General features: G+C 59.3%; 95 protein-coding genes, 2 tRNA genes and 4 pseudogenes (2 of these 101 cut by a window edge). 63 read left to right on the forward strand and 38 right to left on the reverse strand.

Going from position 1 to position 115343, the window contains the following annotated elements; genetic code table 11:
* The 12 genes from B0O95_RS08345 to B0O95_RS08400 form a co-directional block, all read left to right on the forward strand.
* Window positions 1–5694, forward strand: the 3' end of a protein-coding gene (locus tag B0O95_RS08345; protein ID WP_104077489.1) for an SDR family NAD(P)-dependent oxidoreductase. It extends 6711 nt beyond the left edge of the window; only the last 5694 of its 12405 coding nucleotides appear in the window; its start codon lies beyond the left edge, outside the window; the stop codon is at window positions 5692–5694.
* Between the two features lie 49 nt (window positions 5695–5743).
* On the forward strand, window positions 5744–7174 hold the full coding sequence (locus tag B0O95_RS08350; protein ID WP_233203247.1) for a cytochrome P450: 1431 nt from the start codon (window positions 5744–5746) through the stop codon (window positions 7172–7174).
* A gap of 10 nt (window positions 7175–7184) precedes the next feature.
* Window positions 7185–19907, forward strand: coding sequence for an SDR family NAD(P)-dependent oxidoreductase (locus tag B0O95_RS08355; protein WP_233203248.1), 12723 nt, complete (start codon window positions 7185–7187; stop codon window positions 19905–19907).
* A gap of 78 nt (window positions 19908–19985) precedes the next feature.
* Complete coding sequence (locus B0O95_RS08360) at window positions 19986–27809, forward strand: type I polyketide synthase (RefSeq protein ID WP_104077492.1); 7824 nt, start codon at window positions 19986–19988, stop codon at window positions 27807–27809.
* Window positions 27810–28075: 266 nt separating this feature from the next.
* A complete protein-coding gene (locus B0O95_RS08365) occupies window positions 28076–29752 on the forward strand; it encodes an OFA family MFS transporter (RefSeq protein WP_104077493.1) in 1677 nt (558 codons plus the stop codon).
* A 147-nt stretch (window positions 29753–29899) separates the two neighbouring features.
* Window positions 29900–30265, forward strand: a complete 366-nt coding sequence (locus B0O95_RS08370; protein ID WP_104077494.1) for a hypothetical protein — start codon at window positions 29900–29902, stop codon at window positions 30263–30265.
* A 312-nt stretch (window positions 30266–30577) separates the two neighbouring features.
* Window positions 30578–31444: an STAS domain-containing protein gene (locus B0O95_RS08375; RefSeq protein WP_104077495.1), complete on the forward strand. Its 867-nt coding sequence runs from the start codon at window positions 30578–30580 to the stop codon at window positions 31442–31444.
* 9 nt (window positions 31445–31453) lie between these two features.
* Window positions 31454–31810 carry an STAS domain-containing protein gene (locus B0O95_RS08380; protein ID WP_104077496.1) on the forward strand — a complete coding sequence of 119 codons (357 nt, stop codon included), beginning with the start codon at window positions 31454–31456 and terminating at the stop codon, window positions 31808–31810.
* Between the two features lies 1 nt (window position 31811).
* Window positions 31812–32255 (forward strand): ATP-binding protein, encoded by a 444-nt coding sequence (locus B0O95_RS08385; RefSeq protein ID WP_370641763.1) that lies wholly within the window; start codon window positions 31812–31814, stop codon window positions 32253–32255.
* The gene (locus tag B0O95_RS08390; protein ID WP_104077497.1) at window positions 32240–33364 is read left to right on the forward strand and encodes an ATP-binding SpoIIE family protein phosphatase; all 1125 of its coding nucleotides are present in this window, start codon (window positions 32240–32242) and stop codon (window positions 33362–33364) included. The genes B0O95_RS08385 and B0O95_RS08390 overlap by 16 nt, the downstream gene beginning before the upstream one ends.
* The gene (locus tag B0O95_RS08395) at window positions 33327–34745 is read left to right on the forward strand and encodes an ATP-binding protein (protein WP_104077498.1); all 1419 of its coding nucleotides are present in this window, start codon (window positions 33327–33329) and stop codon (window positions 34743–34745) included. Before B0O95_RS08390 ends, B0O95_RS08395 begins: the two co-directional genes overlap by 38 nt.
* The gene (locus B0O95_RS08400) at window positions 34742–36265 is read left to right on the forward strand and encodes an ATP-binding response regulator (protein ID WP_104077499.1); all 1524 of its coding nucleotides are present in this window, start codon (window positions 34742–34744) and stop codon (window positions 36263–36265) included. The genes B0O95_RS08395 and B0O95_RS08400 overlap by 4 nt, the downstream gene beginning before the upstream one ends.
* Before the next feature lie 121 nt (window positions 36266–36386).
* Here the strand turns inward: B0O95_RS08400 and B0O95_RS08405 are convergent, their stop codons facing one another.
* From B0O95_RS08405 to mfd, 9 genes and pseudogenes are all read right to left on the reverse strand, one after another.
* Window positions 36387–36752, reverse strand: a complete 366-nt coding sequence (locus tag B0O95_RS08405; RefSeq protein ID WP_104077500.1) for a type II toxin-antitoxin system VapC family toxin — start codon at window positions 36750–36752, stop codon at window positions 36387–36389.
* Window positions 36746–36964: a ribbon-helix-helix protein, CopG family gene (locus B0O95_RS08410; protein ID WP_104077582.1), complete on the reverse strand. Its 219-nt coding sequence runs from the start codon at window positions 36962–36964 to the stop codon at window positions 36746–36748. The genes B0O95_RS08405 and B0O95_RS08410 overlap by 7 nt, the downstream gene beginning before the upstream one ends.
* Window positions 36965–37083: 119 nt before the next feature.
* A pseudogene (locus tag B0O95_RS08415) lies at window positions 37084–38665 on the reverse strand (UdgX family uracil-DNA binding protein).
* A complete protein-coding gene (locus tag B0O95_RS08420) occupies window positions 38662–39873 on the reverse strand; it encodes a putative DNA modification/repair radical SAM protein (protein WP_104077502.1) in 1212 nt (403 codons plus the stop codon). Before B0O95_RS08420 ends, B0O95_RS08415 begins: the two are co-directional and overlap by 4 nt.
* A gap of 109 nt (window positions 39874–39982) precedes the next feature.
* Complete coding sequence (locus tag B0O95_RS08425) at window positions 39983–40192, reverse strand: hypervirulence associated TUDOR domain-containing protein (protein ID WP_104077503.1); 210 nt, start codon at window positions 40190–40192, stop codon at window positions 39983–39985.
* A gap of 267 nt (window positions 40193–40459) precedes the next feature.
* Window positions 40460–40663, reverse strand: coding sequence for a DUF1289 domain-containing protein (locus B0O95_RS08430; RefSeq protein ID WP_104077504.1), 204 nt, complete (start codon window positions 40661–40663; stop codon window positions 40460–40462).
* A 52-nt stretch (window positions 40664–40715) separates the two neighbouring features.
* Window positions 40716–41789, reverse strand: coding sequence for a pyridoxal-phosphate dependent enzyme (locus B0O95_RS08435; protein WP_233203249.1), 1074 nt, complete (start codon window positions 41787–41789; stop codon window positions 40716–40718).
* The gene (gene argE / locus B0O95_RS08440) at window positions 41776–43029 is read right to left on the reverse strand and encodes an acetylornithine deacetylase (RefSeq protein ID WP_199180476.1); all 1254 of its coding nucleotides are present in this window, start codon (window positions 43027–43029) and stop codon (window positions 41776–41778) included. Before argE ends, B0O95_RS08435 begins: the two co-directional genes overlap by 14 nt.
* Before the next feature lie 147 nt (window positions 43030–43176).
* Window positions 43177–46674 carry a transcription-repair coupling factor gene (mfd, locus tag B0O95_RS08445; RefSeq protein WP_104077505.1) on the reverse strand — a complete coding sequence of 1166 codons (3498 nt, stop codon included), beginning with the start codon at window positions 46672–46674 and terminating at the stop codon, window positions 43177–43179.
* 91 nt (window positions 46675–46765) lie between these two features.
* On the opposite strand from mfd, the gene ispD reads away from it, so the two are divergent.
* Window positions 46766–47503 carry a 2-C-methyl-D-erythritol 4-phosphate cytidylyltransferase gene (ispD, locus tag B0O95_RS08450; RefSeq protein WP_104077506.1) on the forward strand — a complete coding sequence of 246 codons (738 nt, stop codon included), beginning with the start codon at window positions 46766–46768 and terminating at the stop codon, window positions 47501–47503.
* A gap of 75 nt (window positions 47504–47578) precedes the next feature.
* On the forward strand, window positions 47579–48058 hold the full coding sequence (gene ispF / locus B0O95_RS08455) for a 2-C-methyl-D-erythritol 2,4-cyclodiphosphate synthase (RefSeq protein WP_104077507.1): 480 nt from the start codon (window positions 47579–47581) through the stop codon (window positions 48056–48058).
* 124 nt (window positions 48059–48182) lie between these two features.
* Here ispF and B0O95_RS08460 read toward each other — a convergent pair whose 3' ends face one another.
* Both B0O95_RS08460 and ompR read right to left on the reverse strand, forming a co-directional pair.
* A complete protein-coding gene (locus tag B0O95_RS08460; RefSeq protein WP_104077508.1) occupies window positions 48183–49547 on the reverse strand; it encodes an ATP-binding protein in 1365 nt (454 codons plus the stop codon).
* 60 nt (window positions 49548–49607) lie between these two features.
* Complete coding sequence (gene ompR, locus B0O95_RS08465) at window positions 49608–50333, reverse strand: osmolarity response regulator transcription factor OmpR (protein ID WP_104077509.1); 726 nt, start codon at window positions 50331–50333, stop codon at window positions 49608–49610.
* A 184-nt stretch (window positions 50334–50517) separates the two neighbouring features.
* Here ompR and B0O95_RS08470 point away from each other — a divergent pair, with 184 nt between their 5' ends.
* Together B0O95_RS08470 and B0O95_RS08475 are read left to right on the forward strand one after the other, a co-directional pair.
* Entirely contained in the window at window positions 50518–50832 is a 315-nt protein-coding gene (locus B0O95_RS08470) for a hypothetical protein (protein WP_104077510.1), read from the forward strand.
* A gap of 83 nt (window positions 50833–50915) precedes the next feature.
* Window positions 50916–52049, forward strand: coding sequence for a DUF1501 domain-containing protein (locus B0O95_RS08475; RefSeq protein WP_233203250.1), 1134 nt, complete (start codon window positions 50916–50918; stop codon window positions 52047–52049).
* 58 nt (window positions 52050–52107) lie between these two features.
* Here B0O95_RS08475 and B0O95_RS08480 read toward each other — a convergent pair whose 3' ends face one another.
* Window positions 52108–52929: a squalene/phytoene synthase family protein gene (locus B0O95_RS08480; protein ID WP_104077586.1), complete on the reverse strand. Its 822-nt coding sequence runs from the start codon at window positions 52927–52929 to the stop codon at window positions 52108–52110.
* A gap of 198 nt (window positions 52930–53127) precedes the next feature.
* On the opposite strand from B0O95_RS08480, the gene B0O95_RS08485 reads away from it, so the two are divergent.
* Both B0O95_RS08485 and B0O95_RS08490 read left to right on the forward strand, forming a co-directional pair.
* A tRNA-Leu gene (locus tag B0O95_RS08485) sits at window positions 53128–53214 on the forward strand.
* Window positions 53215–53374: 160 nt separating this feature from the next.
* Complete coding sequence (locus tag B0O95_RS08490) at window positions 53375–53626, forward strand: hypothetical protein (protein ID WP_104077511.1); 252 nt, start codon at window positions 53375–53377, stop codon at window positions 53624–53626.
* Here the strand turns inward: B0O95_RS08490 and B0O95_RS08495 are convergent.
* The gene (locus B0O95_RS08495; RefSeq protein WP_104077512.1) at window positions 53623–54132 is read right to left on the reverse strand and encodes a MarR family winged helix-turn-helix transcriptional regulator; all 510 of its coding nucleotides are present in this window, start codon (window positions 54130–54132) and stop codon (window positions 53623–53625) included. The two genes, B0O95_RS08490 and B0O95_RS08495, sit on opposite strands and share 4 nt — an antisense overlap.
* Window positions 54133–54773: 641 nt before the next feature.
* On the opposite strand from B0O95_RS08495, the gene tig reads away from it, so the two are divergent.
* The 7 genes from tig (at window position 54774) to B0O95_RS08535 (ending at window position 63552) form a co-directional block, all read left to right on the forward strand.
* Window positions 54774–56129, forward strand: a complete 1356-nt coding sequence (gene tig, locus B0O95_RS08505) for a trigger factor (RefSeq protein ID WP_104077514.1) — start codon at window positions 54774–54776, stop codon at window positions 56127–56129.
* A gap of 138 nt (window positions 56130–56267) precedes the next feature.
* A complete protein-coding gene (gene clpP, locus B0O95_RS08510; RefSeq protein ID WP_104077515.1) occupies window positions 56268–56921 on the forward strand; it encodes an ATP-dependent Clp endopeptidase proteolytic subunit ClpP in 654 nt (217 codons plus the stop codon).
* Window positions 56922–57081: 160 nt separating this feature from the next.
* Window positions 57082–58353 carry an ATP-dependent Clp protease ATP-binding subunit ClpX gene (clpX, locus tag B0O95_RS08515; protein WP_104077516.1) on the forward strand — a complete coding sequence of 424 codons (1272 nt, stop codon included), beginning with the start codon at window positions 57082–57084 and terminating at the stop codon, window positions 58351–58353.
* Window positions 58354–58550: 197 nt separating this feature from the next.
* Window positions 58551–60968 (forward strand): endopeptidase La, encoded by a 2418-nt coding sequence (gene lon, locus B0O95_RS08520; RefSeq protein WP_104077517.1) that lies wholly within the window; start codon window positions 58551–58553, stop codon window positions 60966–60968.
* A 286-nt stretch (window positions 60969–61254) separates the two neighbouring features.
* Window positions 61255–61530: an HU family DNA-binding protein gene (locus B0O95_RS08525; RefSeq protein ID WP_104077518.1), complete on the forward strand. Its 276-nt coding sequence runs from the start codon at window positions 61255–61257 to the stop codon at window positions 61528–61530.
* 858 nt (window positions 61531–62388) lie between these two features.
* Window positions 62389–62826 carry a DUF29 domain-containing protein gene (locus B0O95_RS08530; protein ID WP_104077519.1) on the forward strand — a complete coding sequence of 146 codons (438 nt, stop codon included), beginning with the start codon at window positions 62389–62391 and terminating at the stop codon, window positions 62824–62826.
* A gap of 650 nt (window positions 62827–63476) precedes the next feature.
* Window positions 63477–63552 (forward strand) — tRNA-Val (locus tag B0O95_RS08535).
* A 159-nt stretch (window positions 63553–63711) separates the two neighbouring features.
* On the opposite strand, the gene B0O95_RS15860 is transcribed toward B0O95_RS08535, so the two are convergent.
* Window positions 63712–63855, reverse strand: coding sequence for a hypothetical protein (locus tag B0O95_RS15860; protein WP_158249472.1), 144 nt, complete (start codon window positions 63853–63855; stop codon window positions 63712–63714).
* A 22-nt stretch (window positions 63856–63877) separates the two neighbouring features.
* Window positions 63878–64063 carry a hypothetical protein gene (locus B0O95_RS08540; RefSeq protein WP_158249473.1) on the reverse strand — a complete coding sequence of 62 codons (186 nt, stop codon included), beginning with the start codon at window positions 64061–64063 and terminating at the stop codon, window positions 63878–63880.
* A gap of 317 nt (window positions 64064–64380) precedes the next feature.
* Here B0O95_RS08540 and B0O95_RS08545 point away from each other — a divergent pair, with 317 nt between their 5' ends.
* Complete coding sequence (locus tag B0O95_RS08545; RefSeq protein WP_104077521.1) at window positions 64381–66297, forward strand: SurA N-terminal domain-containing protein; 1917 nt, start codon at window positions 64381–64383, stop codon at window positions 66295–66297.
* Between the two features lie 54 nt (window positions 66298–66351).
* Here B0O95_RS08545 and B0O95_RS08550 read toward each other — a convergent pair whose 3' ends face one another.
* Window positions 66352–66684, reverse strand: coding sequence for a hypothetical protein (locus B0O95_RS08550; protein ID WP_104077522.1), 333 nt, complete (start codon window positions 66682–66684; stop codon window positions 66352–66354).
* A gap of 162 nt (window positions 66685–66846) precedes the next feature.
* Here B0O95_RS08550 and B0O95_RS08555 point away from each other — a divergent pair.
* Window positions 66847–67074 (forward strand): annotated as a pseudogene (locus B0O95_RS08555) (ABC transporter ATP-binding protein); the annotation flags it as partial.
* Between the two features lie 22 nt (window positions 67075–67096).
* On the opposite strand, the pseudogene B0O95_RS17195 reads toward B0O95_RS08555, so the two are convergent.
* Window positions 67097–67279 (reverse strand): annotated as a pseudogene (locus B0O95_RS17195) (hypothetical protein); the annotation flags it as partial.
* 195 nt (window positions 67280–67474) lie between these two features.
* Here B0O95_RS17195 and B0O95_RS08565 point away from each other — a divergent pair.
* On the forward strand, window positions 67475–67753 hold the full coding sequence (locus tag B0O95_RS08565; protein ID WP_104077524.1) for a type II toxin-antitoxin system RelE/ParE family toxin: 279 nt from the start codon (window positions 67475–67477) through the stop codon (window positions 67751–67753).
* 11 nt (window positions 67754–67764) lie between these two features.
* A complete protein-coding gene (locus B0O95_RS08570) occupies window positions 67765–68076 on the forward strand; it encodes a HigA family addiction module antitoxin (protein WP_104077525.1) in 312 nt (103 codons plus the stop codon).
* A gap of 385 nt (window positions 68077–68461) precedes the next feature.
* Here the strand turns inward: B0O95_RS08570 and pgi are convergent, their stop codons facing one another.
* Window positions 68462–70087, reverse strand: coding sequence for a glucose-6-phosphate isomerase (gene pgi, locus B0O95_RS08575; protein ID WP_104077526.1), 1626 nt, complete (start codon window positions 70085–70087; stop codon window positions 68462–68464).
* 137 nt (window positions 70088–70224) lie between these two features.
* Complete coding sequence (locus B0O95_RS08580) at window positions 70225–71820, reverse strand: NAD(P)H-hydrate dehydratase (RefSeq protein WP_104077527.1); 1596 nt, start codon at window positions 71818–71820, stop codon at window positions 70225–70227.
* Window positions 71821–72562: 742 nt separating this feature from the next.
* On the opposite strand from B0O95_RS08580, the gene purL reads away from it, so the two are divergent.
* Complete coding sequence (gene purL / locus B0O95_RS08590) at window positions 72563–76618, forward strand: phosphoribosylformylglycinamidine synthase (protein ID WP_104077529.1); 4056 nt, start codon at window positions 72563–72565, stop codon at window positions 76616–76618.
* Between the two features lie 127 nt (window positions 76619–76745).
* On the opposite strand, the gene B0O95_RS08595 is transcribed toward purL, so the two are convergent.
* From B0O95_RS08595 to B0O95_RS08615, 5 genes are all read right to left on the reverse strand, one after another.
* Window positions 76746–77525, reverse strand: a complete 780-nt coding sequence (locus B0O95_RS08595) for a peptidylprolyl isomerase (protein ID WP_104077530.1) — start codon at window positions 77523–77525, stop codon at window positions 76746–76748.
* Window positions 77526–77534: 9 nt separating this feature from the next.
* Complete coding sequence (locus B0O95_RS08600; protein WP_104077531.1) at window positions 77535–77843, reverse strand: BolA family protein; 309 nt, start codon at window positions 77841–77843, stop codon at window positions 77535–77537.
* A gap of 4 nt (window positions 77844–77847) precedes the next feature.
* On the reverse strand, window positions 77848–78378 hold the full coding sequence (locus B0O95_RS08605; RefSeq protein ID WP_104077532.1) for a septation protein A: 531 nt from the start codon (window positions 78376–78378) through the stop codon (window positions 77848–77850).
* 30 nt (window positions 78379–78408) lie between these two features.
* Complete coding sequence (gene msrB, locus B0O95_RS08610; protein ID WP_233203258.1) at window positions 78409–78750, reverse strand: peptide-methionine (R)-S-oxide reductase MsrB; 342 nt, start codon at window positions 78748–78750, stop codon at window positions 78409–78411.
* A 267-nt stretch (window positions 78751–79017) separates the two neighbouring features.
* The gene (locus tag B0O95_RS08615) at window positions 79018–80568 is read right to left on the reverse strand and encodes a protein adenylyltransferase SelO (RefSeq protein ID WP_104077534.1); all 1551 of its coding nucleotides are present in this window, start codon (window positions 80566–80568) and stop codon (window positions 79018–79020) included.
* 438 nt (window positions 80569–81006) lie between these two features.
* Here B0O95_RS08615 and B0O95_RS08620 point away from each other — a divergent pair, with 438 nt between their 5' ends.
* From B0O95_RS08620 to B0O95_RS08630, 3 genes and pseudogenes are all read left to right on the forward strand, one after another.
* Window positions 81007–81309 (forward strand): Dabb family protein, encoded by a 303-nt coding sequence (locus B0O95_RS08620; RefSeq protein WP_104077587.1) that lies wholly within the window; start codon window positions 81007–81009, stop codon window positions 81307–81309.
* On the forward strand, window positions 81299–81805 hold the full coding sequence (locus tag B0O95_RS08625; RefSeq protein WP_104077535.1) for a PaaI family thioesterase: 507 nt from the start codon (window positions 81299–81301) through the stop codon (window positions 81803–81805). The genes B0O95_RS08620 and B0O95_RS08625 overlap by 11 nt, the downstream gene beginning before the upstream one ends.
* Before the next feature lie 65 nt (window positions 81806–81870).
* Window positions 81871–82842, forward strand: a pseudogene (locus B0O95_RS08630) (NADP-dependent oxidoreductase).
* 99 nt (window positions 82843–82941) lie between these two features.
* Here B0O95_RS08630 and ygfZ read toward each other — a convergent pair.
* The 8 genes from ygfZ to B0O95_RS08670 form a co-directional block, all read right to left on the reverse strand.
* Complete coding sequence (gene ygfZ, locus B0O95_RS08635) at window positions 82942–83967, reverse strand: CAF17-like 4Fe-4S cluster assembly/insertion protein YgfZ (protein ID WP_104077536.1); 1026 nt, start codon at window positions 83965–83967, stop codon at window positions 82942–82944.
* 162 nt (window positions 83968–84129) lie between these two features.
* The gene (locus B0O95_RS08640; RefSeq protein ID WP_146064035.1) at window positions 84130–85182 is read right to left on the reverse strand and encodes a site-specific integrase; all 1053 of its coding nucleotides are present in this window, start codon (window positions 85180–85182) and stop codon (window positions 84130–84132) included.
* Window positions 85182–85442, reverse strand: a complete 261-nt coding sequence (locus B0O95_RS08645; protein WP_233203251.1) for a DUF4224 domain-containing protein — start codon at window positions 85440–85442, stop codon at window positions 85182–85184. Before B0O95_RS08645 ends, B0O95_RS08640 begins: the two co-directional genes overlap by 1 nt.
* Window position 85443: 1 nt before the next feature.
* Complete coding sequence (locus tag B0O95_RS08650) at window positions 85444–85668, reverse strand: hypothetical protein (protein WP_146064036.1); 225 nt, start codon at window positions 85666–85668, stop codon at window positions 85444–85446.
* A 22-nt stretch (window positions 85669–85690) separates the two neighbouring features.
* Window positions 85691–86287, reverse strand: coding sequence for a hypothetical protein (locus tag B0O95_RS08655; protein WP_199180477.1), 597 nt, complete (start codon window positions 86285–86287; stop codon window positions 85691–85693).
* Window positions 86288–86346: 59 nt separating this feature from the next.
* Window positions 86347–86853 (reverse strand): siphovirus Gp157 family protein, encoded by a 507-nt coding sequence (locus tag B0O95_RS08660; protein WP_104077538.1) that lies wholly within the window; start codon window positions 86851–86853, stop codon window positions 86347–86349.
* A 9-nt stretch (window positions 86854–86862) separates the two neighbouring features.
* Window positions 86863–87492: a hypothetical protein gene (locus B0O95_RS08665; protein ID WP_104077539.1), complete on the reverse strand. Its 630-nt coding sequence runs from the start codon at window positions 87490–87492 to the stop codon at window positions 86863–86865.
* A gap of 13 nt (window positions 87493–87505) precedes the next feature.
* Window positions 87506–88153 (reverse strand): AAA family ATPase, encoded by a 648-nt coding sequence (locus B0O95_RS08670; protein WP_104077540.1) that lies wholly within the window; start codon window positions 88151–88153, stop codon window positions 87506–87508.
* Between the two features lie 205 nt (window positions 88154–88358).
* Between B0O95_RS08670 and B0O95_RS08675 the strand changes: the two genes are divergently transcribed.
* Window positions 88359–88775, forward strand: a complete 417-nt coding sequence (locus B0O95_RS08675) for a CCDC90 family protein (protein WP_076795281.1) — start codon at window positions 88359–88361, stop codon at window positions 88773–88775.
* 41 nt (window positions 88776–88816) lie between these two features.
* Here the strand turns inward: B0O95_RS08675 and B0O95_RS08680 are convergent, their stop codons facing one another.
* The 3 genes from B0O95_RS08680 to B0O95_RS15520 all read right to left on the reverse strand — a co-directional run bounded on the left by B0O95_RS08680 (window position 88817) and on the right by B0O95_RS15520 (window position 90883).
* Entirely contained in the window at window positions 88817–88999 is a 183-nt protein-coding gene (locus tag B0O95_RS08680; RefSeq protein ID WP_104077541.1) for a hypothetical protein, read from the reverse strand.
* A gap of 1 nt (window position 89000) precedes the next feature.
* Window positions 89001–89345 carry a hypothetical protein gene (locus B0O95_RS08685; RefSeq protein WP_104077542.1) on the reverse strand — a complete coding sequence of 115 codons (345 nt, stop codon included), beginning with the start codon at window positions 89343–89345 and terminating at the stop codon, window positions 89001–89003.
* Between the two features lie 1013 nt (window positions 89346–90358).
* Window positions 90359–90883: a hypothetical protein gene (locus B0O95_RS15520; protein WP_146064037.1), complete on the reverse strand. Its 525-nt coding sequence runs from the start codon at window positions 90881–90883 to the stop codon at window positions 90359–90361.
* Between the two features lie 451 nt (window positions 90884–91334).
* On the opposite strand from B0O95_RS15520, the gene B0O95_RS08695 reads away from it, so the two are divergent.
* The 6 genes from B0O95_RS08695 (at window position 91335) to B0O95_RS08715 (ending at window position 95276) form a co-directional block, all read left to right on the forward strand.
* The gene (locus B0O95_RS08695) at window positions 91335–91736 is read left to right on the forward strand and encodes a hypothetical protein (RefSeq protein WP_104077544.1); all 402 of its coding nucleotides are present in this window, start codon (window positions 91335–91337) and stop codon (window positions 91734–91736) included.
* Window positions 91737–91911: 175 nt separating this feature from the next.
* On the forward strand, window positions 91912–92790 hold the full coding sequence (locus tag B0O95_RS16105; protein ID WP_199180478.1) for a hypothetical protein: 879 nt from the start codon (window positions 91912–91914) through the stop codon (window positions 92788–92790).
* Window positions 92777–93439: a hypothetical protein gene (locus B0O95_RS08705; protein WP_104077545.1), complete on the forward strand. Its 663-nt coding sequence runs from the start codon at window positions 92777–92779 to the stop codon at window positions 93437–93439. Before B0O95_RS16105 ends, B0O95_RS08705 begins: the two co-directional genes overlap by 14 nt.
* A gap of 72 nt (window positions 93440–93511) precedes the next feature.
* Entirely contained in the window at window positions 93512–93907 is a 396-nt protein-coding gene (locus B0O95_RS16110; protein WP_199180479.1) for a hypothetical protein, read from the forward strand.
* A 97-nt stretch (window positions 93908–94004) separates the two neighbouring features.
* Complete coding sequence (locus B0O95_RS15865) at window positions 94005–94166, forward strand: hypothetical protein (RefSeq protein ID WP_158249474.1); 162 nt, start codon at window positions 94005–94007, stop codon at window positions 94164–94166.
* Between the two features lie 15 nt (window positions 94167–94181).
* Entirely contained in the window at window positions 94182–95276 is a 1095-nt protein-coding gene (locus B0O95_RS08715) for an XRE family transcriptional regulator (RefSeq protein ID WP_199180480.1), read from the forward strand.
* A gap of 108 nt (window positions 95277–95384) precedes the next feature.
* On the opposite strand, the gene B0O95_RS08720 is transcribed toward B0O95_RS08715, so the two are convergent.
* Both B0O95_RS08720 and relB read right to left on the reverse strand, forming a co-directional pair.
* Complete coding sequence (locus B0O95_RS08720; protein WP_104077548.1) at window positions 95385–95654, reverse strand: type II toxin-antitoxin system RelE family toxin; 270 nt, start codon at window positions 95652–95654, stop codon at window positions 95385–95387.
* Window positions 95638–95865, reverse strand: a complete 228-nt coding sequence (gene relB / locus B0O95_RS08725; protein WP_104077549.1) for a type II toxin-antitoxin system RelB family antitoxin — start codon at window positions 95863–95865, stop codon at window positions 95638–95640. The genes B0O95_RS08720 and relB overlap by 17 nt, the downstream gene beginning before the upstream one ends.
* Window positions 95866–96639: 774 nt before the next feature.
* Between relB and B0O95_RS08730 the strand changes: the two genes are divergently transcribed.
* The 11 genes from B0O95_RS08730 to B0O95_RS08780 all read left to right on the forward strand — a co-directional run bounded on the left by B0O95_RS08730 (window position 96640) and on the right by B0O95_RS08780 (window position 105349).
* Window positions 96640–96990 (forward strand): DUF5681 domain-containing protein, encoded by a 351-nt coding sequence (locus B0O95_RS08730; protein WP_076795254.1) that lies wholly within the window; start codon window positions 96640–96642, stop codon window positions 96988–96990.
* Between the two features lie 2 nt (window positions 96991–96992).
* Window positions 96993–98375 carry a phage terminase large subunit gene (gene terL / locus B0O95_RS08735; protein ID WP_104077550.1) on the forward strand — a complete coding sequence of 461 codons (1383 nt, stop codon included), beginning with the start codon at window positions 96993–96995 and terminating at the stop codon, window positions 98373–98375.
* Between the two features lie 7 nt (window positions 98376–98382).
* Window positions 98383–99894: a phage portal protein gene (locus tag B0O95_RS08740; RefSeq protein ID WP_233203252.1), complete on the forward strand. Its 1512-nt coding sequence runs from the start codon at window positions 98383–98385 to the stop codon at window positions 99892–99894.
* Between the two features lie 49 nt (window positions 99895–99943).
* Window positions 99944–100744 (forward strand): phage head morphogenesis protein, encoded by an 801-nt coding sequence (locus B0O95_RS08745; RefSeq protein WP_158249475.1) that lies wholly within the window; start codon window positions 99944–99946, stop codon window positions 100742–100744.
* Window positions 100741–102045: a DUF2213 domain-containing protein gene (locus B0O95_RS08750; RefSeq protein WP_104077552.1), complete on the forward strand. Its 1305-nt coding sequence runs from the start codon at window positions 100741–100743 to the stop codon at window positions 102043–102045. Before B0O95_RS08745 ends, B0O95_RS08750 begins: the two co-directional genes overlap by 4 nt.
* Window positions 102046–102049: 4 nt before the next feature.
* The gene (locus B0O95_RS08755; RefSeq protein ID WP_146064038.1) at window positions 102050–102535 is read left to right on the forward strand and encodes a structural cement protein Gp24; all 486 of its coding nucleotides are present in this window, start codon (window positions 102050–102052) and stop codon (window positions 102533–102535) included.
* Window positions 102536–102647: 112 nt separating this feature from the next.
* A complete protein-coding gene (locus B0O95_RS08760) occupies window positions 102648–103637 on the forward strand; it encodes a major capsid family protein (RefSeq protein WP_233203254.1) in 990 nt (329 codons plus the stop codon).
* A 12-nt stretch (window positions 103638–103649) separates the two neighbouring features.
* Entirely contained in the window at window positions 103650–104006 is a 357-nt protein-coding gene (locus B0O95_RS08765; RefSeq protein WP_076795237.1) for a hypothetical protein, read from the forward strand.
* A 2-nt stretch (window positions 104007–104008) separates the two neighbouring features.
* Window positions 104009–104449 (forward strand): DUF4054 domain-containing protein, encoded by a 441-nt coding sequence (locus B0O95_RS08770; RefSeq protein ID WP_158249476.1) that lies wholly within the window; start codon window positions 104009–104011, stop codon window positions 104447–104449.
* Between the two features lie 46 nt (window positions 104450–104495).
* Window positions 104496–104993, forward strand: coding sequence for a hypothetical protein (locus B0O95_RS08775; RefSeq protein WP_104077555.1), 498 nt, complete (start codon window positions 104496–104498; stop codon window positions 104991–104993).
* A complete protein-coding gene (locus B0O95_RS08780; protein WP_104077556.1) occupies window positions 104993–105349 on the forward strand; it encodes a phage collar protein in 357 nt (118 codons plus the stop codon). Before B0O95_RS08775 ends, B0O95_RS08780 begins: the two co-directional genes overlap by 1 nt.
* Before the next feature lie 212 nt (window positions 105350–105561).
* Here the strand turns inward: B0O95_RS08780 and B0O95_RS08785 are convergent, their stop codons facing one another.
* Complete coding sequence (locus B0O95_RS08785) at window positions 105562–106086, reverse strand: hypothetical protein (RefSeq protein WP_104077557.1); 525 nt, start codon at window positions 106084–106086, stop codon at window positions 105562–105564.
* Window positions 106087–106173: 87 nt separating this feature from the next.
* On the opposite strand from B0O95_RS08785, the gene B0O95_RS08790 reads away from it, so the two are divergent.
* The 12 genes from B0O95_RS08790 to B0O95_RS08850 form a co-directional block, all read left to right on the forward strand.
* A complete protein-coding gene (locus B0O95_RS08790) occupies window positions 106174–106713 on the forward strand; it encodes a phage gateway protein (protein ID WP_104077558.1) in 540 nt (179 codons plus the stop codon).
* A gap of 9 nt (window positions 106714–106722) precedes the next feature.
* Entirely contained in the window at window positions 106723–108216 is a 1494-nt protein-coding gene (locus B0O95_RS08795; RefSeq protein WP_104077559.1) for a DUF3383 domain-containing protein, read from the forward strand.
* A gap of 18 nt (window positions 108217–108234) precedes the next feature.
* A complete protein-coding gene (locus B0O95_RS08800; RefSeq protein WP_076795224.1) occupies window positions 108235–108681 on the forward strand; it encodes a phage tail fiber protein in 447 nt (148 codons plus the stop codon).
* A complete protein-coding gene (locus B0O95_RS08805; RefSeq protein WP_104077560.1) occupies window positions 108678–109121 on the forward strand; it encodes a hypothetical protein in 444 nt (147 codons plus the stop codon). Before B0O95_RS08800 ends, B0O95_RS08805 begins: the two co-directional genes overlap by 4 nt.
* A gap of 334 nt (window positions 109122–109455) precedes the next feature.
* Window positions 109456–110928 carry a phage tail tape measure protein gene (locus B0O95_RS08815; RefSeq protein ID WP_146064039.1) on the forward strand — a complete coding sequence of 491 codons (1473 nt, stop codon included), beginning with the start codon at window positions 109456–109458 and terminating at the stop codon, window positions 110926–110928.
* The gene (locus tag B0O95_RS08820; RefSeq protein WP_104077563.1) at window positions 110925–111452 is read left to right on the forward strand and encodes a phage baseplate protein; all 528 of its coding nucleotides are present in this window, start codon (window positions 110925–110927) and stop codon (window positions 111450–111452) included. Before B0O95_RS08815 ends, B0O95_RS08820 begins: the two co-directional genes overlap by 4 nt.
* The gene (locus tag B0O95_RS08825) at window positions 111449–111793 is read left to right on the forward strand and encodes a phage baseplate plug family protein (RefSeq protein WP_104077564.1); all 345 of its coding nucleotides are present in this window, start codon (window positions 111449–111451) and stop codon (window positions 111791–111793) included. Before B0O95_RS08820 ends, B0O95_RS08825 begins: the two co-directional genes overlap by 4 nt.
* Window positions 111794–111798: 5 nt before the next feature.
* Entirely contained in the window at window positions 111799–112632 is an 834-nt protein-coding gene (locus tag B0O95_RS08830; protein WP_233203256.1) for a baseplate hub protein, read from the forward strand.
* Complete coding sequence (locus B0O95_RS08835) at window positions 112629–113303, forward strand: Gp138 family membrane-puncturing spike protein (RefSeq protein WP_104077566.1); 675 nt, start codon at window positions 112629–112631, stop codon at window positions 113301–113303. Before B0O95_RS08830 ends, B0O95_RS08835 begins: the two co-directional genes overlap by 4 nt.
* Window positions 113300–113647 carry a hypothetical protein gene (locus B0O95_RS08840; RefSeq protein WP_104077567.1) on the forward strand — a complete coding sequence of 116 codons (348 nt, stop codon included), beginning with the start codon at window positions 113300–113302 and terminating at the stop codon, window positions 113645–113647. Before B0O95_RS08835 ends, B0O95_RS08840 begins: the two co-directional genes overlap by 4 nt.
* The gene (locus B0O95_RS08845; protein WP_104077568.1) at window positions 113640–114839 is read left to right on the forward strand and encodes a baseplate J/gp47 family protein; all 1200 of its coding nucleotides are present in this window, start codon (window positions 113640–113642) and stop codon (window positions 114837–114839) included. Before B0O95_RS08840 ends, B0O95_RS08845 begins: the two co-directional genes overlap by 8 nt.
* A 218-nt stretch (window positions 114840–115057) precedes the next feature.
* Window positions 115058–115343, forward strand: the start of a protein-coding gene (locus B0O95_RS08850; protein ID WP_233203257.1) for a DUF2612 domain-containing protein. 395 nt of this gene lie beyond the right edge of the window; the window shows 286 of its 681 coding nt (coding positions 1–286); the start codon lies at window positions 115058–115060; its stop codon lies beyond the right edge, outside the window.

Here is a 115343-nt window from a genome sequence, read left to right on the forward strand (position 1 = left end):
GCCCAATCATGGGATCCGAAGCCATTGGCCGACGGTGGGCTGCAATTCAAAAACATTGTCTGGTTGGCTCCGTATACGCTGGCGTCGCAGCACAACGAGTTGCATATTGAGCTGGCGCTGGAGCAGCAAAAAATCAATTTCAGGATCTACTCACAGGCTCAGGACGGCGAAGTCGAGCATTGCAAAGGCAGCGCGCAAGTCATCCCTGCCGCTGCCGTGGAGCCACTGGATCTTGAAGCCCTCGCAGCGGGGCCGTGGCAACGTAGCGTTGATGCTGCGCAGTTGTACTCGCTGTTTGACCCAATCAATATTGACTACGGCCCCAGCCACCGCGGTGTCAAGCAGCTGTGGCTCGGCGACGGCAGACTGCTGGCTAGACTTGAGCTGGATCCTCAATGGTTGGGCAGCGATTGGGTGATGCATCCCGGTATGCTGGACTCAGCGGTACAGGCATCGATCGGCCTATTGCTGCAACAAACGGAGGGCCTGAACGAGACGCTGCTGCCTTTCGCGTTGGAGCAACTGAATGTCTATGATCGTTGCCGACCAGTCATGTGGGCGTTGATCAGCGTTGATCGCCGTGGTCAAAGCAGTGCAGTACAGCGGATCGATATCGAGCTGTGTGATGAGCGAGGGCACATCGCCGTCAGTTTCCGCGGTTTCAGTTCCCGGCCATTGAACGGCACGCGCGCACGAATGGAGCATCTCACCGCTGGCAGTCGATTGCCCGCAGGGCTGAGCCTGCTGGCGCCACAATGGCTTGTTTCCGACAAGGCATCCACAACTCGGCAAGTGCTGCCCACTTTGGCGATTGGCGCGGTTGGGGAACGGCGTAACTGGCTGGCCGGGCAACATCCGCAGATCGAATTCTTACCGTCGCTGGCGACAACGATTGATGGGATTGCCGCTCAGCTGGCTGCTGGCGCGCCGTTTCAGCGGTTGATTTGGCTGGCGCCGCAACCGTCGCCCGATTTTGCTAATCAACGCTTGAACGATAGCCACGAACAAAGCGTGCTGGCGTTGTTCAGGTTGATCAAGGCCCTGCTGCAACTGGGTTATCAGCATCGAGCGTTGGAACTGCAACTGATCTTGACAGCCAGCGTCGCGGTGCGTACCGGTGAGCCGTCGGCGTCGGAGCAAGCGGCCTGCCATGGCTTGGCGGGGTCACTGGCAAAGGAATATGAACATTGGCGGGTTGAACTGATCGATCTGCCGGCTGACGCTCAGGGGCTGCCGGTCGCAACGCCTGCGCAGACGCTACCCGGCGAATGCTTGGCCTGGCGTGATGGCGAATGGTTTTGCCAACGACTATTGCCGCTGGCGCAGCAGGCTCAAACAGATGACGGCGTGAGCTACCGTGAAGGCGGCGTCTACGTCGTGATAGGCGGTGCCGGCGGCATTGGTGAAGTGTGGACGCGCCACGTGATCCGTCATTACCGTGCCAGAGTGATTTGGCTTGGCCGTCGCGCTGCTGGCGATGAAATCAATCGCAAGCTAGCGGCGCTGGCGCAAATGAGTCAAGCATGCAACGCTCCGGCGCCGTTGTATATCCAGGCTGACGCGGCTGACGTTGAGCAGTTGGCGCAGGCCAGGCGGCAGGTGGTCGAATCGTTCGGCGCGATCCATGGCGTGGTGCACTCGGCGTTGGTGCTGGATGACGCTCGCTTGGAGCACATGGACGAAGCGCAATTTACGGCTTGTCTCAACGCCAAGATGGCAACCAGTGTGCGGATGGCCCAAGTATTTACGCCGGTTGACAATCCAGCGCTGGATTTTGTGTTGTTTTTCTCGTCGATGATTGCCTTTAGCAGGGCCGCTGGCCAAAGCAACTACGCTGCCGGCTGCGCGTTCGCTGACGCTTTTGCCGCTCAGCTTAATCAACACTGGCGTTGCGCTGTCAAGGTAATCAACTGGGGCTATTGGGGCAGCGTTGGTGTGGTGGCCAATGCCAGCTATCGAGCACGGATGGACGAGCAGGGGCTAGGCTCAATCGAGCCGGACGAAGGCATGGCGGCACTTGATCAGTTGTTAGCCGGTGCGTTGCCACAATTGGGCTTGATCAAACTGCTTGAGCCGATGACCATTGCCGGTATCGACAGCGGCACACAGCTTCATTGTTACCCGGCGGAGGTGCCTCCAGCTTCCTATGCCTGGACAAACGTGGCTCAAAGGTTAGGCCCGCCGCCGCAACATCACAGCGCGGCGGCTGAGATGGACCGACTGTTGCTGGCCCTGACCTTCGCCTGCATTGGCGAGCTAGCCGGCGACGGCCCGCTGACTGAACAACAGATTGCCGCCCATCCGGCGGTGGCGGCGAACCTTGACGCCTATCCTTTTTATCGTCGGTGGCTGCGGGAAAGCCTGCGCTTGTTGACGCAAAATGGCTCGATTGACGATCAAGGGCGGTTGTTGACGGCCATCCCTGCTGCCGCGTCACTGTGGTCGCAGTGGCGCCAGGCTAGCGATGAATGGCGCCGGGATGGTGATTTGCGTGCCCAGTTGCAGCTAGTGGAAACGTGTTCTCGGGCGTTGCCGGCTATCTTGCGCGGTGAGAAGCAGGCCACCGAGGTGATCTTCCCTGGCGGCTCCATGTCGTTGGTAGAGGATATCTATAAAAACAACAAGATTTCCGATTATTTCAACGAGGCGCTCGGTGAGGTCGTGGTGGATATCGCTCGCCGACATGCTGAAGGCAACCGGCCGCTGCGGATCTTGGAGATCGGCGCGGGCACTGGCGGTACAACCGCTGGGCTAATCAGCAAACTGCGGCCGTGGCGGCAGCAGATCGCTGAATATTGCTACACAGATTTGTCTCAGGCCTTCTTGCGCCATGCCGAACAGCATTTTGCGCCCGAGGCGCCCTACTTGCGCACCGCCATTTTTGACGTCAGCAAAGCTTGCTTTGAGCAGGGCATTAACACGAACCACTACGATTTGGTGATTGCCACCAATGTGTTGCACGCTACGCCAGACTTGCGTTGTACGCTGCAAAATGCCAAAGCTACGCTGTGCCATGGCGGTTTGTTGCTGCTGAACGAAATCAGTGAGCGTTCGATGTTTACTCACTTGACCTTCGGTCTACTTGAAGGCTGGTGGCTCTATGATGACGAGGCGCTAAGAATCGACGGCTGTCCCGGTCTGTCTCCCGAGAGCTGGCAACGGCTGCTGCAGTCGCAGGGCTTTGGCGACATTGCTTTCCCGGTCGCTAGCAGTCATTGCCTGGGCCAGCAAATTATCGTCGCCGTGAGTGACGGCGTGGTTCGTCTGCCGGCGCAGCAACGGGTCATGCCTGCCGCCGACGTCACCGACGTGACGATGGATGCGCCCGTCGAAGCCATCGCACCCGTGGTGACGCCGATGATAGCTGCGGGCGAGCTCGACGAAGCCGTCTTAGCCAAGCAGTGCCGCCAGCTGATTACTGAAGTGTTGTCGAAGCTGGTCAATATTGCGCCTGAGCGGCTGCAGCGGGATGTTGCCTTCGATCGCTACGGCGTCGATTCAATTTTGCAGATCAGCCTGATCCAGGCGTTGGAGAAGGCGACCGGTGAACTGTCGCGCACCATACTGTTTGAATACAACACGATCAATCAGCTAACGGACTACCTTCTGAGTGAGCATCGCGCTGCGCTGACCAAGCATTTTGCGGCTCTCCACGAGGGTCAGCGCCCGGTTGCGGCGCAGCCAGTGACCGCGGTGGCGGCCAGTCACGAGCGTGCGCCGCGTCACGCCCCTCGTCATGTCCAGCCAATCGACAACCGTGCCAATAGTGCTCGGCTTATGTCGACGAACACGCAAGCAAGCGCCGCCGAACAGCCCGCGACGGTCGTCAAACAGCCCGCGACGTGTCGAGATATTGCGATTATTGGCGTCAGTGGCCGCTATCCTATGGCCACCGACTTGGCGTGTTTTTGGGATAACCTGCGCAATGGACGGAACTGTGTTAGTGAGGCACCGAGTTCGCGTTGGTCCCAGTCTCTGACCGGGACGCAGTCCTGGGCGACTGGACGGTACTATGGCGGTTTCCTTGAACAAGTCGAGGATTTTGATCACAAGCTGTTCGGCGTTCCTCACGATGAGGTAAGCAACCTGTCGCCAGAGTTGCGACAGATGCTTGAAGTGACTTGGCGTACCTTTGAGGACGCGGGTTACAACAGTGATGCTATTGCCCGGATCCAGCAGCGCGACGCGGCGGGAGTCGGGGTCTTCATAGGTTCGATGTATCATCAATCGCCGTGGACCGAGAGCAGCCTAGAGCGGGCAGCGATCAAGTCAAATGTCACTGACTGGCAGATACCCAATCGCATTTCCCATTATTTTGATTTGAAGGGCCCAAGCCTAGCGGTTAATTCGGCGTGCTCCAGCTCGATGACCGCCATCCACTTGGCCTGCCAGAGCCTATTGCAGAACGACTGTGCAATGGCGATCGCCGGCGGTGTTAATCTGATCCTTGATCCGTCCAAGTACCAGACGCTCAAACTGGCTCATTATCTGGGTAGTAGCGATCTTAGCTGCGGCTTCGGTCAAGGTGATGGGATGATCCCGGGCGAGGGTGCCGGCGCCGTGCTGCTCAAACCTTTGGCCGCAGCCGTGGCCGACGGCGACCGAATCTACGGGGTGGTCAAAAGCTCCAGCGTCAATCATGGCGGTGGCAGGCTGATGTATTCGGCTCCGGATACTCAACAGCAATCTCGGCTTATTGCGCAGACCATCCAGCGGGCCGGCCTGGAACCGGCGCAGATCAACTACGTCGAAGCGGCGGCTAATGGCTCTGAATTGGGCGATCCAATCGAGGTGGCGGCGCTAAAAAAAGTGTTTGGTGATACGCAACCTGCCAGTTGCGCGCTTGGCACAGTCAAGTCGAATATTGGCCACCTCGAGGCGGCGTCGGGCATTTCCCAGCTCACTAAGGTGTTACTGCAGTTGCAGCACGGGCAATTGGCGCCGTCGATCAATGCCGACCCGCCTAACCCTCATATACGACTCGATGGCAGCGCTTTTTATCTGCAACAGCAGGTGTCGCCCTGGCCGGCACCGGTGAGCGCAGACGGAGTGCGTGAGCCGCGCCGTTGCTTGATCAATTCCTTTGGCGCTGGCGGCAGTTACGCTAGCCTGGTAGTGGAGGAGCACCTGGAGCGTCGAGTGCCGCACAAATACCGCCTGGGGCAGACGCAGTTGTTGGTTTTCGCGGCGGCTAGCCGCCATAGCTTGTTAGCCTACTTGGAAACGTTCAAGGCATTTACCATCGCTCATCCCAGTCTCGAACTGCAGGATCTGGCCTACAGCTTAGCGCAGCGTGAGCACCAATTGACGCACCGCGCGGCGGTAGTGGCCGACACCATGGAACAGATGGTGGCGCGGCTGCAGTCGTTATTGACTGACGAGCTGTCGGTGCAAGGCTGCTGCTGGATCTCGCCGTTCGATGGTATTGAGGAGGGCGAGGCCGGGACCGCGTCAGGCACACCCACGCAAATGGCGGCAGCCTATTGCCGCGGCGCGCAGTTAGACACATTCGCGCTTTACCCGGAAGGCGGCAATCGGGTCGCGTTGCCGGGATATGAGTTTGAACACGCAATGGCGCAGCCGTCGCAGGCCGTCGCAACGCCGCAACCGTTGTTCAATAGTATGCTCTATCGCCGCATCAGCAGTGGCGAGCTGGACGCCGAGCAATTTGAACAACTGATCACAGCAGTCTAACGAATGCATAACGGGGAATAAAATGAACCATAAACAAGATACGCTCGCCTTGGCGCAGGCAGATGCGGGCACAGAAGCGCAACATAGCGAGGTGGTGGCAAACGAACTCAAAATGGAGCACAATGATCAGCCGGCCAACGTGGCGCGTCCGGTCGCCAAGAACTTGAAGATGAAAGACGGGTTTCCGGTCATGCCAGGCAAGATTCCATTGCTGGGCCATGTCCATAAGATCGGTCAGAATGCGCTCAGTGAGTTGCGCCAAGCCGAGGCGGTTTGCGGGCCGATGTTCTGGACTTATTTCGGCACTAAGCTACCCGTGCTGCAGATTATGAGTGAGGACGGCCTGGCGATCCTTCAAAACAAGTACACCGACAATTCCTATCTGCGCGAGCAGATGCCGGTCATCACGGGTGAGGCGATGAACGCCTTTGACGGCCAACGTCATCGCAATGCGCGCCGCGCTAGCATGGATGCTTTTACTCCGAAAGGGCTGACCCGCGCGCGCGTTGGCCAGTTCGTGGTGGAAACCATCGAGCAACGGCTTAAACATTGGACCAGCGAACGCAAATTGGCGATTTTTCCGCAGACCAAGGATATTGCGCTGGAGGTGGTGTTCCGGATTATGGGCATTGAAACCCATGAGCTTGAGCAGTGGCGTCACCAGTACGAAGAGTTTTTTCTCGGTATGATACCGCTGAAAATCAACTTGCCGGGCTTCCCTGCTTGGCGCTGCCGCAAGGCGCGCGGCTGGCTGGAGCAGCGGGTGTCACAGATTGTTGCCACGGTACGCGCGAACAACGACCGCGATAGCTTGGTCGGGGCGATGATCTTCGGCCGCGACGATAATGGCAACGGCATGTCTGAGGTCGAGCTGGTGCACAACATCCTGGGTCTGGGTTTTGCCGGCTCGGAAACAACCGCCGCGGTGATGGCGTGGTCGGCGTTAATGCTGTCGCAGCATCCGCACGTCTGGCAACAGTTGTGTCAACAGGTCGCCGGCCTAGACAGCGTGCCTTATACCCATGAGGAGCTGGTCAAGCAAGTGCCGCTGGCTGAAGCAATATTCCGAGAAACCTTGCGACTCTATCCACCGGCGCCGTTTGAAATGCGCAAGGTGCATACCGAGTTTGAAATGATGGGTCATACGGTCCCTGCCGGCGCGATGGTGGGCGTCAGCCTGCTGCATGTTTCTCGTAACCCTGAACGTTACTCGGATCCGGATAGCTGGAGGCCGGAGCGCTGGTTGGGCATCGACCGTGCACCGAACCAGGTGGAAACCTGCCAGTTTGGTGGCGGTCCTCACACCTGTCTCGGCCGCCATGTTGCCGCGTTGGAGATCACGCTATTTATCGCGATGTTGGCTCGAGAGATGGGGCCAAAGGGGATCTCGCCCCGTCTGGTGGGCAAGTTGCCGCCGCCAACCTACCTGCCGTTTTTGCGGCCTTCAAACAAGGCATTTCTCGACCTGACCGGTCGCTAACCGGACACGGGTGGCAAAGTCGCTTAGACACCGCCTGCCATATCCGCATTTGAGAGCGAAGAGAACAGTGGACAGTCAAATTAGGGTTCTACACCGGAAGATACAGCGGGAAGAAATCAGTGTCGAAGAAGCTGCCAGAGAGTTTGAAAAGATTCGGGCCAGCTATCGCCGTGACCAGGCGGAGCGGGTGATTCAGGCGCCACCGGCGATCGAGAACCCAATTGCAGCCGCTGTTTACCACTACGATGAGCGCTATCTTAAAGATCACCAGTTCAATCAGCAGCGGATCCTGTTGGGACTGACCTATGCCAGTCTGGCGCTGGAGTACGGCTTGGGCCAGCTGGCCGAGGGTGAGGCGCTGCGGTTGAAAAAGCTGACGTTTGCTGCGCCAGTCGCGCTGGCTGAGGGTGAGCGGCTTGAGGTGGCGATCCGCGCAACCCAGCGTGACGGACGAGTCTTCGAGGCGGTATGCCGACATTCGCCGGCGGCGCCTTGGCAGCCTAGGGCTAGCGGTGAATTGTCGGCCGTGGCTGCCCAGCGGCGGCAGGTGGATCTGTCCAAGCTTATGGCTGACATGACAGCGGTGGAGCCGCTGGCATCGATCTACCAAATTAGTGAGCAGATCCACATCGGTGATAGCTATCGGACCCTCAAGGCGCTTTACCAGCGGCAGGATGACGGCGAAGCGCTGTCACAAATTACGCTGGCCGTTTCTGAGGACGCGGATTCTCGCCACTACAGCTTGCATCCGTTGTTGATCAACAGCGCCTTTTTGACTGTTATCCCGCTGCTGGCCAGCGAACAACTGGACAGCAATTTTATTCCGTTTGGCGTTAAATCGCTGGTCCTCCATCGTGGCCAAGCACCGACAACGGGCTGGATTCACACGAAGTTAGTCAAAAATTCCGGCGAGCTGGTGTTGTTCGACGCACAGCTGTACGACGATGAGGGTGTGCTGGTGGCTGAATTCAGCGGTTGCTCGCTGAAGCGGCTGCGAGGCAGCCACTTGGTTGACGATAAAGCGCGGCGCGACAGTGAGACTGTCTGCAGCCGCGAAGGGATTGAAGACTACCTGTTGACGCAGTTGCAAGCCCTTGGTGTAAAGCAAATTGGTAAAAAGCAATGTCACCGCAACTTGATGGAATTGGGACTGGAGTCGCTGCAGCTGGTCAACTTGGCGAGTCGGCTTGAAAGTGCCGCGGCGATCGAACTGGAGCCGACAATATTTTTTGAATATCCCAGTGTGGCGGAGCTGGCGACGTTTTTATGGCAGGAGCACAAAGCGGCTTTTATGCCATTGTTGGCCAAGCGTAGCGAGACGACTGACGTTGCGCCGGTGAAAGCAAGTGGTGCTGTGCCGGTGAGGGAAAGTGATGCTGTGCCGATTGTTGAAACTGGTGCCGTGCACGAGTGTGTCGCCCATGAATCGCCCAGGGCTGGCAGCGGCGGTGATCGTCAGCAGGATATCGCAATCATCGGTATGCAAGGACAGTTCGGCGAAGCCGGCGACCTTGACCAATTTTGGCAGAATATCTGGCAGGACCGTGAGCTGATCAAGGAGGTGCCGACAGATCACTGGGACGTTGCGCCTTGGTTTGATGCTGATCCTGAAGCGCATGACAAGACGTATTCCAAGTGGGGCAGCTTTATCGACGACGTCGATAAGTTCGACGCCGACTTTTTTCACATGTCCCGCCGCGAAGCCCAATGGATGGACCCTCAGGTGCGGCTGCTACTGCAGAGCACTTACGCTGCCGCCGAGAACGCTGGCGTAATTAGGCAGTTACGTGGCAGTCGTACCGGTGTATTCATCGGTTCATGTTTCAACGAATACGTTGACAAGATCACCGAGTTGGGACTGCCGATGGACCCCTATATCGCCACGGGCAGTGGGGTGATCGCCGCTAACCGAATTTCATTTTGGTTCGACTTCAAAGGGCCGAGCCTGATGTTCAATACGGCGTGTTCGTCGTCGCTGGTGGCGTTGCATGCCGCCTGTGTTTCCTTGCGCAACGGCGAATGCGAAATGGCCTTTGTGGGCGGCAGCAACTTACTGCTGTCATCCTGGCACTACCGGTATTTTTCGGCGATCCGCGCGCTGTCGCCGACGGGGCGCTGTCACACCTTTGATGCACAAGCGGACGGTTACGTGCCAGGCGAATGCGTGGCGATGCTGCTGCTTAAGCCGCTGTCGAAAGCGTTGGCTGATGGCGATCCGATTCATGGGATCATCAAGGGTTCGGCGGCATTGCACGGCGGCTACACGCCTTCACTGACTGCACCGAGCGTGGCCGGAGAGGAAAATGTGATAGTGCATGCGTGGCAAGATGCTGGCATTGATCCTCGTAGTCTCAGTTATATCGAGGCCCATGGCACCGGCACCAAGCTGGGCGATCCGATCGAGATCAACGCGCTCAAGCGGGCCTTTGCACGTTATACCGACGACCGGGGTTTTTGCCATATTGGCTCGGTTAAGGCCAATATTGGTCATACTGAGGGTGCGGCAGGCATCGCGGGCGTCATTAAGGTGCTACAGCAGATGAAGCACCATAAGTTGCCGGCGTTGGGCCACTTCAAACAACAGAATCCCCACATCAAGCTCGATGACTCGCCGCTGGTCATTGATAGAGAAGGATGCGACTGGCCGGAGCAATGTGCACCGCGGCGCGCTGGCATCAGCTCCTTTGGTTTCTCCGGCACAAACGCCCATGTTGTGCTGCAGGAGTATTGCGAGCAGCGTGAGTTCGCCGCGCACCGGGGCGAAATGGTGCTGGTTCCGTTGTCGGCGCGCAATGCGCCACGCTTGAAAGAACAGGCTGCGCGGCTATTGGCGCACGTTGCGCAACACACGCCCGATCTTGCCGCTTTGGCTTACACGCTACAAACCGGCCGGGAGGCGATGGCAGCACGGGCCATTTTCATGGTCGATAGCTTGGAGCAGTTACGACGACAACTGCAAGCGTGGATTGCCGGCGAGCCGGGCGTTGACTTTGGCGTAGCCAACATGACGGCCGAAGAGGCCGTGGTCGCTGGCGACCTGCGACAATTGGCGGCGCGATGGCTCGCTGGCGCTGAAGAGGCAGAAGCATTTGACTGGACGTGTCTTTATGGCGACGGGCCGCGTCCCGCCCGAATCAGTCTACCGGGCTATGCATTCGCCAAGGAGCGGTACTGGCTGGATGCGCCGGCGGCCACCGACGGACAAAGAGAAATAGCGGCCACCGAAACGACAGTGGCAACCTATACGGAGCAATGGCAGCAGGCCGATGAACCGGGGCCGGGTGCGCCGATAAAACGATTGATTTGCTTGCTGGGCGAGCCTGGACTACGGCAGCAGTTAGTCCGACAAATCAGCGCGCTCAGTGCGCAAACCGAGTTGATATTTATTGCGGCCGATAACAAAAATGGACGCGATGAGGATGGTCATTATCGTGTAGCAGTCAACGATCCGCAGCAGTTACAAGAAGGTCTGCAACACGTGTTGTCGGCTCACGGCGCTAGCCGAGTGCTCTATTTATGGAGTATGGACGATCGTCGCTGGATGATCGACAACAGCGCGATTGTCGCGCTGCTTAAGGCGATGGCTGCCACGGCGGCGCCAATCGACCGATTATTGCTGGCCGGCCAGGCTGGCGACGCGCTCGAGCGCTGTTATCTTGAATCTTGGATCGGCATCGAGCGTTCGCTCGGTGCGGTGATGGCTCATTGCCCGGTCGAGGTGGCGATTGATTTGCCGGACAATACCGGCGACGACGGTCGCTGGTTGCATCGCCTGTGGCTGCAGCTTAGCGGCGACGCGGCGGGCAGCAGGCTATACCAAAGCGGGCGCACTTTCCAGCTGAGGCTGGCGCCGACCCGCGCAACCGCCGCCGTCGAGCCGCTGGCACTGGAGCAGATCCACACTCTGTTGATCACCGGAGGGCTGGGTGGATTGGGGTCGCTATTAGCTGGCGAACTTTCAAGCCGAGCGAGGCGCCGCAGCGACGGTAAACTCAATCTCATCCTGAACGGCCGTTCATCGCTGTCGGCGGACCAGCAAGCGAAGCTGGATAGCCTACGTCATGACAAGTGCAACGTTTTCTATTTGCAGGCGGATTGTGCTGATCGTCAGGCGATGGTCGCTGCGCTGGCCGAGGTGCTGCCGCACAGCGGACCGATCGACGGGTTGATCCACGCTGCTGGCCTTAAGGCGCCGGGCAGCCTGTTTGATAGTGCACAAGCCGATTTCGACGCGGTCTTGCATGCCAAGGTTAAGGCCACACTTGTGTTGGATGAAGTGCTGGCGGCGCAACCGCTGGCGTTGATCTGTTATTTCTCGTCCAGCTCGGCGGTGCTCGGCGATATGGGGGCGTGCAGCTACGCGATGGCTAATCGATTCCAGCAGGCCTATGCGCGTTATGTGCAAGCCGGACGCGCTCGGCGTGTCGTGGCAATCAATTGGCCGCTGTGGCGCAATGGCGGTATGGCAGTGGGCGAGCAGGCATCGACCGAGTTTTATTTGAAGTCCAGTGGCCAGCGAATGCTGGAAAGCGCTGAAGGCCTGACGTTGTTGCAGCAGATTATCGCCAGCGATGTCGATCACATGCTGGTGTTGGCGGGTGAGCCGGCGAGGTTGCAGCAATTAGTAGATAGAATCAATTCCCCGGCGCGCCAGGCAACGGCTCGCCCAATTGCTCAAGTAACGGCGGCCAAACCCATGATCGAGCGGACGCGAAGCCGTCCCGAGCTCAAAGGGTTGAGCGTGGAGCAGTCTCTGTTATGGGATTTGCGGGATTTGGCGAGCCGGCCTCTCAATGCCGAACGACATACGCTTGGCGAAGACACCAACTTGGCAGACTTCGGCTTTGATTCCATTAGCTTGGCGGAATACGCCGGCCTGTTGAGTCGCCACCTTAGCCTCAAGTTGACTCCAGAGCTGTTTTTTAGCCATTCAACCCTTGCAAAAATCGCCGCCTATTTACTCACACACCACCGGCAGGCGGTCGAAGCTTGTTATCGCGGTGAAGTGATCAGTGCAACGGAACCGTCGCCGATACCGGCTCCTGTCGTCGCGTCAACGTCGAACGCCGACACGATCGCCATTATCGGAATCAGTGGGCGCTTCCCTGGCGCTCGCAATGCCGATGAGCTGTGGCGCGTGCTGGCCGAAGGACGTGACATGGTGGGCGAGATCCCGACTGATCGCTACGACTGGCACGATTATTACGGCGATCATCGTGAGGATCCCAGCAAGACGCGCTGTATTTGGATGGGCAGCGTGCCAGGAGTCAGTGAGTTTGACCCGCTGTTTTTCGAGATCTCGCCACGCGAGGCAAAAACATTGGACCCCAGGCAGCGGCTGTTGTTGCAGGAGTCGTGGAACGCGCTGGAAGACGCCGGCGTCGGCCCGCGTCACCTTGAAGCGCAACGGGTTGGCATGTTCGTTGGCGTTGAGGAGGGCGACTTCCAGCGGTTAGCGAGCGAAGAAAGCCTCACTTCGGGCCATAATGGTATCTTGGCATCGCGGCTAGCCTATTTTCTCAACTTGACCGGGCCGACGATGGCGATTAACACCGCCTGCTCGTCAGCGTTGGTGGCGCTGCACCAAGCAGCGTTGAGCCTGCGTAACAACGAATGCGAGATGGCGGTTGTCGCCGGAGTCAATTTGATTTTCTCGCCGGACGCTTTTATTGGCATGACGCAGGCAGGGATGCTGTCACCGGACGGTAAATGTTTTGCCTTCGACCGCCGGGCCAATGGCATGGTGCCGGGCGAGGCGGTGTGCTGTGTCGTGCTCAAGCCGTTGAACCGGGCCGAAGCCGACGGCGACCCGATCTACGGCGTATTGCGAGGCAGTGGCATCAACTACGACGGCAAGACTAACGGTATTACTGCGCCAAGCGGCGTTTCTCAGCAGCGCTTATTGGAAGAGGTTTATCGGCGCGCGGGGGTGAGTACCGAAGCGGTGGAATATATTGTTACCCACGGTACCGGCACGCAACTGGGGGACCCAGTAGAGATTAACGCGCTCAACGATGCGTTCCGAGGCAACAAGCCAGGCCACTGCGCACTGACCTCCACCAAAACCAATCTCGGTCATACTTTTGCCGCGTCGGGCTTGGTGAGCGTGATTAGCCTGTTGCAGGCGTTCCGCCACGAAACCATTCCGGCCAGCCTCCACTGCGAGCAGGAAAACGACTATATCCACTGGCAGCAAAGCCCGTTTTACGTAAACAAAACGAACAAAGCCTGGCCGGCGGCAGGCCGCGACAGTGAGCGGTTGGGCGCGGTCAGCGCATTTGGCATGAGCGGCACGAATGCTCACGTAGTACTGGAAAGCTACAGCCGCGAGCGTGACGCCTCACCGTTGCGCCGACCCTGTTACTTGCTTGTCCTATCAGCCAAAACCACTGAGGCGCTGAAAGAAAAAATCGAACAGCTGAGCGCGGCCTTGCAACATGGTGGATACCGCGATAATCAGTTGCCGTCGATCAGCTATACCTTGCTGGAAGGGCGACACCATTTTCGCCATCGTCTGGCGCTAGTGGCGGCGGATCTGGAAGAAGTGCTTTACACCCTTGAGCAATATCGGGCGGGTGAAAAGCGTCCCAACCTATTTGTCGGCGAGGTGGAGCGCGAATTTTCCGCGCAGAAGACGATTGCGCGCTATATCAATCAGCTGCTGGACGACAGTCGCAATGCCAGCGAAGACGAAACCAGGGAGTTGTTGTTTGGCCTCGCGGACTTTTATCGCCAGGGTTACGACATCGATGGCCGACGACTATTTGGCACGGCACAAAACGGTGCTCATAGCATGCCGCCGCGTTTGCCGCTGCCGGGCTATCCATTCGCGCGCGAGCACTATTGGCCCGAAGTCCGTCAGCGCCGACAACAGCCCGCGCTCGTGGCGAGCCAGCCTATAGAGCGGTTGCACCCGCTGGTGCATCACAATATTTCGACGTTGGCGACGCAGCGGTTTGTCAGCCGCTTTAGCGGTCGCGAGACGTTCCTGGCCGATCACCGTATCGGCGACCAGCTGATCTTCCCTGGTGCCGCATACCTCGAACTGGCGCGTGAGGCGATCGTCAGGGCTAGCGAGCTGCCGCCGCAGCAAGTCACGCTACAGAATGTGGTGTGGCTGCGCCCGCTGGCTTTTGCGGTCGGTGGCAGCGACCGTGAGGTCGAACTGTACTGCGAGCTGGCCGTAAACGGCAACGACAGCGTGTCATTCAGAATTTACAGCGTGGACGGCGGGACGCAGCAACTGCACGCTCAGGGTGACGCGCAGTTAGCAGCCGTCGTCGCGCCGTTGCCGCAACCGGTTGACCTGGCGCAATGGGCTGCTCGGTGCAATGTCAGTGAGCGCAGTCATGACTTGCTGTACCACGATTTCGACACGATGGGAGTTCATTACGGCGTGACATTCCGCGCTGCCGGCCAAATCCGCATCGGCCGCGACCGGGTGATCGGTCAGTTGGCCAATGACGCGCTTGATCCCCAATTAGACGGTGTTCTGTTGCCGCCGGGCGTGCTCGACAGTGCACTTCATATCGCAGCCTCATTGGAGCGCCGTCAGCAAGGCGCTGCCGAGCCGGTGCTGCCTTTTGCGCTGGAAAGCCTGCGACTGTACGGTTCAGTGGAACAGGCGCTCAGAGCCGGGCCACTGACGGTCACCGCTGCTTACAGTGAAGCTCAGGGTGGCGGCGCGGTCGAGAAAATTGACCTGCAAATCTGCAATAACGCAGGCCAATGTCTGGTTCAGCTCGATGGTTTTAGCTCACGCAAGACGGGTGTTGAACCACAACCGGTCCAGGCGCAAGTCATGGCAGACAGCGACGAGACTCTTGGTCGCTTGATCCGGACGCCATTTTGGAAACCCGTCGAAAGCCCCGGTGAATGGCTGCCGGCTGATGCCAAGTCGCAGTTGCTTTTGCTTGGACTGCCGGAGGCGACGGTTGGCGAGATACGCCGGCAGTTTGGCAAACAGGTGAGCGTACTGCCGGGTATGCCAGGCGAAAATGACGCCGCGGCCTACCAAGCGGCAGCGCTGGCGCTGCTCGAGTGGTTACAGCGGTTGCTCGACGGTCATGCCGGCGGCTATTTGCAGCTCTTTGTGGGGCAGGGCCAGGACGATCTGCGCTTGAGCGCACTGGATGCGATGTTGAAAACGGCGATGATCGAAAACAGCGCGTTGAAGGCTCGCTTGGTCGCGGTCGATCTTGAAATGGGCAACGACGCGATGGTCAAAGTGATCGTCGAGCAGAGCCGTTGTCACAGCAACGAACTGGTGCGAGTCTTCGCTAACGGCAGCCTGTATAGCAGGCAGTGGCGTGAGCTAGCACCAGCGCAACAGAATGAGCAGACGCCGCTGCGCGACGGCGGTATTTATGCGATCACCGGTGGCGCGGGTGGGCTGGGCTTGATTTTCGCTGAACATATCGTTAGCGGCTGTCGCAACCCGGTGCTTTACTTGGCAGGACGCTCAACTGTTAGCCAGCCGTTGCAACAAAAAGCCGACCGGCTGCGAGCACTGGGCGCCCAAGTTCACTACCAGGCACTAGACGTCGGCAACGCAGCGGCGGTTAAGCAGTGGATTGACGGCATCTATGCCAAAGAAGGTTCGCTACATGGGGTGATACACAGCGCGGGAGTCATCCGCGATAGCATGATTATCAATAAGTCTGCCAGCGAGTTTGAGCAGGTGCTCACGGCAAAGGTGGCCGGTATTGAGGCGCTCGATCAGGCGATCAATGAACGCGCGCTGGACTTCTTTGTAGGTTGTTCGTCTCAGGCGGCGATGGGCAATCTTGGGCAGGTGGACTATGCCGCCGCCAACGCCTACATGGACGCCTTTATGCAGTACCGCCAAAATTTGGCTGGCGACGGCAAGCGCAAGGGGCGTTCACTGAGCATTAACTGGCCGTTGTGGCGCGACGGCGGCATGAAGCTGGCTCCGGTGATCGAGCAGCAGATGCGGCAGCGGTTTGGCATCGTGCCGATGCCGGTGGAGGAGGGCGTCAAAAGCCTGTGGCAACTGCTGAACAACCCGGTCAGTGCTCAGGGCTGGGTAATTTATGGTGAGTTATCGCGGCTGGCGGCCATTGGCCAGCCGGTGGACGCCAAACCGCAGGCCCAGGCCAAGCCGGCACCGGGACGAGCCGCTGGAACGACGAGCCTCAGCGATAGCGAACTGAAAAAAAGAATCGAAGCCTTTGTCACCCGAATTATCGCCGACGTAGTTCAGATCGATACGGCGAAAATCCATCCGTCGGAAAAATTCGAGGTCTATGGCTTCGATTCCATCATGGCAGTGGGCGTAACCAATGAGTTGGAAAAACATCTCGGCTCGCTACCCAAAACTCTGTTGTTTGAGCATGTCAATATTGCCGGCATGGTTGACCATTTCGCGGTGAAGTACCGTGACCATTTTGTCGCGATGTTCAGTGGTAGCCAAGATCAACTGGAGAATTCGCGTGGCCTTCGAAAGCCAACCATTAAACAAAGCGCCGCCGAGCCTGCGCCAGCGCAGTCGTTGCCACTGAATCGTTTTGCTGCTGCTCATTCCAACGCCAACAGCCCAACAGCGCCAAGCGTCACGCCCGTTGCACCGGCGGTTGCATCCGTTGCGTCCGGCGAGCGCGTCGAGGACAACGAGTTAGAAAACTATATCGCAGTGATCGGCCTTGGTGGTTATTACCCAGGGGCGGACAGCATAGACGAGCTTTGGCAAAACTTAGCCAATGGCGTTGACTGCATGAGCGACTTTCCTGCAGATCGGTGGGACCACAGCAAGATCTATTACAAGAACCGCAAGGTGCTAGGCAAGACCACCTGCATAAACGGCTCCTTCATTAAGGACGTTGACAAGTTCGACTACAGTTATTTCAAGATGCCTAAGGTCTATGCCGACCATATGTCGCCAGAGGTCAGACTGTTCCTCCAGGTGGCGGTGCATACCTTTGAAGATGCCGGTTACTCTAAAGAAACCATACTGAGCCGTTATAACGGCGATGTCGGCGTGCTGTTGGGTACCATGACCAATGATTACCACTACTACGGCTTCGAGAGCAACTTGTTCCGCGGCTCGATGGCTTCCGGGTCTGGTATGGCGACCATTCCGATGACGGTGTCTTATTTCTACGGCCTCACGGGTCCGAGCCTGTTTATCGATACCATGTGCTCGTCGTCGTCGACCTGTATCCACACTGCCTGCCAGATGCTCAAGCATGACGAGACCAAGATGGTGCTGGCTGGCGGCCTCAATCTGATGTATCACCCGTACACCACAGTGAATACGTCCCAAGGCAATTTTACGTCGATCACCTCAGAGTCGGTCAACAGCTACGGGATGGGTGCTGATGGTACGGTGATTGGCGAAGGAGTCGGTGCGGTACTACTCAAGCGTTTGGACCGAGCCATTGCCGATCGGGATCAAATCTATGGCGTAATCAAGGGCTCAGCGATGACTAACGCTGGCGAGCGTAACGGCTTCAACGTGCCTAACCCGGATTTGCAAACCTTGGCAATTCGTCAGGCGATGGATCAGGCCAAAGTGCACCCGTCCTCGATCTCCTATATCGAGGGCCATGGCTCTGGCACTAAGCTAGGGGACCCGATCGAGGTGTTGGGGCTGAATAACGCGTTTCGCTGGGCGACTGACGACAAGCAGTTTTGTTATCTTGGTTCGATCAAGTCAAATATCGGCCACTTGCTGGCAGCGTCGGGCATTGCCGGTTTGACTAAAACCTTGCTGCAGCTTAAACATAAACAGATTGCGCCGTCGATCCATTCGAGCCAGCTCAACCAGGATATCGACTTTGCCGATACGCCGTTCGTGGTACCGCAGCAGTTGATGCAATGGCGCCGGCCGGAGCGCATCCTCAATGGCCGCAAGCAGGTATTCCCGCGTCGGGCAGGGCTCACCTCAATTGCCGCCGGTGGCATGAATGCCCATATGATCGTCGAGGAATATCCAGAGCCAGCGGATAGCGCCGGACAAATCCCAGAAGATCAGTTGGTGTTTGTCTTCTCGGTGCACAAGCTGGCGTTGTTGGCGGAGAACCTGACAAGCTTTAGGGATTGGCTGGTGAGCAGTGAGGCGCCGTTGGCGCAAATCGCCTATACGCTCCAGGTGGGCAAAAACAACCTACGCAACCGGCTGGCGATCCGCTGTCGCACCCGCCAGGCGCTGTCTCGTGCGCTTAACACTTGTATTGACGGGCATTATCAATCCAGTGCGGACAGCCAAATCTTCTACCGCTTCCAGGAAAGCGACGCAGTACAGCCGCTAGAGTACGACTTAGACGATCCGTTGACGCCGCTGCTGACCCAGTGGCTGAACGGCGATAGCCAAGTCGATTGGGCCAGTCTGTATGCCCAACCGCCGGTGCGGATCAGCTTGCCGGCCTACCGTTTCGAGAAAGCGCGCTGCTGGTACACCGACGAAAGTTACGAGTCGTCGATCGTCAATCCGCTGATGTTTAAAAACAAGCTGCATCCACTGGTGACAGAAAACTGCTCGACTCCGCAGCCAGGCGCGATATTCCGCACCGATTTCGTCGAAAACGAACTGCTGGATTACGTCTACAGTGGACGAAGCGGTCGGCGCTTTAGCGCTTTCAACTTTGCCGATGTCGCGCTGGCAATGCCAGCATTGGCGTCTCGGTTCGACGGTCGCACGCTGTCGGTGTCCTGTGCTTTCGAACACTATATCGCCGACTGGGCGGCGGTGACCGGGCTGGAGTACCGGCTGTTCGAAATTGATAGCGAGCAACTGGAGCTGGAGTTCGATTTCCGTCGCAGTGGTGAACAGCCTGCCAACCTGGGCTTTGCCGTGATCAATCCACTGACCGGCGACGAGCCGTCACAACCGCAACAGTGGTTGGACGATGTCCGCGAGTTGCTCAATCGCCAAGCGCTGCAGCCGGGCCGCCAGCTAAGCGCCGCCGAAGTCAGTCGGCGACTGGCGCAAGCTGGTTATGATTTCGCCCCTTATCTGGACCATGACGGCGAATTAGCGATTGGCCGCAGCGGCTTGTTGCTGAAGGGCCGGCCGCCGGTTAACCGTCACAACCATTATGCTGACAATGTTCAGCTATCGCCTTACCTGGCGACGACCATTGACAAAGCATTTTACTTGTTGCTGGATGAGCTAGGGTTGCCGCAGGGTCGGGTCATTGTGCGGAATATCGAACGGCTTTGCTGCTACAACACGCCGGCGGGCCGCTTTTCCGTGGTGCTCTCGGGAATTGGGCTGCACGATAACGAACTATCGCTTAGCTTACTTGTACTGGATGAGCGGGAGCAAATTTGCGTCAAGGTAGACAAAGTCAGCCTGTATCTTGGCAAACAAGAATTAGCAAGTGTTAATAAAAACCACTACTTACTGACTGGGACAGTCGAAACGGCCAATATGCCGGCTGCTGTTCTCGCTCGGCCGCTGCTTGAGCCGGCGGGACAGCTTACTGCAGCTAGAGTGGGAAAGCAGGATGCAAAGCCACAGGCCGATGATGGCGAAGCTAGCTTGGGCGAAGAAATTCTGGCTTTTATCCAACAGGAGTTACAGGACAAGCTGGGCTTTGCGGCGCAAGACATCGGCGAGTCAACCCCAGTGCATGATCTAGGGCTGGATTCGATTATGGTCGTGCAGTTGACCGATAGCGTGAACAAACGCTTCGGGACAAAACTGATGCCTGATCTGTTTTATGAAAAGCAGCAGCTTGGCGAGTTGGTGGCAAGGTTGGAAGCTGCCTAACGCGATGACTGAATCTGAAGCATCGGCCCGGTACACAACGCTGCCGGGTACACCAGAACGGGAAAGGCATTTGGAGCCATGGAAAAGACAACTGCAAACGATCTAAGTGATATCAGCCTGCCTACCCAGCGGCGTGCCGGACAACGGCAAACCGTACAGCAGCAGACCCGACGGCAAATCGGCGGTAGCGTAGACAGCGGTGTCCGATCGGATCCGAACGCTGGCAAAGTGGCGATCGTTGGTTTTGCCGGGCGCTTCCCCGGTGCTGATAATACCGAGGAGTTTTGGCGTTTACTGGTGCAGGGGCGCTCGGCAATCGGCGAGTTTCCTTATTGGAACCTGCCAGGCATCGCCGAACGTCGCCACCTGCGAAAAGAATTTGCTTGCCCGGGCGGCTTCATCAAGGACCCCATGGCGTTTGACGCCGATTTCTTTAAAATCTCCGCGCGTGAAGCTGAAGCGATGGATCCTCAGCACCGCATCGTGCTGGAGCAAACCTGGGCTGCTTTCGAAGACGCGGGGATTCCCCCGCAAAGCCTGCGCGGCAGCGATACCGGGGTTTATATCGGCGTATCGTCAGCCGACTATAATGGCTTATTGGCCCGCACGGCGGCAGGCGCCCACGATGCTACCGGCAACGCCCACTCGATTATTGCCAACCGTATCTCCTACCTGTTTGATTTTCACGGTCCTAGCGCACCGGTCGATACTGCTTGCTCCAGTTCGTTGGTGGCGGTGTACAAGGCGGCACAAGCTATTCTTAACGGTGACTGCACGGTAGCGGTCGCCGGTGGGGTCAACCTCTGTTTTGAGCCCATGGTGTTCATTGGCGCCGCGAAGGCAGGCATGTTAAGCCCTACCGGCCGTTGCAAAACTTTTGCCGCCGATGCTGACGGCTATGTGCGGGGTGAAGGCGTCGGAGTATTAATCGTCAAGGATTACCAACAAGCACTGGCCGATGGCGATAATATTGTGGCAACGATTATCGGCGCGGCGAGAAACCATGGCGGCCACGCCAATTCGCTGACCGCCCCTAACTCCACGGCGCAGGCCAATCTGATCAAACAGGCCTGTCGGGGTGTTGACATTAACAGCATAGGCTATATCGAAGTCCATGGTACAGGTACCCGTCTCGGAGATCCCATTGAGATCAGTGGGCTCAAACAGGCGTTCGCCGAGCTGGGCCGTAGCAGCGAGCGGCGCTGTTACCTCGGCTCCGTAAAAACCAATATTGGCCACCTTGAATCTGCTGCCGGTATCGCCGGATTGATCAAGACGTTGCTGGTCCTCAAACACGGTTACCTACCCAAGAGTCTGCATAGCGAGCAACTCAATCCCTATATCGACTTGGCCGGCAGTCCTTTCGAAGTGTTGCAGCAAGCGCGGGAGTGGCCGCAACAGTCCGACACGCCCCGTCGTGCGGGCATCAGTTCGTTCGGTTTTGGCGGTACCAATGCTCACATCGTACTGGAGGCGGTTGAGCCCCCGGCCGGCGTGACGGCACAAGGCAGCGCTGCGACGATCTTTCCGCTATCGGCTAGGACGCCCGAAGCGCTTAAGTCGCGGGTCAAGCAGTTAATCAACTTTATAGAGCACCGGCCGCAGCTTGCGTTAGCGGATTTGGCCGCCAGTTTGCAGTTGGGCCGTGAAGCGATGGAATGCCGGCTGGCAATAGTGGCAGACAGTCGAGATAGCCTTCTGGCTCAACTCGGACACTATCTTACCAGCGGCGACGGGCAAAGTGATAAACCTGCCGGCGACATTGAGACGGGTGAGGTGCTCCGAGCGCTGCAACAACAGGATCGCGACACGTTGCTCGCGTTATGGCGCCAAGGTGAAACTGTTGACTGGCGACAGCTTTATCCAGATGGCCGGGCGCGTCGAATCCCGCTACCGACCTACCCGTTTAGCCGTGAAACTTACTGGATCAGCGATGCTCAGGCGGTCGAGCGCTTGGGCGAGCCGATCCTTCATCCTTTAGTGCAGCGTAATACCTCGGATCTGTCGGGGCAACGTTTCAGCAGCCGATTTAATGGTAAAGAATTCTTTTTTGACGAGCATCAGGTCAATGGCGTCAAGATCCTGCCAGGGGTCGCTTACTTAGAAATGGCCAGGGCCGCGCTCGAGCTATCGCTTGCCGACGATGAGGCGCTGGTCCAGTTCAAGCATATCGCGTGGCAGCAACCGATGCGCCATGACGGTGGCGAGCTGGAGATCGACATCGAGCTGTCAGAGCAAAACAATGGCGAGATTTTGTTCGAGATTCTCGGCGCTACCGTTGATGGACCAAGCTACTGCCGCGGCGTGGCGTTGGTCGGCGCTGCTCAAGCTTTACCGCCGCTGAACCTGCCGGCAATCGCCGCTGCTACCGATCAGCAGCGACTGGCGCCACAGCAGTGCTACCAAATCTTAGGGGAGATGGGGCTGAACTATGGGGAACACTTTCGCGGAATTAGTGAATTACAGGCGGGCAACGGCCAAGTGCTGGCTAAATTGGCGTTGCTTTGCGAGTCCTCAGAAGTTGGTGAGTGCGACGAGTCGCTGCGTTTGCCTCCCGGCCTGCTCGATTCAGCGTTGCAGGCGGCATTAGGACTGGCGTTGTTGGATCCGGCGCAGTCGGACGCTCGCCGTCAGCCACTGGTGCCCTTTGCGCTGGATGGTGTGATTTTTGGTGATATGAACCTGCTCGGCAATGGTTGCTATGCATGGGTTCGTTATGCCGTTAATCACCATCCCGGACGGATTAACAAGTTGGATGTGGACCTGTGTGACCCGCAGGGCCGGGTGGCGCTGCGTCTGCTTGGCTTCTCGTCGAAAAGATTAGATAGCAGCCAAGCTAAGCCACTGGTAATGGCGCCGGTCTGGCGGGATAAAGCGCCACGCCAGGACGGTGAACAGCACTATAACCGGCAATTGATCTTACTGGCAGGGAATCAACCCATCATGCTGGACAAACTGGCAGACTGCTGTCAGGAACGGATATCGAGCCGGCAGATCAACGTTGAGCGATTGCCTGCCGCTGCTGAGGATCCCACCTGCGCGTTGCAATCCTTGGCTGGCGTTTTGCTTGATTACCTGAAAGAAAACCGATCGGATAGCTTGGTGCAGTTGGTCCTGCTTGACAGTGAGCATAGCCCACGACTCACCGCCCCGGTCTTCGCTTCACTGCAAGCGCTGCTCAAGACCGCCAAAAACGAAGGACTGGTCGCTGCCGCCCAGTTCATCGAGGTGTCTGGAGTCAATTCGCCTGAGTTGCTGGCAGAGTTATTGATTGAGAATAGCAATCAGCAGGACGAGCGAGTTCGTTATCAGGATAGCGTTGGAATCCGATATCAGCGCCAGGTGGCGTCCTGGCGGGAAACGGCGCTGGCCGCTGCTGAGACCGCGCCGTGGCGCGCCGGCGGCGTCTACTTGCTGACTGGCGGCGTAGGTGGATTGGGGCTGTTGCTGGCCGAAGCGATTGCCCGGGAAGCGCATGGCGCCAAGTTGATCCTGGCTAGCCGCTCCGCTGGCCAATTATCGTCTAAAACCGCCGAGCGGATCGCCAATATCAAAAAGTTAGGCGCTCAAGTGCAGCTCAAGGCGCTGGACGTGGCTGATCGGGCCGCTGTTGACGAGCTAATCGTGACGTGCGAGCGGGAGTTTGGCGGTATTAATGGAATTTTTCACTGCGCCGGTCTTACCCGGGACAGCCTGCTTAGCAACAAAAGTGAGGCCGATTGGGCGGCGGTGCTGATGCCTAAGGTGGCGGGGGCGCTGAATCTGGATCGGGCTAGCGCTCATCTTGCGCTAGATTGCTTTGTCCTATTTTCGTCGGTTTCCGCGGTGATTGGTAACGTCGGACAGGGCGACTATGCGCTGGCCAACGCCTTTTTGGACGAGTTTACCGGCTGGCGTAACCGCCAGATAGCTGCGGGCCACCGCCATGGTCGTACGCTCGCGATTAACTGGCCGTTATGGCGCAATGGCGGAATGCAGATTGATCCTCAACGCGAGCAACTCATGGTTGAGCAGACTGGCATTCAGCCGTTGAGCGATCATGGTGGCCTAGCGTTGCTGCGCCGGGCGCTTGCCGATACCAGCGCGCCTGAGCGGTTGATGATTTTGGAAGGCAATACCGCCAAAATTAAAGCATTTATCGCGGCTCAGTGGCATGAGCCGGTGGCGGCGATGTTTGACGAGCCGGGCACAGTCGAACAGCTTGCTGCGCCGGCAACGCAAGTTCTAGTTGATGAGTCGCCGTCGACGGCCAACGCTAATGAGGAATCAGTGCACCGGGATTTGACTGAGCTGGCAATCCGTTATTTCAAGCAGTTGCTATCGACGACACTGAAGCGACCTATAGAAAAAATCGACAGCGATGGCTCCTTCGAACGCTACGGAGTGGACTCGATCATTCTCACCGAGCTGACTACCAAACTGGGACAAAGCTTTGGCTCGCTACCGAATACTTTGTTATATGAATATCAGACGGTGCGCGAACTGAGTGAGTACTTTATTCACAATCATCGCGAGGCGTTGCAGCAGCGGGTGTTTAGCGAGCCGGTTAATCGGCGCACGACCGCTAAGAACGTACCGAAGATAGAAGAGGTAGAGAGGGTAGAGCCAATAGCGGTGGCGACGCAGCTGCCCGTGCGCAAGCGCCGTCGCCGCACCACGCAGCAACACACACCGTCAATGGCCGCCAACCCAAGCCGTGAACTGGCGATCGTCGGTATCAGCGGGCGTTACCCTGGCGCCGAAGATCTAGAGACGTTTTGGCACAAGCTGGCAGGCGGCGAAGACCTGATCAGCGAAGTACCCACGCAGCGCTGGGACCATCAGGCTTATTTTGCTGAACAGCGCGACCGGTTTGATAAGACCTATTGTAAATGGGGTGGTTTTCTCGATGGGGTTGAAGAATTCGACCCGCTGTTTTTCAACCTGTCGCCTCGAGAGGCGGAAATTATCAACCCCAACGACCGGTTGTTCATCGAAACTTGCTGGAATTTACTAGAAAGCGCCGGGCTTACCCGGCAACGGTTAAAGCAGCAGTATCAGCAGCAGGTTGGCGTGTTTGTCGGCGTGATGTACCAGCAGTACCAAGCGTTTGAAGCGGACCTCGTCAGAGAGTCGCTGGTGTCCGTGACTTCATACAGCGCGATTGCTAACCGGGTATCTTATTTCTTTGATTTTCAGGGACCAAGCTTAGCGATCGACACGATGTGCTCGTCGTCGATCTCTGCAATCCATGCTGCCGGTGAGGCCCTGCGCAACGGCGATTGCCGGCTGGCGATTGCTGGCGGCGTTAACCTAACGCTGCATCCGAAAAAATACATCGGCCTGAGTATCGGTAAGGTGCTTGGCAGCCACGCCAGCAGCCGTAGCTTCGCTGACGGCGACGGTTATTTGCCGGCGGAAGGGGTCGGCGCAGTTTTGCTTAAGACACTGGCTGACGCCGAACGCGATGGCGATCAGATCCTTGCGGTGATCAAGTCCACCACTGTCAATCATGGCGGCCATACCCATGGTTTTTCGATGCCTAGTGCCAAAGCGCAGGCGGCCCTGATCGACAGCAACTTCAAGCGAGCAGGGGTTGATCCGCGCACGATCAGTTATGTGGAGTCGGCGGCTAATGGATCGGCAATGGGCGATGCCATCGAGATCAGTGCGTTGAACCGAGTCTTTGGCCAAGCCGGCGTTGCCAACCAATCCTGTGCAATTGGCTCGGTCAAGTCGAATATCGGCCACGCCGAGGCGGCTTCTGGCATGTCTCAACTCAGCAAGCTAGTATTACAATTGCAATACCAGCAACTGGCGCCGTCTTTGTTGCTCGGCCCGCTTAATCCTAAGCTGGATTTCGAGAATTCGCCCTTTGTATTGCAGCGCGAGTTAGGCCATTGGCCCCAGCCCGTGATCGAGATGGACGGGGTGAGGCGACAATATCCGCGCCGGGCGGCGCTCAGCGCCTTTGGTGCGGGCGGCTCCAATGCTCACCTGGTGCTTGAAGAATATCAAAAGTATCAGGAGAACCAAGGGCATCTGGAGGACGATGTAGCGCAGGTCGAGAACGGCGTTCTTTATATCGTGCCGATATCGGCGAAAAGCGTCCGCTCGTTGCACCAGGGGGTGACGAGGTTAGCACGCCATCTCGATACTCATCCGAATTTACGGCTCAACGACGTTGCCTACACCCTGCAAACTGGCCGTGAGGCGATGCAGTGGCGGCTGGCGTTGCTAGTGAAAAGCATGGACGAGTTACGTGCGGCGCTATGCGAGATTGGGCAGGTGTTGAACCAAAGTGATGGGATGGCCGCGTTAGCAAAGCTCAATTTGCCGTTGTTCTTTGGCAATATTGACGAGGTACCTGCGGCGACGGCTAGCCTGTTATGCGGTCCTGGCGCAGACGCGTTAAGCCACAGCTTGATTGCCGCCGATGAGCGACAACAGCTGGCTCTATTCTGGACGCAGGGTGGTGACGTTCCTTGGGACAAGTTGGCGGAAAATACCTCCGCTGGCTATGGCGTAAAAATCGTCTCATTGCCGACTTATGCATTTGATAAAAAACGTTATTGGCTAGAGCAATCCAATACTCCAACAACGTTGCACGGCAACGCCATAGCGGCCAGCGTTACGCAGCAGGCCTCAACTAGTACGCCAGTGAACGTAACCGATGATCATGCCAGCCACAAAGAGACTGCCGCTGAACGTGGGCTACGCGTGTTAGCTAGTTTGCTGGGTATGCAACCGGAAGAATTGTCGCCGGCGAAGCCTCTCAATGTCTATGGGGCTGACTCCATCGTCATGGTCCAGTTGGCGATGCAGCTACAAGCGGAAATGGATCCTGAGCTAGCGTTAGCCAACATCCAGCAGTGCGTTACGATCCAAGACTTGCTAGATTTGCTGACCGAACGTGGTGAGCGGGCAAGCGCAAAAGAGCCAGTGCTGCCAGTCAAAATCAGTGAGCTTTTTACCCGTCCGACGACGCGCTTTTTGGAGCTGCAGCGACTCAATACGGTGGACGATGGCCAGCCCATCTTCTGGTTCCATGGTGCCCTGGGCGGCAGTGAGATATACCAAGAACTGGCCCGTCACATTGACCGGCCGTTTTTTGGGCTCCAAGCCAAGGGATGGATGACCGATCGCGAACCGCTCAAGGGAATCGAGGCGATGGCGGCCTATTATGTTCAAGCGATCCAATCGGTGCAGCCCCACGGCCCCTACGATCTAGGCGGTTACTCGCTCGGTGGCATGCTGGCTTATGAGGTGACCCGGCAACTGCAGGCATCAGGAGAAACGGTAACGACCCTGGTGATGCTGGATTCGCCGGATGTCACCGGTGAGCGCACCGCCAAGTTAGCCGATAAGACCAGACTGCTACAGGCAGTCAATATGTCTTTGCAGATGACAATCAGTGACACGCCTGAACGTTTTGCCGAAGTGCTAATTCACCGGGATGAGATTGATTTGTCGTTGTCGTATCAAGCCTATCGGCAGCAATTGATGATGTTGGCGCGGCAGCGCGGGCTGAAGATAAGTGATGACCGTTTGCAGCACATGATGGAGCAAGTGGCGCGGATTCAGCAATCCTACCAGGTGGAGCATTATCGGATTCTGCCGTTGCCGAAGGCCGAGGAAGTCGCCTGTTATTACTTCCGTAATGCCAGTGGTTTGTGGATGGGAGATTTGGAGCCCTATTTCTCCACTGACAGCCGAGAATTCGCGGCCTTCAATCACACTAACTATTGGCAAGAGTGGCAGCGGCAATTGCCAAGCTTTGAGATGATCGAGGTGGATTCGTCCAGCCATATGACATTGTTGACCGAACCCGAAGTGTTTGACGTGGTCGCAGAATTCTGCGTGTCGCTGTATGCGAAAGAGTGGGTGAAGGGTAAGCCCAGTGTCAAAACTGTCTTGACGTAGACGGTTGTTTTTGACGCCTGCGTGCTGGATAAAATGGTCAGATCTCTGCCTAACTAGGCAGACGGACTACTTTGTATAGGCGCAGATACCGCCGGCGATGTCGTGTACAGCTCGGTCGTCGGCGGTATCGTGACAGTACCGCAAAAAATAGGACTGTCTGGTTTTGTAGTTGATAAATTATCTGCTTGTTCGCTTAACCGACCGGCTGCCCTCATGTCTGAAGACAGAGGTGCGTCTCTGGCCGGTCCATTATTGGGGAAGACAACATGACGTCAAGCCTAAGTGCAGGCGCCGCCGAGCAAGCCGCGGCCGTGCCCTTTCTCTCCAAGGAGCGCATTGTCGCGAAGCCAGGCTTCAACCGCTGGCTGGTGCCCCCGGCCGCCTTGGCGATTCACTTGTGCATAGGCATGGCTTATGGCTTCTCGGTCTTCTGGCTACCGTTGTCGCGGGCCATCGGCATCACCCATCCTATGTCCTGCGGTCCCGAGATTGGCTTCTTGCAAGAGTTGTTCGTGACTCACTGCGACTGGAAGATTTCCACGCTGGGATGGATGTACACATTGTTCTTTGTGCTGCTTGGTAGTTCTGCCGCCATTTGGGGAGGCTGGCTTGAACGAGCAGGTCCGCGCAAGGCTGGCGTGGTCAGTGCGCTATGCTGGTGTGGTGGTATGCTGCTTTCCGCACTCGGCATCCACCTACACCAGTTCTGGTTGATGCTGCTGGGCTCCGGCGTGATTGGCGGTATTGGTCTGGGTCTCGGGTATATCTCGCCAGTCAGTACACTAATCAAATGGTTCCCAGATCGGCGGGGCATGGCCACCGGCATGGCCATCATGGGATTTGGCGGTGGTGCGATGATTGGCTCGCCGCTAGCCACGGAGCTCATGGCGGCCTTCGCTGCATACGAAGGGGGCGGCGTGACGCAGACTTTTGTTGCTATGGCTGCACTGTACTTCGTTTTTATGATGAGTGGCGCGCTGGCCTATCGCATACCGCCGTCAGGGTGGGCACCTGCTGGCTGGAAGTCCGCTAAGGAGCGGGCAGACGACACCATGATGACTCAGCACCATGTCCATGTGAAGAAAGTGTGGGGTATCCCGCAGTTCTGGCTCGTTTGGATGGTGCTCTGCATGAATGTCTCGGCCGGAATCGGCGTTATCGGCATGGCCAGTCCGATGCTGCAAGAAGTATTCGGTGGACACCTGATTGGCCAAGCTGTGCCATTCTCCGAACTTGGCAAAGAACAATTGATGTCAATAGCCTCTGTGGCGGCCGGTTTTACCGCGCTGCTGAGCTTATTCAACATCGGCGGCCGATTTGTCTGGGCCAGTCTTTCCGATAAGCTCGGGCGCAAGCAGACCTACACCATTTTCTTCGTGCTGGGCGGGCTTCTATACGCCAGCATTCCGTCGAGTATCACCGCCGGGTACTTAATACTCTTTGTTGCTGCCATCTGCGTCATCGTCAGTCTGTATGGTGGAGGATTTTCCACGGCTCCTGCTTACTTGGCCGACCTGTTCGGCACTCAGTTTGTCGGTGCTATCCATGGCCGGCTGCTCACAGCCTGGGCAACCGCTGGCGTCCTTGGGCCGGTCGTAGTGAACTATATGCGCGACTACCAGCTTGCTCGCGGTCTGCCGCGTGAGCAAGTTTACAACCAGTCAATGTATATCTTAGTTGGCATGCTGTTAGTGGGCCTAGTTTGCAACCTTCTAATAAAGCCAGTGCACCCGAAATATTTCATGAGCGAACAGGCGCTTGCGGAGGAAAAACGCGTTGAGCACCCTACGCCACCCGTGTGCGAACTTTCTGCCGAAGCTCCCGCCATGCGGGCGTTTGGCAGCGGTGCTCTGATCGTGCTCGCTTGGGCCGCGGTTGGAGTGCCACTCGTGTGGGGCATCTATCGCACGATGCTCAGCGTTGTAGCGTTCTTCCACGGCTAGTGCCCGTCAGGTTCAACCCGTCATGAAGCGCCACTGCTGCAACTGATGAAGCGCCACTGCTGCAACCGATGCGTGACATTGGCTGTAAGACGTGGCGCCGACACCGTCTTGCTTTAGCATGGCGGCCTTTGTACCGAGATTGCCAAGATGCCAGTGAAGCCACGTTTGGTAGCGAACCGAGTTGTCGCCATAGCGACGCCGAAGACTGCGTTCGTTACCTGGATCAACAGCGTCGATTCTGCTGCGGGCATGGCATTGACGCTGGCGCAAGCTAGCGAGAATGCAAACGCCTTCCTGGTTCCTGCAGCCGGTAACGATCCCGATGCCGCTGTCAAGCGTTGGTTGCACAAGCACTGGCAGGTCATCTTCGAACGCATGCTCGAGGATTGGTATGTCGACAAGCGTCTATGGCCGCAAGCGCGTACGCTAAAGATGTTTAAGGAATGGTGCGAGATCCGCATGCACTCGATTGTCCTAGATTGCGCCGAAGCACCGATCACGTACGATGACTAAGCCAGGTCCTATGCCAGGCGCCAGTGCCGTAGTTCGTCAATCCGGTTGACCGGCTTATCGCGGATTTTTGCCTTGATCTTGTACAACGCGCCGATGCGTTCCAGCGCTTCGGTGTTCAAGGCATTCGGCCGCGCGGCATGCAATTCCACCAAATTTTTGGGTGGATTACCCGATGACCGGATGTGCGCCCGTCACCCATGATGCAGATCCGGACATTTGTGGCTGCAACGTTTATTGCCGTGACGAACTATAGTAAGGTGCTGCCCTTCTATTTCTAACCGCATCATTGACTATCTGTTAAGCGGAGATCGCATGAATACTGCCAGCGGAGCGAGCCTCGCTGACATACTTCGTCAACATCGCGCTGTATTGTTATCCGAATGGATCGATCAGCATTTGCCGGTTGCATTGCGTCGAGGGTTGGCCACGGAAGCCGAGGCTCGGGATCAATTCCGTGGGTTTCTCGATGTGTTTTTCGATACGCTCGAGTGCACGTCGTCGTTGGACGCAAGCGATGCGCAGTGGGAGCCGGTGCGTGCATTCCTTGCCGAAATGTCCGCGCACCGCGCTAAGCTTGGGTTCACGCCGGTTGAGACGGCGACTTTTGTGTTCTCGTTGAAGCGGCCGCTGTACGCGCGACTGAGCGCCCAATTCGCTGAAAATCCCGCCATGCTCGCCGATACCGGATGGGCAGTGAACGAATTGCTTGACGCGTTGGGCCTTTATACGACTGAGATCTACCAGCGCAGCCGCGAGGCGATCATCTCTCGGCAGCAGGAGGAACTGCTGGAATTGTCGACTCCCGTCGTGCAATTGTGGCGTGGAATCCTGGCGTTGCCATTGATCGGTACGCTCGATTCAGGTCGCACCCAAGTGGTGATGGAAAGCCTGCTGCAGAAAATTGTTGAAACCGGCGCGAGTCTAGCAATCATCGACATCACGGGCGTACCAACCGTCGACACGCTGGTGGCTCAGCATCTGCTCAAGACCGTGGCGGCAGCGCGATTGATGGGGGCAGATTGCATTATCAGTGGCATCCGTCCGCAGATTGCGCAGACGATTGTCCATCTTGGCGTCGACTTGACCAATGTGACGACCAAATCGACGCTCGCGGATGCTTTTGTGGTGGCGTTGCAGCGCACCGATTCGACGGTGACACCAAGTCGTCCCGTTGCATAAGGTCAGATTATGGACCGGATTCCGATTCTGCGCTTGGGCGATTACCTGATTGTTACCATCCAGGTCGATATGCACGATCGTCTCGCTATGTCGCTGCAGGATGATTTGACCGACCGCATCGTCAAGGACGGTGCTAAAGGTGTGCTGATCGACATTTCCGCACTCGATGTTGTGGACTCCTTTATTGGCCGGATGATCAGTAATACCGCGGCGATGGCGACCGTGCTCGATGCGCAGACGGTCGTAGTGGGCATGCAGCCGTCAGTCGCGATTACGCTGGTCGAGTTGGGGCTCACGCTCAATGGTGTGCGTACGGCGCTGAACATCGAAAAGGGCATGGCGCTGCTCCAGCAGCGTCGGCGTTGACATGCCAGACGTATCGATGATCGGCGTCAACGATGTGACGCAGCGGTTGGTGGCCGAATTAAGCCTGCGCTCGGACGAGGAAATCGTCCGGCTGCGGCAGGCGGTGCGCGATCAGGCCATCGCGCGTGGTTTCTCGTTGATCGACCAGACCAAGTTCGTGACCGCAGCCAGTGAACTGGCCCGTAACACGCTACAGCATGGCGGCGGCGGTACTGCTCAGCTGCACGTGGTGATCAATGGCGCGCGCGTCGGCCTGCGGCTGACGTTCACCGACGCCGGTCCGGGTATCGCGGACGTCGAGCGGGCGCTGGGGGACGGCTTTAGTACCGGGACAGGGCTTGGTCTGGGGTTGGGAGGCTCGCGTCGCCTATGTGACGAATTCGCGATCGAATCGCAGCTCGGAAACGGTACGACGGTGGTCATCACAAAATGGAAAACACGCTAGGTGCGGCGTTGCCGAGCGGCGGCGCTTACTGTTCGCTGGAAATCGCGGATGCGAGCGCGGTCGCATTTGCGCGCCGCACATCCGCTGAAGCGGCGCGCAAGGCTGGCTTCGGAGAGGTTGATGCCGGCCGCTTGGCGATCGTGATCACCGAGGCCACGACGAACATCTTGAAACACGCGCGGCACGGCGAAGTGCTGATGCGGCCACTAGACGGTGCGGTTGAGTTAATTGCGATGGACCGCGGTCCAGGAATACACGACGTGCGTGCCGCACTCACTGATGGTCATTCCACGGCTGGCACGGCCGGCACTGGCCTAGGTGCGATCCGCCGGCTGGCCGATCAATTTGCTTTATATTCGCAACCGAGCGCTGGTACGGTGGTGCGGGTGTTGCTGTGCGACGCTCGCAAGCGACCCACGCGTGCCATGTTGTCTGGGCCGGAGATCGGCGGCATTTGCGTACCCTGTCCCGGACAACAGGTGTGCGGCGATGCCTGGCACGCACAACCCGATCCGCGCGGCATGACGCTCGCGCTGGCCGATGGCCTTGGGCATGGCGCCGACGCGCACTTAGCGGCGTACGGGGTCGTGGAAGTGGTGCAGCGCGGCGCCGGTATTTCGCCGGCCAGGCTGATGGCGCAGGCCGATGCGGCACTGCGATGTACACGCGGCGCCGCGATCGCACTCGTACGCCTGGATATGGTGAATGCGTGCGTGACATTTTGCGGCACGGGAAACATCTCGGCGGTTGCGCACGGCACCGGGCATCCCCGGAGCAAAGCCGGCGACCGTGCTGGTGTGCCGCGCGAGCGCTACCAATTGATGTCGCGCAACGGCATCGTTGGACATACGATGCGTGGCACGCAGGAGTTCGAAATGGCGTGGAACGCCGATGCGATGCTCGTATTGCATTCGGACGGCGTGGGCACCCGGTGGGACTTGTCCGATTATCCGGGGCTCTCTCGGCAACCGGCAGCAATCATCGCCGCAGTGCTTTATCGTGATTTTTCGCGTCGGCGCGACGACGCGACGGTAGTTGTCGTGAAAGCCAGCACGGGAGCACAGTTTAGTCATGACGACACGTTTGCTACAGATCCGGCTCGAGCGTGAGCAAGATGCCATCGTCGTGCGCCGATGCGCGCGCGAACTGGCGGCGGCGCTGGGCTTGTCGCCATTGGATCAGGCCCGCATAGCAAGCGCGGTTCTGGAGATCGCCTGCAATGCACTCGATTATGCGGGCGGCGGGGAAGTGACGTTCGTCATCGACGATACGACGCACCCACATGCGCTGCGAATCGAGGTGCGGGACTGGGGGCCGGGCATCCGCGACCTGCAAGCCGTGCTGGAAGGCGTCGGCGGCGAGCAGGCGGACAGGCGCAATGGCGTTGCCGGTGCGCGACGCCTGATCGGCCATTTTTCGATCCAGTCGCGCGACGGTGACGGCACACTCGTGACCCTGGTCGATTCGCTGCCCGCCGACCGCGCTGCCGTCGCCGTCGATGTCGCGAGCCGGCGGGCCCGCGAGCTTGCTCCAGCGGTCGCGCAAACCGAGGCGTTTGATGAACTGCGACAACTGAACCGCGAACTGGTGACCACGCTTGCCGAGTTCCGACAACGCCAGGCAGATCTGCTGCGCTTGACGCAGGAGTTGGAAGCAACCAACCGCGGCGTTGTCGCGCTTTATGGGGAACTGGACGAGCGTGCGGAGGAACTGCGTCGTGCAGACGCGATGAAGACACGGTTTTTGTCGAACATGAGCCATGAGCTTCGCACGCCGCTCAGTTCGATTCGAGCGTTGGCGAAGTTGCTGCTGAACCGGCTTGATGGCGACTTGACGGGCGAACAGGAGCGGCAAGTTACCTTGATCCTCAGTGCGGCGGAGCATCTTGCCGAGATGGTCGACGATTTGCTCGATCTGGCCAAGATTGAAGCTGGCAAGACCGATGTTGTACCCGTATGGTTCGACGCCGCTGGCCTGTTTGCGGCGCTTCGCGCGATGTTGGCGCCGCTGCTCAACACACCGCACGTGCAGCTCGAATTTGCGTCGGTGGCGGGTTTGCCCAAGCTGTATACCGATGAACCTAAGCTCACGCAAATACTGCGGAACTTTGTATCGAACGCGCTCAAATACACGGAGCATGGCCGAATCGAAGTCGGCGCGCGAATGGAGCCGGACGGCGCCCGCGTCACATTCTTCGTTTCAGATACCGGCATCGGTATTGCACCGGAGCATCACCAGATCATCTTCGAAGAGTTCAGCCAGGTGCAGAATCGTCTCCAACAACGTACAAAGGGAACGGGACTCGGTTTGCCGCTGTGTCGCAAGCTGGCCATGCTGCTTGGCGGCGACGTCCGTGTATGCAGCGAACTGGGGGCGGGCGCCACGTTTTACGTCACCGTGCCAGTATGTCTGGTACAAGCGGGGGAAACACCGCATGCCGCAGCCGGGACGATGCACATGCGTGGAAGCAGCGGAGGGCAGGCAGCATGAGCACTGCAGCGACACTGATCCTCAATGTCGATGACAATGAGGGTGCCCGTTATGTAAAGTCGCGCATCCTGAGCCATGCGGGGTTTGCGGTGATCGACGCGTCGACCGGATATGACGCGCTGCAGGCCGTGCGAGAGCGCGAGCCGGCGCTTGTGTTGCTCGATGTGAGACTGCCGGACATCAGCGGCATCGAGGTGTGCAAACTGATCAAGCAGAACGCGGCAACGAGTTCGACGCTTGTGCTACAAACGTCGGCGGCTGCGGTGCAGCCGCATGACAAGATTCTCGCGCTAGACGGCGGTGCGGATAGCTACTTGACCGAACCGGTCGATGCAGCCGAGCTGGTCGCCAACGTACGGGCATTGCTGCGGCTGCATGCGGCCGAGAAAGCGCTGCGGGAGGCGGACCGGCGCAAGGACCGATTCCTTGCGACGCTTGCACACGAATTACGCAATCCTCTCGCACCGCTTCGCAATGCAATCGAATTGCTCGACCCCAAGTACGGAGCAACCGAGGCAATGCGTGCGGACGCCCGACTTATCGCCAGTCGCCAGCTGGCGCATTTGGGACGGCTGGTCGACGATCTGCTGGACGTGTCCCGCATTTCGTACGGAAAGATCGTGCTGCAAATCGCTGCGCTGGACTTGAAGGCAGTCGTCGAGACGGCGATCGAAACGAGTAAGCCGTTGCTCGACAGCAAGGGACACACGTTGTCGGTGACCATGCCGACTACAGCGTGTCCGGTCGTCGGTGACGGCATCCGCATCGCACAAATCATCGGCAACCTGCTGTCGAACGCGGCAAAGTATACGCCCGATGGCGGCCGGATCGAGCTTCGGCTTGATATTGGCGACACCGATGTTGCCGTTTGTGTGCAGGACAACGGCATCGGCATATCGTCGGAGGAACTACCGTCTGTGTTCGACCCGTTTATGCAGTCGAGCAAATCGATGGAACAGGCTGGCGGGGGCCTGGGCATCGGACTAGCGTTGGTGCGCGAGCTTGCGGAGTTGCACGGCGGATCGGCGACTGCGTATTCGGACGGGCCCGGACGGGGCTCTAGATTCGTAATTCGATTGCCGCTGGCCGACGTGGCGCAGCGCGAGCGCGCCGACAAGGCGTCGCGTGAGCCCGCCGCTTGCGCTGCTGCAAACCAGCGACGGGTGCTGATCGCCGACGACAATACCGATGCGGCGATGTCTTTGCAGGTGTTGCTGGAGTTGTCAGGCCATATTGTGCGTGTCGCGCACGACGGCGTGTCGGCAATCGAAATGGCGCAAACGTTCGAACCCCAAGTGGCGATACTGGATATTGGGTTGCCGCGTGCAAACGGCTACCAGGTGGCCAAAGCGCTGCGTGCGCAACCACGGACCGCACGCGCGCTGCTGATCGCATTGACTGGTTATGGGCAGCAGAGCGACAAGCGGGCCGCATCCGATGCCGGGTTCAATCTGCATTTGGTCAAGCCGGCTCAGCTGGATGAACTGTTGCGGGAGATCGAACGCGCAGAGGTGACGTGAGCGTGTCGGGTGCACCACTGACGCTACGGGCTACGCCCTGCGCGGCAACGCGCGCCAGCATGAAAAACCAACCACTGTCAATTTTAGTCTAGTTCACTGCATGTAAGCCATTGCGCTTTTCCTAGGTTTTGTACGGGACGCGCACGCCTGGTTCGTCCGCAGGGAAAACTTTCGTATTTCGTGAAACAAGCAGCAGCGAGTGCACCTGTGCCGTCGCCCACACAATGGCATCCGGCAACCGAACCCGCTTGGTCTTTCGAATCTCCACTGCCCGGTTCGCAATCGCATTATCGAGGGCGACTACATCGAATGAGCCGAGCCATGCTCGAATTGCGGATTCTTCCTCTGTGGCGGCACCAACAAGAATCTCCATCCAGGTAATCGTGCTGATCGCACGATATTCATAGCGCTCCAGCTCCTTCCTTGCAGCGCTGATCCCGCTTAGATAGTCGATCAGGATGTTCGTGTCGAAGAGCGCCTTTACCATTCGGAGCGAAGCTCCTGCTGGTAGGCAAGGCCGTCGACCTTCTTGCTCTTCCACAACCCGAAGACGTCTGCCCCGAGGGTGCGCTTGCGCTGGAAGATATACGCCTCGATTGCGTCACGAATGATGGCAGCGCGTGGACGATGTTCGGTCTCCACGATAACCGCCAACTCCTCAACCTGCGGATCCGGTAAGTCAACGAGGATACGACTCATAACGGCTCCTTTGAAATATATATATATCATATATCATAAGGGGGCGTAGTACAAGATTCGTATCGCGCCTTGCGCCGGCAGCGTTCTCGTAAATCGTGCCTAGCGGATATAGGCTTTGACTAGCCTACTCGATAACAAAAAGTGCGGCATGTGAGCCGGGCTAATGGCGCGTCCGGCATACCTCGCGCGCATCCCGCGTCAATGCGCGTCAACAGCCGCCGTGGCCAACTGCTGTCCGCACGCGACGGCTTTTCCCATTGCCGCAACGATTTCTTCCCGCGCCGCAGCGTCGTCTACCCGCAGCGCATAGGACGGGTGCCATGTGGCGATCAACCACGCGTCACCGAGCCGCACAGGAGCGTGCAGGTAGTCCCGCAGGTTGACGTTGCGGCGCAGGAGCGCACCGAGTGCCGTGGCGCCCAGTGTGACGATGACGGCCGGCCGCACACGCGCCAGTTCTTGCTCTAACCAATGAGCACAAGCGTGGACCTCGCGTTGCGCTGGCGTTTTGTGCATACGCCGCTTGCCGCGCGCAATCCATTTAAAGTGCTTGACCGCATTGGTTAGGAAGACCGCGTCGCGCGGCACGCCGGCGCGGCGCAACGCCTCGTCCAATACTTGACCGGCAGAGCCCACGAATGCGCGGCCAGTCAAGTCCTCATGATCGCCCGGTTGTTCGCCGATCAACATCATCCGAGCGGTTTCCGGACCGTGGCCCGGCACCGCCTGCGTGGCATTGCGCCACAATTCGCAGCGACGGCATTCGTCGAGCGAAGACGGGACCGGCCGTGACGGCCGCGCGCGCTGCGCGTCCACGGCGACCGGCTTGCCTGTCATCGCGCGCACTGCGCTGGCTTGCGCCACACGGCGCGCGCCACTTCGCGCGTCGGCGATCATTGCCGGTATCAACGGTCCCTCGGGTAAATGCTTCCAAAAACGCACCGGCATATGCTGGTGCAGCGCCGTTTCGTTCAGCCGTGCCGGATTAAAAGTGCTTTTGTAATAGACGAGCCACAGCGACTCGACTTCGTCAACAGCGGCACTGGCTCGTATTGTCGCCGCATCGCCAGATACGGCCGACAACTGCAGCGCCGCGCCATCCCACAGCGCCGCGCCCTGTGGCGTGCCGATCCACCAGGATGACGTTCCCATGCGGCGTGCAAAGTGCTCTGCGGCGTACGCCAACACATCGTGCTCGGGTTCGTACCAGGCCAGGTATTCCGGCATCCCAGCGCCGCCACGTCGATGAAAACGCACATACGCGATCATGTCGTGCTTGGCACGCCGCACGGACCTGGCCATCGCGTGCAGTCGCGCGCCGTCTTCATCGGCCGCCGATGCCACCGCCCGATCGCCATGCCACCATCGCCACAAGACCCGATACAAAAGCGCCCAACGTTGCGGCGAACGATACAGTGCGGCGTCTTGCAGCAGCGATGCCAACGTGCTCGAGATGCTCACGCGCAAGCCGATGCTGTCGCTGTCCGCACCGGCTCCCCGCGTCCGCGCGTCGTATACGACCGGTGCGGTTGTCGGATAGTCCAGCGGCATTTGTGCTGGGGCGACGCTTGTTATCGAATCGCGCTCGACCCATGTCACGGCCTCTGGCGTCCAACCCGCCGCGAGCGCGCGCAACGCCTGGGAGCGCCAGCTGGCGTAGCCACCGTCAACCAGCAGCGTGGACGGGCTCGCGCCGTTCATAACAGCGCCAATTGGACGGGTGCGCGCGACAGTGTATACCGCAGCTGTTCCGATGGCATATCGACTCGTGCGGGCCTGTAGTCTTGCGCCACAATAAACGATTTGACCTGATCCATCACGCAACGCAGGCGAATCAAATCGTGATAGCGGATAGCGCGCACGCGACGCAGCTGCGCCAGCCGCTTTGCATTGCGTACACCGATGCCCGGTACGCGTGCGATCAGCCATGGAGGCGCGCGATTCAGATCGACCGGAAACGATTCACGGTGCGCCAACGCCCACGCCAGCTTGGGGTTGATGTCCAGCGGCAGGTCGCCATCGTTTTGAAACAGTTCCTCGGCACGAAAACCATAACCGCGTAACAGGAAGTCCGCCTGATACAGCCGATGCTCGCGTAGAAGCGGCGGAGCTTGCGAAGGGAGCGCGGACGGGCTATCCGGGATCGGGCTGAAAGCGGAGTAATACACGCGCTTCAATTGGTATGCACCGTACAGCGTTTGCGCGGTGCGTAAAATGGTGCGGTCATCGGCATCATCGGCGCCCACGATCATTTGTGTGCTTTGCCCGGCCGGTGCGCTGAGTGGCGCATGTTTCTCGCTTTGCGCTTGTTCTCGAGCCAGACGGATTGCTCCCATAGCACGCTTGATCGTCGACGCGTTTTTCTCGGGCGCCAGCCGTTGCAGGCCGCGGTCGGTCGGCAGTTCGATGTTCACGCTAAGCCGGTCGGCATATCGGCCAGCCTCTGAGATGAGCCGCGGATCGGCGTCCGGGATCGTCTTCAAATGGATATAACCGCGAAATTGGTGCTCTTCACGCAGTGATCGCGCCACGTGGACCAACTGCTCCATCGTGTAGTCAGCGCTGCGGATCACGCCGGAACTGAGGAATAGGCCGTCGATATAATTGCGCCGGTAGAAGTCCATTGTCAGATTGACGACCTCTTGCGGCAAAAAACGCGCGCGCGGGACATTGCTGGAGCGCCGGTTCACGCAATACTGGCAATCGTACTGGCAAAAATTGGTCAGCAAGATCTTCAGCAACGACACACACCGGCCATCTGGCGTATAACTATGACAAATTCCAGCGTTTACGCTGGCACCAAGCCCAGCATGCGCTTGCGTATCTCGTTCAGGCGTGCCGCTACTGGCACACGATGCATCGTATTTCGCTGCGTCTGCCAAAATTTCGAGCTTTTTCAGCAATTCCATCGCGATGATAATACTGTATGGATATACAGTATTATACGCAATTGCACGCTGGTCGCAACCCAGGCGTCACAGCACAGCCGGGGCCGCATGACACTGTAGCCATGGGCCGTTAGCTCACTTTCTTCAGTGCATCCGCTTTGTGGATTGCAGTTTTGCCGGTACGTGCGCTTTTGACTTCATACTGAGGGTCGCGCGCAGACGCTTTGACAACGTGGCGGCCCGCCTTAGCGGTACCTGTCACCTTACGGGTGACGACGCCGTCCGTGCGCCCCTGCGAAGTTTGCCATTGGACTTTGTCGCCTTTGGATAAAGTGGGCATACCGATCTCCCGGAAACGCGGCGGCCGGATGGGCCCCCGACGATCGGTTGACGCGCAACAAGTGTGCCGACGACGGTGATTAACCGATTCGATAATCCGATGCCACGGTGAAGGCTTGCAAACTTTCTTCGTCAATGAGCAAGCGCAGTTTCCGTTGTTCAGCAGCGCTGCTCTGAGCCGTTTGGTTAGCGTGTATGCGGGCCGCCCCCGATGCGACTGCCAACGAGTCCGCGGCACGCGTTCATCGGCGCCGCATTGACCTGCAGTTCAATCGGGGGCGTGCGTGAAACGCATCGCAGTTCCATCGCGCGTAATGCGCTCCCAGACCGCGCGCTTTTCATCGTCGGTCATAAACACCCAGTTCGACACCTCCGTCGCCGTCCGGCCACAGCCTTTGCAGACTTCGTCGAACAGGGTGGAGCATACGCCGATGCAAGGGCTGTCCGGCTGGGAGTGAAGGGGAGAACTCATTGGTGACACCGTGAAGGACGGGAAGAGGCAAAAATCGGGGACGGCGGGTGCGCTAGCTCGACAGCTTGCGGGCGTAGGTCAGGTGCTGGTACAGCGTATCGGCGTCGGTGTTGGTGCCGCACAGCAGCACGCCAACGCGCTTGCCTTCGAGCACATCGCGCAGCGGCCCGAGCAGTGCGGCGAGCGCCGCCGCGCACGCAGGCTCGACAGCCAGTTTCAGTTGCTCGAACAAGCGCAGCATGGCCACGCGCAGCTGGTCATCGGACACGGTGACCATCCGGTCGATGTGCCGGTGGCACAACTCGTAGCTGTACTCCTCGGTGTGCGGCGCCAGCAGCGAATCGGCAACACTGCGCATCGGGCCCATCTTCACCGTATGGTTTGCCGCGAAGCTCTTGCTCATCGCGTCGGCCCCTTCCGGCTCGACGCCATAGACATGAATACGCGGGTTCACCAGGCGCAACGCGGTGGCGACACCCGCACCGAGCCCGCCGCCGCCGACCGGCACGATCACCGCGTCCAGTGCCGGCGTCTGCGTAGCCCATTCGTAGCCGAGCGTCGCGGTGCCGAGCACGGTGCGATACCCATTGAACGGGTGGATGAAGCGGCGCCGCTCGTCTGCCTCAATGCGTCGGACCTTGTCGAACGCCTGTGCACCGTCGTCGGCGAACACCACTTCGGCGCCATACTGCCGACACAGCTCGATGCGCGCCGGGCTGGCCGTCTTGAACATCACCACCTTAGCGCTGATACCCAGACGCATCGCGGCGTGCGCGACGGCGGCCGCGTGATTGCCGGCGCTCACGCACGTGACGCCGGCGCTGCGCTGTGCGTCGTTCAGCGTCAGCAGATTGGAGAACGCGCCGCGCACTTTGAAGGAACCTGCGGCCTGGAATAACTCGAACTTGAAGTTGATCGTCGTGCCTTCGAGGGACGGAAAATCGCTGCGATCGAAGGTCGGCGTGCGAATGACCCACGGGGCGAGCGCCAGGTGCTGCGCGGCGATATCATCGAGCGTCGGTACGCGTTGGCCATCGATTGACGCGGGCGTTGTCGATACGTTCGCCGCGGACGCAGCCAATGGCTTTGAAACAGGCGGCGGCGCGGCCCAGTCAGACATGTGCATTAACCTCGAGACTGGTGATCAGTTTGCGAATGAACGACTCACTCGCGCCAAGTTGCTCGAGCGAAACAAATTCGTTTGGCTTATGGGCTTGCTCGATATTGCCTGGACCGCAGACGACGGTCGGGATTCCGGCGCGCTGGAACAGGCCTGCCTCGGTGCCGTAGGCGACCTTGCGCTTGTCCTGGTCGGCGGTCAGCGCCCGTACCAGTTGCGTGATTGCTGCCTGCTCGCTGGCGTCCAGCCCCGGGGCAGCGGCGATCTCCGAGATCTCGATGGCTGCGGCCGGATGCTCGCGGCGCATCTGCGGCAGCAGCGTATCACGCGCATACGTCTCGATCTGCGCCAGAATGGCTTGCGGATCCATCGTCGGCAGGTTGCGGAATTCGAACTGGAATTCGCAGTGCGCTGGGACTGTATTGATCGCGTTGCCACCGGTGATCGTACTGGTCTGTGCAGTCGTAAACGGCACGTCGTAGAGCGTGTCGAACGGCCCCTGCGAGCGGTAGCGCTGCGCGACGTCGCGTATGTGACAAATCAGCCGCGCCGCATACTCGATTGCATTGAGTCCCTGTGGCGTCAGCGATGAGTGGGCCGCGTGCCCGCGCACGCAGCAGCGGTATGCATTGATCCCCTTGTGGGCGATGATCGGGCGCATGCTGGTCGGCTCGCCGACGATGCACCCTTCGGGTCGCAGGCCGCGCTTTTGCAGGTCCGCGAGCAGCAGGGGTGCGCCGGCGCAACCCACTTCCTCGTCGAATGACAGCGCGAAATGAATCGGCTTGGCGAGCTTGGCCGACTGCATTTGCGGCAGCAGCGCGAGCGCGGTGCCAATGAACCCTTTCATATCGCAGCTGCCGCGCCCGTAGAGCTTACCGTCGTCGATGCGGGCAACGAACGGATCGCTGTCCCATTGCTGTCCGTCGACCGGTACCACATCAGTGTGGCCGGACAGCACGATGCCGCCGTGCGTGGTGCCGTCATGAGCCGGCACGGTGGCGAACAGATTGGCCCATTGCCCTGTTTCGTCGTACGTAAGCGTCGCGTCGAGACCGACTGAGCGCAGGTAGTCGCGTACTGTTTCAATCAATCCGAGGTTGGGCAGGCGGCTCGTGGTATCGAAGCTAATCAGCTTCTCGGTCCACGCAATGGCGGCGGCGCTGGCGGGCAGGTCGGACGAGGGCGGAGTACCCGGCAGTGCCGCCGATGGACCGGCCGGTGCCGATGTCGCGGATGCAGACATAGTGTGGCTCCAATTGATCACGAGTCGATCATACCCAAAAACGAATCCGTTCCAAAGCTGCGGGGCGTAAATTCCCCTAGTGTCGTGCACACGGCATTTGACTCAAGCGGTTGCGCGACATGCGCGAGCGGCACAGCGTGGCGCCACTCACGCGTTGGCCCGCTGCTTGCCCGGTGCACCCAGCGTCCGCAGCGTTTCCTTGGCTGTCGCGACCCGGCTCGCCAGGTCAGGACTGTGCAGCTCGATCCGCAACTTGTCTTGCCCCGCCAGCTTGATGTGCCGGTGTTTCTGCACCATTTCGATGATGCGTATCGCGTCGATCGGCGGATTCGGCACGAATTGCAGCCCGATTGTGCTTTCCGCCGCGTCGATCTTGACGATGCCCAGCGGCTTGGCGGCCAGCCGCAGTCGATGCGTTTCAATCAGCGCCTGCGCCTGTGCTGGCAGCTTGCCAAAGCGGTCGATCAGCTCTTCATGGATGGCGTCGATGGCCTCGTCTGCCTCGCAATTGGCCAGTCGCTTGTACAGCGACAGGCGCTCTTGCACGTCGCTGCAATACTCGGCCGGCAGGATGGCCGGCACATGCAGGTTGATCTCGGTGGTAGCGGCCAGCGGCGCGTTTAAGTCCGGCTCGCGGCCATCCTTCAACGCGCGCACGGCGTCGTTGAGCATATCGGTATAGAGTTGGAAGCCAATTTCCTGGATGTCACCAGACTGCTTGTCGCCCAGCACCTCCCCGGTGCCACGGATCTCCAGATCATGCATCGCGAGATAGAAGCCGGCCCCCAGTTCCTCCATTTGCTGGATGGCTTCGAGGCGGCGCTGCGCCTGCCGGGTCAACGATTGTGGGTCGTTGACCAGCAAATAGGCGTACGCTTGATGATGGGAACGACCGACACGGCCCCGCAACTGGTGCAATTGGGCCAGGCCGAATTTATCGGCGCGATGAATCAGGATCGTGTTGGCGCTCGGCACGTCGATTCCCGTTTCGATGATCGTCGTGCACAGCAGCACGTTGGCCCGTTGCGCCACGAAGTCGCGCATCACGCGCTCAAGCTCGCGCTCGTGCATCTGGCCGTGCGCGACCGCAATGCGGGCTTCGGGCACCAGCGCTTCGAGCGCCGCGCGGCGGCTGTCGATCGACTCAACCTCATTATGCAGAAAATAGACCTGGCCACCGCGCTTAAGCTCGCGCAACATCGCTTCGCGGATCACACTGTCTTCCTCGCGTCGCACAAAGGTTTTGATGGCCAAGCGCTTTTGCGGCGCAGTGGCAATCACCGAGAAGTCCCGCAACCCTTCCAGCGCCATGCCCAGCGTGCGAGGGATCGGCGTAGCGGTCAATGTCAGCACGTCGACTTCCGCGCGCAGCGCCTTGAGGGCCTCCTTTTGCCGCACGCCGAAGCGGTGCTCCTCGTCGATGATCACGAGCCCCAGGCGCTTGAAGCGCACCTCTGCGGATAGCAGCTTGTGGGTGCCGATCACAATGTCGACGTTGCCGTCCTTGATCGCCTGGATCGAAGCACTGACCTCCTTGGCGGACTTGAACCGCGATAACTCGGCGATGCGCACCGGCCAGTCGGCAAAACGGTCGGTGAAGGTCTGCATGTGCTGCTCGGCCAGCAGCGTCGTTGGCGACAACAACGCCACCTGCTTGCCGCCGAGCACCGCGATGAAGGCCGCACGCAGCGCCACTTCGGTCTTGCCGAACCCGACGTCGCCGCACACCAGTCGGTCCATCGGCTTGCCATTGGTCATATCGCCGATCACTGCGGCGATGGCGGCGGCCTGGTCCGGCGTCTCGTCGAAACCGAAGCTTTCTGCAAAGCGCACGTAATCGCGCGGGTCCAGCGCGAACGCGTGGCCCTGGCGCGCTGCGCGGCGCGCATACAGGTTCAGCAGCTCCGCTGCGGTATCTCGGATCTGCTGGGCGGCGCGCCGCTTAGCTTTCTCCCATTGGCCCGAGCCGAGCGCGTGCAGCGGTGCGTTGTCCGGATCGGCGCCGCCGTAGCGAGAGATCATGTGCAACTGCGACACCGGCACATACAGCTTGCTGTCGCCCTGATACGCCAAGTGCAGAAACTCGGTGTCGCCTTCGCCCAGATCCATCGTCACCAGGCCCATGTACCGTCCGATTCCGTGCTGGCTATGAACGACAGGGTCGCCGACCTTCAGTTCAGACAGATCGCGCACCATCGAATCGACGTCGCTGGCCTGTTCCTGGCGCCGACGGCTGGCGCGGCGCGCGAGCGGCCCGTATAGCTCGGTTTCGGTGACCAGCGCAATATGTTCGGCCGGTAGTACGAAGCCGGATGCAATAGGCGCAACGGCCAGCCCGAACGGCGCGTCGCCTTGTACGAACGCGTCGAACGAATCGAACAGCGACGCCCGCAGATGGTGATCGGCGAGCAATTGAGCGATGGTCTCGCGGCGCCCAGCTGACTCCGCGACGAGCAGAACCCGCTGACTCGCCGTGTCGAGATAGCGACGCAGTGCGTCGAGCGGATCGTGCGCGTGCCGATCGATTGCTAGCGATGGCAGCGGCATCGACCAGCGCTCGGCGTCGTCCGAGGGCTTCGCACCAAGCGAGAGCCGCGCAAACGGCTTGGCCAACGTGAAGAAGTCCTGCTCGGATAGAAATAGTCGCGCGGGCGCCAGGATCGGACGCTCGCGATCATGCGACAGAAACGCGTGCCGCTGCTTCGTCTCGTCGCTGAACTGCCGGATCGACGCCTCGATATCGCCGACCAGCACCAAATGCGTGTGCTTGGGCAGGTAGTGGAACAGCGTCGCAGTGTCCTCGAAGAACAGGGGCAGGTAGTATTCGATACCCGCCGACGGCACGCCATTGCCGATGTCCTTGTAGATCGGCGCGCGGGACGGATCGCCTTCGAATTCGGCACGCCATCGACTGCGAAATGCAGTGCGTGCGGCCTCGTCGAACGGGAACTCGCGTCCCGGCAGCAGGCGTACGTCGTGCACCGGGTAAAGACTGCGCTGCGTATCGGGATCGAATGCGCGAATCGAATCAACCTGGTCGTCGAACAGGTCGATCCGGTACGGCAGCGACGAGCCCATCGGGAACAAATCGATCAGCGAGCCGCGCACGCAGTATTCGCCCGGACGCACGACCTGGCTCACGTGCTCATAGCCGGCCAGCGTGAGCCGCGACTTGAGCTTGGCTTCGTCCAGCCGCTGGCCTTGCTTGAACTCGAAAGTGTACGCGGCCATGAATGTGGCCGGCGGCATCCGATACAACGCGGTCGTGGCCGGCACGACGAGTATGTCGCAGCGCCCTTCGCCCAGGTCGTGCAGCGTGGCGAGCCGTTCCGAAATCAGGTCTTGGTGCGGCGAGAAGGTATCGTATGGCAGGGTTTCCCAGTCTGGTAGAAGCCGCACGCGCACGCCGGGCGCGAAGCAGCCGATTTCCTGCTGCAGGCGCTGCGCATCGACCGCGCTCGCGCAGATCAGCGTGAGCATCGGCATGCGGTCGCGATACGCCAAATGGTAGCGCGCAATCGCCAGCGCATCGGCGGACCCCGATGCGCCATCGAACGCATAGCGATGGCCCTCCTTGATGAGTGGAACGGGGCAGGAGAACGGGGCGGACGGTGAATCGGGCGGGGTAGCGGAATAATCTGGCATGAGCAGGCAATGAGGGCTGCGGGCGGCAACTTGAACCGCCTATTATAAAATCCGTCTTTCATTTTGACTCTGCACGGATTGTGCGACTTTCGTGACCTCCCGCCTGTTTGCCCTGATTCCCTGCGCCGGCACTGGCTCGCGCGCGGGCTCGCCAATCCCGAAGCAGTACCGGACGATTGCTGGACGCAACCTGTTGTACTACTCGCTGGCGGCATTCGATGCATGCTTGGAGTTTACCCAAACCCTGGTGGTGCTCGCGCCCGACGATGGCTATTTTGATCCGCGGCGCTTCGGCGCGTTGCGCTACGCGGTCAAGCGCTGCGGCGGCGAAACCCGACACGCATCGGTGCACAACGGGCTGCTCGCGCTGGCCGAATTCGGCGCGCGCGACGATGACTGGGTCCTGGTCCACGATGCGGCCCGACCGGGTATCACGCCGGGGTTGATCCGCGCACTAGTGGCCGCCGTGCGGGACGACCCGGTTGGCGGCATCGTGGCGATGCCGGTGGCCGACACGCTCAAACGGGTCAATCCGTCGCAGTGTGTTGCGGGCGGCGGCGACCCGGCGATACCGCGTATCGGCGCGACCGAGCCGCGCGACCATCTGTGGCAGGCGCAGACGCCGCAAATGTTCCGCATCGGCATGCTACGCGAGGCGCTTGTGCAGGCACAGGCGCGTGGCCATGCGGTGACCGACGAGGCTTGCGCGCTCGAATCGCTCGGTTACGCACCTCGGGTCGTGCAGGGCAGCTTGCGCAACTTCAAGGTGACGTATCCGGAAGATTTCGCGCTAGCCGAAGCGTTCCTCACGCATGATGCGGCGCGCTGAACACTGCCACGTCTGTCGCGCTACGCTCAGCTTGCCGCGGCGCTCAATCCACTCAACCCAGCAGGAGAACGACGAATGAATTTGCGAATTGGCCAGGGCTACGACGTGCATGTGCTCGTGCCGGGGCGGCCGCTGGTGCTCGGCGGCGTGACGGTGCCCTACGAATGCGGGCTGCTCGGCCATTCGGACGCCGATGCGCTGCTGCACGCGATCACCGATGCGCTGCTCGGCGCTGCGGCGCTGGGCGACATCGGCCGTCATTTCCCCGATACCGATCCGCACTTTGCCGGCGCCGATAGCCGGATGCTGCTGCGCGAGGCGGCGCGGCGGGTGGCGCAAGCGGGCTATCGCATCGTCAACGTGGACAGCACGGTGATCGCGCAGCAACCCAAGCTGGCCAAACATATTCCGGTGATGCGCGAGAACATTGCGGCGGATCTTGGCCTGGACGGCGACGCGGTCAACGTCAAGGCCAAGACCAACGAAAAGCTAGGCTATCTCGGCCGCGGCGAGGCCATTGAGGCACAGGCCGTGGTGCTGCTCGCCAGCCACTGAGGCGCCGCGGCTGCGGCAGGGGCGGGGCGTCGGGCGCTGCCGCCTGCCGGCATCCGCCCGAAGGGGCAATCGTGCTGCGCGTTGGCGTCGCGCCGAGGGTGGCCCTCATGCGCCGATGCGCGTATCAGACCGGCTCCGGACGGCCATTGCGGCTGAGCGGAAAATCGATCGTGACCTCCAGCCCCGGGCCGGGCACGCGATTGCGCAGCCGCAGCGAGCCGCGGTAGCGGCTGACGAGTCGCTGCACGATCGCCATGCCCAGCCCGGTGCCATCGGCCTGGCTGCGGGCCGTGTCCACACGGTAGAACGGGCGGGTCACCAGGCTGAGTTGGTCATCCGGGATGCCCGGGCCCTCGTCCAGCACCGATAACTCGACGCGAGCATGCACGAGCTGCGTCTCTATCGTGATGTGCGGGATGCCATCCTCCGCGCTGCACCCGTACTTGCGGGCGTTTTCGATCAAGTTGCCGACCACGCGGCGCAGATCCGTCGCGTCTGCATCAACCAGCGCGCCTTGCGACAGCCGCGTGGTGATACGCACGCCGTCTTCCGATGCTATACGCGTGACTGCTTCGCTGGCGATCATGGACAGGTCGACGCGCTCTGGCGCTCGCTGCACCGGGCGCGCATAGTCAAGGAAACGACCGATGATCCTGTCCATCTGCTCGATATCATCGATCATCGCGGCCTTCGTCGTGTCGTCCGACGGACTCATTTCGGTTTCGAGCCGCAGGCGGGCCAGCGGCGTGCGCAAATCGTGCGAGATGCCAGCAAGCATCAGCGCGCGGTCCGCCTCGAGTTGCTGCAAATCGCGAACCATCTGGTTAAAGCTGCGGTTTGTCTCGGCTGCGACGCCGAGCCCGCGCTCGGGCAGCGGCTCCGGCGTCTGTCCCTGGCCGACGCGGCGTGCCGCCATCGCCAGCCGCGAGAACGGCCGGTTCACCAGGCTCGTGATAAAAGCCGCCCCGAACAGCGACAGCGCCAGTGCAAACGTGCCCCAGCCGAACCATTGCAAGCCGGTGACGTTGTCGAGCTGCTCCCGGTCCAGCGCGACCCAGTAGTCGTCGTCATCGATCTTGAAGCTAATCCACACGCCCGGTATGTCATTGACCGACTGGGCGATGATGGTATCCTCGCCGAGCCGTGCGCGAATATTCTTCTCGATCAGCCGCGTCAATGATTCGTCCGGCTGTAGCGTGTACACATCGGTGGTCTCGCGCGGGTAGACCCGAACGCCCTCGTTGCTTTCTAGGTCCTGCAGCAGCGCGCGCCGCAGATCCGGGTCGGAGTACAGCAGCGCAGTGCGCGTGAGCTTGACGATCGCCACCAGTTGCATCGCGACGCGCTCGGCGCGCGGCTCGCGCTCAATTACCCGAAAGCTCTGGAACCATGCGGCCAGGCTCACTGCGATCAACAAAGCAATCAGCAGGAAGGTGCGCCAGAATAAACCGCCGAACGCGAGCGTTAGTAACCGACGGTCGATGCGCATCGTAGGAGGGCGTTAGTGTAACGAGCCGTCAAGCCGGGGCGTGCATCGCGCGGCGCATGTTCAGGCAGCGCCATCGGGAATGAACACGTAGCCCAGGCCCCACACGGTCTGGATGAAGCGCGGGCTGCCCGGATCGGGCTCGATCAGCTTGCGCAGCCGCGAGATCTGCACGTCGAGGCTGCGGTCAAATACCTCATATTCGCGGCCGCGCGCCAGCTCCATCAGCTTTTCTCGCGACAGCGGCTGGCGCGGATGGCGCGCAAACACCTTCAGCACCGAAAACTCGCCGGTGGTCAGCGGGATCTCCTGGCCATTCTTGGTCAGCGTACGGGTGGCCAGGTTCAGCGCGAACTCGCCGAACTCGAACACTTCCGCTGTCTCCGATGGCGCGCCGGGCAACTCCGATGGCGCTTGGCGACGCAATACCGCATGAATGCGCGCAACAAGCTCGCGAGGATTGAATGGTTTCGGGAGATAATCGTCTGCACCCATTTCGAGGCCAACGATGCGATCCACATCCTCTCCCTTTGCTGTAAGCATGATGATCGGCGTGCGGTCGTTACTGCCGCGCAAACGGCGGCAGATCGACAGGCCGTCCTCACCAGGCAGCATCAAGTCGAGCACGAGCAGGTCGAAGCGCTCGCGGACCCACAGCTTGTTCATCGAAGGCGCGTTTTCCGCCACGTATACGTTGAAACCCTGTTCGCCTAGATAGCGACGCAACAGGTCGCGCAAACGGGGATCGTCATCGACCACGAGAATTTTTGATGGGCTTTTGGTTTCCATGACGGAATCTTAGCGCGTTAGGGCCGGCCACGAGTTGGGCTTAATTATAGGGTTACACAAGGTTACAAAATTTACCCATGCCGGCGCATGTGGTAAACCGGCCACGCGTAGACTTCGTTATAAGCAAGGGTCTTATGGTCGCAACGAAGAGCAAGATATTGTCGCAAGCAACGAAGGGAACGACATGACGGCGTGGGTGCGATACGTGAGGGCAGGCGCGCTCGGGCTTGCTCTGGGCGGCGCCGTAACCGGCACGATCGTCCACACGAGTCCGGCGTTTGCGCAAGGTAACCGCGAGCGGCCGTCGCCTCCCAAGGGGCTACACCGGTACACGCCGCCCAAGCCGGCCCAGCCGCCTGCCAGCGAGGCGGCGAATCGCTCCGCCGTACCCACCGAGTTCGACCAGCAGCGCAGACGCGATGGACGCATGACACCGGAAGAGCGGCGTTTGCTGCGCCAGCATATCGAAGATGCCGTACGCGAACTGTACAAGCGATAAGCTTGGCCGCCGCGCGATCATGATGCTGCGGCACCGACGGATTCTCATCGAGCGTTTTGAACGCCAGCTAAGCTTGCCAGATCGTGCATCGGAGACAATTTCTTACTGTTGGTGGCGCCGCGCTGTGCGCACTGTGCGTACCCGGCTTGCCGGGGCTGCTTGCGGCGCGGGCGCCACATGCAATGGTTGCCGCGCTTGGCCGCGAAGCGCCGGTCCGCCGGATGACGTTGATCCTGATCGAGCTTAGTGGCGGCAACGATGCGTTGAACACGGTCATTCCGTATGAGGATCCGCGCTATCGGCAGCTAAGGCCAACGATCGGAATCGCGCGCGAACGAGTGATTCCGCTCAACGGGGGTACCGGCCTGCATCCGTCGCTGGCCGCGCTGAAGCCGTGGTGGGACGACGCGTCGCTCGCCATCGTGCAAGGCGTGGGCTACCCGCGGCCGAACCTGTCCCACTACCGTTCACGGGAAATCTGGGAAACTGCATCGGCATCGCACGAATACCGACATGACGGCTGGCTGGCCCGGGCCTTCGCACCATCGGCGGGGCAACCGCCGTCGCCAGTGCAGTCGCCATTGCCAGCGCAGCTGCCGTTGCCAGGAGAGGGATTGTCAGGGCCCGGACCTTCGCGAGAGCAGGGCCGACTACCCAGGCGGGGGCCATCGCTCGAATATGGAGATCGCGGCTATCAGTTTGCGACCCGCTTTGCCCGCGACGCATTCGGTGCGGCAATCAGTCACGCCATGCAGCGGCTTGCTCTCGCGCGCCACGATCCGACGCATGCGCCATCCGTGATCCGGCTTACGTTGAGCGGTTTCGACACCCATCATAACCAGCCGGCACGGCATGCCGCGTTGCTCGCACAGTTGGCCGACGGCATGGTCGCGCTGCGCGGCGCGTTGACAGAACTCGGCTGCTGGGAGTCAGCGCTGATCATGACGTATGCGGAATTCGGCCGCCGTGCCGACGAAAACGCCGATGGCGGCACTGAACACGGTACCGTTGCTGCACACTTCGTTGCCGGTGGACGCGTGCGGGGCGGATTCTATGGTGTCGCGCCGCAACTGAGCCAGCTTGATGGTGACGGCTATCTGCCCCTCGGTATCGATTTCCGCTCGCTCTATGCGACGGTGCTGCAGCAGGGGTGGGGTATCGAGGCGGCCCCCGTGCTTGGTGCACGGTTCGATACGTTGCCGGGGTTGTTGCGCTGAACAGGTGCCCGGAGATGACGGGCGTCCGGGGATGGGTGCCGTTGCGGGCGCAAGTGCGTCAGCGCGTGCGCCAGGCAATCCACAACTTGCGCAGCGGCGTTAGCGCGATGCGCTGATGCAGCACGCGATAGTCTTCTGCCTCGAGTTCGTGCAGCAGCGCCAGCGACATGGCGGCTTGCGCGCGGAGCACGCGCTGCGTCCGGCGCTCGGCGGCCGGCATCGCGCCGAGCGCCTCGGTGAGCGCGCGACGCGCACGCTCGACCTGGAACGACATCAATTGCGTGAAGCCTTCGCCGTAGCGACGATGCAGGATGTCGGCGGCTGTCACGCCGAATCGCTGCATTTCGTCGATCGGGATGTAGATGCGGCCGCGTCGCGCGTCCTCGCCGGTGCGCTCGACGATATCGGCAAGCAGCAACGCCCGCCCGAGCGCCGGGGCCCATGACGCCAGGCTGGCCGGCTCGCGCGCGGTGACTCCGGCCACCGTATTCGCCAATGCAGCGCCCACTTGCTCCACGTAACGGTGCAGTCCCGCGAAATCGAGATAGCGTGCCTGGTCCAAGTCCATCTGGTAACCGGATAGCCACGTCATGAACGTTCCGATCGGCGCCGTGCTGGCGTAATGGCGGGCAATCGCCTGCGTCACCGGATGGGTCGGCGCATCCTGTGCGAGGGCGCTGAATTCGCTCTGCCACCAGGCGAGCTTGGCGCGCCCGACGGCAGGATCACTCACCTCGCTGACGCTTTCAGCAAGTTCCCGATGCAATGCGTACAGCGCGGTCAACAACGGCTGCGCGGTCAACGGCGCCCGCCGCAGAGCATAATACGTGCTGGATCCGGCCGGGGCCGCCTTTTGCTGGCAATAATCGTCGATATTCACGCGAAGCGAGACGTGCAAGAGCGCGCGCGGCGTTGTACCGCGCGCAAAGCACCAAAGTTTAGCATTGGCCGTACACGCGGTGCAGACAACGCGCGGCGAATCGGTTAGAATCTTGCGCTTGCAGCGCTCGGGTCGGGCTGACCGACCTTCGGCGAGGCAGAACAGCACAACCGGGCGGCGTGCAATGCGCCCCTGGATGCGAGGATGGCGAAATTGGTAGACGCACCAGGTTTAGGTCCTGACGCCCGCAAGGGTGTAGGGGTTCGAGTCCCCTTCCTCGCACCACAAATCTACCGCCGGCGTACGCCGTGGCCGCTATCAGGGCGCCGGCGAGGGCCGTGCGCGAGCAGCGGGCCGCGTGCCGGGCCGAGCTACGCCCGCGTGTCAGTCGTGCCGATCATGCCGTCATCGTCGGCAACCCGCTACCCCTTTGCAGGATAATCAGATGGCCGAAAGGATCGTCGGCAATTTTATCGTTCGCACGATGCAGAATTCGACGCGGCCGGGCGAATGGACGTCCACTTACTTCGTTTCCCGGCTTGACGCGAAGCTGCGCGAGGGGTGGGTCGTGCGACAGACGATCGACGCAATATTCGACAACCAGAATGCCGCCGCCGAGTATGCGCTTGACGCCGGCGTTAAGGCGGCCGCTCGGCTTGCGCCCGATGCGCGCGGCGCCGGTCGCGAGCGCGGCTAGCGTGTCGACGCGCTCGCGCGTTTGGCGCGCGGTTTAGTCGTTTTCTGTGCCGTCAATACCTCCAAGTTGCGTGCTGCGGCAATCACCTTATCGAGCAGCCGGCTCAGTTGGGCATGCTCGCGCTCGCCAAGCACAGCGAACATGTCGTCGTTCCAGCGCCGCGCGATCGGCATGATTTTGCGATACAGCGCGCGCCCAGCCGGGGTCAGCGACACGACGACGATACGTCCATCGTCGCGGCTTGCTTGGCGCTGCAGTAGCGCGCGCCGCATCAAGGCTTCCGCGGCGCGACTTGCCTGGCTCTTGTCGAGATTGGCGTGCCGGGCCAGTTCCATGACCGAGAACGGCCCGAATGCGCCGACGGCTGCGATCACGCGCGCCTCGGCGATCGATATGCCGATTTTGCGCTGATAAAGCTCGCTGATGCCGCGCTCGGACAGCTTGTTGAGCACGTGTATGCGGTAGGTGAGGAATTGGGTCAGGCCGGATTGATTGGCAGAAGTCATGTCGTTCCTGTTGAAGAGTCTAGCGTAGAGAGGTGAATTTGACGCGCGCAAGCTGCTCCGCGGTATTGCTGAACAGCGTCGGTGCGTTGCGGATGGCTGAATCATGGGGCCCGGCACCGGCGAAAAGCAGCGGGCGAAATGCTCGCTCAGCCGCGGCAGCGCGTCGGGATCGAGTGCGCCGGACAGCAACGTGGTCGGCACGCCCGCGCGCCAGTTTCCAGCAGCGTGGCATAGCGGGCGCGCCATGCCGGGTGCGGGTCCCGGCATGGGATGGCTACACAGCCGTGGCGGCAGCCGGGCGAGCATCGGTGCGATGAGATGAAGAAGCAGGCATCGGAACAACCAGCCTCCTAGCGTCTTATGGTTGGCCGCTCGACAACGGGGTGAACCGAGAGCTTATCAAACGCGGCGCGCGCTGCCATCCGTCGGGCAGGCGCGACGGCGCGCGGCGCATGGGCAAAATCGTGCGCCAGACGGAGTAAAACCGCGATTTCCGATGTCACGAGTCAATAGTTTGCTAAACTATCCGGCTTTCCAGACCCGACTGGCTGTGCCACCGCGCGCGTCCCCCGGTATCGGGCCGCCGGTCGCCTGGCGCACGGAGAACTAGACGCTCGAACACTTTAGGACGGATTGAATTCATGGCTAACGTTGTAGAAAACCTCGGCAAACTCGAACGGCGCGTGACGATTTCGCTGCCGAAGGAGGTCGTTCAAAAGGAAATCGACGCGCGTATCCGCAAGCTGGCGAAGAATGTCCGCATGCCTGGTTTCCGGCCCGGCAAAGTGCCGTTGAAGATGGTCACGCAGCAGTACGCCGGCCAGGTCGAGGCAGAAGTGCTCAGCGACAAGATTGGCAAGGCGTTCTTCGACATCAGCCGCGCGGAGAACCTGCGCGTGGCGGGGCAACCGAGCTTCGCGGCGAAGCAGGAACCGGCGCAGGATGACGTGTATGCGTTCGATGCGACGTTCGAGGTCTATCCGGAAGTGAAGCTCGGCGACATCTCGAGTGCGGAAATCGAGCGGAAGACGACGACGATCAGCGACGCAGAGATCGACCGTACCCTCGAAATCCTGCGCAAGCAGCGGGTACATTTCCACTCCCGTGACGAGGCGGGCGAGCATGGCACAGGCGGCGACGATGTCAGCGCGCAGAACGGCGATCGCGTGACAGTCGACTTCGTGGGTAAGATCGACGGCGAGGCATTTGCCGGTGGCAGTGCAGAGGACTTCGCGTTCGTCCTCGGCGAAGGCCGGATGCTGCCAGAGTTCGAGCAGGCGGCGCTGGGCCTGAAAGCGGGTGAGTCGCGAGAATTCGACCTGAAGTTCCCCGACGATTATCATGGCAAGGAAGTGGCCGGCAAGACCGCGCGTTTCACAATCACCGCCAAGAAGGTCGAATGGCCACATCAGCCTGAAATCGACGCGGAATTTGCGAAGTCGCTCGGTATCGCGGATGGCGACTTGGCGAAGATGCGTGCGGAGATCAAGGATAATCTGGCACGCGAGGCGAAGCGCCGCACGCAGGCCATCCTGAAGAATCAGGTGATGGATGCGCTGTTAAAGCTCGCCGAGTTGGATGCGCCGAATGCGCTGATCGAGCAGGACCAGCAGCGTCTGGTCGAAATGGCGCGTCAGGATCTGGCACAACGCGGCGTGCCCGATGCGGCGAAAGCCCCGATTCCGGCCGAGATGTTCAAGGAGCAGGCCGAGCGTCGCGTGAAGCTCGGATTGATCCTAGCCGAGTTGGTCAAGGAACATAAGCTGGAGGCGAAACCCGAGCAGATCCGAGCCGAGGTGGACGAATTCGCGAAAAGCTACGAAGACCCGAAGGAAGTCGTGCGCTGGTATTATTCGAACCAGCAGCGTCTTGCCGAGATGGAAGCGTACGTGGTCGAGAGCAACGTCGTCGACTTCGTGTTAGGCAAGGCGAAGGTGACCGATAAGGAAGTCGGCTTCGAGGAACTGGCGAACGCCTCGCAGGCAGCTCAGGCGTAACGGCGCGCAACAGGGCGGCGGGCGAAACGGTCGAGTAGACGGTTTCGAACGCCGCTTATCATTTGTGCGCGGTTTTTGCATTCCGGTTATTGTTGCATCACCGAAGCACCGAACAACTCCAGACAGAAGGACAGACGCATGACGTTCCGCGCAGATTTGCTGAATCAACTGGCCACGCACGCGCCCCGGGATTTCGAGGCCCAGGCCCTGGGCCTTGTGCCGATGGTCGTCGAGACGAGCGGCCGGGGTGAGCGTGCCTACGATATTTACTCGCGCCTGCTCAAGGAGCGGCTGGTCTTTCTGGTGGGCGAAGTGAACGACCAGACCGCGAATTTGGTCGTCGCTCAATTGTTGTTTCTCGAGAGCGAAAATCCGGATAAGGACATCAGTCTGTACATTAACAGCCCGGGTGGCTCGGTATCGGCCGGCATGGCGATCTACGATACGATGCAGTTCATCAAGCCGGACGTGACCACACTGTGCATGGGACTGGCGGCCAGCATGGGCGCGTTCCTGCTCGCCGCCGGCGCGAAAGGTAAGCGCATTGCGCTGCCTAATGCGCGCGTGATGATTCACCAGCCGCTGGGCGGCGCGCGTGGCCAGGCATCCGATATCGAAATCCAGGCGCGCGAGATCCTGTTCCTAAAGGAGCGCCTGAACAACCTGCTCGCGCAGCATACTGGGCAACCGGTTGAGCAGATCCAGCGGGATACCGATCGTGACAATTTCATGTCAGCCGAGGACGCGCAGGCTTATGGGTTGATTGACCAGGTGCTGCATAAGCGTCCGTGATGCGGCACTCGTTAAAGGGGCCCGCTGTTGTGCCGGGCGGGATTTCACCGATAGGTGCCGCCAGAAAACTGCCGACAATGGACTTATGACCGGTTCCGCACTGCCGGGGGTAGTCAATCGGCGTATGATGTGAAAGAAGTGTCCGGAGGCTTATATATTTATGGCGGACAAGAAAGGTTCGAATAGCGAGAAGCTGCTGTACTGCTCGTTTTGCGGAAAGAGTCAGCACGAGGTCAAGAAATTGATCGCGGGGCCGTCGGTCTTTATTTGCGATGAATGCATTGACCTGTGCAACGAAATCATCCGTGACGAGGCAGCCGGCGCGTCCGGCGATGCGGGGATCAACCGGTCGGACCTGCCCAGCCCGCTGGAAATACGAGAGATTCTCGATCAATATGTGATCGGGCAGGAACGGGCGAAGAAGATTCTCGCGGTGGCAGTGTACAACCACTACAAGCGTCTGAAGCATCTCGACAAGAAGGACGACGTCGAGTTGTCCAAAAGCAACATTTTGTTGATTGGGCCGACTGGATCAGGCAAGACGCTGCTCGCACAAACGCTTGCAAGGCTGCTGAACGTGCCGTTCGTGATCGCGGATGCAACCACGCTGACAGAGGCGGGCTACGTCGGCGAGGACGTCGAGAACATTATTCAGAAGCTGCTGCAAAATTGTAATTACGAGGTCGAGAAGGCGCAGCGCGGTATCGTTTACATCGATGAGATCGACAAGATCAGCCGCAAATCGGACAACCCGTCGATCACCCGTGACGTATCGGGCGAAGGTGTGCAGCAGGCGCTGCTTAAGCTGATCGAAGGCACGATGGCGTCGGTGCCTCCGCAAGGTGGCCGCAAGCATCCGAACCAGGACTTCATCCAGGTCGATACGACCAACATCCTGTTCATTTGCGGGGGAGCATTCGATGGTCTCGAAAAGGTCATCACGGACCGTACCGAGAAGACCGGCATTGGTTTTGGGGCCAGTGTGAAGAGCAAGCAGGACCGAGACGCGGGCGAGGTGCTGCGGGATGTCGAGCCAGAAGACCTGATCAAATTCGGCTTGATCCCCGAACTCATTGGCCGCTTGCCAGTTGTCGCGACGCTGGGCAAACTCGACGAGGCCGCGCTGATGAAAATCCTGGTCGAGCCAAAAAACGCGTTGGTGAAGCAGTACCATAAGCTGTTCAACATGGAGCGGGTGGAGCTTGAGATTCGGCCCGCGGCGCTGCAGGCGGTCGCGAAAAAGGCGATTCGCCGCAAGGCCGGCGCGCGCGGCTTGCGCTCGATCCTGGAACAGGCATTGCTAGATGTCATGTACGAGCTACCGACGCTTAAAGGGATCAGCAAAATTATCATCGATGAGAACGTCATCGACGGTGACGGCAAGCCATTGCTGATCTATGAAGACACGCCAAAGGTAGCTGGGAGCAATTGATCGGCGACGCGCCTGCGTGGCGAGGGCCGTTCATGGCGACGTGGACGGCTTTTTTCGTTTAAAGTGGAGCGATCCAAAACTTTTGCGCATCCTGCGACTCGGATTGGAAGTTTCTGCATCTGTCCGTGCCCCGAGGCTTGCAATACGGCGTTATTGCCTCAACTTTCGAACGAACTGATTCCACACTGGGGATAGAAATGTCAGGAAGCCAACTTCTCCCGACTGAACGCACCACTTTGCCGCTGCTTCCGCTGCGGGATGTGGTCGTGTTCCCGCACATGGTGATACCGCTGTTTGTTGGCCGCCCGAAATCGATTAAGGCCCTTGAAGCGGCAATGGAAGGCGGCAAGCACATTATGCTGGTCGCGCAAAAGGCCGCTGCGAAGGACGAACCGACTGAAAAGGACCTCTATGAGGTCGGATGCGTCGCCAATATCCTGCAAATGCTGAAGCTGCCGGACGGCACTGTGAAGGTGCTGGTCGAGGGGCTGCAGCGCGCCAAGACATTGTCGATCGAAGAGCAGGAGACGATGTTCTCGTGCGAGTTGATGCCGCTGGAGCCGGACCGTGCCGACAGTGCGGAGACCGAGGCACTGCGACGCGCAATCGTGTCGCAATTCGACCAGTATGTGAAGCTTAACAAGAAGATCCCCCCCGAGATCCTGACGTCACTGTCTGGCATCGACGAGGCAGGGCGCTTGGCCGATACGATCGCCGCGCATCTGCCGCTGAAGCTGGACCAGAAGCAAAACATCCTGGAGATGTTTCCTGTTGTTGAGCGCCTGGAGCACTTGCTTGCGCAACTCGAGGCCGAAATCGACATCCTGCAGGTCGAGAAGCGCATCCGTGGGCGCGTGAAGCGCCAGATGGAAAAGAGCCAACGCGAGTATTATCTGAACGAGCAGGTCAAGGCGATCCAGAAGGAGCTTGGCGAGGGCGAGGATGGCGCCGACATTGAGGAGCTTGAGAAGCGGATCACGGCTGCGCGTATGCCGAAGGAGGCGAAGAAAAAGGCGGATGCTGAGCTTAAGAAGCTGAAGCTGATGTCGCCAATGTCCGCCGAAGCCACGGTGGTGCGCAACTACATCGAGACATTGATCGGCCTGCCGTGGCGCAAGAAGAGCAAGGTCAACAACGATCTGGCGAATGCCGAACGTGTGCTGGACGAGGACCATTTCGGTCTCGAAAAGGTGAAGGAGCGCATCCTCGAGTATTTGGCGGTTCAGCAACGTGTGGACAAGGTGAAGGCGCCGATCCTGTGTCTGGTCGGGCCTCCCGGCGTGGGCAAGACCTCGCTTGGGCAGTCGATTGCGCGCGCAACGAACCGCAAGTTCGTGCGCATGGCGCTCGGCGGCGTGCATGACGAGAGCGAGATTCGCGGTCACCGTCGCACTTACATCGGATCGATGCCGGGCAAAATCCTGCAGAGCCTGACGAAGGTGAGCGTACGCAATCCGTTGTTCCTGCTCGACGAAGTCGATAAGATGGGGATGGACTATCGCGGCGACCCATCGTCCGCGTTGCTCGAGGTGCTGGATCCGGAACAGAACCACACGTTCTCAGATCACTACGTCGAGGTCGATTTCGATCTGTCGGACGTGATGTTTGTGGCGACGTCGAATTCGCTGAATATTCCGGCGCCATTGCTGGATCGGATGGAAGTGATTCGGCTGTCCGGCTACACCGAGGACGAAAAGGTCAACATCGCACAGCGCTACCTACTACCTAAACAAAAGCGCAACAATGGGCTGAAGGAAGGCGAGATCGATGTGACCGAAGCGGCAATTCGCGACATTATCCGTTACTACACGCGCGAGGCGGGGGTGCGCTCGCTCGAGCGCGAAGTGTCGAAGATCTGCCGCAAGGTCGTGAAGATGCTGCTGCTGAAGAAGGCGGATGGCGCGATCACGATCGATGGCGGCAACCTGGATACGTTCCTGGGCGTGCGCAAGTTCGACTTCGGGCTGGCGGCGAAGGAAAACCAGATTGGCCAGGTCACCGGGCTGGCATGGACGGAAGTCGGCGGCGACTTGCTGACGATTGAGGCGGCGCTGATGCCCGGCAAGGGCAACGTGATACGTACCGGCTCGCTCGGCGATGTGATGAAGGAGTCCGTCGAGGCCGCCCGCTCGGTCGTGCGTTCGCGCTCGCGCCGGCTGGGCATCACGGATGAGGGGTTCGAGAAGAGGGACATCCACATCCACGTGCCGGAAGGCGCGACGCCGAAGGACGGTCCTTCTGCGGGCATCGCGATGACGACCGCGCTGGTGTCGGTGTTGACCGGCATCCCGGTGCGCGCTGACGTTGCGATGACCGGCGAGATCACACTGCGTGGCGAAGTACTGCCGATCGGTGGACTGAAGGAGAAGTTGCTGGCTGCGCACCGCGGCGGCATCAAGCTCGTGCTGATTCCGGAAGAAAACGTGAAGGATCTCGCCGAGATTCCGGATACGGTGAAGAACAGCATCGAGATCGTGCCGGTGCGTTGGATCGACAAGGTGTTGGAACTGGCGCTCGAGCGGATGCCGGATGCGCTGCCGGAAGAAGACACCAAGCCTGCGCCGGTCGCCGATGGTCAGACGAAGGAAGCGGGCAGCGAAGTCGTCAAGCACTGAAATCCGCGTGGCGCCGTGCGCTGGGAGCGCCGTAGTGCGACGCAGCGCAAAGAACTTGCAGCGAGCCGCTTGCCGTGGCTCAGTCGTGCTACCGAATACCCCGCATGCGTGAGCTGCGGGGTGTTTTATTTGGATTCAGGGATGTTCCGGATACGCCTGCGAATCGCCTTGACACAACGGTTTTGGATGCTTTTAATGGCTCCGCGCGGCTTGCGGCCGGCGCATCACCCCGGGCGTGCACCAAATGCGCCCGCAACCCATGCCCAACTCATGCTAAGGGCGGAAAATGAACAAGACAGACCTGATTGATCACATTGCAGCACACGCGGATATCTCGAAGGCCGCTGCGGGACGTGCGTTGGACGCCTTGATCGGTGGCGTCAAGGGAACTTTAAAGAAGGGCGGCAGCGTTACACTCGCTGGCTTTGGCACGTTTGTAGTGGGCAAGCGCACTGCCCGCACGGGACGCAATCCCCGCACCGGTGCCGTTATCAACATCAAGGCGACCAAAGTGCCCAAATTTCGGCCGGGGAAAGCGCTGAAAGATGCAATTGACCATTGATTTTTTCTTCCTCGCAAGAGTCTAGCGGACATGGGCTCCAATTCTGCTTCGAATCCGCGATCTTTCTGCGCCGCCGCATGCGTGCTCGGCCTCATTAAAGGCTCTATGATGGGCTGAGGGATAAGAAAATAGCAGGGGAGTGTAAGGAGCCGTCAGGTTATGAGGAATCTCTGCTACTCCTAACGCGCATAGCTTCTGGCAACGCGCTGCGAATGTCGGAAAAATTATTTGGAAAGCCTGTCAATTTGGAATTTAATGCGCTCGGCTTAGTCTTGATTCATCGGATGAAAGCCTCTGGCGGTACGTTGTCGTCTTCGAATATCATTGGTTACGATTTGACGAAGGCGGAAACGCATCAAATGACTATTCCCGCAACGTATGCACCAAGGGGTTGGTTTAACGGTACATTATCCTATCTAGACGTGGATGGAGAAAGCGTTACTTTTACGGCCGGAGTAACGCAGACTACGAAAAGACGCCGACACTTGCCGCAATAGTGGGCGGTTACGGGGACATGACCTAAGGTTAAATACGCGAATTTACTGGTGTCCCTATTAAAACTGACGAGTTTATAGCGTTCAATAGCGGGACGTGCAAGGCGAAAGGAGCAATCGCACCTCGTACTTCCGCTGTCGTGTATTCGCTGACACTGAATTTTGACGAGTCTCTGTCACCTTCCGCGTATTCTGGTCAAACGCTATTAGGCATTGCGGGACTGGATGGCAAGTTAATGACCATGGTTGCTCGTGCAGCGGACACGTCATATCCGTTGCTGTTTTTGGGGTCAAATGGTAGTGTGAGTCTCTCTCTGTGAGATAATCAAAATCTCTCATGCTTTGAGCTTAGTGGAGCACGTAAATGGGAACCAAGTACGAACAGGACGTGGTGGCGTGGGCCAACGAACAGGCCGCCCTGCTGCGCGCCGGTCAGTTCTCGGCTCTGGACATCGAGCACATCGCGGAGGAGATCGAGGACGTGGGCAAGAGCGAACAACGTGAATTGGCGAACCGGATGGCCGTGCTTCTGGCTCACCTGCTCAAGTGGCAGTACCAGTCGGGCCGACGGGGTTCAAGCTGGCAACGCACGATCAAGGAGCAACGGCGGGCATTGGATGCCGCGCTAAACGATACTCCTAGCCTTAAAAACTCTTTGTCCAATCACAACTGGATTGCTCGGACGTGGGCTGATGCGGTTTCCAAGGCCGTTGAGGAGACCGGCTTGGATGTGTTCCCCGACGCCTGCCCGTGGTCGATGGATCAGGTGCTGTCCGTGTCGTTCTACCCTGATCAACTGTAATGGATAGGTGCGCGTGCAACTGCGCCAACGTACGCTCATGCGGCGGACACGGCACATCCGCTGCTGTTCAGAAGAGCAAAGTAGTAGGATCCGAAGGTTGACCGTCTAATTCGCATTTAACCGACAGGCGGCCTTACAATTGCCGCCCGTACCACACAACCCAGTCAATAAAGTTGCGATAGGCTGACCGGGCACCTCGTTGTGCGCTCCGCGTAAAGCTGTTTACAGCCTCTACAGCGGCTTCGCTGTTCCCAGAGGAGGAGAAGGTGTTTCCCCGCCGGCTTCCAGCGGTCCATTACAGGCCTGACGTGGCCCCTACACTTGCCGCCCGAACCACACCACGCGTCCGATGACAGCGAACCCCCGCTGATCATTCGCGTTTTCTATTGGCACTTCATACGGCGGGTAGTCCGCGTTCGCGGAGATGACCCGACGATAAGGGCCGTGCAAGCGTTGCAGCCGCTTCACAAGTACCTGACGTCCACTCGAATAGCGTAATGCCGTCCTGCGGCGACGTAAGCGCAAGATCAAAGAGAACGTCGTGCAGACAGGGTACAAAGAATCGCCGTACCCGTAGTACCCCCTTAAACGCTGGTAAAGCGCTGAAAGATGCATTAAACTAGCGTACTCTGTTGGACACGAAGTCGAACGGGTGCTTAGCTCAGTTGGTAGAGCGGCGCCCTTACAAGGCGTAGGTCGGGGGTTCGAACCCCTCAGCACCCACCATTCCGTTTCGCGAAGCCGTCCAACTCAGTCTAAGGAAGTCTGCTGTCGACCTGAAACCCGCATGGCTATTGGCTCTGCGGGTTTTTGTTTTCGTGTCTGTTGCTGCTAGTGTTGTACCCGCCATCGCCCCTGCGGGGGTTGCGCCAATACAACCTCGTTCTAGCGGGACGCTTGCACGACAAAACTCAATTCGCCCACGCACTGGCTCGCGCTGACGCCGACCATGCCGACATTGACGCGCTGATCCGGCTCGAATGCATACTCGGCGATATTGCGATCCTTCGGATCGAGCCGATCGTACATTGCCTGACGCGATGGTCCGCCGTCAGACAGGTTTTTTGACCATATTGGGCAAAGCCCGATCATAGATGATATTTACCCCGGGATTGCATTCGTTCTCCGGGTACAGGGCGACCCAACCGCCTTGGGACAAGTTCATGAAGCGGATCTTGGCGGCCTCCGCCTGCGTGGACACTTTGACGGGGACGGCCAGGGTGGCGCATCCGCCCATCATCCGGGTGGGATCGCGATACGCTGCACTGCACAACCAAGCAGCGCGACCGGCGCGGCGGCCAACTGTCCGGGAACTGCGGTGACGCCGCGTAGGCGACGGCCCCCGTGACGGTGGACGTCAATGTGCCAAACTGGCTCCATGGCCGCCACTACACAGGCACGGCGCAACGCTGCGCTGTACTGCCGCGTCTGTTTCAACGGACGGAGTCAGGCGCTTTGCCGCCCACGCGATTTGCCCGCTCGCCGCGGTAAGGTAATATCGAGCGTTTATTGATTGTCGGCCTTGCCGGCTGCGTAACGTACTCAACCGATCTCATGCTCGACTTCTTTCGTAACCACAAGCGCCTGATGATGTTTCTGCTGGTGATCCTCATTGTGCCAGGGCTCGGCTTCGTCGGCGTTCAGGGCTTTCGTAACTTCTTTGACGACAGCGCGGACGTCGCGAGTGTCGCCGGCCGCAAGATCACCCGGGCCGAATACGAGGGCGCCATGCGCGAACAGCTCGATCGCGCACGCCAAGTATTGGGCGCAAGCTTCGATGCAAAGGCAATCGATACGCCGGAAATGCGCCGTGCGATCCTAGACAGTCTGGTGCAGCAGCGCGTGCTGGCCAAGGCGACCGAGGATCTGCATCTGAGCGCGTCTGACCAAGCAGTGCTGCGCGCGGAGCAGAGCATCCCGGCGATTGCCTCGTTGCGCAAGCCCGACGGCACATATGACGTAGACCAGTACAAGCAATTGCTGGCGATGCAGGGCATGACGCCGGAATCGTTCGATGAGCGTGTACGCTACCAATTGGCGAGCCGCCAGTTGCCAGACGGCATCCAAGCAAGCGCGTTCGCGCCCAAGGCCCTCGCGCAGCAGCTGGCGAGCCTGTCGGAACAGAGCCGTGAGGTGCAGGGCCTGGCACTGCATGCGACCGACTATGCAGGCAAGGTGCAACCGAGCGACGTCCAGCTCAAGCAATACTACGATGCGCACCATGATGCGTTCGCGACGCCAGAGCGCGCGACCGTTGAGTATCTGACGCTGTCGGCCGATGCGCTTGCGCAGCGCGCGCAGCCGAGCAAGGCAGACCTGAAGAAGTATTACGACGACAACGCGACAAAGTTCAAGACGCCCGGCGAAGTGCGCGCCAGCCACATCCTGATCGCAGTCGCTGCCAGTGCGAGCAAGGCGGAGCGCGACAAGGCGCGGCAGAAGGCCGAGTCGATTCTCACTCAGGTGACCGCGCATCCGGAGCAGTTTGCCAAGCTGGCGCAACAGAATTCGGACGACCCCGGTTCCAAGGACAAGGGCGGCGACCTCGGCTTCTTTGGGCCGGGCATGATGGTCAAACCGTTCTCCGACGCCGCCTTCAAGCTGAAAAAAGATCAGGTCAGCGGCATCGTGCAAAGCGATTTTGGCTATCACATCATCAAGGTGACGGACATTAAGCCGGAACAGATCAAGCCGTTTGACGAAGTCAAGGTGACGATTGCGACCGAGTTGAAGACCGAGCAGGCCACCAAGGCCTATGCGGAACAAGCCGATGCGTTCACGAACGTCGTCTACGAGCAAGCCAACAGCCTGAAGCCGGCTGCGGACAAATTCAAGCTGACGATCCAGACCGCGACATTAACGCGGGAAGGCAATCCTGCATTGCCACCGACGAGCCCGCTGAACAATCCGAAGCTGCTCGCCGCCGTGTTCGCTGACGACTCCGTCAAGGCCAAGCACAACACACCGGCGATCGACGTCGGCAACAATACGCTCGTATCGGCGCGCGTGGTGGACTATCAGCCGGCCTCCATTCAGCCGTACGACGCGGTCGCTGCGCAGGTGCGGCAAAAGGTGGTCGCGCAGCTGTCGGCAGACAAGGCTCGCGAGCAAGGTGAAGCGAAACTGGCCGAAGTTCGGAAATCGGCATCCACGGCCGGATTTTCGGCAGTCACCAAAGTGACGCGGGCCGACACCCAAGGAGTGCCGCCGCAAGCGGTTGCCGCGATATTTAAAGTCGATCCGCAAAAGCTGCCCGCTTATGTCGGCGTTGATCTGGGTGATGCCGGCTACGCGATTTACCGCGTGAACGCGGTGAATATGCCGTCCAGCATCGACCCGCAACGTTTAAGCGGCGCGCAGCTGCAAATCGGCCAAGTGCTCGGCGACGTTGAATGGACCAGCTATGTCGATGCGCTGCGCGCCCGCTCGCGGGTGAAGCTGTACGGCACGCCGGCCGCAGCGAATCAGTGACGCCGCGCAGCGGGGCGGCCGCTGCACCCGCGGCGGCGGCTGCCCGGCGCGCCGCTACAGGCAACCGTTCACGTCAATCGTCGCGTCCGGATAACCAATGCCGCGGATGCCGACCCACGACCCCTTGCCGGACGGGTCGGGTTGGATGACCACCGCGGCGCCTCCAGGACGCTCCCCCGGCAGCAGCACGTCGAACGCCTGATCGTTCGCGAGCCTGTTCTGTAGCGTAACGGGCTGCTGCGACTGGTCGGCCCATTTCTGCGACACGCATTGCGCGACTTGTTGAGGCGAGCGGGCACTCTTGCCAACCGGCTGCACGCCCGCCGGCGGTTGAGCCGCACAAGCGGCAACGGCGACCGACACGGCGAGAATCGGCAAGTGTTTCATGTTTACTCCTTATAAAAGCGCTCAGCGTCGGACCATTCGAGGACGACGGCATCGGATTGAACGGCTGAGCGGTAATCCCGTCCGATCGATGAGCCATGCTTCCCAGCCGGCATAAAGTCGCCGCCCCGCGGTGCTATTGCAATCCGCATGCCCGCACTGGCTGACAGTCAGCGCGTCGCGCTGGCGCGCACGCTCGTGATCGAACCAGACATCCTGTTCGCCGACGAGCCTACCGGCAGCCTCGACGCGGCCAACGGACGTGCGGTGATCGACCTGATGTTCGAGCTGAATCGCGCAAGCGGCGCAACGCTGGTGCTCATGACACACGATATGGAGCTTGCGCAGCGCTGTGACGCAATCTTGACACTCGAAGCAGGGCGGCTCGTCTAGTCTTACTGTGTGTTGCGCGGGCAGCACGCCAGTAATCGCGGTGTGAGGCTCGCACTCGCACAGCCGCAAATTGCGAGCTGAGTGCGGCGCGCGGGCCTTCGAGGCGTCCAATATACGCTATTCGCATGAAAGCGTGCTGCTGTTCGACCGGCACGCGCCCGATGGCGAGATCTTTCCTCCTACGCTGGGCGTAAGGACGGCGAGCAGTGGGTCATGCGGCTCTGTCTGCCGTTTCGGCGGGCGCTGTGCGAAATGCCGAAGCGGGATCGTCGTCTTGTCGATCGCAACGGCCGGCGACGTACAGGCGCGCGCGACCCAGCTATCTGTGCAGTGCTGCCGGCCCTGTCGAGGGGCCGGCAGCACCACTTGTATAGTGTGACGCAACGCAATACAATTTGTCATGATTAAATCGTTTCTGCACAAAGGGTTGCGCGACTTCTTTGAGAAAGGCAGCAAAGCCGGCATCCAGCCGCACCACGCTGCACGGCTCGCCCGTCAGCTACGCCAGCTCGACGATGCATCCGGACCTGACGACATGAACGTACCGGGCTGGAAGTTGCACCTGCTGCATGGTGACCTTGAAGGACATTTTTCGGTATGGGTCAATGGCAACTGGCGGATGACGTTTCGCTTCGAAGGTGCCAATGCCGTGCTGGTCGATTATCAGGACTATCACTAGGAGTTGTGTCCATGAGCCGTATGTTCAATCCGCCGCACCCCGGCGCCACGCTGCGCGAGGACGTGCTGCCGGCGCTTGGTCTGACGGTCACACAGGCTGCGCAGCAGCTCGGCGTCACGCGTTCCGCGCTCTCGCGCGTGCTCAACGAGCACGCTGCGATCTCGCCCGAAATGGCGCTGCGTATCGAGGCGTGGCTCGGCGTCGAGCGCGGCGGCCGAGCCGATGTGTGGCTGGCCGGGCAGGCCGCCTATGATCTCTGGCAGGCGCGTCATAACAGTGGCAAGCTGCACGTCAAGCATGCCCCGGCCGAACCTACTCATTGACGGAGAGTGCAGTGGACGGCACGTGACGATTTGCCAGTTTCGCGAACGGGCTGCTGGCTATGCCGGTGGCAGCGGTGCAACCAGTTTTGCTGACCGTGGCTGGGCCGGTTCCGTGGCGACGTTAGTCGCCATTTCAGTGCTCCGAAGCAACTTGCCTGAAATACGCCAGTGGTCCATCGGCCCGCTCCTTTTAGGTCCATTGCGTTGATGGTATGCAACGCCGCCCGCCTGCATCGCGGGAACTAGCCGACGCGATTAGTCCCTAAACGAAGCTGTGGGGTGCGCCAATGTTAGTCGGATCATCCAACAGCGACGCTGGTTAATAAGGCTTTGGCTCGAAAAGCCTGGATGCCGCACCAGCGCACCAGCATACGATGACGCTTTTTCAGGATCGGAGCTTCGCGCGCGCACGGGCAATCAACGCGCTGGTGGACGAGTCGTGCTTGTGCGGTTCGACCGACGACGCGGAGACCAGGTCCGCCTCGACGACCTTGCCGAGCATCTTGCCCAGTTCGACGCCCCATTGGTCGAATGGGTTGATGTTCCACACGGTGGCCTGCACGAGCGTCTTGTGCTCGTACAGCGCGATCAGAGCCCCGAGCGATTGCGGATTCAACTCGTCGAGCAGGATTGTGTTTGTCGGCCGATTGCCCGGGAAAACGATGTGCGGCACGAGTGCCGCCTGCTCAGGCCCGGCAATGCGTTCCGCCTCCGCCTGCGTGCGCCCCAGCATCAGCGCTTCGCCTTGCGCAAAACAATTCGCCAGCAGCTTTGCGTGATGACCGGGCAGGGGATGCTCGGGCGTGAGCGACACAATGAAGTCGATGGGCACGATCGTTGGCCCCTGGTGCAGCATTTGGAAGAACGCGTGCTGGCCGTTCGTGCCGGGTTCGCCCCAGGTCACCGCCGAAGTCGAGTAATCGACGAAGTGCCCATCCAGCGTCACGGATTTGCCGTTGCTCTCCATCTCCAATTGCTGCAGGTATGCCGGCAGGAAGTGCAACGCTTCCGAATAGGGCGCGACAACGTAGCTTTGTGAGCCGAAGAAATTGCGGTACCAGACGCCGAGCAGCCCGAGCAACACCGGCAGGTTGCGCTCCAATGGCGCGTGGCGAAAATGCTCATCCATTAGATGGGCGCCCGCGAGCAATCGATCGAAGTGTTCGGGACCGATCGCGATCATCACCGACAATCCGACTGCCGACCACAGCGAATAACGTCCGCCGACCCAGTCCCACATCTCGAACACGTTGTCGGGTGCAATGCCAAAACGCACCACTTCCTGCGGGTTCGCCGACACGCCGACAAAATGCCGAGCCAACTGGTCCGGTGCACAGCCGCTGCGCAGGAACCAGTCGCGCAGTGAGCGCGCGTTGGTCATCGTCTCCAACGTCGTGAATGTCTTCGATACGACAATCGCCAATGTCTGTTCGGGATCGATCTGTTCCAGCACGCGTTGCAGGTCAACACCGTCGACATTGGACACGTAATGTGTGCGGATCTTCGGTGTCGCGAGGTGATGCAATGCGTGCGCAACCATCTTCGGACCCAGATCTGAGCCTCCAATGCCGATATTGACGACGTGCCGAATCGGCTTGCCGGTGTGGCCCACCCATTGGCCGTTGCGCACCCGCTCAGCAAAGGCCGCCATTTTCGTGCGCTCTGCCTTGACCTGCGCGGCGTACGGCGCATTCGTGTCCGAGGCCCGCAAAGCCGTGTGCAATGCGGCGCGGCGCTCGGTCGGATTCACGATCTCGCCGGCGAACATCGCGTCGCGTCGCGCCTGCACACCAGTTTCGCGAGCGAGCTGGATGAGCAACGCGATTGTCTCGTCGGTCACGCGGTTCTTCGAGAAATCCAGCGTCAGCCCGCCGCCGCTGACGGTAAAGCGCTCCGCCCGCGTGGGCGCCGGATCGTTCGCGGGGGCGAACCAGTCGCGCATATGAGCATCGCGAATCGATTCATAGTGGGCGGCAAGGGCGGACCAGGCGGGAAGCGAATTCAGGCTCATAGACGTTGCTTGTCTCTGTGACGAAAGGAAAGCCGCCGCCGGTGCGCGTGCCGGCGCGGGCGCTTGCGGATCGTGACGCGTTGGCACCAAGTATAACGATGCACGACGACATCTTGGAGTCGTCCGTTCGGCCGCGTTCAATGTGTGTAGAAGCGGGTATTGAGCAGCCGTCGTACCCGCGGCGCGAGCTCGCCGGCGGTGCACCCGGCCGGCCCGTCGCCGTCCGCGCACAGTGATTCGGCCGCCGCGCCGTGCAAGTAAACCGCCGTGAGTGCGGCTTCGTACGACGGCATGCGTTGCGCGGCAAGTGCGCTGATCATCCCGCACAGCACGTCACCGGTGCCCCCGGTCGCCAGTGCAGCATTGCCGGTCGGGTTGATCGCCAGCGGCCGACGGCCCGGACCGCGCGCGTCGGCAATTACGGTGCCGTTTCCCTTCAGGACCACCACCGCGTTCAGCCGCTCGGCCAAGCGCCGGGCCGCGCCGAGCCGGTCACGCTGCACGCTCGCCGCATCCACATCGAGCAGTCGCGCTGCCTCCAGCGGATGCGGTGTGATGATCGCCGCCGCCTGCCGACGTGCGAGCCGGGCCGCCAGGCTAGCGTCGTGGGCGAGCAGATTCAGCGCGTCGGCGTCCACGACGATCGGCACGTTCAATGACAGGACGTCGGCGAGCACGCGCGCCGCGCGTTCGTCCCGCCCCATCCCTGGCCCGACGGCCAGTGCGCTCGCCGCGCCCAAAGCCAGCGTGTGGATGGGGCTGAGCATCAGTTCCGGATGGACGGGATCATAGGGCGGTGCGCCGTCACCCAGCAAGCCGACATGGATCTTGCCGGCGCCACAGTACAGAGCAGCCCGCGCGGCCAGGATGGGGGCGCCGCACATGCCTGTTACGCCGCCGATCACGGCCAGTGTGCCGAACGTGCCCTTGTGCGACGCTAATGTGCGCTCGGGCAGCCGCGACGCGAACAGCGCCGGTGCGTTGAGCATCGATACGCCTGACGGCGGCATGCCGGCTGGCATCGTGAGCGCGGCGGTCAACTCCAGTGGTGCAATACGCACGCGTCCCGCCAGGTCTGGCCCGTGCGCGGTGTACAACCCTGGTTTGGCGCCAATGAACGTGAGGGTGTCGGTGGCGCGCACCGCGGTGCCGCCATGGGCCACGTTGCCGGTATCGCTGTCCAGCCCGCTCGGCACATCGAGCGCCAGCACGCGCGCACGTTGGCGTGCATGCTCGGACAGCAACGCGGCGATGCGCGCGAAATCGCCCTCTAGCGGCCGGCCCAGACCGATGCCGAACAACCCGTCGAGCGCCCAATCGAACCCCTGCAGCGTATCCGGAATCGTCGTACTGATCGGCACACCGGCTTCGCGCGCGCGTTGCAACGCCCAGCGCGCGTCGTCCGGGACCACCTCGCACGGCATGCATGCCTGCACGCGCACGCCGGCGCGATGCAACTCGCACGCGGTGACCAATGCATCGCCGCCGTTGTTGCCGGGCCCCACTGCGATCCACGCGGCGCGCACCGGCACTTCATCGTAGAGCAGCATGGACGCGGCTGCATGGCCAGCACGCGCCATCAACGTGTGGGCGGGCAGAGAACGGGTAGCCTGCGCCTCGATCAGGCGCAGCGAAGCTACGTCGTACAGCGGCACCGCGCGCTCACGCGCATCGATTGGCGATGCAGCGCGCACGCTGTGCTCGGCAGCTGCGGACAGAACAGGATCAGTCATGCGAGGCCTTCAATAAGCAACGAAGGGGACACGCGCCGATGCGCGGGCGCACGAGCCGTGCCGTCGATGGTGCTAGCCGGCGAGTCGCCCAGGCGAGAGCGCTGCCAGCGACGCAGCCGGCAAAGCCGGCGGTTCCCCGACACCAGGTCTGCTATCACTGTAGCAGAGCCATGCGACAGCGCCCAGGCGGCAGGGCTGTGTGCACAATTGACGAACACTCGCGGGCGGGCCGTCGCGCCGACCAGTGGCAGCCCGTCGGGTGACAGCAGCACCATATCTTTCCAGATCAGCGCCGCGCAAATGCGCGCGGTGCTCGGGACCCACCGGTGCACGGCCTGTCCGAGCAGCGAGATCGCCTGTTCCGTGAGGGCCGCCCGTCGGCGGCATTGCGTCTGCGCGGCGCCCGCTGCGCAGCAGCGGCGCGCCGGCGATCCGCACGTGCTCGCCGAGTCGCGTGATCGTGATCCGGCGCGTCGCGTCGATGACCGAGACTGGGGAGCGCATTCCGGGTATGCAATCAGCGCAGTCAGCGCATGGATCCGCGCGCTGGCGAGGCCGGCGCATCGCGCGTGAAGGCGCGCACTCATAACATTGGCGCCGCCGGCCGCGATCGCTGTCGCAGTCGGCGGGCGCGGCGCGGTATAATTGCGGTTTCCTCCAGCGCGTGGCGCCATGCCGCCCGGCATACCGCGCAGCGCGCTTTGGTCGACAAGACGATCAGCAACCTTCGATGCAACGCCCCATGGCTCACTTCTCGTGCTTCCCCGGCGCTTCGGCACTGTCCGATTTCCGTAAGAACCGCCTCTTGCAAACACTGCAGGCCATTGAACCGGCCGTGGCCGGCGTGCGGGCGCGCTACATCCATTTCGTTTATGCGTATGCTGGGCTCAGCGATGCCGACACGGCGCGGCTCGCCGCGTTGCTCGAGTACGGCGAGCCGGCGCCGGCCGATGATGGCGGCGAAATCTTCTTGGTAATTCCGCGGCTCGGCACAATTTCGCCATGGGCGTCGAAGGCCACCGATATCGCCCGGCACTGCGGGCTGGACAACGTGCACCGCATCGAGCGCGGCATTGAGTACGCGGTGACGCTCAAGAGCGGCCTGCCCGGGCTGCTCGGCACGAAAAAGACGTTGAGCGATGCGGCCCGGGCCCAGGTCGCCGCGATGCTGCACGATCGGATGACCGAAAGCGTAGTGGCCACCCGTGACGAGGCGTACCAGCTGTTCGACACGCTGCCCGGCAAGCCGCTGCAGTCGGTGGACGTGATCGGGCAGGGACGGGCCGCGCTGGTGGCGGCCAATGCCGAACTCGGACTTGCGCTCGCCGACGACGAGATCGACTATCTGGTCGATGCGTTCACGAAGCTCGCGCGCAACCCAACGGACGTGGAACTGATGATGTTCGCGCAGGCCAACAGCGAGCATTGCCGGCACAAGATCTTCAACGCGCAGTGGACAATCGACGGCCAATCGCAGGACATGTCGCTGTTCCAGATGATCAAGAATACGCACAGGCTCAGCGGCCAACGTACGATCGTCGCGTATTCGGACAACGCTGCGGTGATGGAGGGCGGCGTCGCACAGCGCTGGTTCGCCAGCGGCGACACGCAGCGCTATGCGCCGGTGCAGGCGCTGACGCACACGCTGATGAAGGTCGAGACACACAATCACCCGACGGCGATTTCGCCGTTCCCGGGGGCGGCGACGGGCGCCGGCGGCGAGATCCGCGACGAGGGTGCGACCGGACGCGGCGCGCGGCCCAAGGCCGGGCTGACCGGCTTCTCGGTGTCCAATCTGGAGTTGCCAGACGCCATCGAGGCGTGGGAAAACGCGCGCGACGCCGCGCAGCCGCTCGCCGAGCGTTGTCCCGATGACGCCGCCGGCTGCTATGGCCGGCCCGAGCGCATTGCGTCGCCGCTGCAGATCATGATCGATGGGCCGATCGGCGGCGCCGCGTTCAACAATGAGTTCGGCCGGCCCAATCTGGGCGGCTATTTCCGCGTCTACGAGCAGAACATCGGCGGGCGCGTGCGCGGCTATCATAAGCCGATCATGATCGCCGGCGGCATCGGCAATATCTCGCACGCGCATACGCACAAGCACGACGTGCCGGCCGGCGCGCTGCTGGTGCAAATCGGCGGCCCCGGCATGCGTATTGGCATGGGTGGTGGCGCCGCCAGCTCGATGGCCACTGGAGCCAACACCGCCGAGCTCGATTTCGATTCGGTGCAGCGAGGCAACCCGGAGATCCAGCGCCGCGCGCAGGAAGTCATCAACGCGTGCTGGCAACGCGGGGACGACAATCCGATCCTGTCGATTCACGACGTCGGCGCGGGCGGCTTGTCCAATGCGTTTCCAGAAATCGTCGACGGTGCCGGCAAGGGAGCCCGCTTCGAATTGCGACGCGTGCCGCTCGAGGAGAGCGGGTTGTCGCCGCGCGAGATCTGGTCGAACGAGGCGCAGGAGCGGTACGTGCTCGCGATCGCGGCCGATGACCTGCCCGCGTTCGAGGCGATCTGCCGGCGCGAACGCTGCCCGATGGCGGTGGTCGGCGTTGCGACCGACGAACGCCAGTTGCAATTGATCGACGATGCTGTGGCCGATGCCGCCGACCCGGCGCGCATGCCGGTCGACATGCCAATGGACGTGCTGCTCGGCAAGGCGCCGCGGATGCATCGCGACGTCACGCGCGTGCATCGCACGTTCGCGCCGGTGGAGGTCACCGGCTTGAGCCTGGCGGACGTGGCCGCGCAGGTACTGAGGCATCCGACCGTCGCCAGCAAGTCCTTCCTGATCACGATCGGCGACCGCACGGTTGGCGGCCTGTCCGTGCGCGACCAGATGGTCGGCCCTTGGCAAGTGCCGGTGGCCGACTGTGCGATTACCGCGATGGACTATGCCGGTTTCCGTGGCGAAGCGATGACGATGACCGAGCGCACGCCGCTCGCAGTGATCGATGCGCCGGCCTCGGGACGTATGGCTGTCGGCGAAGCGATCACAAACATTGCTGCCGCGCCAATCGCGTCGCTGGATCGTCTAAAACTGTCGGCGAACTGGATGGCCGCATGCGGCAGTGCCGGCGAGGACGCCGCGTTGTTCGACACCGTCAAGGCGATTGGCATGGAGTTGTGTCCGGCGCTGGGCATCGACATTCCGGTCGGCAAGGACTCGTTGTCAATGCGCACGCAGTGGCGCGAGGACGGCGTCGACAAGGAGGTCGTCGCGCCGGTGTCGCTGATCGTTTCCGCATTCGCGCCCGTGGAGGACGTACGCGGCCATCTGACGCCGCAGTTGCGCAGCGTGGCCGATGTCGGTGACTCGGTGCTAATCCTGGTCGATCTGGGTCGCGGGCGCAACCGTCTCGGCGGCAGCATCCTCGCACAGGTCACGCAACAGGTCGGCGACAGTGTGCCGGACGTGGACGATGCACAGGACCTGAAGCACTTCTTCGACGCGATTCAGTTGCTCAACCGCGACGGCCGGCTGCTCGCGTATCACGACCGCTCCGATGGTGGCCTATTTGCGACGGTGGCGGAGATGGCTTTTGCCGGTCATGTCGGCGTGTCACTGAACGTGGATATGCTCACGCTCGAGCAGGGACACGAGTTCGACTATGGTGATGCGAAGGACTGGGCGCGCCAAACAGCCGGACGCCGCGACGACCTGACGCTGCGTGCGTTGTTCTGCGAAGAGCTAGGCGCGGTGCTGCAGGTGCGCGCCGTCGAGCGCGATGGCGTGCTGGCGACGCTGCGCGAATTCGGCCTATCGGGCGCGAGCCACGTGATTGGCAAGTTGAACGAGCGCGACGTGATTGAGATCTATCGCGACGCGAAGAAAATTTACGAGGCGCCCCGTACCGAGCTGCACCGGATCTGGAGCGAAGTCAGTTGGCGCATTTCGCGGCTGCGCGACAATCCCGCGTGCGCGGACGCCGAGTATGAGGCGTTGAGCGATGCGTCGGATCCGGGCATCGTGCCGCACCTGACGTTCGATCCGCAAGAGGACGTCGCAGCGCCGTTCATCTCGAGCGGCAAGCGGCCACGCGTGGCCATCCTGCGCGAACAAGGGGTGAACTCGCATCTGGAAACTGCTTACGCGTTCAACCGCGCCGGCTTCGACGCGCACGACGTGCATATGAGCGATCTGATCGAGGGGCGCGCCGATCTTGCACAATTTGCCGGTGCGGTAGCGTGCGGCGGGTTCTCGTACGGCGACGTGCTGGGCGCCGGCGAGGGCTGGGCAAAGACGATTCGCTTCAATGCACGCTTGTCGGACATGTTTGCCGCGTTTTTTGCGCGTCCCGATACGTTTGCGCTCGGTATCTGCAATGGCTGTCAGATGATGAGCAGCCTCGCGTCGATGATTCCCGGAGCGCAAGCATGGCCGCGTTTTGTGCGCAACCGCTCCGAGAAGTTCGAGGCACGCTTTTCGTTTGTGCAGATCGAAAAATCACCGTCGATTTTTTTCGCTGGGCTCGAGGGCTCCCGCCTGCCTGTCGCTGTGGCGCACGGCGAAGGCTATGCGGACTTTTCGCAACAAGGAGATCTGTCGAGCGTACAGGTCGCGATGCGCTATATTGACCATCACGGCGTGGTAACCGAGCGTTACCCGTTCAACCCGAACGGCTCGCCGCAAGGCATTACGTCGGTGACCACGCTGGACGGCCGCTTCACCGTCCTCATGCCGCACACCGAGCGCGTGCACCGAACCGTGCAAATGAGCTGGCACCCGCAAGAGTGGGGCGAGGCAAGCCCGTGGCTGCGGCTGTACCGCAACGCGCGGCGCTGGATCGGTTGACCGCGCGCTTGGGCGCGCCAGCCGCCTTTGTCGCCGCGTTGGATAGGCAAATGGCCGCCTAGCAGGCGGCCATTTGCAAGCTGGGACGCGCCGCCGCCGCGCGGTGTGGCGACGGACCCCACGCGTATTACTGGATCTTTGCGTTCTGGCGCAGCCCAGCGTTGAATTGCTGCAGCTTTTCTTGCGTTAGTTGCTGAGCAACCTGCGACTTGACTTGGTCCAGCGGCGGCGGCTGGATCGCCCGCGAGTCGTCGAGCCGGATAATATGCCAGCCGAACGGCGTATGGACGGGCGTTGGCGTCACCTCGCCCTTTTTCAGCTTACCCGCTGCATCCGCGAACTCGGGAACAAAGCTTTGAGGGTTCGCCCAGTCCAGGTCTCCACCGTTCTTGGCCGAGCCCGGATCCTTCGAATATTGCTTCGCGAGCTCCTCAAAGCTCGCACCCGCCTTGATCTTGGCGATCAGATCCTTCGCCTGCTGCTCGTCCGGCACCAGGATGTGATGCAAGTGCAGCTCGTTACCACCGGCCTGCTTGATCAACTGCTCATAGCGCGCCTTGATTTCGTCGTCGCTCGGCTTGTTGTTCTTCAGGAAATCCTCAATCAGCGCGCGGATCACGACGCTCTGGTCGGCCAGCGCAATCTGCGCCTTCACGTCGGGCCGGTTCGCGATGCCGCGCCGCAGCGCTTCCTCCATCAGCAACTCGCGATTGACCAGTTCCTCGCGAACCAGCACCTGCAGCTGCGGCGAGTCCTGTTGCCCTTGGCGCGTCAGCTCCTTGACCAGCGCGTCGGCGTGCGCCTTCGGTATTGGTGTGCCATTAACCACGGCAATGTTCTGGGCAAATGCGGGTGCCGCCACGCAACCTGCGAGCGCGGCCCACAAGCGGGCTTTTCTCAAGATCATCAGAACGTCCTAACGAGGAGACGAATGGAATTCTTCTGGCGTGTATGCATTGATCGACAGCGCGTGGATACCGCGCTGCATCGCATCAGAGAGCGCATCATACACTAGCCGGTGCCGCGCCACCCGGGTACGGCCGTCGAACGCGGCCGAAACGACGGTCACTGTATAGTGGCCGCCGGCAGCCGCGCCGGCGTGTCCGGCATGTTGTGCGCTGTCGTCGCGGATCTCCAGTGTAAACGGCGACAGGGCGGCGCCCAGGCGCGCGCGAATCAGCGCGATGCGCTGCTCGGCCGAGGCGGTCAAGAATACGTCGGTCATCAGCTTATTCTTCCTTCATGTGTCGGGCGAGCCACAGACTCTGCGCGACGATGAACACGAGCGTCGCGCCAGTCGTGCCGAACAGCTTGAAGTCGACCCAGGTATCGGTCGAGAACCGGTACGCGACAAACAGGTTGGCGGTGCCCAGTGCCGCGAAGAACAGCGCCCAAGCGACGTTGAGTTGGTCCCAAATCGGCGACGGCAGCTTGATTTGCGCGCTCACTGCTTTCTGAATCAGATTCTTGCGCAGCACGAATTGCGAAAACAGCATTGCCAGCGAAAACGCCCAGTACAGCACGGTCGGCTTCCACTTGATAAACGTGTCGTTATGCAGCACCAGGGTCGCGCCACCAAATACGACAACGATCGCCAGACTTACCCACAGCATCGGATCGACGCGCCGATGGCGAAACGCCGACCACGCGACCTGCACCAGCACGGCGGCGATCGCGACGCCGGTTGCGACATAGATGTTCCAAACTTTGAATGCAACGAAGAAAAGCGCGATCGGCAGCAGGTCAAACAGGAGTTTCATGGTGGTGGGATCTGGCAAACGGGCATCGGTTTAGCTGGGATCGAATTGTAACGCAGCTGAGTTGATGCAATAGCGCAACCCGGTCGGCGTAGGGCCATCGTTGAACACGTGCCCGAGGTGCGCGTCGCACACGTTGCAGCGCACCTCGATGCGCAGCATGCCATGCGAGCGGTCCGTCTTCTCGATAATGACCTCGCCATGGATCGGCTTGAAGTAGCTGGGCCAGCCGCAGCCTGCATCGAATTTTGTCGACGATTCGAACAGCGGCGTGCCGCAGCAAACGCAATGATAGACGCCGCGTTCCCAGTGATCCCAGTACGCGCCGGTAAACGGGCGCTCGGTCGCCGCGCGGCGGGTGACCTCGAAAGCCATCGGCGCGAGTTGCTCGCGCCACTCGGCATCGGACTTGTGCACCGTATGTTGCACCGCCGCCGCGAGCGGCTCGTCTGCCGCCGCACCGCACGAGGCCGGGTGCGCTGGGTCTGTCGGACCGGAAGGGTTGCGGATATCAGCCATGGTGGAATGCCTCCTGCTAATGAACGAGTGTGGACACACTTGCTGGCGACGACCATGCGGATCGTGCCGCCGTTGCCCGTGCGGCTGCCGCGGCGATGGTAGTGTGCATCACGCGGCAGCCGCTCAGGACGAACAACTCACCGAAAGCGACGCAGCCCAATCCGGCGGCAAGGCCGCGTAGGCTTCATACTCGGGTTGCTCGTCGAACGGGCGCGACAAAACCTGCAATAGCCGCGCAATTTCGGTGAAGTCCTTTTCGTTCGCTGCGCGGACCGCCTGCTCAGCCAAATGGTTGCGCAGCACGTATTTCGGATTGACGCGGTTCATCGCAGCGCGACGCGTCGCATCGTCTGCGGGCTCGGTTTTCAGCCGCTGTCGATAATCGGCCACCCAGGCATCGAACGCCGCGCGATCGACGAACAAGTCCCGCACGGGCGCGTCACCAGAAGCATCGTGCCGGCACACACCGGCCATGCGCCTGAAGGTCAACGTGAAGTCCGCGTGGTTCGCGTGCATGAGCGTCAGCAGACGATTGATCAACGCGGCATCGTCCGGCTCGGCCGTGGTCAGTCCAAGCTTGGCACGGAAACGCGTCTCCAGTGCCGGGCCGAAATGGGCCTGGTACCCCTGCAGCGCATCGCGCGCATCCGCGATCGCACGCTCATCCCCGGCCGTGCCCCGGTGCGCGCCGATCAGCGGCACGAGCGCCTGTGCCAGACAAATCAGATTCCAGCGGCCCACGTGCGGTTGTTGCTGATACGCATATCGCCCGGACGTGTCGGAGTGGTTACAGATATGGTTTGCGTCGAAGCCATCAATGAAGCCGAACGGCCCATAGTCGATCGTTAGTCCAATGATCGACATGTTGTCCGTATTCATTACGCCATGGCAGAAACCCACGGCCTGCCAATGCGCTATCAACGCGGCCGTGCGCTCGCAGACGGCCGCCAGCAATGCAAGGTAGGGATCCTGCGCATCGCGGCAGAACGGGAATGCATGCTCGATCACATGGTCTGCGAGCCGACGCAACGCCTCCACTTGTCCAGTCGAATAGAAGTGCTCGAAATGGCCAAACCGAATGAATGTGGGCGCGACACGCGTCGTGACTGCCGCCGTTTCCACCGTCTCGCGATAGACTGGTGCGTCTGAGCCGATCACACACAACGCGCGCGTGGTTGGAACGCCGAGAAAGTGCATCGCCTCCGAGCACAGGAATTCGCGGATCGAAGAGCGCAGCACCGCCCGACCATCGCCCATGCGTGAGTAGGGGGTCCGGCCACCGCCCTTAATCTGTATTTCCTGGCGCTGTCCGCGATGTTCGGTCTCGCCGAGCGTCAACGCGCGTCCGTCGCCGAGTTGGCCGGCCCAGACGCCGAACTGGTGGCCGGAATACACGCTGGCGAAGGGCAACGCCGCGTGCTCCAGGTATCGCGTCAGATTACCGCAGAAGTAGTCAGCGAATGCGGGGTCGGTCAATGCTGCGGCACTCAGGCCGAGTTCATGCGCGAGGTCGGTGGAAACAGCGACCACATACGGATCGGGCAACGGCGCGGCGCTTTGCCGCGTGAGGAACTGCGTGCCAAGCTGGGAAAACGCGCCGGGCCGATTCGGATCGATTGCGCCTGCGAATGCCGGCTGTTTGTGAACAACGGTGTCGCTTTGGGAAAACGCCATGAGCGCTCCGGTGTCGTATCAGCTTCTATTGTAAATCGTCCGTCGTTGGCTTGCCGATCCTTAGCGAGCCGTGTGGCATGGCAATGCCGTAGTCAACGATTGTACTGATGGACCGAAATACATCAGAAGGCGACCCAATGCGCACCGTTGCTGGCTAGATGGCGGATAGTTCGTTCAGGTAGCGGATAATTCGTTGTGGGTCTCGTCGTTGATCGCGCATGCAGTGCGGCATTTCAGCGATGTCAAGATTGTGTTCCAGCGCATCGACGGGCCGCCAATGCACGATGGCTGCCACGCGACCGCCGCATGGAGACATGCGACAGAATCGCCGATCAGAGGCAAAATGGCGGGCTTGCTGGTTCGCCCTGCGACGCGATGATCGCCGTGTCTCGATGCAATGCGGGTTCAATTGTTGGATCAGCGGCCAAGGAGGCAGATGTGCTGAAACATATTGTCATGTGGAAATTGAAGGAGCGAGCCGAAGGTGCGGATCGCGCAACGAACGCAGTCCGACTGAAAGCGATGCTTGAAGGTTGTCGAAACATCGTGCCCGGCATGCGCCGCTTCGAGGTCGGCGTCGCGACGCCGGGGTTCGAGGCGACCTATGACGTGGTGCTCGTGTCCGAGTTCGATGACAAGGCCGCGCTTGAGGCCTATGCAGTCCATCCCGAGCACGAGAAAATCAAGGCGTTTGTTGCGAGTGTGCGCGACGCGCGGCAGTGCATCGACTATGAAGCCTGATACCGCGCCCGTGGCGAACGATACACCGCCGGCCGCAGTGCAAGCGCTGAGCAACCCATTCGTCGACCATCTGGGCGTACGGCTCGTCCACGCGGCGCACGGGCGCAGCGAGGTGGTACTGCCGCTCACGGCGTTGCACCTGAATACATGGGACGTCGCGCACGGCGGCGTGACGATGACACTGCTCGACGTGGGCCTGGCACTGGCCGCGCGCTCGTTGAGTAGCGGCGCGGGCGTGGTCACCGTCGAGATGAAGACCAACTTCATGCAACCCGGACGCGGCGAACTTCGGGCCCGGGCGCGGGTGCTACACCGCTCCGCGACAATGGCTTATTGTGAGGGTGAGGTGCATGATAGCGACGGACGCTTCGTCGCCAAGGCGCTGGGCACGTTCAAGTATCTGAGCGCATTAGCCGTAGGTCGTGAGATCACCCACCAGCGGGTGGTACCGCAACCGGCTGTGCAGGACGCCGACCCGGCGCCAGCGCACGACTGACTTTCATCCCCCAGGACGGAGATATGAGTGCATCGAATCAAGCAGCAGTGAATCGCCAAATTTAGCTGGTGTCGCGTCCGACCACAGAGCCGTCGCACGACAATTTCCGGCTCGTGCAAACGCCGCTGGAGCCACTCGCGCTTGGCCAAGTTCGTGTGCGCAATCACTACCTGTCCCTCGATCCGTACATGCGCGGTCGCATGAGCGACGCGAAATCGTACGCGCCACCACAGCCGCTGGACTAAGTCATGCTCGGCGGCACGGTCGGCGAGGTCGTGGAATCGACCCATCCGCACTGGCACGTCGGTGACAAGGTGCTGGCGAGGTTCGGCTGGCAGGAATATGGCACGTCAGATGGCACCGGCATGCAAAAGATTGACGACACACGCGTGCCATTGTCCGCCTATCTTGGCCCGGTCGGCATGCCGGGCGTCACCGCCTGGTATGGGCTGAACCGGATCATTGCGCCCCGGCCGGGCAGCACAGTGGTGGTCAGCGCGGCCAGCGGCGCGGTCAGCAGTGTCGTTGGCTAGTTGGCCAAGCTGAGCGGCGCACGCGCGGTCGGCATCGCGGGAGGCGAAGACAAGTGCCGCTACGTCGTCGAGACGCTCGGCTTCGATGCCTGCATCGACTATAAGGCAGCCGATTGGTACCAGGACTTGCAACGCGCGACGCCGGATGGCGTCGATGGCTGCTTTGAAAACGTTGGCGGCGTGGTACTCGACGCAACGCTTGCGCGGATGAACCCATTCGGCCGCATCGCGCTATGCGGGATGATCGCGGGCTACAATGGCGAGCCCGCGCCGCTCAAGCATCCGGCGCTGATCGTCACGCAGCGGCTGTGCGTGCAGGGCTTCATCGTTTCGGAGCACCTCGACGTATGGCCGCAGGCGCTGCGCGAACTTGGCGAATGGGTGGCTGCCCAACGCTTGCACTATCGCGAAAGCATCGCAGAAGGCTTGGACAGTGCGGTGGATGCCTTCATCGGCTTATTCAAAGGCCGCAATTTTGGCAAGCAACTGGTCAAGCTGGTCTAAGCGCGCGCCAGGCACGGACACCGCGTGGGCACGCACGCGGTTGGCGTCTCATTGGCGCCCGACGCGGATCGCAGTCCGTTTGCCTCTGCGTCGGACCGCTCAAGGCGTTTGTACCGGCAACGGGTACGGCAGCGGCAAAAACGCCAGCGTCGGGCCGTGCGGAGAGCCGACGTGGACCGAGCCGGTATCGAGTGCGCCAAGCTTGAGCTGGACCAGGCAATCGACACCGCCTTCGGGGGCCGCGGCGGCATTGACGACCATCCCGCACGGTTGGCCAGGGTCCTCCGAATGAAACACCTCGATGCCGGCGTGCGCCTGCGCGGCGTGCGCCAGCACCGTGCGGCGCTTGATCGTGCCGCGATACTGAGAACGGGCGACCACTTCCTGCCCCGGATAGCAGCCCTTGCGAAAGTTGACGCCACCGACGAGTTCGAAATTGATCATCTGCGGCACGAACTGCTCGCTCGTCGCGGCATTCACACGCGGCTCGCCCGCGCGGATGTCAAGCCAGTCCCACAGTGCGGGGTCGGCCCGTCGCGCGCGATGCGTCGCATCCAGTGCGGCAAGCTTCGCCTCAACTGCGGCCTTCGGCCCGACCCACAGGAACCGGGGTACGCTGTTCGCATCCGGCACGCGGATCAATTCCCCGCAGGCCGCGTCAATCTTCACGTGCACGCCGTCGGGCAACGCGTCGAAGCACTGCGATAGCGCGGCACGGACATCGCCGGCAAAGCCGACCACGGCAAGGCCGTCGGTGGTGTTGATCAGCCGCGCTTTCGCACGTAGCACGAACATCGACAATCGCTTCTGAAGCGGCGCGACCAGATCCGCGGAAACCAGCATGCGCACCGCATCGCCAGCACGCCAAACCAGCAACGTGGCGAGCAGTCGCCCCTTGGATGAACAAAAGCCGGCCAGCCGCACGCTACCTGCTTCGAGCGTTTGAATATCATTGGTCAATTGACCATGCAGGAAGCTCGCTGCGTCGTCGCCGTGCACATCGATCACGCCGAACTGGTCGAGCACTATATAAGCACCCCGTTCAGCGTGAAGCGCGGCGAACGCGTTGGTGTCACGCCCGGCATCGCCATCGCCTGGTCCGATGGCCTTAGAGGATGTATTCATGTTCAAGCTGTGTTGTCAATTCTGACTTTGGCTTAGGCAAGCAAGTATTATATGCTTTCCGGCTATATTGGCGATGCCCGCCAATGGCACACCTGACAAGGCTTTCAGCCATCCCGGATTAGATGCCTTGTGCCATAGAATAGGCCGTGTGCCATAGATTGATTATCGTAGCGGTCTGACGCGCTCAGGTTTGCGGCGATAAATCCGCTCTGTAACCTTGCCGTCAGCGTGTGCTAACAAGCGGCGAGCGTGCTCTAGCGTCTGTGCATCACTGGCGCACTTCGCACGCAGGTCATGTTCAGTGAATCGCTCTTTGATTTTTGTGACCCTAAGGACCTTGTTCATAAAGTTGTGCCACATTCCGTCCCATCCCCTGGCGAGTCCGTTTTCTTCGTTGTAATAGCACGCGCCCCGGCCTGTGCAGAAGAGCCACGGTGCGACATGGACCGGACGCGCGGCCTTGGCTGCGGCAACCGCATCACGTAGCTCATCGGACCACTCAATGATTAGCTGCTTTCCGGTGGAGCTTTTGGTCTTGCCGGGTGTCACATGAATGCCATCTTCCTTGAGACTGGATTCCGTAATACGCAACAGGTCGCCGCGTCGCAGGCCCGTAAGAAGCTTGATTCGGATGTACGCCTGAATCGCACGAACGCTTCCTGATTTCCGGCGCGCAGGCAGCGACAGGCACTCGATGATTTCCCAATCTTCAATGTACCGGTCGCGTGGCTTTTCGCCTTTGAGACGCACTTCGCCCTTGAACGGGTGCCGATCAAGATAGCCCCACTCAACGGCTTTCGTGTAAGCGTGCGACAGCACTGCAACTTCGCGCCGGGCAGCGACTTTTGCTATCCGCTTATCGAGGTATTGATAGACGTGCCTTGGTTTCAGCGATGCGAGGGGCACGTTGCCCAGCACCGCGCGTAGCCGCTTCAGCGCGACAGCATTGTTTGTCTGCGTGGTGACCTTTTTTGTAGGCACGACTTGGAGCGCGTAGCGCTCAAGCAGATCGCCGATCGTTCTGGCATCGTCAATGTGCTTGATGCGTTCCGCCCATGTACGATAGGCTTCGGGTAATGTCTTGCCAAGCTGAAAGGACTGCTTACCATCCCAAGCGGCTTCATGCCCCGTGGGTACACGGTAATAATATGCGCCGTGCAAAAATCGCCAGCGCTTTGGAAGCCCTTTGTTTTCTTTGTTCCTTGGTTTAGGCATTACGCAGCGCTCCAGTTCGCATCAATATCACGGTCGTCGCGGCGCGTGACACACGCGACGCCGAGGATTTGTTCGACGTGAAGGCGCGACACGATGAGGCGTCCGTCTGCTCGAACCTTGTGTTCGATGCCCATCATGCGCAAGGTTGCTTCCTGTGCGGAACGCTTGCTGCGGCCGGTCAATTCGGCCAGTTCGTCCTGTGTGAGAAACATGGGTCTTGGCAGGGTTTGGGGGATGTGGATGGCATTGCTGTTTTTCATATCATGCTTTTTCTCCAACCCGTGCCAGGTTTTCTATCGCCCGCTGTCTTTTTTGTTTCCTCCAGCTGGGCGAGAAGTGGTTTGTCAGATAGCGCCCGCAGACGCGGGCGCACGAGATAAGCACACGGATGCGCAAGAGTTCCACGCCAGGCTCTTCAATAAATTGATCATCGATAAGTTCGAATTTCTTGACAATGGTCATGCCTTCATCGTTCGCGTTGTTCACGGTATCGATTCCCCTTGGAGAGTCAGTGCACTCGCGCGTTGCCGGACACTCGTGCGTCGCCGGACACCTGCACGTTGCCGCACATTTGTACGTAGTCGGATACCCACGCGTTGCTGGACACCCCCACGTAGCCGGATACCCGTGCGTAGTCGAATATCTGCGCGTTGCCAGACACCCGTGCGTAGTCGAATACCTGTGCGTTGTCGAACACCCGCGCGTCGCCGGACACTAGAGCGTCACCGGACACCCGCGCGTTGTCAGACACCCGTGCATAGTCGAATACCCGTGCGTATTTGGATACCTGCGCGTTGCCGGACACCCGTGCGTAGCCGAATACCCGTGCGTCGTTGAACACCCGCGCGTCGCCGGACACCCGAGCGCCGCCAAATACTTGAGCGTTGCCGTACACCCGTGCATTGCCAAACACCCACGCGTTGTCTGCTTGCGAAAGGTTCTCTTCTTTCTCCACGTAACCGCCGATATCACCAGCGCAGACGCCTGCGAATGAGACAAGTGCCCGGATGCGGAAGAGCTTTACACCAAACTCTTCAATAGATTGATCATCGATAAGTTCGAATTTCTTGATAATGGTCATGCCTTCACCGTTCGGGTTGTTCATGGTGTCGATTCTCCTTGGGCAGACGGACAGTTGTCTCACCAAAGCATGAGACATCTGCGTTACGGCTTGATTTCGAGGCGTTGGCTGTGTTCGATCCGACAGCCCGGCACGTCGCCCCCGCCTTTGATTGTTTGTGCGATCAACTTCTTGTCTGGCTTCGGTGGTGGAGGTGGCGGATTTGTCATGTACGCCATTGGAACCTGGCGCTCGTCATCGATGACGACCTTGGCAGGGTTCTCACGCACGGCAAGCTTGAAGTACGGGCATTCGAGCTTTTGCACGCCGCTCATCAGCATGTTTTGCAGCAGATATGCTCTGATTCGCTCCGCACGTTCTGCATAGGTTCGCGCACGCGTCTGCATTTGTTCAATCGCAGTTTGAAGCTGCTCCGCCGACGCTTCGAGGTTGCGAATCACGAACGCAACGTTTTGAGCTTTGGTGATTAAATCCCCGCTGATTGATTCAAGCGTGTCTGCTACGGTTTGCTCATCGAGATCGAGTTCCACCAGCCTATCGGCCGCTTGTCGGTACTCACTGGCAATTTGGTATAAGGTCAGGTCACTCACGCCAACTCCTCAAAAGGGAATGTCGTCATCCATGTCCGACGAACTGTTAGCGTCAGGTATAGGGCCGCCCGGCTGAGAGGCTTGTCCCGCCACGCGCTTCAACGGACGATGGCGAAGCGCCTGGATCATCTTCGAGAGTTGCGTCGGCTCAACCTTTTTGTCGAGGATTTCTCCAGCCATCAATCCGCTTGAGGCCTCAAAAAAGGCGGCGGGCACGACTTTGGTTCCGATGCTTCCGTCCTTTTTTAGATAGTCCTCGGTTTCAAACAAAATGCCTACTTGCTTGTTCATGAGATCCTTGAACACCTCGGCGTCAAACTCCTGAACGCTGTTCGTTTCCCGGTCCCACTTCTTCACAATGGCGTGAGAGGGAGTGATGCTCTTGATATGCAGGCACGCCATCAGCGCTTGTAACTGCTTGTAGCCGAACAGTGGTTCGCCTTGTGCTTTCATGGTCCAAAGCGTGAAATTCGCGCTCAAGCGTTCTGGTGTCTCGAATGCAAAGTCGATGCCACAGGTGCCTTTTGCGCTCGTCACATCTTCTGCGCGGGTGAATATCCCAACATACTTTCCAATGTCAGTGATGCGTACGATGCGTTCATCGGCTTGACGTGCTACGTTTGTGTCGAGTGCATACATGATGTGTTTCCGTTCAGGCGGTTTCGTTCAGTTCGTAGAAGGCGGTGATGGCGTGGTCAACCGCTGACAAGTCATTCGGAATGCGCTCTGATTCGAACAATCCCATCGGACTTTTAACGGTGTCGCGTCCGTTGTTACGCGTGGTGAAGGTATATTCGCCATCGGTCACGTCGGTGCGCAGAACGATTGTGAACATCCCTTCGATTGTGATTTTCTCGTCCAACATTTTTCCGATCGTCTTGATCTTCGTGGTGCCTGACTGATCTTCTTCGGTGTGGCTGAGCACATAAACGCGCACGTCATCGGGCAGCGTGCCAGCAGCGCAGAGCACATCCCATGCGTGGCGGCCAATCTCGGTGAACTTGTCAAATCCACGTTCGTCGCTGCGGCGCATGAATTCGTTGGCAAGCATGTACTGGAAGTCGTCCAGCACAATGACCTTGCGTCTGGTATGCTGCATGATCGTGATAATCTTTTGGGATTGATCCGATACGAGGATGTTGCCCGCCTTGTCCTTCGTGTGATAAGCCCATCCTGCTGCGCGAAAAGGCAGCGGCTTACGGATAGTCTGGATCAAGAGGGTGTGTGCCGGGTCCATCTTGCAGAGGGAAGTGGACTTTCCGGTTCCGCTCTGACCGAGAATCAGCGTTGCGATGCTCATTTTTGGCTCCTTGCGATTCGTGCCATTGAAGAAATTCCTGTAACTCTTGTTGCTGCCGGTAGTCGGGGCCGTGATCAGTGATCATGTGCTTCTCATGTCAAGGGTGGCAGGGTTCGGGATGCCCGTGCGTCTCCGGACGCCACGAGGAAGGGGACAGATTTGTGCTATGCTGTGTGGTATCCGACTCGTTTTCTGACATTTCGCCATGGCCGCCATCGCCTTCGACACACTGAAATTTGCCAACCGGCTCAAGACCGCCGGCGTGCCGCCCGCGCAGGCTGAAGCGGAGGCCGAGGTGTTTGCGGATATCTTTGAAGCCAATTTCGACGCGTTGGCGACCAAAGCTGATCTGCGTGAACTCGAAATGCGCTTGGATGCCAAGGTGGACAAGGGATCCGCGGAAGTCAGGGGCGAGCTTGATAAAAGATTCGCAGAAGTCAGGGGCGAGCTTGATAAAAGATTCGCGGAATTTAGAGGCGAACTTGATAAAAGATTCGCGGAAGTCAAGGGCGAACTTGATAAAAGGTTTGCGGAAGCCAGAGGAGAAGCGCTGCTCCTTAAATGGATGCTCGGTGTGACGGTTGCTAGCACGACGTCTCTCCTAATCAGATCGTTCTTCTGAAGAAGTAACCTTTTTGCTCAAACGGCATGAGGCGCACGCTGTTACCTGTCGAGATTCACAACAATCAATACGCCTAGCGTGATTGCAAAGCATGCGAGCGCGACGGCTCTATCCGACATTCCGGACCGAAGAAGAATCCGATCCCACAGCGGCGGGGTGATGTCCTTGGCATCGTTTAGGCCGGCAAGGCGCTTGTTCTCGGTGCGAGCCCTGGTCTTGTGCATCTCAGCGCTCCGTTTCTAATTTTCCGACGTCGCAGATAGCTTCTGTTTCTGCATCCTCGCGCATCGCGTCCAACACGATGTTCTTGACCATCGCGCCAAACTGAGCGTCGCTCATCAACCATGTGGCGCGCAGCGCTTCGCCGTGCTTCGACTGCATTGCGCTGTGCATACCGCCGACGATATCGTCATACGTCAGTTTGCTGACCTTGCGTGTGAACTTCTCTTTGGCGATGGACGCAATGAGTTCGTCACGCTCCGTCTCGGCGTCTGCGCGGTCATCCATTTCTGCCTTTTCGCGGGCGTAGTGGTAGTCACGAAGCTGGTCTACATCTGCATAGAGGGTCATAGATGCCTCCTTTACCTATTGGTAAGTGCTGCACATCGAAGGAACAGTGGTCAATAAACGCTATACAATATGCACTGCTAATTTTGTATTGCTCGGTTTGAAGCTTAGGGACTTGTGTTCGGTGAATGACGCTGTAACCGGGCACTACTCCGACGTATCAAGAGCCGAAACTACGCATTCTTTGCTGCGCGCTTGCTCTCTGAACTGCACAACGCCATTCACTCAACATTTGAATGACTCCGACCGTCGGGCACCTCGGCTACTCCTGGTACTATTAGCCCCGGGGCTCTCCGACGGTCGAGTATCGCTTCCGTGACCTTTGCCACTTCCTGCTCTCCGGTAGCCATACTTCGGCCTAGCGCGGGGCTTCTGGCGTCACGTTTCGGCCAAGCGATAGGCCGGCATGGCGAGTCCCTTCCGGGAGGCACATGCATGACTTCGATTGTTAAAGATCGCCGGAGACGTTCCGGGGCACTTGATGGTGCTATGTGTGGTGTTGTTAGAGAGAAGTATTAGACAAATTTATCGCTCTGTCAAGACATAAATGTCTTACAAGAGGAAGACCTCTGTTTTGGCAGAGGCAATAGTTCCTCGGTCTCTGTGAGATGTCCGGCTAGCCAGGCGTTAGGTTGTGGTTAGCGCAGCCCGATTAGCATGCATCGAACGTCGGGCGTCTCGTTTCGGAGGTACTTGCCACCCGGATCTCCAGTTGCAAATATTACAATTGCCATTTTGGTCTTCATATTTTGGTTTCCCACTCGCCTGATGGTTTTGGCGGTGTGGCGGCAATCATTGCTTTTGCAAGTTGTAGCTGTACCAGTTCAAGGCGCTTCAAGATAGCGCAGTTCTGGCAAGTTGCTCGGTCGTTATGCGGCTCAGTCCTGGTGACAAGTTTTAACGGCTTTTTCGTAGACGCAGATGACATGATCTCCCCTGATAAGCGTATATCCTAAAGGAGCTTGCGCGACGGGGTAGCGAGCTGTGGCATAGAGCATACGCCAGCTGGGAAGACATCACTTTCCGGACACTAACTTTTTTGATTCAGACGCTTCAATTGGGAACAACAACATTAAAAGACGAATATCTTCAAGAATTTTTTTTCGTCGCATAGCGCCTACCTGCGTCTCCGCCGCAGCTTCGACGCAAGATAGATACTCCATCACCTCTAAAGCATCGCGCGACATCTTCGGAAGCGATTCGATGATCCGTCTAATCTGCTGCTCATTAACCGAGCGGACGGATAGTTGCACCTCGTCGCTTTTGTCCGAGGGCTCGGCACCTTCTTGCGGAAACGCTACACCAGCCAGTAGGTCAGTCAACATGACATTGGCGGTGCGAGCGATTGTTTCAATCGTGCTTAACTGAGTGTCGTGGTCACCTTTACAGACTCGTGCCACACTCCGAGCAAAACTATCCGCGTTCTCCACGTAACCAAGGGTACGCGCGCGCTGAGCCAGTTCGCGAGCGCTTCTGAATCGTCGTCCTTCCCCAATCAGTGACGCCGTAGAGCGGGCCACCATTCGCCTAGCGTCTTTCATGCCGCAAGGGTATTCCTTGCAGACGGATGTATGTGTCTTGTTTTTTGAGACATATAAGTCTAATATGGAGTTAGTTTTCAGTGCAGCTGCCCGATTGTTATGACCGAAATGAACGACCTGCGCTCCTTAGTTTCCTCGCGGAAAGGGCAATGGTCCCATATCGCACGACTCACTGGCCTAAGTGTCAAAACTTTGCAACGCATAGCTAATGGCGGAGTACAAACGGTACGGCTGAGCACATCGGAGTTGATCAAGTCGGCTATCGTCCGGATTCCTCCCCGCTTAGTCATGGAGCGACGCGAAGCACTTACAGACTAGAGACTTCGATTTTCGCACAGCGGTGGCTCGCGTCCTTTTCCATGAGCAAGTCGAAATCGTTCATGCCATACCAAAAACTTTAGTTGAAACAACGACACAACACGAGACAAACAATTTGCCGCGAGATGCATCGATGCAGCGAGAACTGAACTTAAAGCCGGAAATGCAGCGCGTGGACATACGCTGCATCAATGCGCAACCATCAATGACAGCGGCCATCCGCTTGTGTCAACAGTTGTCCGGTTTGGACGACAAGAAGATCGTCGGGAAACAGGGCATCGTCGCCGACGTGGCGCAGTGGTCGCGCATCACGAGAAGTGGTCAGCACTACTTCCCCCAGGACAAGCTGAATGCCTTCATGGACTTGTGCGGCAACGAGGCGCCACTGGTCTGGTTGGCCCGGTCGCGAGGGTACGATCTCACCCCGCTTGAGACCGAGATGGAACGCCGTCTGCACCTGGAGCGCGAAAAAACCGACGAACTCGAGCGCGAAAACATGCTGCTCAAGAAGTTGCTGACGGGAAGGATGGAGTGAAAAAGGCCTATCGCATACTGATTGAATCGCAAGCGTTTACCGTCGCTTGCGTGGTCAACCCCTCGGCTGGTGCCAGTTGCAAGCGCAGCCCAAGCGCGCGCACGGCACCATGTTTAAACAGACGGAAGTGACGGCATAAGCGTCGCACATCATAGACGGTTGAATGGAGCTAAGCATGGCCCGCGCACGAAACATTAAGCCCGGCATTATGGAAAATGAGGATTTAGCCGAGTTGGATCCGTTTGCCCGACTCCTTTTCATTTATCTGTGGATGTTGGCGGACCGTGATGGCCGTCTTGAAGATCGCCCGAAAAAAATCAAAGTGAAAGCGCTACCGTATGACGATGTGGACGCGGATGCACTGCTTAATAGCTTGCAGTCCAAGGGCTTCATTGTACGGTATACCGTCTCTGGAGTGGGGTACATCCAAATTGTGACGTTTCTGAAGCATCAGAAGCCGCACTCGAACGAAACGCCGAGCGAGATACCACCTTGGAGCCAAGAACTTGCTACCAAGGTAGAAAGTCCTTGTGACCTTGGGGAGAAGGACTGCGAACCCAAGCAACAAGCACTTGGCCCTTGTATCTCTGATTCTCTGATTGACGGATTGACTGATTGTCTGATCCCTAGCAAAATCCTTTTGCCCCCGACTGCGTCGGAGGCGCCCTCAAAAAAGCTTAAAGCGGAAAAGCCGCCTTTGCCGACAACCGAGATCTGGCGCGCCTACGCGAGTGCCTACCAGCGCAGGTACGGTGCGTTGCCGGTGCGCAACGCGAAGGTCAACGGCCAGTTATCGCAGCTGTTGCAGCGCCTTGGCAAGGACGAAGCGCCAGGCGTCGCCGCTTGGTACGTGGATAGCAATAAACGCTACTACGTGCAAAAGATGCACCCGGTGGACTGCCTGCTGGCCGACGCGGAGGCGTTGAGAACGGAGTGGGTGACAAACCGCAGGGTGACCGAGACGCAGGCACGCGAGGCGGATCGGTTGCAGGCAACGGGCGATATGTGGACGCGAATCCTACGGGATGCGGAGGCGGTCAATGGCGGCGGCTGACTTGATCCAAGCGGTGGCGGCCACGGCCGAGCTATGCGGCACGAGTCTGAGTGAGGCGGCGGCCAAGATGCTGGTGGCCGATCTGGCCGCGTTTGATGAGCAAGCAGTGATTGTCGCGCTGTCGAAATGCCGGCGTGAGCTAAAAGGCCGGCTAACGCTAGCGGAGATCCTGTCACGGATCGACGATGGCCGTCCGGGTCCGCAGGAGGCATGGGCAATGTTGCCACGTGACGCCAACGCGACGGTGGTGATGACCGAGGAAATAGCGCAGGCTTGGGGCCTTGTGCACAGCCTTCTGAGCGAAGGGGAACGGGTGGCGGCTCGTATGGCGTTCCTGGAGGCGTACACGAGGCTGGTGACGGACGCGCGCAACGCAGCCAAGCCCGTCAAGTGGTTCGCCTCGCTGGGACACGACAAGGAAGAACAACAGGCGGTTATCACGCGTGCGGTTGAGACGGGCCGTTTGACGCCCGAGCACGCCAAGGCGCTACTGCCCGCACCCGTAGACGGACCGATGAGCCAGTTCCTGCTGACCGGAAACGCAGCCTCATTGCTCGCGGTGCAATCGCCAGCGAACCGGGCGGCTGCGTTGAATAACCTTGGCGAGATAAAGAAGATCATCTCCCGCGTCTGTGGAGCGAAAGCATGAACGGCAACAGGGAACTGTACCGGCCCGTGCATCCCATATTGCAGGCAATAAGGGTAACAGAAGTGGGAAAACATGAACGGAGATAACCAGGCGCTGCATGAGTTTTGTTTGCGCTGGGTTGAGTGGAGCAGGACGCGACGACTTTATGCACCATTGCGGCCGAAAAATATTTTGCTACGGCTTAGAGAACCGGCAGGGCTGAGCGATGAGCGTGATGCGGAACTGGATGCTGCGCTGAATTTATTTAACATGGCGTTGATGGCATACCCGGAAGGGCGATCCAAACAGGCGTTCATGGCGTTCTACCTGGGTCAGGTCCGCCCGATTAAACGAGCAGCCTATGAACTGGGTTATTCGCGCATGGGTTTTTTCAAAGCCGTGCGCCGGGTGCGGGAGAACGTGTATGCGGCCTCACGCCGCTTAACGAGCGGACTACGTATGCAAGAAAGAACGGAAGCTGTGCGTTGAGTCCGGTGCGTGCCAATCCGGAACTTAAACGGTCGAGGGGAGCACTTTTTTCCTGTATCACGTTGGGGTAGGACTAGATGGGAAAGATGAGGTTCGCATGGAGATCTCGCTGCCGTCGCGGTTTGAGCGGAAAAAGATCATAGAGTGGAGTGAGAGGATTATCCTGAGCGCTATTCAGCCTAATGACGAGGTCGGTGTTCTGGGCGATGCTTCGGCTGGGCCTATGGACGTGCCTGTCGAGCGTCGTGTCGGCACTTAATGAATAGGGAACGTGATGTTTTTTAACCCGCAGAGGCTGACGTTTGCCCGTATGCGGCGCGGCTGGACAAAGGCGCGCCTTGCCAAAGAGTTGGGCCTTCAGGTGCGCTCCGTTCAGGGGTATGAGTCTGGCGAGTACGCGCCGGAGCCGGAGAGGCTAGCGCAAATGAGCACGCTTCTTCGGTTCCCGGTCGAGTTCTTTGCGGGCGACGACCTGCCATCGATCGAGCCTGACACGGCCAGTTTTCGCTCAATGTCGAAGATGTCGGCAACGCTGCGGAACACGGCTCTTGGCGCCGGTGTCACTGCGTTCTTGCTGAATGATTGGATTGAAGAACGATTCCACCTTCCTGAAGCAGGCCTTCCCGACCTGGGCGATCTATCACCGGAGGATGCTGCCGCGACCCTGCGTAGGATATGGGGCCTTGGTGAAGCGCCGATAGGAAGCATGATTCATCTGCTTGAGGCCAAGGGGATTCGGGTTTATTCCTTGGCTATGGAGGCAAGGGAAGTTGATGCATTCAGTGTATGGCATCGTGAAAAGCCTTTCGTATTTTTGAACACCTTTAAGTCGGCAGAGCATGGCCGGTTTGACGCTGCTCACGAACTAGGCCATCTGATCCGCGACAGACACAGCATGCTGCATGGAGGGGCGCATAGCCCAGAGATGGAGCGTGAGGCAAACGCCTTTGCTTCGGCGTTTTTGATGCCGCCGGCCAATGTTTGCGGGCGCGGCACAGCAGTGCTGACACTAGACAGGCTGCTGCGGCTTAAGCAGGTTTGGGGCGTGTCGTTAGCTGCGCTGGCTTATCGTATGAATCAGTTGGGCTTTTTTTCGGAGTGGACGTATCGGAACCTCTGCATCCAGATAGCAAGAAACGGCTATAGGACTTCCGAGCCCAACCCCATGCGGCCCGAATCTTCACAGATACTACGTAAGGTCTTCAATGCGCTTCGCTCGGAGGGGATCACGCGTGGCATGCTAGCCAAGGAGTTGTGCATCATGCAGGAAGACATTGACAATTTGACATTTGGCTTGGCCTTGTCCAGCGTTTCTCCCACCGCCGGGAGGAGCACAGCGAATCGCGGCAATCGCCGCGTATTGAGTTGAACACTTAAGTAAATTTCCGTGCGCCGGGTGCGGGAGAACGTGTATGCGGCCCCACGCCGCTTGATGCAGGATCGGGAGCAGGTCTGATCTTTGATTTCGCTTTGCTGCTCATCGGCACACCTCGCGACGATTTCCGATTCGCACAACGAGAATGCGCAAAGCGCCGTCCTCGATATTGGCAATAATTCTGCAATCCCCGACACGGTATTTCCAGAAAGCCCCCAAGCGCGAACCTTTGAGGGCTTCGCCAATGCTGCGAGGGTCGTCCAGTACGGAGACATGCTCATGTAGGAAGGCCAGGATACGGCGGGCACATTGTGGGTCAAGTTCCTTGAGGTTCTTGCATGCCAGGCTCGATAGTTCAACCTTCCATGCCATAGTGTTTCATCACTTCTTCGAGCGGTGCGGTTTCGGATTTTCCCGCGCGGATCGCTTCAAGCTCATGCTCAGCCAGATACAAATCTTCGAGGTCATCGAGGTGTTCGCAAATCGCCTCGGTGATGTAAAAGCTTTTGGTGCGTCCGGTCAGTTCGGCCAGGTTCTTCAACCGGGCTTCCACATCGCTAGGCAGTCGAATTGAAAGGGCCATAGCGCTATGCTCCTTGGATGGTGTGATACAAGTATCGCGCAAGGCTGGGCGAAGCGCAAGCCCCTTTGTCCAGAAAACGGTGCATTTGCAGTTGCTGCATGATGATCGTGGTGAGCTATGCCTTTGCCTTGCTTCCCGCATCAAGCATATGCAGATCATTGGTTCCGGTAAAGAACGGAATGTAAACAAATGAAATAAATGTAAACTTTTTAGTTTACTTAATAAAAGTTTACATTTTCCCCAGTTTTTTGTATCGTTTGTGAAAGGCTGGATTTTGACGTCCAAACGAAACAACGCGTTGAAAGGCGCGATTTTCAAGCCCTGAGCCGGGTCAATCGGCCAGGGCTTTTTCCATTGACCGACTCATCGGCCATCCAGACCGCCAGGTCGCTGGCCAGGACAAGCCGGCGAGTGTCCGCAACAACCCCGGCAGTGCGTCAAGCTTTGATTCTTACGGCAAGGACGCACCGCTGACCCGGCGTGAAGGGTATGAACGTGTAGTAATCACCGAAAAGTCGTCGTAAAAGCGAAAGCCCCGAACCGTTGGCAGCGGTCGGGGCTTTCTTGCATCAACCCTCTGGGACAGGCAGAAGGAAGGCATGAATGAATTCTAGCAAACTCATCAAGGAGTTGCGGATGATGTTGAAAGAAATGCCAGCGCAAAGATTTTGGGCGATCTGGCTGCTTGGCTTGTTATATTTTTCCGCCAGGTTCCTTGACGTACCCATTGTAGTTTCATGGTTGAGTCGATAAAACTCCAAGTTTTAAGCAGTTATGGCCCTTAACAGCGCAAGAACAGCAAAAAAACAGCGGGGCAAGCCGTTCGAGAAGGGACAAACCGGCAACCCGAAAGGCCGTCCTAAACGCACGCAGGAAGAATTGGACCTGATCGCCGCGTGCAAAGCCAAAACGCCCGACGCGCTTGAGGCAATCGAATCGATTATGTTGGGTGGCAAGAACGAGCGCAACCGGTTGTCGGCTGCGCTGGCGATCATCGAGCGGGGTTATGGCAAGCCGGTACAGGGCGTGGAACTAGGGGGCACGGGCGGCGGGCCGATTCAAAGCATAAACATGCCTCCAGATAAATTCTGGGAGATCGCCAAGACCATCGCCGATGAGATTTGACTATGCATCCATTCAGCCCGGACGAACACTTCGCGGCTGCAAAGATGGCACAAGCGGATTTGTACTTCTTCTCGCGCTGGATGTTCTATCAGCGCCGCCGGTACAAATGGCTGCGCGGCCCGCACCACAAAGCAATCTGCGATGCGCTAATGCGTGTCTTCTTCGGTAAGGCCAACCGGCTAATCATCAACGTACCGCCCCGATATTCAAAAACTGAACTCGCGGTAGTCAACTTTATCGCTTGGACACTCGGACAGGTACCCGATGCCGAGTTCATCCACGCGAGCTACGCTGCACCACTGGCCGCAAGTAACAGCGCCAACGTGCGCTCGCTCGTGCAGCACGAGGCTTACCAGCAGGTTTTCCCAGCCTGCCGCTTAGCCTCGGATTCGAAAAGCCACTGGAGCACCACCGAGGGCGGCGTGATGTACGCCGCTGGTGCCGGGGGTACGATTACTGGCTTTGGTGCGGGTAAGCACCGCGAGGGCTTTGGCGGCGCAATCATCATTGACGATCCGCACAAGCCCGACGAAGCCAAGAGCGATGTCATCCGACAGGGCGTCATCGATTGGTTTCAGAACACGCTGGAGAGCCGCAAGAACAGCAAGGACACGCCGATCATCCTGATCATGCAGCGCCTGCATGAGCACGATTTGGCAGGTTGGTTGCTCGATGGTGGCAATGGAGAATCGTGGGAGCACGTTTGTTTGCCTGCAATTCAAGCCGATGGCACGGCGCTATGGCCGGAGAAACACACCATTGATGATCTGAGGCGGATGGAGCAGGCGGCTCCCTATGTGTTTGCAGGGCAATACCTGCAACGCCCATCTCCACCGGATGGTGGCCTCATCAAGCCGGACGCAATCACGACAATCGACGCGCTACCTGTGGGCACGATCAAATGGGTGCGCGGTTGGGATTTGGCCGCGACCATCGACGGCGACTATACGGCGGGCGCGAAGCTGGGCAAGCTGGAGGATGGCCGCTTTGTCATTGCTGACGTGGTGAGGTTGCGCTGCGGTCCCGACGAGCGGGACGCGGCACTGACGAACACAGCCGCTCGCGATGGCAAATCGGTGCGCATTAGTCTGCCCCAAGACCCGGGTCAGGCCGGCAAGACTCAGGCGCTATATCTGACCCGCAAGCTGGCGGGCTACGCGGTCACCACCTCGCCAGAATCCGGCGACAAGGCGACACGGGCCGAACCGCTGGCCGCGCAGATCAACGTCGGTAATGTGCTCATGCTGCGCGGTCCGTGGAACGACGCCTTGCTTAACGAAATGCGACTGTTCCCGAATGGAACGCATGATGACCAGGTCGATGCGTGCTCACGCGCGTTTGCCGAAATCATGGTGCACAAGCGCGGCTTCTTTGATCTGGATTAAAACCGACATGTTCAACTGGTTACGACGCAAGGATGAGTCGCCCCAAGCCCCCGAGACCCCAAAGTCCGGGGGCTTTTTCACGACCAAGCACGATCTGCGTGTCGGCCAGACTGAGGCATGGGCACATTTGCAGGCATCAACGTTTCAACGCTCGGTGGCCGATGATTTTTGCGCCGCCGACGTCGGCATGGACGCGAACGAACTTGAAAACAGCGTCAAGCGTATTGCAACGCTCCGACAGGAAAACATGCCAGCCGCGCAGGTCGGTTGGTATGCGTCACAGAGCTTTATCGGCTACCAACTCTGCGCGCTGATTGCACAGCATTGGCTGGTTGACAAGGCATGCGCGATGCCGGGTAAGGATGCGATACGCAATGGCTATACGGTTACGGTCAACGACGGTACAGGAGTTGATGCGGGCGTCATCGACGCAATCCGCAGGGAGGATAAGCGTTTCCGAATCAACCACCACATGCGCGAGTTCGTGCGCATGGGGCGTGTATTCGGCATTCGCATCGCCATGTTCGTGGTCCAGTCAACCGACCCTGAATATTATGCCAAGCCATTTAATCCAGACGGCGTGACACCAGGCAGCTATAAGGGCATCCGGCAAATCGACCCATACTGGGTGGTGCCAGAATTGAACTCGACGGCTATAACCGACCCGACAAGCCTGCACTTTTACGAGCCGACTTACTGGCGCATCAATGGCAAGCCGATCCATCATTCGCATTTGATTATCTTGCGCACTGGCGAAGTTCCGGATGTGTTGAAACCGACCTACTATTACGGTGGCGTGCCGGTGCCGCAGAAGATTTTTGAGCGCGTCTATGCTTCCGAGCGCACGGCCAATGAGGCTCCGTTGCTCGCAATGTCCAAGCGCAGTACGGTCATTCACATGGACGTGGAAAGTGCTGTCGCCAATCAGGCAAAGTTTGAGCAGCGGATGGCGACCTGGGCTCACTATCGCGACAACCACGGCATCAAGGTTGTTGGCACGGAAGAGCAAATCGAGCAGTTCGACACCGCGCTCGCGGACTTCGATGCGGTCATCATGACGCAGTATCAGCTTGTCGCGGCGGCGGCGAACGTGCCGGCCACCAAGCTGCTTGGCACATCGCCCAAGGGTTTTAACGCAACGGGCGAGTTCGAGGAAGCGAGTTACCACGAAGAACTGGAAAGCATTCAGGCGCATGACCTGACGCCTCTGCTGGATCGTCATCACTTGCTGGTCATCCGCTCGGAGATTGCGCCGAAGTTTGGCGTCGCGCCATTTGAGACGACGGTGGCATGGAACCCGCTGGATTCGATGACGGCGAAGGAACGCGCGGAAGTCAACAAGATGGAAGCGGAAACCGGAGCCATCCTGGTGCAGTGCGGTGCCATCGACGGCATCGATGAACGCCGCCGCATCACCCAGGACCCCACCAGTGGCTACACCGGCATAGAGGAAGCCATGCCGGCTGACCCGCCTGATAAGGCGGGCGATGAATTGCTTGAGGATGACGATGGCACGTAAGCTACTGGCCCGCAAAAAGGCAGCGTGGGCGGATCAGTTCAAACCAGCCGTGCTACGCGGCAAGCCGCTGCGCGTGAGTGCTGGCTTACAGGCACGCTATCAGCAGGACCTGGAGCGGCTTGTCGCCGAGATGGCGGCTGCCAGTCACAAAGAAATTGTCGCGCTGTTCGATAGCCCGTCAGCGCAAACCTTCTTTGCGCAGGACGCCAGCCTATCGAGCCAGGCACGCATCGTGGCAAACGCGCTGACCCGGCGTGTACGCAAGCGTTTCGCGCTCAAGGCAAAAGCAATCGTGATGCGCATGGTCGCGGGTGCAGATAAGGCAAGCAGTGCCAGTTTGCACAGCAGCCTACGTGACCTGTCCGGTGGACTGTCTCTCAAAACCACAGCCCTGCCATCGACCGCAAAGGAAATCCTTGCCAGTTCGGTAGCCGAAAACGTGGGCCTCATCAAGTCGATTGCCGATCAGTATCTGGCCGGCGTACAGGGTGCAGTCATGCGTGCAATCACCAGCGGCAACGGGTTACAGGACCTGATCTCCTATCTACGGGAACAGGAAGGCGTGACAAGGCGACGCGCGCGAAACATCGCGCTCGACCAAACGCGCAAGGTCTACAACGGCCTGAACAATGGGCGCTGCATGTCGCTTGGCATAACGGAAGGGGAATGGGTACATAGCAGCGGCGGTATACATCCACGCGAACGCCATCTTGCCTTTGACGGCAAGGTGTTCAATCTAGCGAGGGGCGCGCCGATCGGCCCCAATGGAGCCTATGTGCGACCAGGGGAGGAGCCCAACTGCAAATGCAGCTTTATACCGGTCATTCGCTTTTCCCGAGGTGACGCATGACAAATCGCGTCATCGATACGAACGGCTGGGCCGAAATTCGCGACAACCCGATTTCCAAGGTGGGGGTATTTCCCTATCTGGGCAGATCAATCGGCGCGCCCGAGCCTAACCGCATTTACATGGTCTACCGGCCAGAAGAAGAGTTGGCCGATCCTGCCTGCATTGAATCGTTCAGACTGCTGCCGTGGGTCGATGAACACGAAATGCTTGGCAGCGAAGATACCGGCTATATCGCGCCGGAAAAGAAGGGGATCCAAGGTGTCATCGGCGAGGACGTGTACTACGAAGACGGTGTGCTGAAAGGCAACATCAAAGTCTTCTCCGAATCACTCGCGGCGCTTATCCATAGCGGCAAGCGTGAGCTGTCCGCAGGCTATCGCTGCCAATACGAGTTTATCTGCGGCCAGTACAACGGCCAACGCTACGACGCCATCCAGCGAAAGATTCGGGGCAACCACCTCGCGTCTGTCCACGAAGGGCGCATGGGGCCCGATGTCGCTGTTCTGGATCACATGACATTCACATTCGATGCAAAGGAGTTACTCATGACAAGTACAAACAAGGCAACGGGGCAAGACGAAGACGTGTCGCTCGCTGACGTAGTGAAACAGCTGATTCCGCTGGTGCAGGCGCTGGTCGGTTCGACACCTTCCGCTTCGCCGGACGGCGACATAGATCCATCGGTAATCGGCGACGATGCCCCGACCAAGACGCCGGTTGAAGATGACGATGACACGCTGCCTGCCGAAGATGAAGACGATGATTCACCCGCGGCGAAGGGCGAGAAAGAGACAGAAGACGAGCAAGAAACCGCGCAAGCCATGGACGCGGCAATTAAGGCGCTTCGCACTGCATCCAAGACTGCGCCGAAAACGATGCGCGCGAGCATGGACAGCGCCATTGCCGGATTGCGCAAGGCTTGCGCCGCCGCCCAAACCCAGTCGCAAAAGCCGAGCAAGACGGTAGCGAGCGTTGATGCCGCCGAGGTCAAGGCGCTGCGCGCGCGCTTGGCTCAACTGGAGCGTAGTGCCGCCAAAGGGATCATGAGCGAGATCAGCAAGCGCGATGCGCTGGCTAGCCGCTTGTCCGCTCACATCGGCACGTTTGATCACGCCGACAAGACGCTGGTTGAAGTGGCGCGCTACGGTGTCTCAAAACTCGGTATCGCTTGCACCAAGGGGCAGGAGATAGCCGCGCTCGACGGCTATTTGCACGGTCGCGAGGTCCCCAAACCGGGGCAGGGTATGGATGCGAAGCATCCGACATCGAGCGAACTCGACCAATATCTGCAAGGAGTCTGACAACATGGCTTTCCAAACCACTGTTCGCGCCGACATGGCCTTCGGGGTGCCGGGCGAACTTTTTACCGATGGCCCGGTGCGTGCCGCGCCGTGGACCTTGGTGTCCTCAAAGCCCAACGTGATTGGCCATGCCTATACGCTTGCGGGCGACGGCGTGGCGCAAGTTGGCGGGACAGGGCAGTTTGTGGGCATCCTCGTCCATCCAAAACACTATGCCTCGTATGGTGCAGCAGCAGGTACGCTCACGCCAACGATGGAATTACCCAATCAAAGCATTGGTGAACTGCTCACGATGGGCGAAATCGTGGTGAGCCTGCCTGCCGCCACCGATGTGGGTTATGCGGTTATCTACGACACCAGCACGGGGGCACTGTCCACCATTGAAGAAGATAGCGAGGTACCCAGCGGCAGCGTTGAAGTACCCAACGCGCTTGTCTCGCGCTACCTATCGACGGGGGCGGGATTGGCCGTGATTACACTGACCAACTGAGGCACTGAGCATGCAAAGCAAAGAACATTCGTATATCGGTCCACGCGCAGTACGGCCGCTCAAGCTGTCGAGCGTCGTTGGCTATCAGGACCTGTCCCGTATCGGTATTGGTATGGACGCCGCAACCGTGCACCGCATGATGGCGGCGATGGACGCGGCGCTGGTACCCGGTTTGACTACACCGACAATTACCACGCCCGAGCAGTTCCTACAAAACTGGCTGCCTGGTTTTGTGGCGATCACCACGGCGGCCCGCACGATCGATGAGTGTGTGGGCATTACGACAGCGGGCGCATGGGAAGATGAGGAAGTCGTGCAGGGTGTCATGGAACTCACCGGTACGTCTGTGCCGTATGGTGATTATACGAACGTGCCGCTGTCGTCGTGGAACGTCAACTTTGAGCGGCGCACGGTAGTGCGTTTCGAAGAAGGTATGCGTGTCGGCACGCTTGAAGAAGCGCGCGCTTCGCGGATGAAAGTGAATAGTGCCGAAAGCAAGCGCGAAGCAGCAACGCTGGCGCTGGAGATCAACCGCAATCGCGTCGGATTTTACGGCTACAACGATGGAAACAATCGCACTTATGGACTTTTGAATGATCCCAGCCTGCCTGCGTATGTCACCCTGCCAATGGGTGGGGCCAACTCGACCCAATGGGCGTCCAAGACCTTCCTCGAAATTACAGCAGACATTCGCACGATGGTGGCCGATCTGCGCAACCAGGCGCGTGGCGTGATAGACCCGAAAAAAGAACAACTGACGCTTGTTCTTGGCACGTCGGTCATCGATTACTTGACAGTCACTTCGATTTTTAGCGTGTCCGTGCAGGACTGGCTGACCAAGACCTATCCGACGATGCGTGTGGTGTCTTGCCCGGAATTTGATGCAGCGCATGCGGGCGACAATGTTGCGTATCTATACGCTGAGAGCGTGAGCGATCAATCGACCGACGGCGGTCAAACCTTTGTACAAATCGTGCCGGCGAAATTTCGTGTGCTGGGGATTCAGCAACTCGCGAAAGGCTACGAAGAGGACTATTCCAATGCGACGGCGGGCGTGATGTGCAAGCGGCCGTATGCTGTCGTGCGTCGCACAGGACTTTAACGGAGAGCAATCATGCATTACGTGTATTCGACCGCAACGTGCGATACCGCCTATGGCGTGTGGATCAACAGTGGAAACGACTTGCCGATTCGCACGCGCGCGATCGTGATCAAAGGCGGTGCGGGCGTTGCCAACAAAAACTTAATTACGCCTCGTGGAGTAGTAACGCAGGTGACGGACGAGGATTTGGCGCTGCTTGAAAAGGACGAGGCCTTTCAGCGGCATGTCAAACGTGGCTTTATCCACGTCGAGCGATCCAAAACCGATCCAGAAAAGGTGGCCGCGGATATGACCGGTCGCGATCAAGCGTCGCCGCTGGTACCGCAAGACTTTGCAGAGAAAAAGCGGCCCAAGACGCGGGGTGAGTAATGATGGGTGCGCCCATCCAGTTGGATGCCAGCGCGTTTCGCGCCGCCTTTGCTGCATTCGAGAGCAAAACCGCGTATCCCGACACCGCGCTTTCGGCAACCTGGACGGCGGCAACGTGCTATGTGAGCCCAAAGGATTATGGACATCTACAAGGTGATGACCGAGTCCGTGCGCTGAATCTGATGACGGCCCATCTCCTTGCGCTGGCGGACATGGTGAAAGGCGGTCAAACGCCGGGTATGGTGTCCACCGCAACCGTCGACAAGGTGCAAGTCACGCTCACTCCGCCGCCTGTTAAGTCGCAATGGCAGTGGTGGTTGTCGCTCACTGCCTATGGACAGCAGCTTCTCGCTTTACTGTCGGCCGCGGCGGCAGGCGGCTTCTATGTTAGCGGACTGCCGGAAGGATCGGCGTTTCGCCGCGTGTACGGCATCTATCCCTGATGCCTAGGCCGCCTGATCGGGTGGCCCTATTTCCGAAGTGAAACCAATGGTCAAGGTATTACGTAAGCCTGGCCCCGGTGGCGCGCGTCTGCATCAAGCGTTGCAAAATATCGGAGGCCATATCGGCAAGGTTGGCTGGTTTGAGTCTTCTAAATATCAGGACGGTACACCGGTCGCCTATGTAGCCGCGATCCATGAGCATGGCGTGCCCGAAAAAGGCATCGCGATGCGCGCGACGATGCGCCCAACGGCCCAGGCACAACGAGCGCAATGGGCAAAACTAGCACAGCAGGGCTATACGGCGGTGTTTCGTGGTACGGACTCGCCAGCCGCAGTCATGGAGAAGGTGTCGGCCAAGGCCGCTGGCGATATTCGCCGCGCCATCTCGCGAATCCGCACACCGCCGTTGAAAGTCGCCACCGTCAAGGCGCGCTTGCGAGACAAAAAACAAGGTCGCGTTGTCTCGCTGACAGCCGCTAAACCGCTGGTCGATTCCGGTGTGCTCCTGAATACGCTAACCCATATCGTGGAGGACAAGTCGTGATGCCAGGCTCTAATTTGCTCGGTCTTGCGTTGTCCGTGATCGGCAAGCAACGTGTCGAGTATTACCGATTCTTGGGGCGCGAGACCAACGATGTGGGCATTGACGTGAACCGGTATGCACCACCTGTACCCTTGTACGGCAGCGTGCAGGCCGTGGACCGAAATTTGTATCAGTACCTTGGTCTCGATTTCCAGAAACGGTACATCCGGCTTTATGCGTGTGCCGAACTACAGGACGTGGCCCGCGACCGATCGAGCGATCAGATCGAGTTTGCCGGTCAGCGCTATCAACTGCTGTCGGATGCGGACTGGTTCAACATCGACGGTTGGGACGGCGCACTCTGCGTACAAATTTGATTTTGGAAAAACGCCAATGGCTTATATTAATGATCAATATGGCTCGTATGCATCGCCGCGCCTTATCTCATGCGCTGCGCTTGCCGACTTCGACGCATTTTTTACTTTTTATCTTGATTTGCCGATTGACCTTCCTGAAATATGGGTGCGCGTCACGGACAGCATGCTTACCACTACACATTGGAAAAGGCGGGAGCCACCGGTTGTTGGATTTATGAAGTTGTCACGCGTATTGACACAAGCGCCTGGTCTATCCAGGTATGTAGTGCGTGAATTCCGGCCGGCAGATGATGCGCCCCCAGATCGATCAGTTTGTCGGCAATTGTCTGAATTGATCGAGCCGGCAAGTTACGAATTGCTTCAGCGAGAGCAGACCGTTCTTCCGGGCTATGAGAAGATGATTTTTCGACCCGCTCCATGAGAAGTGCCCGAACAGACTCCTCGTGAATCTTGATAGTTACGACACCAAGAATGGCCGACAGACCTCCATCATCGGCGAGAAAGTCCATGCCTCTGGCTGTGATGCGAGGGGGCTCAAATATCCAGTCCCCATTCAAGCCATATCGAACACCACCAATCACTAGCCCAAGCTCGTCAAGATAGGCCATATTGGCGGCGTATTTTGCATCTGCCTCCGCATTACTGTCTTCAAGTATCGTCTGCACACGGCACGATTGGGGGTAACACTCGGAAAGTATCGTCAAAAGTTTTCGTTGATATGCACGATCCAGTTTCATGCGTCCCCCCTTTTTGCGGTCGGTTGATGAGGTCAAAGGGTCTCTATTTTCTCATGATTGTAGGCGTGCTTTTCCGAACGGTACCCCATGACAGATAACCAACTGTTCCGCATCCTGCTGCCGTTGATCCGTGACGGGCTGCGCGCGAATGGCATTGCCGACATTGCCATCAAGCAGCAGTATCAGCCGACGCAACAAGGCACGCCAAGCGGCCCGGTGGTGTTCTTGAACAAAATCGGCGATTACCGATACGGTTTCCCGCAGCGCAAAAGCGTCTGGGATCGCGAAGCCGGGCAGTTCGTCCATACCGAGTCGGTGTGGATGCAAACTGCGTTCCAAGTGAACGTACTTGCACCACAAGACCCCAAGCAGCCTGATTTGCTGACAGCATCCGATCTGCTGAACCTGGTCGCGTGCATCCTGCAAAGCGATACTGCGCGCCACACGTTGCACTCGCATCAAGTCGGCATCTATCGCGTGCAAGACATTCGCCACACTTATTTTGCTGATGACCGGGATTGCTTCGAAGCCAGCCCGTCATTCGATTTCATCCTCACTCATTTGCGCACGCGGGCCAGCCGGGCTCCATCGGTTGACGCGTTCGAGACAAACATTCGTTGCATCTAGGAGCCACTGATGGCAATTCGATTTCCCAAGTACGTTGACGTGACGTCGGGCGTCGGCGCAGCGGCCGGTGTGCGTCGGCGCGATCTAATCGGGCGTTTCTTTACGACAAATATGCTGCTGCCGCCGAAAACGGTAGTCGAGTTCGATAACCTCGATGATGTCGGGCGCTATTTTGGCACGGCCTCGGAGGAATACGCCCGCGCATCTTTCTATTTCGGCTGGATCTCAAAGAACATTACGCGCGCGCAGAAAATCAGCTTCGCGCGCTGGGTCGATGCCGCCGTCGCGCCGATGATCTTTGGGGCGGCAGTGACTGCGCCATTGTCTCGATTCCAAGCTGTGACAGCTGGCGAGTTGACAATACAGCTTGGCACAGATATTCATTCCGTATCGCCGTTGTCGTTCGCGGAAGCCCTTAGCTTTGCCGACGTGGCATCGGTTTTACAAGCAGCCATTCGTGCCGCAGGTGCGGGCCCCCTTTGGGAGGGTGCAATTGTCTCGTTTGATGCGCGGAAAAATGGCTTCCATTTCACAACCACCAGTACGTGTGCCAATGTAAAGGTCGCTGTCCTGTCCGGCACGATCCATACTATGCTGGGTTGGGATGATCGCGCTGTCTACGCCGATGGAGCAGTCGCCGAAACGGTTAGCGATGTGCTGGCCGCTTCGACTGAGCTATCCAACAATTTTGGCTCGTTCACATTTCTGCGGGCCTTGTCGGCAGCCGAGACCGAGGAGGCGGCAAAATGGAACGCGGCGCAGAATGTGATGTACCAGTTCCACACGCGCGTCCTATCTGCCGATGCGGCAGCCTACTATGAAGCGCTCAAAGGTTACGCGGGGACCGGTTTGACGCTCATTGGCGCGAGCGGCGAATATCCCGAGCAGCTTCCGATGATGATTCTGGCCGCCACCGATTACAGCCGCCGTAACTCGGTTCAAAATTACATGTTTCAGCAAGCGGCGCTCACGCCCAGTGTGACGACGACGCCCGAATCGGATCGGTTGGATGCATTGCGTGTGAACTACTACGGCCGCACGCAAACGGCTGGTCAAGTGCTCGACTTCTATCAGCGCGGCGTGCTGATGGGTGGCGCCACCGCGCCGACAGACATGAATGTCTACGCGAACGAGCAATGGCTCAAAGATGCGGCCGGCAGCGCCATCATGGAACTGCTGATGTCGCTGGCGAAGGTATCGGCCAACGTGCAGGGACGGGGCCAACTGATCGCGACGCTGCAAAGCGTGATCAATCAGGCGCTGCTCAACGGCACGATCAGCGTCGGCAAGGATCTGAACAATACGCAGCAGCTGTACATCACCAATATGACGGGTGAAGCCGACGCGTGGCGGCAGGTCCAGACCATCGGTTACTGGCTCGACTGCGTAATCCAATCCATTGTGACGCCAGACGGACGCACCGAATACAAGGCCGTTTACACCCTCATCTACAGCAAAGATGATGCCATCCGAAAAGTGGACGGAAACCACGTCTTGATTTGATCCAGACCAGGAGTAACGATGGAAAACATCTCGGGCTTCGGCCTTGTGGTGCAGGTATGTGCATCTAAAACGTTTCCCGCCGGTTTTACGGTCACGCAGTTCGCCGACGATGGCGATCCGTTCGACATTCCGAGTATTCAGGTAAACGACAAGGCGATGGGGCTCAATGGCGATTTGATTGTCTGGTCCAAAGCCAATCCGATCACAGTGACGTTGAACCTAATTCCAGGGAGTGACGACGACAAGAACATGTCGATCTTGCTTGAAGCAAACCGGGTCGGACGTGGTAAGCAGAGCGCAAAAGACGAAATCACGATGGCAGCAATCTACCCGGACGCCCGCATACTCACGCTGACCAAAGGGGTGATCACTGACGGCATGCCTGCCAACAGTGTAGCCAGCGCAGGGCGGATGAAGAGCAAACCGTACATCTTTGCTTTTGAAAACCGGACGGGAACATCATGAGCGTATTACTTGAACCCAAGGAAATCTTGATCAAAACGATGGCGGGTGAGGATCGCCCCTACATCCTGTCGAAATTTCCCGCCGTCGCAGGTCGCGAGATCGTTTCGCAGTACCCGATCAGTGCGGTGCCGAAACTCGGCGACTACAAGACCAACGAAGCACTCATGTTAAAAATCATGGGCTTCGTGGCGGTGCCTCTTGACAATGGCGAATTGCGACTATCGACCGCCGCGCTGGTTGACAACCATGTGCCGGACTACGAGACGTTGATGAAAATCGAGTTCCACATGATGGACTACAACACGTCTTTTTTCTCAAGCGGAAAGGTCTCGACTTTCTTAGGCAATGTCGAGGGCAAGGCGACAGCGTGGATTTCCAAAACGTTGACGCACTTGTTGGAGCGATCCTTTCTGAAGGACGTGCCACGCTCCAGGAATTGAGGACAGTCTACACGCTGGAGGATGCTTTCATTCTCTGGGAGAGCATTGCGATCCCTCGCTACAACGAATGGCTTGCCGCCGAGCACGCCAAACGGACATCGAAATGAGCATTCTTGAAACGTTCTACATTCTGTTCGATTCGGACGCGAAGGAGGTCAAGCAAGGGGCGCAAGAGGCCGAAAAGGCGACCGAGCAGCTTGAGAAAAAGATCAAGGGAGCGGATATGGCGGCCACCCAACTTGGCAAGTCGTTCAAGTCGCTAATCGGGGCGGCCACCGGTGCGATTGCTGGTGCTTTTTCAGTGGGCGCGATGGTATCCGGCGTGGCGCGCGCAGTGGCCGACACCGACGCGCTCGGTAAGAGCGCCGACGCACTGCGCGTCGAGGTCGATACGCTGCACGCATGGAGCGAAGCGGCCAAGCGTTGCGGCGGCAGTGGCGAGGCATTTAGCAAAACGCTCACTAGCCTGAGTGAAAAAGTTACTGAACTGGTCAAAACTGGCAAAGGTGACATTGGCCCCTTGCTGCAACGGCTCGGCGTGCAGTTTCGTGATCTGAACGGCAACGCCAAGACTACACCTCAGCTGCTGCTGGAAGTCGCCCAATCGTTTGAGCGCTTAAACAAAACGGAATCCGCCGAATTAGGCAAAAAGATGGGGCTGGACGACGCCACCATCGCTCTGTTGCAGAAAGGGCGGCAAGCGCTCGAAGAACAAATCAAGCGGCACAAAGAGTTTGGCGTTGTCAACAAGACCGATGCTGAAGCGGCAAAGCAATACGCCGAGCAACTCGGCAAGGCCAAGATCGCCTTATGTGATCTCGGGCAGGTATTCCAGTACATGTTCACGAGCCTCTCGACCACAGTGCTGCCCGCCCTGACGTGGTTGCTGAGAAAGTTCGAAGCGCTCACGGCCTACCTGGCAGACCATAGCGACCTAGTAAAAGGATCCTTAGTCGGACTGGCGCTGGTACTGACGTCGCTGTACCTGCCTGCCATCTTGAGCGCCGCCACCGCGACATTCGCGCTGGTCGCGCCCTATCTGCTGATCGGCGCGGCCATTACAGCGGTCGGTGCGCTGTTCGCGCTGGCCTACGAAGACGTGATGGCGTTTCTCGATGGCAACGACTCGCTGATCGGCGAGATGGCGAAACGCTGGCCAATTATTGGCGAAATCGTGCATGGGGTTGCGGATGTGTTTTCGTTCCTGTTTGATCTGGTGAAGGCTGGACTGATCTTCATTACCGATCTGATTGACAATCCTGAGAAAGCATTCGAGCGCTTCTCGACGAATGTGCGTGCCGCGTTCGACAAGCTGTTGAGCAAAATACCTGCCCTTAAGCCGGTCATGAACTTGATCGGCGATGTATTTTACCAGGTCGGCCACACCGTCAAAGCCACGTGGAACGGGATCGCCGCAGCGATCGAAACCGTCATCGGCGCCGCCTCACGCGGCTTGAAGATCATTAGTAGTGCGCTGGGGCAGGTGAAATCTTTTCTCGGTCTTGGGGACGCCGCACCATTGCAAGGTGGAGCAGTATCCAAGGGCGTAGCGGCCGCGGATCGTGCTGGCGTCATCGCCGGCAAACAGGCGCTGGCCGTCACCTCAACGCCGCTGGCGGCACAGACCTCAGCCAGTATCACGCACGCAAACCGCAGTGTGAGCAAGAGCATGAATGTGCAGACGGGACCCATCACGATCCATACCCAAGCCACGGACGGCGATGCGGTCAATCAGGCCCTCAGCCGTAGTTTGGGGCAAGAATTAAGTACGACATTGAATCATTTTGATGACGGAGTGGCAGCGTGATCGCCGGATTCATTCCGACCGCCGCCGTCGATGTCGTCGGCGTGTTCGATGCAGGCTTTCAGCAGCTTTTTGGCGACGCGCGGCCGATAAAGGCGACGGTCAAGGAAGCGTCCAAGGTAATGGAACATCCCATTGAATCGGGCGCAACGATGACCGACCACCGGATCATCTTGCCGGTTGAGATCGAGTTGAAGATGATGCTGGCCGGGGCAACATATCGGGACACTTATCGGCAAATCCGCGAGATGTTCCAGAAGGGTGAACTCCTGACGGTGCAGACGAAGGCGGGCAGCCACGCCAACATGCTGATCGCAGAAATGCCGCATGAGGAAGAGCCTGATGCCCTCGGCACCCTCGTGCTCACGCTGAAGCTTAAGGAAGTGCGGGTCGTCACGGCACGATACGAAAAACTGTCCGTCCGGAAAGTCAAGGACAAGACACACGCATCCACCGTGCAGCGTGGCGAGCAATCTGGCAAGCCCGCAAAAAGAAAAGCGTCCACGCTTCACGACATCTTCGTTTGAAGCAATCTTTGTTTGATGCAATCGCCATGATTCAAATTCCACTCGATGCGATCCCTAATCAATCGCTGTCGATTCGGCTCGATTCACGCCGCTATGAAATCACGGTCCAGGCCACATCTGGGGTGATAGCCGCGACGATTGCCCGTGACGGCGAGATGCTTGTGCAAGGATTGCGGTGCGCGGCCAGTACGCCACTGTTGCCTTTTCAGTATATGGAAGACGACGTCGGGAACTTCGTGTTTTTGACGGAGGATGAGGAATACCCCGACTACACAAAGTTCAACAGCACGCATCAACTTGTATACCTCAGCGGTGCCGAGCTTGCGCAGGTTCGCCTGTGAAGCCAATGAATGAACTCGATCCGCGCATTGTGCGCCTGGGCATCGAAATGAACGGCAAACTGAAAACATATGACGATCTTGCGATTAGTGCAACCGGCTCCAAGTTCGCAAATGCACTGCAAAATGAAGCCGAGATTCGTGTTTCGAATCTATCCAAAGCGGATCGCGAATACCTATTGACGGAAACCAGTCCGTTCAACCTGAATCGCACGCCCAAGCGCATTGTGCTGGATGCAGGCCGACGTTCCACTGGAGCAGCGCGTGTGTTTGTCGGTGACATTTCCAGTTGCATCCCATCTCAACCGCCGGACATCACGCTAACGTTCAAGTCATCGACCGGGCAATTTCAAAAGGGCAACATCCTTGCGCGCAGTCAGGCTGGCGCCGCTCCGCTGTCCACCATCGCAAAGCAGGTAGCAAGTGATCTTGGACTGACACTGCGCTTTGAGGCCACAGACAAAAACATTGCTAACTACGCATTTGCCGGAGGCGCACTGAAACAGGTGGATCGGCTTGGCGAAGCCGGCGGCGTGAACGCCTATGTTGATGACCACACGCTGATCGTGAAAAACGACAACGTCGCGTTGAGCGGCGAGGCGCGTGTGTTAAGCGAAGCCACGGGCATGGTCGGCACTCCCGAAATCACTGAGCAGGGCATCAAGGTCAAGTATTTGTTCGATACCACGACCCGCCTGGGCGGCGCATTGACCATCGACAGCAAGTTGAACCCGGCTGCGAGCGGCCATTACGTCATCTTCAAGCTGAACTTCGAGCTAGCTAACCGTGACACTCCGTTCTACTGGATCGCGCAGGCCAAACGTGCAGGTACCCGCCGATGAGTGACTACACCATCCCGAGTCATGATCCCGCGAACACAGGGGGACTAGCGGGCACGCTGCGCGAAGTGTTCAAGAAGCTGATGCAGGGCGTCGATGACATGCTGCCTGCAAAGATTGTCGGCTATGACCGCAGACGCAATGTCGCAACAGTGCAACCGCAGATCATGATGCTGACCACCGAGAACCGGACGTTATCCCGGCCGCCATTGGCCCGTGTGCCCGTGCTCGCGCTGGGCGGCGGCGGCTTTGTGATGTCGTTTCCGCTCAAACCGGGCAACACTGGCTGGATCAAGGCCAGCGACCGCGATATTTCGCTGTATCTGCAATCGGGTGGTGAGGTTGGGCCTAATACACAGCGACTGCATTCGTTTGCCGACGGCCTGTTCATCCCTGATGTGATGCACGGCTACACGTTGGCCGATGAAGATAAAGCGAATGCTGTCCTGCAAAGCGCGGATGGCTTGGTACGCGTCGCACTCTGGTCGGACAAGCTTAAGCTGACTGCGCCAATGGTCGAATTCGATGCGGCGAATGTGCACTGTACGGGTAATCTTACCGCCGACGGGCGCGTGACCGGACGCGGCGGTGTGACTTTCGGCGAAACACCGGCCGAAACACACCGGCATGACGGCGTTCAACGCGGCAGCGACACCAGTGGAGGTCCGGTTTGAAGAGCCTTGCAACGAATCAACGCAATGACCTGTTCATCAACGCTGACGGAAACCTTGCCATCGCGCGCGATATCGAGGCGGTCAAGCAGGACTGCCAGCACGCGATGCAAGCCCAACTGGGTGAAATGGTGCTCGCGCTGGACCGCGGGATGCCCACGCGAGAGCTAGTGTGGCACAACACAAACCTGGTGCAGTTCGAAGCCTACGCGCGCCAGACGCTGCGCGCGGTAGGTGGCGTGGTCGATGTCACCGCCTTCGACATGGCAATCGTGGACGGTGCGCTGTGCTACAGCGCGACTATTCAAACTGTTTTTGGCGTGTCTAAGCTAAAGAGCCATGGCTGAACCCTACGACTATTTGACTCATGCCGGCGTAATTGTGCCCGACACAGCGGTGGTGCTCGATACGGTGCGCAATGAATGGCGTGGCGTATTGGGCGACGATCTGTCGGTGGCGGATGAAACGCCTCAGGGCGTGCTTATTACGGCTGATGCGCTGGGCCGCAACAGCGTGATTCGTAACAATGCGGCACTCGCCAACCAGATCAACCCGAACGAGGCGGGCGGCGTATTTCTAGATGCGATCTGTGCGTTGACTGGACTTGGACGCGCGAAAGCCCAGCGTTCGACCATCGCCGATGTCGAGGTGACCGGCATCCCGAATACAGTGATCCGCCAAGGGTTGCGTGCACGCACCGAGGCGGGCGACCTGTTCGAGACAACGGAAACGGTTGTGCTGGCGCGGGATGGAAAGGCAACGGTTGGCTTTCGCTCTGTGGAGTACGGCCCCGTTGCTGCGCCTGCCGGCACGTTGCGGCACATTGTCGATAGCGTCTTGGGGTGGGAAGCCGTCCATAACCCCGAAAACGCGAAGCTTGGGCGAGGCCGGCAATCCGATGCCAGTCTGCGCAGGCTGCGAAAACAGACGCTTGCGCTGCAAGGCGTATCCCTCTGTGAAGCAATCACCTCCGCGCTCTACGCAACGGAAGGGGTGCAAAGCCTGCAATTTCGCGAGAACACCGAGAGCACTGCGCAAGTCATCGATGGCGTAGTCATGAAGCCACACTCGATTTGGGTGTGCATCGATGGCGGGACAGACGCCGATATTGCACAAGCGCTGTTGAAGAGCAAAAGCGCTGGCGCAGGCTGGAATGGTACGGTGCAAGTCAATGCAGTTGACCCGGCTTCGGGCCAATCATATCGCGTTCGGTTCGATCGTCCGATACGGCGCGACTTTCTCGCGCGCGTCACGGTACGCGCCGCCTCGTCGGTCGCCGACCCACAAGTTGCCGTGCGTGACGCCATTCTTGCCTACTCGGAAAAACGCGTTGAAGGTGAGACGGGTTTTACGGTTGGCACCAGCGTGTCACCGTTTGAACTGGCCGCAGCCGTCAATCGCTATGTACCGGGCCTCTACGTGCAGCGGCTCGAAGTCTCCCTCCTGTCGCCAATCGATTACGTGACGACTGAGATCCCGCTGGGAATTTTTGAGAAGGCAACGATTGCGCCGTCAGGCATCCAGGTCATCGTTGTGTAGTCACACCGAGCAGCATTGAGAAAGGCGAAAGCCCCGAACCGTTAGCAGCGGTCGGGGCTTTCTTGCATCCACCCGTTGGAAAAGGCAACGAGGAGAGCTTGTGAATAAGTATACGACATTCTTGAGAGCGCTGAAAATGATCTCGGACGAGCTGAAACCATCCCGCTATTGGTCTATCTGGTTCATCGCATTCCTGATCGCGGCATCGACCTTTGTGCATGCAATTCGCTGGTGGTAAGTCAATGAGAATCCAGGCATTCGATTTTTCCGTCGATTTGCTGCAAGCGTTGCTCTGGCAGTACAACGACGCGGACAATCTGCGCGGGCTGCTGGAGTGCAAGCAGGCATGGTACGAACAGAATCACACCGCTTTTTGGGAGAACTGGATTCGCGATGTCTTTGACTTGCGCACGGCAAACGACTTTGGGCTGTCGGTCTGGGCGGAAATTCTTGGTGTACCGCTTGCTGTCACTGTAGACCCGACCAAGCCAGACACGCCCGTTT

It is taken from the genome of Mycetohabitans endofungorum (assembly GCF_002927045.1).
GTDB classification, from domain to species: Bacteria; Pseudomonadota; Gammaproteobacteria; order Burkholderiales; family Burkholderiaceae; genus Mycetohabitans; species Mycetohabitans endofungorum.

Excerpts from the sequence above, each read along its gene's own strand:
- B0O95_RS08360 (WP_104077492.1), top strand. The coding sequence starts at position 19,986 with ATGGAAAAGACAACTGCAAACGATCTAAGTGATATCAGCCTGCCTACC.
- B0O95_RS08365 (WP_104077493.1), top strand. The coding sequence starts at position 28,076 with ATGACGTCAAGCCTAAGTGCAGGCGCCGCCGAGCAAGCCGCGGCCGTG.
- B0O95_RS08370 (WP_104077494.1), top strand. The coding sequence starts at position 29,900 with ATGCCAGTGAAGCCACGTTTGGTAGCGAACCGAGTTGTCGCCATAGCG.
- B0O95_RS08375 (WP_104077495.1), top strand. The coding sequence starts at position 30,578 with ATGAATACTGCCAGCGGAGCGAGCCTCGCTGACATACTTCGTCAACAT.
- B0O95_RS08380 (WP_104077496.1), top strand. The coding sequence starts at position 31,454 with ATGGACCGGATTCCGATTCTGCGCTTGGGCGATTACCTGATTGTTACC.
- B0O95_RS08385 (WP_370641763.1), top strand. The coding sequence starts at position 31,812 with ATGCCAGACGTATCGATGATCGGCGTCAACGATGTGACGCAGCGGTTG.
- B0O95_RS08390 (WP_104077497.1), top strand. The coding sequence starts at position 32,240 with ATGGAAAACACGCTAGGTGCGGCGTTGCCGAGCGGCGGCGCTTACTGT.
- B0O95_RS08395 (WP_104077498.1), top strand. The coding sequence starts at position 33,327 with ATGACGACACGTTTGCTACAGATCCGGCTCGAGCGTGAGCAAGATGCC.
- B0O95_RS08400 (WP_104077499.1), top strand. The coding sequence starts at position 34,742 with ATGAGCACTGCAGCGACACTGATCCTCAATGTCGATGACAATGAGGGT.
- B0O95_RS08405 (WP_104077500.1), bottom strand. The coding sequence starts at position 36,752 with ATGGTAAAGGCGCTCTTCGACACGAACATCCTGATCGACTATCTAAGC.
- B0O95_RS08410 (WP_104077582.1), bottom strand. The coding sequence starts at position 36,964 with ATGAGTCGTATCCTCGTTGACTTACCGGATCCGCAGGTTGAGGAGTTG.
- B0O95_RS08420 (WP_104077502.1), bottom strand. The coding sequence starts at position 39,873 with ATGGAATTGCTGAAAAAGCTCGAAATTTTGGCAGACGCAGCGAAATAC.
- B0O95_RS08425 (WP_104077503.1), bottom strand. The coding sequence starts at position 40,192 with ATGCCCACTTTATCCAAAGGCGACAAAGTCCAATGGCAAACTTCGCAG.
- B0O95_RS08430 (WP_104077504.1), bottom strand. The coding sequence starts at position 40,663 with ATGAGTTCTCCCCTTCACTCCCAGCCGGACAGCCCTTGCATCGGCGTA.
- B0O95_RS08435 (WP_233203249.1), bottom strand. The coding sequence starts at position 41,789 with ATGCACATGTCTGACTGGGCCGCGCCGCCGCCTGTTTCAAAGCCATTG.
- argE (WP_199180476.1), bottom strand. The coding sequence starts at position 43,029 with ATGTCTGCATCCGCGACATCGGCACCGGCCGGTCCATCGGCGGCACTG.
- mfd (WP_104077505.1), bottom strand. The coding sequence starts at position 46,674 with ATGCCAGATTATTCCGCTACCCCGCCCGATTCACCGTCCGCCCCGTTC.
- ispF (WP_104077507.1), top strand. The coding sequence starts at position 47,579 with ATGAATTTGCGAATTGGCCAGGGCTACGACGTGCATGTGCTCGTGCCG.
- B0O95_RS08460 (WP_104077508.1), bottom strand. The coding sequence starts at position 49,547 with ATGCGCATCGACCGTCGGTTACTAACGCTCGCGTTCGGCGGTTTATTC.
- ompR (WP_104077509.1), bottom strand. The coding sequence starts at position 50,333 with ATGGAAACCAAAAGCCCATCAAAAATTCTCGTGGTCGATGACGATCCC.
- B0O95_RS08470 (WP_104077510.1), top strand. The coding sequence starts at position 50,518 with ATGACGGCGTGGGTGCGATACGTGAGGGCAGGCGCGCTCGGGCTTGCT.
- B0O95_RS08490 (WP_104077511.1), top strand. The coding sequence starts at position 53,375 with ATGGCCGAAAGGATCGTCGGCAATTTTATCGTTCGCACGATGCAGAAT.
- B0O95_RS08495 (WP_104077512.1), bottom strand. The coding sequence starts at position 54,132 with ATGACTTCTGCCAATCAATCCGGCCTGACCCAATTCCTCACCTACCGC.
- tig (WP_104077514.1), top strand. The coding sequence starts at position 54,774 with ATGGCTAACGTTGTAGAAAACCTCGGCAAACTCGAACGGCGCGTGACG.
- clpP (WP_104077515.1), top strand. The coding sequence starts at position 56,268 with ATGACGTTCCGCGCAGATTTGCTGAATCAACTGGCCACGCACGCGCCC.
- clpX (WP_104077516.1), top strand. The coding sequence starts at position 57,082 with ATGGCGGACAAGAAAGGTTCGAATAGCGAGAAGCTGCTGTACTGCTCG.
- lon (WP_104077517.1), top strand. The coding sequence starts at position 58,551 with ATGTCAGGAAGCCAACTTCTCCCGACTGAACGCACCACTTTGCCGCTG.
- B0O95_RS08525 (WP_104077518.1), top strand. The coding sequence starts at position 61,255 with ATGAACAAGACAGACCTGATTGATCACATTGCAGCACACGCGGATATC.
- B0O95_RS08530 (WP_104077519.1), top strand. The coding sequence starts at position 62,389 with ATGGGAACCAAGTACGAACAGGACGTGGTGGCGTGGGCCAACGAACAG.
- B0O95_RS15860 (WP_158249472.1), bottom strand. The coding sequence starts at position 63,855 with ATGTACGATCGGCTCGATCCGAAGGATCGCAATATCGCCGAGTATGCA.
- B0O95_RS08540 (WP_158249473.1), bottom strand. The coding sequence starts at position 64,063 with ATGGGCGGATGCGCCACCCTGGCCGTCCCCGTCAAAGTGTCCACGCAG.
- B0O95_RS08545 (WP_104077521.1), top strand. The coding sequence starts at position 64,381 with ATGCTCGACTTCTTTCGTAACCACAAGCGCCTGATGATGTTTCTGCTG.
- B0O95_RS08550 (WP_104077522.1), bottom strand. The coding sequence starts at position 66,684 with ATGAAACACTTGCCGATTCTCGCCGTGTCGGTCGCCGTTGCCGCTTGT.
- B0O95_RS08565 (WP_104077524.1), top strand. The coding sequence starts at position 67,475 with ATGATTAAATCGTTTCTGCACAAAGGGTTGCGCGACTTCTTTGAGAAA.
- B0O95_RS08570 (WP_104077525.1), top strand. The coding sequence starts at position 67,765 with ATGAGCCGTATGTTCAATCCGCCGCACCCCGGCGCCACGCTGCGCGAG.
- pgi (WP_104077526.1), bottom strand. The coding sequence starts at position 70,087 with ATGAGCCTGAATTCGCTTCCCGCCTGGTCCGCCCTTGCCGCCCACTAT.
- B0O95_RS08580 (WP_104077527.1), bottom strand. The coding sequence starts at position 71,820 with ATGACTGATCCTGTTCTGTCCGCAGCTGCCGAGCACAGCGTGCGCGCT.
- purL (WP_104077529.1), top strand. The coding sequence starts at position 72,563 with ATGGCTCACTTCTCGTGCTTCCCCGGCGCTTCGGCACTGTCCGATTTC.
- B0O95_RS08595 (WP_104077530.1), bottom strand. The coding sequence starts at position 77,525 with ATGATCTTGAGAAAAGCCCGCTTGTGGGCCGCGCTCGCAGGTTGCGTG.
- B0O95_RS08600 (WP_104077531.1), bottom strand. The coding sequence starts at position 77,843 with ATGACCGACGTATTCTTGACCGCCTCGGCCGAGCAGCGCATCGCGCTG.
- B0O95_RS08605 (WP_104077532.1), bottom strand. The coding sequence starts at position 78,378 with ATGAAACTCCTGTTTGACCTGCTGCCGATCGCGCTTTTCTTCGTTGCA.
- msrB (WP_233203258.1), bottom strand. The coding sequence starts at position 78,750 with ATGGCTTTCGAGGTCACCCGCCGCGCGGCGACCGAGCGCCCGTTTACC.
- B0O95_RS08615 (WP_104077534.1), bottom strand. The coding sequence starts at position 80,568 with ATGGCGTTTTCCCAAAGCGACACCGTTGTTCACAAACAGCCGGCATTC.
- B0O95_RS08625 (WP_104077535.1), top strand. The coding sequence starts at position 81,299 with ATGAAGCCTGATACCGCGCCCGTGGCGAACGATACACCGCCGGCCGCA.
- ygfZ (WP_104077536.1), bottom strand. The coding sequence starts at position 83,967 with ATGAATACATCCTCTAAGGCCATCGGACCAGGCGATGGCGATGCCGGG.
- B0O95_RS08640 (WP_146064035.1), bottom strand. The coding sequence starts at position 85,182 with ATGCCTAAACCAAGGAACAAAGAAAACAAAGGGCTTCCAAAGCGCTGG.
- B0O95_RS08645 (WP_233203251.1), bottom strand. The coding sequence starts at position 85,442 with ATGAAAAACAGCAATGCCATCCACATCCCCCAAACCCTGCCAAGACCC.
- B0O95_RS08655 (WP_199180477.1), bottom strand. The coding sequence starts at position 86,287 with ATGAACAACCCGAACGGTGAAGGCATGACCATTATCAAGAAATTCGAA.
- B0O95_RS08665 (WP_104077539.1), bottom strand. The coding sequence starts at position 87,492 with ATGTATGCACTCGACACAAACGTAGCACGTCAAGCCGATGAACGCATC.
- B0O95_RS08670 (WP_104077540.1), bottom strand. The coding sequence starts at position 88,153 with ATGAGCATCGCAACGCTGATTCTCGGTCAGAGCGGAACCGGAAAGTCC.
- B0O95_RS08675 (WP_076795281.1), top strand. The coding sequence starts at position 88,359 with ATGGCCGCCATCGCCTTCGACACACTGAAATTTGCCAACCGGCTCAAG.
- B0O95_RS08680 (WP_104077541.1), bottom strand. The coding sequence starts at position 88,999 with ATGCACAAGACCAGGGCTCGCACCGAGAACAAGCGCCTTGCCGGCCTA.
- B0O95_RS08685 (WP_104077542.1), bottom strand. The coding sequence starts at position 89,345 with ATGACCCTCTATGCAGATGTAGACCAGCTTCGTGACTACCACTACGCC.
- B0O95_RS15520 (WP_146064037.1), bottom strand. The coding sequence starts at position 90,883 with ATGAAAGACGCTAGGCGAATGGTGGCCCGCTCTACGGCGTCACTGATT.
- B0O95_RS08695 (WP_104077544.1), top strand. The coding sequence starts at position 91,335 with ATGCAGCGAGAACTGAACTTAAAGCCGGAAATGCAGCGCGTGGACATA.
- B0O95_RS16105 (WP_199180478.1), top strand. The coding sequence starts at position 91,912 with ATGGCCCGCGCACGAAACATTAAGCCCGGCATTATGGAAAATGAGGAT.
- B0O95_RS08705 (WP_104077545.1), top strand. The coding sequence starts at position 92,777 with ATGGCGGCGGCTGACTTGATCCAAGCGGTGGCGGCCACGGCCGAGCTA.
- B0O95_RS16110 (WP_199180479.1), top strand. The coding sequence starts at position 93,512 with ATGAACGGAGATAACCAGGCGCTGCATGAGTTTTGTTTGCGCTGGGTT.
- B0O95_RS15865 (WP_158249474.1), top strand. The coding sequence starts at position 94,005 with ATGGAGATCTCGCTGCCGTCGCGGTTTGAGCGGAAAAAGATCATAGAG.
- B0O95_RS08715 (WP_199180480.1), top strand. The coding sequence starts at position 94,182 with ATGTTTTTTAACCCGCAGAGGCTGACGTTTGCCCGTATGCGGCGCGGC.
- B0O95_RS08720 (WP_104077548.1), bottom strand. The coding sequence starts at position 95,654 with ATGGCATGGAAGGTTGAACTATCGAGCCTGGCATGCAAGAACCTCAAG.
- relB (WP_104077549.1), bottom strand. The coding sequence starts at position 95,865 with ATGGCCCTTTCAATTCGACTGCCTAGCGATGTGGAAGCCCGGTTGAAG.
- B0O95_RS08730 (WP_076795254.1), top strand. The coding sequence starts at position 96,640 with ATGGCCCTTAACAGCGCAAGAACAGCAAAAAAACAGCGGGGCAAGCCG.
- terL (WP_104077550.1), top strand. The coding sequence starts at position 96,993 with ATGCATCCATTCAGCCCGGACGAACACTTCGCGGCTGCAAAGATGGCA.
- B0O95_RS08740 (WP_233203252.1), top strand. The coding sequence starts at position 98,383 with ATGTTCAACTGGTTACGACGCAAGGATGAGTCGCCCCAAGCCCCCGAG.
- B0O95_RS08750 (WP_104077552.1), top strand. The coding sequence starts at position 100,741 with ATGACAAATCGCGTCATCGATACGAACGGCTGGGCCGAAATTCGCGAC.
- B0O95_RS08755 (WP_146064038.1), top strand. The coding sequence starts at position 102,050 with ATGGCTTTCCAAACCACTGTTCGCGCCGACATGGCCTTCGGGGTGCCG.
- B0O95_RS08760 (WP_233203254.1), top strand. The coding sequence starts at position 102,648 with ATGGACGCCGCAACCGTGCACCGCATGATGGCGGCGATGGACGCGGCG.
- B0O95_RS08765 (WP_076795237.1), top strand. The coding sequence starts at position 103,650 with ATGCATTACGTGTATTCGACCGCAACGTGCGATACCGCCTATGGCGTG.
- B0O95_RS08770 (WP_158249476.1), top strand. The coding sequence starts at position 104,009 with ATGGGTGCGCCCATCCAGTTGGATGCCAGCGCGTTTCGCGCCGCCTTT.
- B0O95_RS08775 (WP_104077555.1), top strand. The coding sequence starts at position 104,496 with ATGGTCAAGGTATTACGTAAGCCTGGCCCCGGTGGCGCGCGTCTGCAT.
- B0O95_RS08780 (WP_104077556.1), top strand. The coding sequence starts at position 104,993 with ATGCCAGGCTCTAATTTGCTCGGTCTTGCGTTGTCCGTGATCGGCAAG.
- B0O95_RS08785 (WP_104077557.1), bottom strand. The coding sequence starts at position 106,086 with ATGAAACTGGATCGTGCATATCAACGAAAACTTTTGACGATACTTTCC.
- B0O95_RS08790 (WP_104077558.1), top strand. The coding sequence starts at position 106,174 with ATGACAGATAACCAACTGTTCCGCATCCTGCTGCCGTTGATCCGTGAC.
- B0O95_RS08795 (WP_104077559.1), top strand. The coding sequence starts at position 106,723 with ATGGCAATTCGATTTCCCAAGTACGTTGACGTGACGTCGGGCGTCGGC.
- B0O95_RS08800 (WP_076795224.1), top strand. The coding sequence starts at position 108,235 with ATGGAAAACATCTCGGGCTTCGGCCTTGTGGTGCAGGTATGTGCATCT.
- B0O95_RS08805 (WP_104077560.1), top strand. The coding sequence starts at position 108,678 with ATGAGCGTATTACTTGAACCCAAGGAAATCTTGATCAAAACGATGGCG.
- B0O95_RS08830 (WP_233203256.1), top strand. The coding sequence starts at position 111,799 with ATGAATGAACTCGATCCGCGCATTGTGCGCCTGGGCATCGAAATGAAC.
- B0O95_RS08835 (WP_104077566.1), top strand. The coding sequence starts at position 112,629 with ATGAGTGACTACACCATCCCGAGTCATGATCCCGCGAACACAGGGGGA.
- B0O95_RS08845 (WP_104077568.1), top strand. The coding sequence starts at position 113,640 with ATGGCTGAACCCTACGACTATTTGACTCATGCCGGCGTAATTGTGCCC.